This window comes from Pseudescherichia sp. (assembly GCF_031998825.1).
GTDB lineage: Bacteria > Pseudomonadota > Gammaproteobacteria > Enterobacterales > Enterobacteriaceae > Pseudescherichia.
Window position 1 is genome coordinate 1 of sequence record NZ_DAMACX010000002.1, and the last position, 113,481, is coordinate 113,481.

Annotated in this window: 109 protein-coding genes, 1 pseudogene and 1 other annotated feature (1 of these 111 only partly in view); of the genes and pseudogenes, 56 read left to right on the forward strand and 54 right to left on the reverse strand. The window is 56.5% G+C overall.

Annotated elements, in window-relative coordinates; translation table 11 throughout:
• Nucleotides 1-1,182: bifunctional anthranilate synthase glutamate amidotransferase component TrpG/anthranilate phosphoribosyltransferase TrpD (gene trpD / locus RTP97_RS01110; RefSeq protein WP_312410091.1), on the reverse strand; the 1,182-nt coding region annotated here is incomplete at its 3' end.
• The gene (locus RTP97_RS01115; protein WP_312410094.1) at nt 1,182-2,744 is read right to left on the reverse strand and encodes an anthranilate synthase component 1; all 1,563 of its coding nucleotides are present in this window, start codon (nt 2,742-2,744) and stop codon (nt 1,182-1,184) included. The genes RTP97_RS01115 and trpD, both read right to left, overlap by 1 nt.
• 30 nt (nt 2,745-2,774) lie before the next feature.
• Nucleotides 2,775-2,871, reverse strand: a sequence feature (Trp leader region).
• Nucleotides 2,872-3,006: 135 nt separating this feature from the next.
• On the opposite strand from RTP97_RS01115, the gene rnm reads away from it, so the two are divergent.
• The 4 genes from rnm (at nt 3,007) to rluB (ending at nt 6,178) form a co-directional block, all read left to right on the forward strand.
• A complete protein-coding gene (gene rnm, locus RTP97_RS01120; RefSeq protein ID WP_409455919.1) occupies nt 3,007-3,906 on the forward strand; it encodes an RNase RNM in 900 nt (299 codons plus the stop codon).
• A complete protein-coding gene (locus tag RTP97_RS01125) occupies nt 3,903-4,523 on the forward strand; it encodes an L-threonylcarbamoyladenylate synthase (RefSeq protein WP_312209522.1) in 621 nt (206 codons plus the stop codon). The genes rnm and RTP97_RS01125 overlap by 4 nt, the downstream gene beginning before the upstream one ends.
• 11 nt (nt 4,524-4,534) lie before the next feature.
• Entirely contained in the window at nt 4,535-5,128 is a 594-nt protein-coding gene (locus RTP97_RS01130) for a hypothetical protein (RefSeq protein WP_312410098.1), read from the forward strand.
• 141 nt (nt 5,129-5,269) lie between these two features.
• Entirely contained in the window at nt 5,270-6,178 is a 909-nt protein-coding gene (rluB, locus tag RTP97_RS01135) for a 23S rRNA pseudouridine(2605) synthase RluB (RefSeq protein WP_103820023.1), read from the forward strand.
• A 27-nt stretch (nt 6,179-6,205) separates the two neighbouring features.
• Here the strand turns inward: rluB and cobO are convergent, their stop codons facing one another.
• Together cobO and RTP97_RS01145 are read right to left on the reverse strand one after the other, a co-directional pair.
• Nucleotides 6,206-6,796: a cob(I)yrinic acid a,c-diamide adenosyltransferase gene (gene cobO, locus RTP97_RS01140; RefSeq protein WP_312410100.1), complete on the reverse strand. Its 591-nt coding sequence runs from the start codon at nt 6,794-6,796 to the stop codon at nt 6,206-6,208.
• Nucleotides 6,793-7,554: a YciK family oxidoreductase gene (locus RTP97_RS01145; RefSeq protein ID WP_312410102.1), complete on the reverse strand. Its 762-nt coding sequence runs from the start codon at nt 7,552-7,554 to the stop codon at nt 6,793-6,795. The genes cobO and RTP97_RS01145 overlap by 4 nt, the downstream gene beginning before the upstream one ends.
• Nucleotides 7,555-7,803: 249 nt before the next feature.
• Between RTP97_RS01145 and sohB the strand changes: the two genes are divergently transcribed.
• Entirely contained in the window at nt 7,804-8,850 is a 1,047-nt protein-coding gene (sohB, locus tag RTP97_RS01150; RefSeq protein WP_312410104.1) for a protease SohB, read from the forward strand.
• A 41-nt stretch (nt 8,851-8,891) separates the two neighbouring features.
• On the opposite strand, the gene RTP97_RS01155 is transcribed toward sohB, so the two are convergent.
• The gene (locus RTP97_RS01155) at nt 8,892-9,143 is read right to left on the reverse strand and encodes a YciN family protein (protein WP_042394314.1); all 252 of its coding nucleotides are present in this window, start codon (nt 9,141-9,143) and stop codon (nt 8,892-8,894) included.
• Between the two features lie 399 nt (nt 9,144-9,542).
• Between RTP97_RS01155 and topA the strand changes: the two genes are divergently transcribed.
• The 4 genes from topA to acnA all read left to right on the forward strand — a co-directional run bounded on the left by topA (nt 9,543) and on the right by acnA (nt 16,663).
• Nucleotides 9,543-12,140 carry a type I DNA topoisomerase gene (topA, locus tag RTP97_RS01160; protein WP_312410107.1) on the forward strand — a complete coding sequence of 866 codons (2,598 nt, stop codon included), beginning with the start codon at nt 9,543-9,545 and terminating at the stop codon, nt 12,138-12,140.
• Between the two features lie 177 nt (nt 12,141-12,317).
• On the forward strand, nt 12,318-13,292 hold the full coding sequence (gene cysB / locus RTP97_RS01165) for an HTH-type transcriptional regulator CysB (RefSeq protein ID WP_042394307.1): 975 nt from the start codon (nt 12,318-12,320) through the stop codon (nt 13,290-13,292).
• 186 nt (nt 13,293-13,478) lie between these two features.
• Entirely contained in the window at nt 13,479-13,640 is a 162-nt protein-coding gene (locus RTP97_RS01170; RefSeq protein ID WP_312410109.1) for a YmiA family putative membrane protein, read from the forward strand.
• A 350-nt stretch (nt 13,641-13,990) separates the two neighbouring features.
• Nucleotides 13,991-16,663 carry an aconitate hydratase AcnA gene (gene acnA / locus RTP97_RS01175; RefSeq protein WP_312410111.1) on the forward strand — a complete coding sequence of 891 codons (2,673 nt, stop codon included), beginning with the start codon at nt 13,991-13,993 and terminating at the stop codon, nt 16,661-16,663.
• 76 nt (nt 16,664-16,739) lie between these two features.
• Here acnA and ribA read toward each other — a convergent pair whose 3' ends face one another.
• Entirely contained in the window at nt 16,740-17,327 is a 588-nt protein-coding gene (gene ribA / locus RTP97_RS01180; RefSeq protein ID WP_312209535.1) for a GTP cyclohydrolase II, read from the reverse strand.
• Nucleotides 17,328-17,524: 197 nt separating this feature from the next.
• Here ribA and pgpB point away from each other — a divergent pair, with 197 nt between their 5' ends.
• From pgpB to yciH, 5 genes are all read left to right on the forward strand, one after another.
• Nucleotides 17,525-18,292 carry a phosphatidylglycerophosphatase B gene (gene pgpB / locus RTP97_RS01185; RefSeq protein WP_312410114.1) on the forward strand — a complete coding sequence of 256 codons (768 nt, stop codon included), beginning with the start codon at nt 17,525-17,527 and terminating at the stop codon, nt 18,290-18,292.
• Nucleotides 18,293-18,448: 156 nt separating this feature from the next.
• Entirely contained in the window at nt 18,449-18,793 is a 345-nt protein-coding gene (locus tag RTP97_RS01190; RefSeq protein ID WP_312410117.1) for a LapA family protein, read from the forward strand.
• 6 nt (nt 18,794-18,799) lie between these two features.
• Nucleotides 18,800-19,969, forward strand: coding sequence for a lipopolysaccharide assembly protein LapB (gene lapB / locus RTP97_RS01195; protein ID WP_312410120.1), 1,170 nt, complete (start codon nt 18,800-18,802; stop codon nt 19,967-19,969).
• A gap of 181 nt (nt 19,970-20,150) precedes the next feature.
• Nucleotides 20,151-20,888 carry an orotidine-5'-phosphate decarboxylase gene (pyrF, locus tag RTP97_RS01200; RefSeq protein WP_312410122.1) on the forward strand — a complete coding sequence of 246 codons (738 nt, stop codon included), beginning with the start codon at nt 20,151-20,153 and terminating at the stop codon, nt 20,886-20,888.
• On the forward strand, nt 20,888-21,214 hold the full coding sequence (gene yciH, locus RTP97_RS01205; RefSeq protein ID WP_312410124.1) for a stress response translation initiation inhibitor YciH: 327 nt from the start codon (nt 20,888-20,890) through the stop codon (nt 21,212-21,214). The genes pyrF and yciH overlap by 1 nt, the downstream gene beginning before the upstream one ends.
• A 131-nt stretch (nt 21,215-21,345) precedes the next feature.
• Here the strand turns inward: yciH and osmB are convergent, their stop codons facing one another.
• The 13 genes from osmB to RTP97_RS01270 form a co-directional block, all read right to left on the reverse strand.
• Nucleotides 21,346-21,561, reverse strand: coding sequence for an osmotically-inducible lipoprotein OsmB (gene osmB, locus RTP97_RS01210; RefSeq protein ID WP_042394288.1), 216 nt, complete (start codon nt 21,559-21,561; stop codon nt 21,346-21,348).
• Nucleotides 21,562-21,833: 272 nt separating this feature from the next.
• The gene (locus RTP97_RS01215) at nt 21,834-22,592 is read right to left on the reverse strand and encodes a DNA-binding transcriptional regulator YciT (RefSeq protein ID WP_312410127.1); all 759 of its coding nucleotides are present in this window, start codon (nt 22,590-22,592) and stop codon (nt 21,834-21,836) included.
• A gap of 5 nt (nt 22,593-22,597) precedes the next feature.
• On the reverse strand, nt 22,598-22,780 hold the full coding sequence (locus RTP97_RS01220; RefSeq protein ID WP_312410129.1) for a hypothetical protein: 183 nt from the start codon (nt 22,778-22,780) through the stop codon (nt 22,598-22,600).
• Between the two features lie 115 nt (nt 22,781-22,895).
• Nucleotides 22,896-24,887, reverse strand: a complete 1,992-nt coding sequence (gene pdeR / locus RTP97_RS01225; RefSeq protein ID WP_312410132.1) for a cyclic di-GMP phosphodiesterase — start codon at nt 24,885-24,887, stop codon at nt 22,896-22,898.
• A gap of 211 nt (nt 24,888-25,098) precedes the next feature.
• The gene (locus RTP97_RS01230) at nt 25,099-27,033 is read right to left on the reverse strand and encodes an exoribonuclease II (RefSeq protein ID WP_312410133.1); all 1,935 of its coding nucleotides are present in this window, start codon (nt 27,031-27,033) and stop codon (nt 25,099-25,101) included.
• A gap of 78 nt (nt 27,034-27,111) precedes the next feature.
• Nucleotides 27,112-28,266, reverse strand: a complete 1,155-nt coding sequence (locus tag RTP97_RS01235; protein WP_312410135.1) for a CMD domain-containing protein — start codon at nt 28,264-28,266, stop codon at nt 27,112-27,114.
• A 140-nt stretch (nt 28,267-28,406) separates the two neighbouring features.
• On the reverse strand, nt 28,407-29,195 hold the full coding sequence (gene fabI / locus RTP97_RS01240) for an enoyl-ACP reductase FabI (RefSeq protein ID WP_103820043.1): 789 nt from the start codon (nt 29,193-29,195) through the stop codon (nt 28,407-28,409).
• Between the two features lie 122 nt (nt 29,196-29,317).
• Nucleotides 29,318-30,124, reverse strand: a complete 807-nt coding sequence (sapF, locus tag RTP97_RS01245) for a putrescine export ABC transporter ATP-binding protein SapF (protein WP_103820044.1) — start codon at nt 30,122-30,124, stop codon at nt 29,318-29,320.
• A 1-nt stretch (nt 30,125) separates the two neighbouring features.
• The gene (gene sapD, locus RTP97_RS01250; RefSeq protein WP_312410137.1) at nt 30,126-31,118 is read right to left on the reverse strand and encodes a putrescine export ABC transporter ATP-binding protein SapD; all 993 of its coding nucleotides are present in this window, start codon (nt 31,116-31,118) and stop codon (nt 30,126-30,128) included.
• Entirely contained in the window at nt 31,118-32,008 is an 891-nt protein-coding gene (gene sapC / locus RTP97_RS01255; protein WP_312410139.1) for a putrescine export ABC transporter permease SapC, read from the reverse strand. The genes sapD and sapC overlap by 1 nt, the downstream gene beginning before the upstream one ends.
• Nucleotides 31,995-32,960 (reverse strand): putrescine export ABC transporter permease SapB, encoded by a 966-nt coding sequence (sapB, locus tag RTP97_RS01260; protein ID WP_312410141.1) that lies wholly within the window; start codon nt 32,958-32,960, stop codon nt 31,995-31,997. Before sapB ends, sapC begins: the two co-directional genes overlap by 14 nt.
• Complete coding sequence (sapA, locus tag RTP97_RS01265; RefSeq protein WP_312410144.1) at nt 32,957-34,603, reverse strand: ABC transporter substrate-binding protein SapA; 1,647 nt, start codon at nt 34,601-34,603, stop codon at nt 32,957-32,959. The genes sapB and sapA overlap by 4 nt, the downstream gene beginning before the upstream one ends.
• 90 nt (nt 34,604-34,693) lie before the next feature.
• Nucleotides 34,694-36,100, reverse strand: a complete 1,407-nt coding sequence (locus tag RTP97_RS01270; RefSeq protein WP_312410146.1) for an MFS transporter — start codon at nt 36,098-36,100, stop codon at nt 34,694-34,696.
• Nucleotides 36,101-36,241: 141 nt separating this feature from the next.
• Between RTP97_RS01270 and RTP97_RS01275 the strand changes: the two genes are divergently transcribed.
• Together RTP97_RS01275 and yajD are read left to right on the forward strand one after the other, a co-directional pair.
• Complete coding sequence (locus tag RTP97_RS01275; protein ID WP_312410147.1) at nt 36,242-37,159, forward strand: LysR family transcriptional regulator; 918 nt, start codon at nt 36,242-36,244, stop codon at nt 37,157-37,159.
• Nucleotides 37,160-37,224: 65 nt separating this feature from the next.
• Nucleotides 37,225-37,569: an HNH nuclease YajD gene (gene yajD / locus RTP97_RS01280; RefSeq protein WP_103820051.1), complete on the forward strand. Its 345-nt coding sequence runs from the start codon at nt 37,225-37,227 to the stop codon at nt 37,567-37,569.
• Nucleotides 37,570-37,642: 73 nt separating this feature from the next.
• Here yajD and RTP97_RS01285 read toward each other — a convergent pair whose 3' ends face one another.
• From RTP97_RS01285 to pspF, 3 genes are all read right to left on the reverse strand, one after another.
• Nucleotides 37,643-39,739, reverse strand: coding sequence for a pyrroloquinoline quinone-dependent dehydrogenase (locus RTP97_RS01285; protein ID WP_312410150.1), 2,097 nt, complete (start codon nt 39,737-39,739; stop codon nt 37,643-37,645).
• Between the two features lie 10 nt (nt 39,740-39,749).
• Nucleotides 39,750-40,115, reverse strand: coding sequence for a hypothetical protein (locus tag RTP97_RS01290; RefSeq protein ID WP_312410153.1), 366 nt, complete (start codon nt 40,113-40,115; stop codon nt 39,750-39,752).
• A 193-nt stretch (nt 40,116-40,308) separates the two neighbouring features.
• The gene (gene pspF / locus RTP97_RS01295; RefSeq protein ID WP_312410156.1) at nt 40,309-41,283 is read right to left on the reverse strand and encodes a phage shock protein operon transcriptional activator; all 975 of its coding nucleotides are present in this window, start codon (nt 41,281-41,283) and stop codon (nt 40,309-40,311) included.
• Between the two features lie 181 nt (nt 41,284-41,464).
• Here pspF and pspA point away from each other — a divergent pair, with 181 nt between their 5' ends.
• The 7 genes from pspA to tyrR all read left to right on the forward strand — a co-directional run bounded on the left by pspA (nt 41,465) and on the right by tyrR (nt 47,270).
• The gene (pspA, locus tag RTP97_RS01300) at nt 41,465-42,133 is read left to right on the forward strand and encodes a phage shock protein PspA (RefSeq protein ID WP_312410159.1); all 669 of its coding nucleotides are present in this window, start codon (nt 41,465-41,467) and stop codon (nt 42,131-42,133) included.
• 65 nt (nt 42,134-42,198) lie between these two features.
• Complete coding sequence (pspB, locus tag RTP97_RS01305) at nt 42,199-42,423, forward strand: envelope stress response membrane protein PspB (RefSeq protein WP_042394252.1); 225 nt, start codon at nt 42,199-42,201, stop codon at nt 42,421-42,423.
• Complete coding sequence (gene pspC, locus RTP97_RS01310) at nt 42,423-42,779, forward strand: envelope stress response membrane protein PspC (protein WP_312410161.1); 357 nt, start codon at nt 42,423-42,425, stop codon at nt 42,777-42,779. The genes pspB and pspC overlap by 1 nt, the downstream gene beginning before the upstream one ends.
• Before the next feature lie 24 nt (nt 42,780-42,803).
• Nucleotides 42,804-43,022: a phage shock protein PspD gene (gene pspD / locus RTP97_RS01315; protein WP_103820060.1), complete on the forward strand. Its 219-nt coding sequence runs from the start codon at nt 42,804-42,806 to the stop codon at nt 43,020-43,022.
• Between the two features lie 119 nt (nt 43,023-43,141).
• Complete coding sequence (locus tag RTP97_RS01320) at nt 43,142-44,539, forward strand: YcjX family protein (protein WP_312410163.1); 1,398 nt, start codon at nt 43,142-43,144, stop codon at nt 44,537-44,539.
• The gene (locus tag RTP97_RS01325) at nt 44,536-45,597 is read left to right on the forward strand and encodes a TIGR01620 family protein (RefSeq protein ID WP_312410165.1); all 1,062 of its coding nucleotides are present in this window, start codon (nt 44,536-44,538) and stop codon (nt 45,595-45,597) included. Before RTP97_RS01320 ends, RTP97_RS01325 begins: the two co-directional genes overlap by 4 nt.
• Before the next feature lie 131 nt (nt 45,598-45,728).
• Nucleotides 45,729-47,270: a transcriptional regulator TyrR gene (gene tyrR, locus RTP97_RS01330; protein WP_312410167.1), complete on the forward strand. Its 1,542-nt coding sequence runs from the start codon at nt 45,729-45,731 to the stop codon at nt 47,268-47,270.
• Between the two features lie 43 nt (nt 47,271-47,313).
• On the opposite strand, the gene tpx is transcribed toward tyrR, so the two are convergent.
• The gene (gene tpx, locus RTP97_RS01335; protein ID WP_312209575.1) at nt 47,314-47,826 is read right to left on the reverse strand and encodes a thiol peroxidase; all 513 of its coding nucleotides are present in this window, start codon (nt 47,824-47,826) and stop codon (nt 47,314-47,316) included.
• A 128-nt stretch (nt 47,827-47,954) separates the two neighbouring features.
• Here tpx and ycjG point away from each other — a divergent pair, with 128 nt between their 5' ends.
• Nucleotides 47,955-48,920 (forward strand): L-Ala-D/L-Glu epimerase, encoded by a 966-nt coding sequence (ycjG, locus tag RTP97_RS01340; protein ID WP_312410169.1) that lies wholly within the window; start codon nt 47,955-47,957, stop codon nt 48,918-48,920.
• On the opposite strand, the gene mpaA is transcribed toward ycjG, so the two are convergent.
• Nucleotides 48,911-49,624: a murein tripeptide amidase MpaA gene (mpaA, locus tag RTP97_RS01345; RefSeq protein ID WP_312410171.1), complete on the reverse strand. Its 714-nt coding sequence runs from the start codon at nt 49,622-49,624 to the stop codon at nt 48,911-48,913. The genes ycjG and mpaA overlap by 10 nt on opposite strands.
• 187 nt (nt 49,625-49,811) lie before the next feature.
• Here mpaA and RTP97_RS01350 point away from each other — a divergent pair, with 187 nt between their 5' ends.
• Both RTP97_RS01350 and dsdA read left to right on the forward strand, forming a co-directional pair.
• On the forward strand, nt 49,812-51,428 hold the full coding sequence (locus RTP97_RS01350; RefSeq protein ID WP_312410174.1) for a peptide ABC transporter substrate-binding protein: 1,617 nt from the start codon (nt 49,812-49,814) through the stop codon (nt 51,426-51,428).
• Between the two features lie 26 nt (nt 51,429-51,454).
• Entirely contained in the window at nt 51,455-52,789 is a 1,335-nt protein-coding gene (gene dsdA / locus RTP97_RS01355) for a D-serine ammonia-lyase (protein WP_312410396.1), read from the forward strand.
• A 10-nt stretch (nt 52,790-52,799) separates the two neighbouring features.
• On the opposite strand, the gene RTP97_RS01360 is transcribed toward dsdA, so the two are convergent.
• From RTP97_RS01360 to RTP97_RS01370, 3 genes are all read right to left on the reverse strand, one after another.
• Nucleotides 52,800-53,678 carry an MBL fold metallo-hydrolase gene (locus RTP97_RS01360; protein WP_312410177.1) on the reverse strand — a complete coding sequence of 293 codons (879 nt, stop codon included), beginning with the start codon at nt 53,676-53,678 and terminating at the stop codon, nt 52,800-52,802.
• A gap of 150 nt (nt 53,679-53,828) precedes the next feature.
• Nucleotides 53,829-54,836, reverse strand: coding sequence for an NAD(P)-dependent oxidoreductase (locus RTP97_RS01365; protein WP_312410179.1), 1,008 nt, complete (start codon nt 54,834-54,836; stop codon nt 53,829-53,831).
• Between the two features lie 31 nt (nt 54,837-54,867).
• Nucleotides 54,868-55,263: a RidA family protein gene (locus RTP97_RS01370; protein ID WP_312410181.1), complete on the reverse strand. Its 396-nt coding sequence runs from the start codon at nt 55,261-55,263 to the stop codon at nt 54,868-54,870.
• A gap of 127 nt (nt 55,264-55,390) precedes the next feature.
• Here RTP97_RS01370 and RTP97_RS01375 point away from each other — a divergent pair, with 127 nt between their 5' ends.
• Complete coding sequence (locus RTP97_RS01375; protein ID WP_312410183.1) at nt 55,391-55,999, forward strand: TetR/AcrR family transcriptional regulator; 609 nt, start codon at nt 55,391-55,393, stop codon at nt 55,997-55,999.
• Between the two features lie 146 nt (nt 56,000-56,145).
• Entirely contained in the window at nt 56,146-57,537 is a 1,392-nt protein-coding gene (locus RTP97_RS01380; protein WP_312410185.1) for an FAD-binding oxidoreductase, read from the forward strand.
• Here the strand turns inward: RTP97_RS01380 and RTP97_RS01385 are convergent.
• Nucleotides 57,534-58,220 (reverse strand): B3/4 domain-containing protein, encoded by a 687-nt coding sequence (locus RTP97_RS01385; RefSeq protein WP_312410187.1) that lies wholly within the window; start codon nt 58,218-58,220, stop codon nt 57,534-57,536. The genes RTP97_RS01380 and RTP97_RS01385 overlap by 4 nt on opposite strands.
• 43 nt (nt 58,221-58,263) lie before the next feature.
• On the opposite strand from RTP97_RS01385, the gene RTP97_RS01390 reads away from it, so the two are divergent.
• Nucleotides 58,264-58,866, forward strand: coding sequence for a helix-turn-helix domain-containing protein (locus tag RTP97_RS01390; RefSeq protein WP_312410188.1), 603 nt, complete (start codon nt 58,264-58,266; stop codon nt 58,864-58,866).
• A 47-nt stretch (nt 58,867-58,913) separates the two neighbouring features.
• Here the strand turns inward: RTP97_RS01390 and RTP97_RS01395 are convergent, their stop codons facing one another.
• On the reverse strand, nt 58,914-59,684 hold the full coding sequence (locus tag RTP97_RS01395; RefSeq protein WP_312410190.1) for a DeoR/GlpR family DNA-binding transcription regulator: 771 nt from the start codon (nt 59,682-59,684) through the stop codon (nt 58,914-58,916).
• Between the two features lie 102 nt (nt 59,685-59,786).
• Between RTP97_RS01395 and RTP97_RS01400 the strand changes: the two genes are divergently transcribed.
• Nucleotides 59,787-60,923 carry an MFS transporter gene (locus RTP97_RS01400; protein ID WP_312410192.1) on the forward strand — a complete coding sequence of 379 codons (1,137 nt, stop codon included), beginning with the start codon at nt 59,787-59,789 and terminating at the stop codon, nt 60,921-60,923.
• A gap of 130 nt (nt 60,924-61,053) precedes the next feature.
• Nucleotides 61,054-61,461, forward strand: a complete 408-nt coding sequence (locus tag RTP97_RS01405; RefSeq protein ID WP_312410193.1) for a cupin domain-containing protein — start codon at nt 61,054-61,056, stop codon at nt 61,459-61,461.
• Nucleotides 61,462-61,491: 30 nt separating this feature from the next.
• Here the strand turns inward: RTP97_RS01405 and RTP97_RS01410 are convergent, their stop codons facing one another.
• Complete coding sequence (locus tag RTP97_RS01410) at nt 61,492-62,676, reverse strand: sensor domain-containing diguanylate cyclase (RefSeq protein WP_312410398.1); 1,185 nt, start codon at nt 62,674-62,676, stop codon at nt 61,492-61,494.
• A gap of 491 nt (nt 62,677-63,167) precedes the next feature.
• Between RTP97_RS01410 and RTP97_RS01415 the strand changes: the two genes are divergently transcribed.
• From RTP97_RS01415 to dbpA, 4 genes are all read left to right on the forward strand, one after another.
• Nucleotides 63,168-64,298: a methyl-accepting chemotaxis protein gene (locus RTP97_RS01415; RefSeq protein ID WP_312410194.1), complete on the forward strand. Its 1,131-nt coding sequence runs from the start codon at nt 63,168-63,170 to the stop codon at nt 64,296-64,298.
• Nucleotides 64,299-64,366: 68 nt separating this feature from the next.
• The gene (gene zntB, locus RTP97_RS01420) at nt 64,367-65,350 is read left to right on the forward strand and encodes a zinc transporter ZntB (protein WP_312410195.1); all 984 of its coding nucleotides are present in this window, start codon (nt 64,367-64,369) and stop codon (nt 65,348-65,350) included.
• A gap of 277 nt (nt 65,351-65,627) precedes the next feature.
• Nucleotides 65,628-65,777 carry a hypothetical protein gene (locus tag RTP97_RS01425; protein WP_186370524.1) on the forward strand — a complete coding sequence of 50 codons (150 nt, stop codon included), beginning with the start codon at nt 65,628-65,630 and terminating at the stop codon, nt 65,775-65,777.
• Between the two features lie 60 nt (nt 65,778-65,837).
• Nucleotides 65,838-67,211, forward strand: coding sequence for an ATP-dependent RNA helicase DbpA (dbpA, locus tag RTP97_RS01430; RefSeq protein ID WP_312410197.1), 1,374 nt, complete (start codon nt 65,838-65,840; stop codon nt 67,209-67,211).
• Nucleotides 67,212-67,262: 51 nt separating this feature from the next.
• On the opposite strand, the gene ttcA is transcribed toward dbpA, so the two are convergent.
• Together ttcA and RTP97_RS01440 are read right to left on the reverse strand one after the other, a co-directional pair.
• Nucleotides 67,263-68,198 (reverse strand): tRNA 2-thiocytidine(32) synthetase TtcA, encoded by a 936-nt coding sequence (ttcA, locus tag RTP97_RS01435; protein ID WP_312410199.1) that lies wholly within the window; start codon nt 68,196-68,198, stop codon nt 67,263-67,265.
• Nucleotides 68,199-68,236: 38 nt separating this feature from the next.
• Nucleotides 68,237-68,336 (reverse strand): annotated as a pseudogene (locus tag RTP97_RS01440) (site-specific integrase); the annotation flags it as partial.
• A gap of 160 nt (nt 68,337-68,496) precedes the next feature.
• Between RTP97_RS01440 and RTP97_RS01445 the strand changes: the two are divergent.
• From RTP97_RS01445 to RTP97_RS01455, 3 genes are all read left to right on the forward strand, one after another.
• On the forward strand, nt 68,497-69,189 hold the full coding sequence (locus tag RTP97_RS01445; protein ID WP_312410202.1) for an oligogalacturonate-specific porin KdgM family protein: 693 nt from the start codon (nt 68,497-68,499) through the stop codon (nt 69,187-69,189).
• A 182-nt stretch (nt 69,190-69,371) separates the two neighbouring features.
• Nucleotides 69,372-70,151, forward strand: a complete 780-nt coding sequence (locus RTP97_RS01450; protein WP_312410204.1) for an MBL fold metallo-hydrolase — start codon at nt 69,372-69,374, stop codon at nt 70,149-70,151.
• A 58-nt stretch (nt 70,152-70,209) separates the two neighbouring features.
• Entirely contained in the window at nt 70,210-71,169 is a 960-nt protein-coding gene (locus RTP97_RS01455) for a helix-turn-helix domain-containing protein (protein ID WP_312410206.1), read from the forward strand.
• Between the two features lie 205 nt (nt 71,170-71,374).
• Here the strand turns inward: RTP97_RS01455 and RTP97_RS01460 are convergent, their stop codons facing one another.
• The 4 genes from RTP97_RS01460 to RTP97_RS01475 all read right to left on the reverse strand — a co-directional run bounded on the left by RTP97_RS01460 (nt 71,375) and on the right by RTP97_RS01475 (nt 74,187).
• Nucleotides 71,375-71,548, reverse strand: coding sequence for a hypothetical protein (locus RTP97_RS01460; RefSeq protein ID WP_312410208.1), 174 nt, complete (start codon nt 71,546-71,548; stop codon nt 71,375-71,377).
• 89 nt (nt 71,549-71,637) lie between these two features.
• On the reverse strand, nt 71,638-72,822 hold the full coding sequence (locus tag RTP97_RS01465; RefSeq protein WP_312410210.1) for an MFS transporter: 1,185 nt from the start codon (nt 72,820-72,822) through the stop codon (nt 71,638-71,640).
• A gap of 258 nt (nt 72,823-73,080) precedes the next feature.
• Nucleotides 73,081-73,311 carry a twin-arginine translocase TatA/TatE family subunit gene (gene tatA, locus RTP97_RS01470; protein WP_312410213.1) on the reverse strand — a complete coding sequence of 77 codons (231 nt, stop codon included), beginning with the start codon at nt 73,309-73,311 and terminating at the stop codon, nt 73,081-73,083.
• Between the two features lie 90 nt (nt 73,312-73,401).
• A complete protein-coding gene (locus RTP97_RS01475) occupies nt 73,402-74,187 on the reverse strand; it encodes an MBL fold metallo-hydrolase (RefSeq protein WP_312410400.1) in 786 nt (261 codons plus the stop codon).
• A 468-nt stretch (nt 74,188-74,655) separates the two neighbouring features.
• On the opposite strand from RTP97_RS01475, the gene RTP97_RS01480 reads away from it, so the two are divergent.
• Nucleotides 74,656-74,799, forward strand: a complete 144-nt coding sequence (locus RTP97_RS01480) for a DUF4113 domain-containing protein (RefSeq protein ID WP_312410215.1) — start codon at nt 74,656-74,658, stop codon at nt 74,797-74,799.
• A 296-nt stretch (nt 74,800-75,095) separates the two neighbouring features.
• Here the strand turns inward: RTP97_RS01480 and RTP97_RS01485 are convergent, their stop codons facing one another.
• Nucleotides 75,096-75,887 (reverse strand): PhzF family phenazine biosynthesis protein, encoded by a 792-nt coding sequence (locus tag RTP97_RS01485; protein ID WP_312410217.1) that lies wholly within the window; start codon nt 75,885-75,887, stop codon nt 75,096-75,098.
• Between the two features lie 267 nt (nt 75,888-76,154).
• On the opposite strand from RTP97_RS01485, the gene RTP97_RS01490 reads away from it, so the two are divergent.
• Complete coding sequence (locus RTP97_RS01490) at nt 76,155-77,354, forward strand: right-handed parallel beta-helix repeat-containing protein (protein ID WP_312410219.1); 1,200 nt, start codon at nt 76,155-76,157, stop codon at nt 77,352-77,354.
• Nucleotides 77,355-77,473: 119 nt separating this feature from the next.
• Here RTP97_RS01490 and RTP97_RS01495 read toward each other — a convergent pair whose 3' ends face one another.
• Complete coding sequence (locus RTP97_RS01495; RefSeq protein ID WP_312410222.1) at nt 77,474-77,950, reverse strand: tetratricopeptide repeat protein; 477 nt, start codon at nt 77,948-77,950, stop codon at nt 77,474-77,476.
• A gap of 155 nt (nt 77,951-78,105) precedes the next feature.
• Between RTP97_RS01495 and RTP97_RS01500 the strand changes: the two genes are divergently transcribed.
• Entirely contained in the window at nt 78,106-79,320 is a 1,215-nt protein-coding gene (locus RTP97_RS01500) for an alpha/beta fold hydrolase (RefSeq protein ID WP_312410224.1), read from the forward strand.
• A 56-nt stretch (nt 79,321-79,376) separates the two neighbouring features.
• On the opposite strand, the gene RTP97_RS01505 is transcribed toward RTP97_RS01500, so the two are convergent.
• The 5 genes from RTP97_RS01505 to RTP97_RS01525 all read right to left on the reverse strand — a co-directional run bounded on the left by RTP97_RS01505 (nt 79,377) and on the right by RTP97_RS01525 (nt 84,526).
• Nucleotides 79,377-79,580 carry a glycogen synthesis protein GlgS gene (locus tag RTP97_RS01505; protein WP_312410226.1) on the reverse strand — a complete coding sequence of 68 codons (204 nt, stop codon included), beginning with the start codon at nt 79,578-79,580 and terminating at the stop codon, nt 79,377-79,379.
• Between the two features lie 159 nt (nt 79,581-79,739).
• Nucleotides 79,740-80,561 carry an alpha/beta hydrolase gene (locus RTP97_RS01510; protein ID WP_312410227.1) on the reverse strand — a complete coding sequence of 274 codons (822 nt, stop codon included), beginning with the start codon at nt 80,559-80,561 and terminating at the stop codon, nt 79,740-79,742.
• Between the two features lie 41 nt (nt 80,562-80,602).
• Nucleotides 80,603-82,237 carry an MFS transporter gene (locus RTP97_RS01515; RefSeq protein WP_312410229.1) on the reverse strand — a complete coding sequence of 545 codons (1,635 nt, stop codon included), beginning with the start codon at nt 82,235-82,237 and terminating at the stop codon, nt 80,603-80,605.
• Entirely contained in the window at nt 82,221-82,646 is a 426-nt protein-coding gene (locus RTP97_RS01520; RefSeq protein WP_312410232.1) for a DoxX family protein, read from the reverse strand. The genes RTP97_RS01515 and RTP97_RS01520 overlap by 17 nt, the downstream gene beginning before the upstream one ends.
• A gap of 5 nt (nt 82,647-82,651) precedes the next feature.
• Complete coding sequence (locus RTP97_RS01525) at nt 82,652-84,526, reverse strand: amidohydrolase (RefSeq protein WP_312410234.1); 1,875 nt, start codon at nt 84,524-84,526, stop codon at nt 82,652-82,654.
• A gap of 229 nt (nt 84,527-84,755) precedes the next feature.
• On the opposite strand from RTP97_RS01525, the gene RTP97_RS01530 reads away from it, so the two are divergent.
• The 5 genes from RTP97_RS01530 to RTP97_RS01550 all read left to right on the forward strand — a co-directional run bounded on the left by RTP97_RS01530 (nt 84,756) and on the right by RTP97_RS01550 (nt 91,933).
• On the forward strand, nt 84,756-85,445 hold the full coding sequence (locus tag RTP97_RS01530; protein ID WP_312410236.1) for a hydrolase: 690 nt from the start codon (nt 84,756-84,758) through the stop codon (nt 85,443-85,445).
• Nucleotides 85,446-85,506: 61 nt separating this feature from the next.
• Nucleotides 85,507-85,668, forward strand: a complete 162-nt coding sequence (locus RTP97_RS01535; RefSeq protein WP_312209630.1) for a DUF1427 family protein — start codon at nt 85,507-85,509, stop codon at nt 85,666-85,668.
• Nucleotides 85,669-85,670: 2 nt separating this feature from the next.
• Nucleotides 85,671-85,925 carry a XapX domain-containing protein gene (locus RTP97_RS01540; RefSeq protein ID WP_312209631.1) on the forward strand — a complete coding sequence of 85 codons (255 nt, stop codon included), beginning with the start codon at nt 85,671-85,673 and terminating at the stop codon, nt 85,923-85,925.
• A 45-nt stretch (nt 85,926-85,970) separates the two neighbouring features.
• Nucleotides 85,971-86,357, forward strand: coding sequence for a response regulator transcription factor (locus tag RTP97_RS01545; RefSeq protein ID WP_312410238.1), 387 nt, complete (start codon nt 85,971-85,973; stop codon nt 86,355-86,357).
• Nucleotides 86,354-91,933, forward strand: a complete 5,580-nt coding sequence (locus RTP97_RS01550) for an AAA family ATPase (protein WP_312410240.1) — start codon at nt 86,354-86,356, stop codon at nt 91,931-91,933. The genes RTP97_RS01545 and RTP97_RS01550 overlap by 4 nt, the downstream gene beginning before the upstream one ends.
• A gap of 3 nt (nt 91,934-91,936) precedes the next feature.
• Here the strand turns inward: RTP97_RS01550 and RTP97_RS01555 are convergent, their stop codons facing one another.
• Both RTP97_RS01555 and RTP97_RS01560 read right to left on the reverse strand, forming a co-directional pair.
• Entirely contained in the window at nt 91,937-92,341 is a 405-nt protein-coding gene (locus RTP97_RS01555) for a hypothetical protein (protein ID WP_312410242.1), read from the reverse strand.
• A gap of 49 nt (nt 92,342-92,390) precedes the next feature.
• Entirely contained in the window at nt 92,391-93,011 is a 621-nt protein-coding gene (locus RTP97_RS01560; RefSeq protein ID WP_312410243.1) for a response regulator, read from the reverse strand.
• A gap of 467 nt (nt 93,012-93,478) precedes the next feature.
• Between RTP97_RS01560 and RTP97_RS01565 the strand changes: the two genes are divergently transcribed.
• Both RTP97_RS01565 and RTP97_RS01570 read left to right on the forward strand, forming a co-directional pair.
• Complete coding sequence (locus RTP97_RS01565) at nt 93,479-93,904, forward strand: translesion error-prone DNA polymerase V autoproteolytic subunit (protein WP_312410244.1); 426 nt, start codon at nt 93,479-93,481, stop codon at nt 93,902-93,904.
• Between the two features lie 3 nt (nt 93,905-93,907).
• Nucleotides 93,908-95,185, forward strand: a complete 1,278-nt coding sequence (locus RTP97_RS01570) for a Y-family DNA polymerase (RefSeq protein WP_312410246.1) — start codon at nt 93,908-93,910, stop codon at nt 95,183-95,185.
• On the opposite strand, the gene RTP97_RS01575 is transcribed toward RTP97_RS01570, so the two are convergent.
• The 4 genes from RTP97_RS01575 to RTP97_RS01590 are packed head-to-tail and all read right to left on the reverse strand — an operon-like array spanning nt 95,150 to nt 100,541.
• Entirely contained in the window at nt 95,150-96,967 is a 1,818-nt protein-coding gene (locus RTP97_RS01575) for an AAA domain-containing protein (RefSeq protein WP_312410247.1), read from the reverse strand. The two genes, RTP97_RS01570 and RTP97_RS01575, sit on opposite strands and share 36 nt — an antisense overlap.
• Entirely contained in the window at nt 96,968-97,351 is a 384-nt protein-coding gene (locus tag RTP97_RS01580) for a hypothetical protein (RefSeq protein WP_312410249.1), read from the reverse strand.
• Entirely contained in the window at nt 97,335-98,579 is a 1,245-nt protein-coding gene (locus RTP97_RS01585; RefSeq protein ID WP_312410252.1) for a hypothetical protein, read from the reverse strand. Before RTP97_RS01585 ends, RTP97_RS01580 begins: the two co-directional genes overlap by 17 nt.
• A gap of 12 nt (nt 98,580-98,591) precedes the next feature.
• On the reverse strand, nt 98,592-100,541 hold the full coding sequence (locus RTP97_RS01590) for a hypothetical protein (RefSeq protein WP_312410255.1): 1,950 nt from the start codon (nt 100,539-100,541) through the stop codon (nt 98,592-98,594).
• Nucleotides 100,542-100,940: 399 nt separating this feature from the next.
• Between RTP97_RS01590 and RTP97_RS01595 the strand changes: the two genes are divergently transcribed.
• Nucleotides 100,941-101,255 carry a hypothetical protein gene (locus RTP97_RS01595; RefSeq protein WP_312410257.1) on the forward strand — a complete coding sequence of 105 codons (315 nt, stop codon included), beginning with the start codon at nt 100,941-100,943 and terminating at the stop codon, nt 101,253-101,255.
• 29 nt (nt 101,256-101,284) lie between these two features.
• Here RTP97_RS01595 and RTP97_RS01600 read toward each other — a convergent pair whose 3' ends face one another.
• A complete protein-coding gene (locus tag RTP97_RS01600) occupies nt 101,285-101,500 on the reverse strand; it encodes a KTSC domain-containing protein (protein ID WP_312410260.1) in 216 nt (71 codons plus the stop codon).
• Between the two features lie 77 nt (nt 101,501-101,577).
• The gene (gene nifJ, locus RTP97_RS01605) at nt 101,578-105,102 is read right to left on the reverse strand and encodes a pyruvate:ferredoxin (flavodoxin) oxidoreductase (RefSeq protein ID WP_312410263.1); all 3,525 of its coding nucleotides are present in this window, start codon (nt 105,100-105,102) and stop codon (nt 101,578-101,580) included.
• Nucleotides 105,103-105,527: 425 nt separating this feature from the next.
• On the opposite strand from nifJ, the gene RTP97_RS01610 reads away from it, so the two are divergent.
• The gene (locus tag RTP97_RS01610) at nt 105,528-105,722 is read left to right on the forward strand and encodes a cold-shock protein (RefSeq protein ID WP_312410402.1); all 195 of its coding nucleotides are present in this window, start codon (nt 105,528-105,530) and stop codon (nt 105,720-105,722) included.
• A gap of 138 nt (nt 105,723-105,860) precedes the next feature.
• Nucleotides 105,861-106,127 (forward strand): DUF333 domain-containing protein, encoded by a 267-nt coding sequence (locus tag RTP97_RS01615; protein ID WP_312410265.1) that lies wholly within the window; start codon nt 105,861-105,863, stop codon nt 106,125-106,127.
• Here RTP97_RS01615 and hslJ read toward each other — a convergent pair whose 3' ends face one another.
• Together hslJ and RTP97_RS01625 are read right to left on the reverse strand one after the other, a co-directional pair.
• Nucleotides 106,128-106,550: a heat shock protein HslJ gene (gene hslJ / locus RTP97_RS01620; protein WP_312410268.1), complete on the reverse strand. Its 423-nt coding sequence runs from the start codon at nt 106,548-106,550 to the stop codon at nt 106,128-106,130.
• A 115-nt stretch (nt 106,551-106,665) separates the two neighbouring features.
• Nucleotides 106,666-107,655 (reverse strand): 2-hydroxyacid dehydrogenase, encoded by a 990-nt coding sequence (locus tag RTP97_RS01625; RefSeq protein WP_312410270.1) that lies wholly within the window; start codon nt 107,653-107,655, stop codon nt 106,666-106,668.
• A gap of 120 nt (nt 107,656-107,775) precedes the next feature.
• Between RTP97_RS01625 and zinT the strand changes: the two genes are divergently transcribed.
• The 4 genes from zinT to RTP97_RS01645 all read left to right on the forward strand — a co-directional run bounded on the left by zinT (nt 107,776) and on the right by RTP97_RS01645 (nt 112,165).
• A complete protein-coding gene (gene zinT / locus RTP97_RS01630) occupies nt 107,776-108,429 on the forward strand; it encodes a metal-binding protein ZinT (protein ID WP_312410273.1) in 654 nt (217 codons plus the stop codon).
• An 89-nt stretch (nt 108,430-108,518) separates the two neighbouring features.
• A complete protein-coding gene (locus RTP97_RS01635; RefSeq protein WP_312410274.1) occupies nt 108,519-111,152 on the forward strand; it encodes a YdbH family protein in 2,634 nt (877 codons plus the stop codon).
• Nucleotides 111,152-111,334: a YnbE family lipoprotein gene (locus RTP97_RS01640; protein WP_312209673.1), complete on the forward strand. Its 183-nt coding sequence runs from the start codon at nt 111,152-111,154 to the stop codon at nt 111,332-111,334. Before RTP97_RS01635 ends, RTP97_RS01640 begins: the two co-directional genes overlap by 1 nt.
• A 135-nt stretch (nt 111,335-111,469) precedes the next feature.
• The gene (locus tag RTP97_RS01645) at nt 111,470-112,165 is read left to right on the forward strand and encodes an HNH endonuclease signature motif containing protein (RefSeq protein ID WP_312410275.1); all 696 of its coding nucleotides are present in this window, start codon (nt 111,470-111,472) and stop codon (nt 112,163-112,165) included.
• 405 nt (nt 112,166-112,570) lie between these two features.
• Here the strand turns inward: RTP97_RS01645 and azoR are convergent, their stop codons facing one another.
• Complete coding sequence (gene azoR, locus RTP97_RS01650; RefSeq protein WP_312410276.1) at nt 112,571-113,176, reverse strand: FMN-dependent NADH-azoreductase; 606 nt, start codon at nt 113,174-113,176, stop codon at nt 112,571-112,573.
• Between the two features lie 202 nt (nt 113,177-113,378).
• Between azoR and hrpA the strand changes: the two genes are divergently transcribed.
• Nucleotides 113,379-113,481, forward strand: the 5' portion of a protein-coding gene (gene hrpA / locus RTP97_RS01655) for an ATP-dependent RNA helicase HrpA (protein ID WP_312410279.1). It continues 3,800 nt past the right edge of the window; the window shows 103 of its 3,903 coding nt (coding positions 1-103); it begins with the start codon at nt 113,379-113,381; its stop codon lies off the right edge, out of view.

Sequence of the window (113,481 nt, forward strand, 5' to 3'; positions counted from 1 at the left end):
GCTGTAGACGCCAATCAGCGCCAGCGGCGGGTGGGCCGGGTTGATCAGCGGCCCCAGCACATTAAACAGGGTGCGGGTCTTGAGCTGCTGGCGTACCGGCATGGCGTGGCGGAACCCGGTGTGGTACTTCGGCGCAAAGAGGAAGCAGACCCCCAGCTCGTCCAGCGCGGTACGCGACTTGTCCGCGTTCATATCGAGATTGATGCCGAACGCCGCCAGCAGATCCGACGAGCCGGAGCGGCTTGAGACGCTGCGGTTGCCGTGCTTCGCCACCTTCAGGCCGCAGGCGGCGGCAACAAAGGCGCTGGCGGTAGAGATATTGATACTGTTGCTGCCGTCGCCGCCGGTGCCAACGATATCGGCAAAGGCATAATCCGGACGCGGGAAAGGCGCGGCGTTCTCCAGCAGGGCAGTAGCCGCCCCGGCGATCTCGTTCGGATGCTCGCCGCGGATCTTCATGCTCACCAGGGCTGCCGCCAGCTGCTCTGGCTTCAGCTCGCCGCGCACCACCGCCGAGAAGAGCTGGTGGCTCTCCTGCTGGCTGAGCGTTTGCGCCTGGTAGAGTTTCTCCAGGATCGGTTGCAGGGTGTTGCTCTGCGCCAGCTTCTGCTGCGCCCAGGCCAGGGTCTGCTCCAGCAGGCGCGCACCCTGAGTGGTCAGAATAGACTCCGGATGAAACTGGAAGCCGCAGACGCGATCCGCGTCGTGGCGCACCGCCATCACCATGCCGTTGAAGTGGGCGTTGATGGTCAGCCCGGCCGGCACGTTGCTGCCCACCAGCGAGTGATAGCGCGCAACCGGCAGCGGGTTACTTAGCCCGGCAAACATCGCCTGGCCGTCGTGTTCGATGTTCGACGCTTTACCGTGCAGGATCTCGCCCGCCTGGCCAACGTAGCCGCCGTAGGCTTCAACAATCGCCTGATGGCCGAGGCAGATACCAATGATCGGCAGCTTGCCGCGCATGCGGGTCAACAGCTCGGGCATACAGCCCGCCTCGGAGGGCGCGCCTGGGCCCGGAGAGAGCATCAGGACTGGGTTTTCCATGGTCGCCAGGCGGTCGATCAGCGTCTGAGCAGGCACATGGTTGCGGTAGATCACCACGTTGTGGCCGCTGGCGCGCAGCTGATCGGCAAGGTTATAGGTAAAAGAATCAATATTATCGAGCAGCAGAATGTCAGCCATCAGAACGTCTCCTGTGCGTGGTGTGCGGTGGCAATGGCGCGCAGGACCGCGCGGGCTTTATTGCGGGTTTCATCGGCTTCAGACTGCGGAACAGAGTCCAGCACTACGCCAGCCCCTGCCTGGACGGTGGCGACACCGTTTTCAACGTAGGCGGAGCGGATCACGATGCAGGTATCCAGGTCACCGTGGGCGGTGAAGTAGCCCACCGCGCCGCCGTAGCTGCCGCGACGGGTGCCTTCTGCCTGAGCGATGAGCTGCATGGCGCGAACCTTTGGCGCGCCGCTCAGGGTGCCCATGTTCATACACGCCCGGTAGGCGTGGAGCACGTCGAGATCGTTGCGCAGCTCACCCACCACGCGGGAGACCAGGTGCATCACAAACGAGTAGCGATCGACCTTGGTCAGGTCGGCAACGTAGCGGCTGCCTGGGGTACAGATGCGGGCCAGATCGTTGCGGGCGAGATCGACCAGCATCAGGTGTTCAGAAAGCTCTTTATGGTCGGTGCGCATCTCCAGCTCGATGCGGCTGTCGAGATCGCGATCCAGTGAGCCGTCGGCCCGGCGACCGCGCGGGCGCGTCCCGGCGATGGGGTAGATTTCAATCTGGCGCGATTGCGCATCATACTTCAGCGAGCTTTCAGGCGATGCGCCGAACAGGGTAAAGTCATTATCCTGCATAAAGAACATGTAGGGGCTGGGGTTGCTCTTCTTCAGCACGTCATAAGCCGCCAGCGGCGACGGGCAGGGCAGCGAGAAGCGGCGGGACGGCACCACCTGGAAAATCTCCCCGGCGCGAATGGCTTTTTGCATCTCACGTACGACCGCACCAAACTCCTCATCGCTCTGGTTGCATTCGCAGCGCATGGACGCCACCGTCTCTACCGGCAGCGGCGCGGGAGGCAGACTGAGCTGCTGGCGAAGCTCGGCGATGCGCTGGGTCAGGCGCTGCTGTTCAGCCTCGGAAGGGGTAAAGAGGCTCGCCTGGATGCGAGTCTGCTGCTGCTGATGATCGATAACCAGCAGGGTTTCGGCCAGGTAGAAGCAGAAGTCCGGGCAGCCATTCTCTTGCGCCAACGCAGGCAGATCCTCAAAACCGGCTACCAGGTCGTAGGCGAAGAGACCGCCGAAGAACATGGCCTCTCGCTCTTCGGCCGGAACGGTAACCAGCTCCTGAAGCAGGCGAAAAGCATCGAAAACTGACAGGGAGCAGAGGCGAGCGTCCTCGTCCAGCAGGTTGCTGACCGGCGGAAAATGCAGAACACGGCCATCCGGGCGAGCGATATTCTCGACGCCAGCGGGCAGGGCAGCGTCCAGCAGCGGCAGCAGCGACGCGCCGTTTGCCGTCAGTGCCTGAATAGTGACAGTGTCACCTAAAGCGGTAATGCGCAGCGCGCTATCGACCAGCAGCAGGCTCTTGAGGTCATCCTTGCTGTCGATATCGGCAGATTCCAGCAGCAGCGTTGCCGGACGATCGGCGCACAGCTGATGAAACAGGGCGGTCGGGTTCTCCCGGTACGCGGCGTGGTCTGTGAGAAGCTGAAGTGCAGGTTTTGGCATTGGCATAGTCATTCTCATCCGATCGTTATTCTGTTCAAAAAAAAGCCCGCTCAGTTGGCGGGCCGGGGTATCTGTCTGCTTAAGGCAAACGCTCGCTCACCGCCCGTTTTCAGGAGGAGTGCCACCAGCGGATAAGCGTAGAATGTTTGAACATTTTCAGATACCTCGTTGTGTGAACTTGCGTACTAGTTAACTGGTTCATGCGAATAAAGTCAACCCCTGATTTCAGAATTTGCGGCGTAACCGTTATGATAGGGCGCTAAATGAGATACACCCTACGGGAGCCGCTTTGAGCGACACGAATTACGCCATTATTTACGACCTTCACTCTCACACCCTGGCCTCAGACGGCTTGCTCTCCCCGGAAGAATTGGTCCACCGCGCGGTTGAGATGCGTATAGGCACGCTGGCGATCACCGATCACGATACCACTTCAGCTATTCCCGCTGCCCGGGCTGAGATTGCGCGCGCAGGACTGGATCTGATGCTGATTAACGGCGTGGAGATCTCTACCCTATGGGAGAATCATGAGATCCACATTGTCGGTCTGAATATCGACATTGAGCATCCGGCGATGGTGACGCTGCTTGAGGAGCAGAAGGCCCGACGGCAGGCGCGCGCCATGCAGATTGGCGAGCGCCTCGAGAAGGCCCACGTCCCCGGCGCGTGGGAAGGGGCGCTGCGCCTTGCCAACGGCGGAGCGGTAACCCGTGGCCACTTTGCCCGCTTCCTTGTTGAGAGCGGAAAAGCCAGCGACGTGGCGGGGGTGTTTAAAAAGTATCTCGCGCGCGGTAAAACCGGATACGTTCCGCCACAGTGGTGTACAATAAAACAAGCTATTGATGTGATTCATCATTCTGGCGGCAAGGCGGTAGTGGCCCATCCTGGACGCTACGACCTGAGCGCTAAATGGCTGAAAAGGCTGCTGGCACACTTTGCCGAACAGGGCGGTGATGCGATGGAGGTCGCGCAATGCCAGCAGGCGCCCAACGAGCGCACCCAGCTTGCTGCGTATGCGCAGCAGTTTGGTCTCATGGCGTCGCAGGGGTCGGACTTTCATCAGCCCTGCCCATGGATTGAACTGGGCCGCAAACTGTGGCTACCCGCAGGCGTGGAAGCGGTATGGCAGCTGTGGGAACAGCCTCAACATAATGAGAGGGAAGTATGAGTCAGTTTTTTTATGTGCATCCGGACAACCCCCAGCCGCGTCTGATTAACCAGGCGGTGGAGATTGTGCGTAAGGGCGGGGTGATCGTCTATCCCACCGACTCCGGCTACGCGCTGGGGTGTAAAATCGAAGACAAAGGGGCGATGGAGCGTATCTCCCGCATTCGTCAACTGCCCGACGGCCACAACTTTACCCTGGTGTGCCGGGATCTCTCCGAGCTGTCGACCTATGCCTTTGTCGACAACGTGGCCTTCCGCCTGATTAAGAACAATACGCCGGGCAACTACACCTTCATCCTTAAGGGGACGAAAGAGGTGCCGCGCCGCCTGTTACAGGAGAAGCGTAAAACTATCGGCCTGCGCGTGCCGTCCAACCCCATCGCTCTGGCTTTGCTGGAGACCCTGGGCGAGCCGATGCTCTCTACCTCGCTGATGCTCCCCGGCAGCGACTTCACCGAGTCCGATCCGGAAGAGATCAAAGATCGTCTGGAGAAGCACGTGGACCTCATTATTCACGGCGGCTACCTCGGACAGCAGCCTACTACGGTGGTCGATCTGACCGATGATTCGCCGGAAGTGATCCGCGAAGGCGTAGGCGATGTGACCCCCTTCCTGTAGGAGTCAGCACGATGATAAAAGGAAACGGCAGGCTTGCCCTGCCCGCAGGGCTGCTTTTGGCGCTGTTTATGCTGATCGGCTGTAGCGTGAGTTCGCCGCGGCTGCCTGAAACGGAGAAGATCGGCTACTTCAAGGTCGGGGATAATGCGTTGCTGGCCCGTGGCGAGGAGTATACCTACTCCTTTAGCGGGGCGAGCACCCGCAGCCTGTACGATCGCTGGCTGACGCTTAAGCGCGACTACGGTGACGCAGTGCGCGGTATGACGGTCAACTTTGAGGCCAATGACGACAAGGTCAACGCCCAGTACAACACCTTTATCCGCGTAGATCGGCTTAAACCGGGACAAAAAGAGACGTTGCAGCGTGACTATAGCGCCCAGCCGACCGCTAACCCGCAGGAGTTAGTCGTGACGTTCCAGGCCAGTGGCTACTCTGGCCTGTCACGCAACTACATAATGGATGACGGCTACGTTAAGCTCGACCCGCCGGTAACCGTCAGCATTAACGATAAAACCCGGGGTGTAAACCCGCTCTGGATCCCGCTGATGATACCCGCCTTTCCCTTTATCATGGCCTACGGCTGCGCTACCGGGCGCTGCATCTGACTGATGCGCCCCAGTGTTTAAAAATTAACCTGGGGCGCTACAGTATTTCATCTAAAATTCGTGTAGTATGTGCGCCCAAGAAATAGAGTGTCCTTTGCACCTATCCAGACGCCTGTGAAGGCGACACCTGAAGGAACCGCCATGAGCGAGAAATTACAAAAAGTGCTGGCCCGCGCTGGCCACGGCTCCCGCCGTGAAATTGAAGCGATCATTGCAGCCGGGCGCGTCAGCGTCGACGGTAAAATCGCTACCCTGGGCGACCGCGTTGAGGTGATCCCGGGCCTGAAAATTCGTATCGACGGCCATCTTATCTCTGTTAAAGAGTCCGTCGAGCAGATCTGCCGCGTGCTGGCCTACTATAAACCAGAAGGTGAACTCTGTACCCGTAACGATCCGGAAGGGCGTCCGACGGTGTTCGATCGCCTGCCAAAGCTGCGCGGGGCGCGCTGGATTGCCGTCGGCCGTCTGGACGTGAACACCTGCGGTCTGCTGCTGTTCACCACCGACGGTGAGCTGGCGAACCGCCTGATGCACCCGAGTCGTGAAGTAGAGCGTGAATACGCCGTGCGCGTGTTTGGCCAGGTTGAAGAGAACAAGATCCGCGATCTCTCTCGTGGCGTGCAGCTGGAGGATGGTCCGGCAGCGTTTAAAACCATTAAGTTCAGCGGCGGTGAGGGTATCAACCAGTGGTACAACGTCACGCTGACCGAAGGGCGTAACCGCGAAGTGCGTCGCCTGTGGGAAGCCGTTGGCGTGCAGGTGAGCCGTCTTATTCGCGTGCGCTACGGTGACATTCTGCTGCCGAAAGGGCTGCCGCGCGGGGGCTATACCGAACTGGATCTGGCCCAGACTAATTATCTGCGCGAGCTGGTAGAGTTAACGCCGGAAACCGAATCCAAGGTGGCGGTTGAGAAAGACCGACGCCGCATGAAGGCGAATCAGATCCGCCGGGCGGTTAAACGCCACAGCCAGACCGGCAGCGCACGTCCCGCCAGCGGACGCCCTGCAAGCGGCAACCGTCGTTCCAGCACCCGCAACAGCAAAGCATAAAATAAGGGGCCTCGGCCCCTTTTTTATTTAATAATCTATGCCAATCTGCGCCTTCACGCCCGCGTCGAAGGCGTGCTTGACCGGGCGCAGCTCGCTCACCGTATCGGCCAGCTCAAGAATATCCCGATGGCAGCCGCGGCCGGTAATGATGACCGTCTGCTGGGCCGGACGCTCGCGCAGGGCGTTGAGCACCGTCTCTAAAGGCAGATAGTCATAGGCCACCATATAGGTGAGCTCGTCCAGGACCACCATATCCAACGTCTCATCGGCCAGCATCCGCTGGGCATGCTCCCACACGGCCAGACAGGCGGCGGTATCGGACTCGCGATTCTGGGTGTCCCAGGTAAAGCCCGTCGCCATCACCTGAAACTCCACGCCGTGCGGCTCCAGCAGGTTGCGCTCGCCGTTGGGCCAGGTGCCTTTAATAAACTGGATCACGCCGACGTTTTTGCCGTGGCCCACCGCACGGGTCACGGTGCCAAAGGCGGCGGTCGTTTTGCCTTTGCCGTTGCCGGTAAAGACGATAATAATCCCGCGTTCGTCCTGGGCGGCGGCAACGCGCGCATCAACGCGATCCTTCACCCGCTGCTGTCGTTGCTGGTAACGTTCTTCACTCATTGCGCTATTCCCGGTTTGCGTCCAGGCTGAGCATCAAAGCTCATGCCGGTTTTGCGACGGCTGTCATCACCCATCAGCCACAGGTAGAGCGGCATGATATCAGCCGGGGTCTTTAATTTTTGTGGGTCTTCCGACGGAAATGCACTGGCGCGCATTTTTGTCCGCGTACCGCCAGGATTAATGCAGTTAACCCGCAGGTGTTTGCTCTGATACTCCTCGGCCAGCACCTGCATCATGCCTTCGGTGGCAAATTTGGAGACCGCATAAGCCCCCCAGCCAGCGCGTCCCTGACGGCCTACGCTTGAGGAGGTGAACACCAGCGAGCCGGCTTCCGATTTGAGTAATAAAGGAAGAAGTGCCTGGGTTAAATAGAAGGTGGCGTTGACGTTGATCTGCATCACCTGCTCCCAGACGTCAGGCTTCTGCTCATCCATCGGGCAGATATCCCCCAGCATCCCCGCGTTATGCAGTACGCCATCGAGGCGAGGAACCGCAGCCTCAATCTGTGCGGCCAGCTGCTGGCACTGCTCAGGCGTGCAGGTGGCTAAGTCCAGCGTATACCAGCGGGCGGTTTTACCTCCCAACTGCTCAATGCGCTGGGCCGCGGCGCGCAGCTTCTCTTCATTTCTGCCGAGCAGGATCACTTTTGCGCCGTAGCGGGCGTAGGTCAGGGCGGCCTCCAGGCCAATACCGTCGCTGGCACCGGTCACCAGAATAATGCGGTTCTCTAATAAATCTCGTTTTGGCTGGTAGTGCACGGTTTCTCCTTTGCGCTCTCGTTCATCCAGGCGTCGTTTCACAGGATCGGGTCTTGAGGGCTTTATGCCTTAATCTGCCGCTTAATTCAATCATCAAGCTCCCGCAATCGCGCTTTGAACCTTTTCAAGTTCTTACAGAGTAAAAAAATCAGCAGGATGGCATGTAACTTCGCACGACGGCAGAAGACGATGCGGACGGGGTCATGTACACTGGCCTTTACGTTGAGTGGTTTAACCAAGGTGGTACGCGTGGAATTACTATCTGAATACGGGTTGTTTTTAGCCAAGATTGTGACGGTGGTGATTGCCATTGCCGTCGTGGCGATGCTTATCGTTAACCTGACGCAGCGCAAACGCCAGCGCGGGGAACTGCGCGTCACAAACCTGAGCGAGCAGTATAAAGAGATGCAGGAGGAGCTTTCCGTCTCTCTGCTCGATACGCACCGGCAGAAGCTCTGGCATAAGGCGCAGAAGAAGCGCGTGAAGCAGGAGGCCAAAGAGGCGAAGGCCAGCGCGAAGCTTGGCGTACCGGCAGTCTCCAGCAAAGCGCGTGCGTACGTGCTGGATTTCAAAGGCAGTATGGATGCGCATGAGGTCAGCAGCCTGCGGGAGGAGATCACCGCCGTACTTACCGTTGCTAAACCTGAAGACCGCGTGGTGCTGCGTCTCGAAAGCCCTGGCGGCGTGGTTCACGGCTACGGTCTGGCATCGTCCCAGCTGCAACGCCTGCGCGATAAGAACATTCCGCTCACCGTCGCCGTGGATAAAGTGGCTGCCAGCGGTGGCTATATGATGGCCTGCGTGGCGGACAAGATTGTGGCCGCACCCTTTGCGATTGTGGGTTCCATCGGCGTTGTGGCGCAGATCCCCAACCTGAACCGCTTTCTGAAAAGCAAAGATATCGATATTGAATTGCATACTGCTGGTCAATATAAGCGCACCTTAACGCTGCTTGGAGAGAACACCGAAGAGGGGCGGCAGAAGTTTCGTGAAAGCCTGAACGAAACGCACGATCTCTTTAAATCCTTTGTTAAGCAGATGCGTCCTTCCTTAGATATTGAGTCCGTGGCTACCGGTGAACACTGGTACGGCGTACAGGCCCAGGAGAAGGGGCTGGTGGATGAGGTAGGGACCAGCGACGAGCTGCTGCTTGGCCTGATCAAGGAGTTCGAGGTGATCGGTATTCGCTACACCCGCCGCAAAAAATTAATGGATCGCTTTACCAGCAGCGCGGCAGAGAGCGCCGACCGGCTGCTGCTGCGCTGGTGGCAGCGGGGTGAGAAGCCGCTGCTGTAAACAACGGTAGTAGATGGGCGAGGCGTAATGCCTCGCTCTGTTTATTCCGCCAGCGTATATTTTTCTGACAGTACGTGGGCAAGATGTTTAAACATATTAAACACCGCCGTACTCTTCGCCGTAGGCAGACCCTGTTCATCAAGAAAATAGTCGCCGCTGAAAATCAGAATGCCGTTACGTTCGGTGACGTTGGTGGCTTCTATACCCTGCACATAATCCTCATGCTCGCGGATAATTTCATTCGCTTTCGCCAGCAGTGACTGACGATCGATCGGTAGAACTGACTCTTGCATAGTTACCTCCATAAACGTTGTCGATATTCTACGTCCAGGGGGACAAATGGGGCAAATTTTCCCTGTTATCAAGAGGGCTTTTACCCCATTCCACCGTTGGCGCGATCCGTTTTTGCATGCTAATAAAGTTGCGTAACAAATTTTATCAGGTAGAGTGTGCGCTTTCGTCAATCTGGCAACAGATTTGCTTGACATTCGACCTTAAGTTCGTCGTTCTCATCCCCTCAGGCGCGGAAAAACCTGTTAACTCAGTCACCTGGAAGTCTTAATTTCAGCGTCTGGTTATGAAAAGGGGTTGATATCCCGTGACGTCGCCGCTATATCTGAGGCACGTCGCCAGGGGATGGTGAGTCAACGTGCGGCGTATTCCTGGAAGAATCAAATTAGGTAAAGGTGAATATGGGTAAAGCTCTCGTTATCGTTGAGTCCCCGGCAAAAGCCAAAACGATCAATAAGTATCTGGGTAGTGACTACGTGGTTAAGTCCAGCGTCGGTCATATCCGCGATTTGCCGACCAGTGGCTCAGCCGCCAAAAAGAGCGCTGACTCTGCCTCCACCAAAACGGCTAAGAAGCCCAAAAAGGATGAACGTGGCGCGCTGGTCAATCGTATGGGCGTCGACCCATGGCACGACTGGGATGCGCGCTATGAAGTGCTCCCCGGCAAAGAGAAAGTGGTCTCTGAGCTGAAATCGCTGGCCGAAAAAGCCGATCACATCTATCTCGCAACCGACCTTGACCGCGAAGGGGAAGCCATTGCCTGGCACCTGCGGGAGGTGATCGGGGGCGATGAGACGCGCTATAGCCGCGTCGTGTTTAATGAAATTACCAAGAATGCGATCCGTCAGGCTTTCGAAAAGCCGGGCGAGCTGAATATCGACCGTGTTAATGCCCAGCAGGCGCGTCGCTTTATGGACCGCGTCGTTGGCTACATGGTCTCGCCGCTGCTGTGGAAAAAAATCGCCCGTGGACTCTCTGCCGGACGCGTGCAGTCGGTTGCCGTGCGGCTGGTGGTGGAGCGTGAGCGCGAAATCAAAGCCTTCGTGCCGGAAGAGTACTGGGAAGTAGACGCCAACGTCGCGACCCCCGCCGGTGACTCTCTGGCGCTGCAGGTGACACACCAGCAGGACAAACCGTTCCGCCCGGTTAACCGCGAGCAGACCATGTCGGCGGTTAGCCTGCTGGAGAAGGCCCGCTACACCGTAGCCGATCGGGAAGATAAGCCGACCAGCAGCAAGCCGGGCGCGCCGTTTATCACCTCGACGCTACAGCAGGCAGCCAGCACCCGTCTCGGCTTCGGCGTAAAGAAAACCATGATGATGGCCCAGCGTCTCTATGAGGCAGGCCACATTACCTATATGCGTACCGACTCAACCAACCTGAGCCAGGACGCGGTGAACATGGCCCGCAGCTATATTACCGAAAACTTCGGTAAGAAATATCTGCCGGAGAGCCCGATCCAGTACTCCAGCAAGGAGAACTCGCAGGAGGCGCACGAAGCGATTCGTCCGTCTGACGTTGCGGTGGTAGCCGAGTCGCTGAAGGATATGGAAAACGACGCGCAGAAGCTCTACCAGCTGATCTGGCGGCAGTTTGTTGCCTGCCAGATGACGCCGGCCCAGTACGACTCGACGACGCTGACCGTGGAAGCGAGCGAGTTCCGCCTGAAGGCGCGCGGTCGCACGCTGCGCTTTGACGGCTGGACCAAAGTGATGCCTGCGCTACGTAAAAATGATGAAGATCGCACCCTGCCGCCGGTCAACAAGGGCGACGTGGTGTCGCTGATCGAGCTGACTCCGGCCCAGCACTTTACCAAGCCGCCTGCACGCTTTAGCGAGGCCTCGCTGGTTAAAGAGCTGGAAAAACGCGGCATTGGCCGCCCGTCTACCTATGCGTCGATCATCTCGACTATTCAGGATCGCGGCTACGTGCGGGTTGAAAACCGTCGTTTCTACGCCGAGAAGATGGGGGAGATCGTTACCGATCGTCTGGAAGAGAACTTCCGCGAGCTAATGAACTACGACTTCACCGCGCAGATGGAAGACAGCCTCGACCAGGTGGCGAATCACGAAACCGAATGGAAAGGTGTGCTGGACAACTTCTTTAGCGACTTTACCAAGCAGCTGGAGAAAGCCGAGCAGGATCCGGAGGAGGGCGGCATGCGCCCGAATCAGATGGTGCTGACCAGCATCGACTGCCCGACCTGCGGTCGAAAAATGGGCATTCGCACAGCGAGCACCGGCGTCTTCCTCGGCTGTTCAGGCTATGCGCTGCCGCCGAAAGAGCGCTGCAAAACCACTATCAACCTGGTACCGGAGAACGAGGTTCTCAACGTGCTGGAGGGTGACGATGCCGAAACCAACGCCCTGCGTGCAAAACGCCGCTGCGTGAAGTGCGGCACGGCGATGGACAGCTACCTGATCGATCCGAAACGCAAGCTGCACGTGTGCGGTAACAACCCCACCTGCGACGGGTACGAGATCGAAGAGGGCGAGTTCCGCATCAAGGGTTACGACGGTCCGATCGTCGAGTGCGAGAAGTGTGGTTCTGAAATGCACCTGAAGATGGGGCGTTTCGGTAAATACATGGCCTGCACCAACGACGACTGTAAAAACACGCGTAAGATCCTGCGTAACGGTGAAGTTGCACCGCCGAAGGAAGATCCGGTTCCGCTGCCGGAGCTGCCGTGCGAGAAGTCAGATGCTTACTTCGTGCTGCGTGACGGTGCGGCCGGGGTCTTCCTGGCGGCGAACACCTTCCCGAAATCGCGCGAAACCCGTGCGCCGCTGGTGGAAGAGCTGTACCGCTTCCGCGATCGTCTGCCGGAGAAGCTGCGCTACCTGGCCGATGCGCCGCAGCAGGATCCTGCCGGAAACAAGACCATGGTCCGCTTTAGCCGCAAGACCAAGCAGCAGTACGTTGCTTCAGAGAAAGAGGGGAAGGCCACCGGCTGGTCCGCCTTCTTTATTGATGGTAAATGGGTAGAAGCTAAAAAGTAAGCCTGCAAAAATCTCTTCAAGGGCCGGTTATCCGGCCCTTTCTTATAACCGTCATTATTAATTTTTGAACATATCTATACACTGTAGATATAAATGATATAGTGGTTATAGCTATTTCCTCTCTTATTATTAAATCGTCTTAGACGATGTCGTGTGCGCAAAATCGGATGGTCCGTCATGAAACTACAGCAGCTTCGCTATATTGTTGAGGTGGTCAACCATAACCTTAACGTCTCCTCTACTGCCGAAGGGCTCTACACATCCCAGCCGGGGATCAGTAAGCAGGTGCGTATGCTGGAGGACGAACTGGGGATCCAGATTTTTGCCCGCAGCGGTAAGCATCTTACTCAGGTTACGCCTGCCGGGCAGGAGATCATCCGCATCGCCCGCGAGGTGCTCTCCAAGGTAGAAGCGATAAAATCGGTCGCCGGCGAGCACACCTGGCCAGATAAGGGATCGCTGTACGTAGCGACCACCCATACCCAGGCCCGCTACGCGCTGCCAAACGTGATCAAAGGCTTTATTGAGCGCTACCCGCGCGTATCCCTGCATATGCATCAGGGATCGCCCACGCAGATTGCTGAAGCAGTATCTAAGGGCAACGCGGACTTTGCCATCGCTACCGAAGCGCTGCATCTCTATGACGATCTGGTGATGCTGCCGTGTTACCACTGGAACCGCTCTATCGTTGTTACGCCGGACCATCCGCTGGCGGGCAAGCAGTCGGTGAGCATTGAAGAGCTGGCCCAATACCCGCTGGTGACCTATACCTTTGGCTTTACCGGCCGCTCCGAGCTGGACACTGCGTTTAACCGTGCTGGCCTGACGCCGCGCATTGTCTTTACCGCTACCGATGCCGACGTGATCAAAACCTACGTTCGTCTTGGGCTGGGGGTAGGGGTGATCGCCAGCATGGCGGTGGATCCTATTTCCGACCCGGATCTGGTCAAGCTGGATGCGCAGGGCGTGTTTAGCCATAGCACAACAAAGATCGGTTTCCGCCGCAGCACGTTTTTACGCAGCTACATGTATGACTTTATCCAGCGCTTCGCTCCGCATCTTACCCGTGACGTTGTTGATACCGCTGTCGCGCTGCGTTCGAATGAGGATATCGAAGCGATGTTCCACGACATTAAACTGCCGGAAAAATAGCAGAAGGGCGACAAAAGTAGTCGCTAACGTGGCGCAGCGCAAATTACCTTCTACAATAGTCTCTTCGCGATCATAACATCGAATATTTCACTCGAAATGATTCGTAAATTCGCTGGATTTTAGGCTAAAGTTTCTTTAGGATTTGTCCTATGTAATGATTACTTAAACCTATTGTTCGGTGTCAATATGATAAGCGATGTCGATTGTGCGAGGTTAGCAATGCCTGCAGGAAGTGATGAGCCGCAAAGGGATCCCGCGCTGAAGCGTAAAGCATGGCTGGCGGTCTTTCTGGGTTCGGCCTTCTTCTGGGCAGTTGTGGCACTGGTTATCTGGAAATTTTGGGGTTAAGCCAATGGCAATTACCGAGCGGTTAAATCCGGTTCAGGACCGCTGCCGGTCCCCTAAACACACCTGTCAGGGTGAACGTGAGACCGCGGTGCAGATCCCAGCCAGCTGGCAGCTCACGGCCGCGCAGAAAGCGTTTATTGACTCTTTCGCTGACGATAAGCCAAAAAAATAGCGGTTAACCTGTCCTGATGAAACCTCGCCCCGGCGGGGTTTTTTGCTCTCTAATGCCCTGAAATGTGCGCTATTTAGCTATTTGGGTTGTTATCAAAACGTTACGGCATGTTTGTGTTATCTTTAATACAGACCCTGATACCAGTCAGGGTATCGATACTCTGTATTAGGAGGAGCTTATGTCGTCTACCCTACGCGAAGCCAGTAAGGACACGTTGCAGGCAGAGAACAAAACCTGGCACTATTACAGTCTGCCGCTGGCCGCAAAGGCGCTTGGGGATATTTCCCGCTTACCCAAGTCACTCAAAGTATTGCTGGAAAACCTTCTGCGCTGGCAGGATGAGGATTCCGTCACCGAAGAGGATATTCGTGCGCTGGCCGGGTGGCTCCAGTCCGCCCACGCCGATCGTGAGATCGCCTATCGCCCGGCAAGGGTGCTCATGCAGGACTTCACCGGCGTGCCTGCCGTGGTCGACCTGGCCGCCATGCGCGAAGCAGTTAAACGCCTCGGCGGCGATACCGCAAAAGTTAACCCTCTCTCTCCCGTTGATCTGGTGATCGACCACTCCGTTACCGTGGATCACTTCGGTGACGATGATGCTTTTGAAGAGAACGTCCGTCTGGAGATGGAGCGTAACCACGAACGCTACCAGTTTCTGCGCTGGGGCCAGCAGGCATTCAGCCGCTTCAGCGTGGTTCCACCAGGAACCGGCATCTGCCATCAGGTAAACCTTGAGTACCTGGGAAAGGCGGTCTGGAGCGAACTGCAGGATAAAGAGTGGGTGGCCTATCCGGATACGCTGGTGGGCACCGACTCGCATACCACTATGATTAACGGCCTTGGCGTATTGGGCTGGGGCGTTGGCGGTATAGAAGCGGAGGCCGCCATGCTGGGCCAGCCGGTCTCTATGCTGATCCCCGACGTGGTCGGCTTTAAGCTGACCGGCAAGCTTAATGAAGGCATTACCGCCACCGATCTGGTGCTGACCGTGACCCAGATGCTGCGTAAGCACGGCGTGGTAGGTAAATTCGTTGAGTTTTATGGCGACGGCCTCGATCACCTCCCGCTGGCGGATCGCGCGACTATCGCTAATATGGCCCCGGAGTATGGCGCAACCTGCGGCTTCTTCCCTATCGATGACGTCACCCTCAACTACATGCGCCTGAGCGGCCGCAGCGAAGAGCAGGTGGCTCTGGTGGAGGCCTATACCAAAGCGCAGGGGATGTGGCGCAATCCGGGCGATGAGCCGGTCTTTACCAGCACTCTCGAACTTAATATGGCTGACGTTGAGGCCAGCGTCGCCGGGCCGAAACGCCCTCAGGACCGCGTGCTGCTTAGCGAAGTGCCGAAGGCATTTGCCGCTAGTTCAGAGCTGGAGCTGAACCACTCACAGAAAGATCGCCAGGCGGTAGAGTATTCGCTGAACGGGCATCAATATCAGCTGCCGGACGGGGCGGTGGTTATCGCGGCGATCACCTCCTGTACCAACACCTCTAACCCAAGCGTGCTGATGGCGGCGGGTCTGCTGGCGAAAAAAGCTGTGCAGCTGGGGCTGAAACGCCAGCCGTGGGTGAAAGCCTCGTTGGCACCCGGCTCAAAGGTGGTCTCAGACTATCTCGCTCAGGCCAGACTCACTCCCTGGCTGGATGAGCTGGGCTTCAACCTGGTGGGCTACGGCTGCACCACCTGTATCGGTAACTCCGGACCGCTGCCCGATCCCATCGAGCAGGCCATTAAGAAAGGGGACTTGACCGTCGGGGCAGTGCTCTCCGGTAACCGAAACTTTGAGGGACGTATTCATCCGCTGGTTAAGACCAACTGGCTGGCATCGCCGCCGCTGGTGGTGGCCTATGCCCTGGCGGGGAATATGAATATCAACCTGGCTACCGATCCCATCGGCAATGACCGGAAGGGCGATCCGGTCTACTTGAAGGATATCTGGCCCTCGGGCAGTGAAATTGCCCGCGCCGTAGAGCATGTATCAACCGACATGTTCCGCAAAGAGTATGCCGAGGTGTTTGAAGGTACCGACGAGTGGAAGTCGATTCAGGTAGAGCACTCTGATACCTATGGCTGGCAGGATGACTCGACCTACATCCGTCTGTCACCGTTCTTTGACGAGATGCTGGCCACGCCGAAGCAGGTAGAAGATATCCACGGGGCGCGGATCCTGGCGATGTTGGGTGACTCCGTCACCACCGACCACATCTCGCCGGCGGGCAGCATCAAGCCGGACAGCCCGGCGGGACGCTACCTGCAGGGGCACGGCGTTGAGCGTCGGGACTTCAACTCATACGGTTCACGCCGGGGTAACCACGAGGTAATGATGCGTGGCACCTTCGCTAACATCCGTATTCGTAACGAAATGGTGCCGGGTATAGAGGGCGGGATGACCCGGCATCTGCCGGGCAGTGAAGTTATCTCTATCTACGACGCGGCCATGCGTTACCAGAAAGAGGGGACGCCGCTGGCAGTCATTGCCGGGAAAGAGTATGGGTCAGGCTCCAGCCGCGACTGGGCCGCTAAAGGGCCGCGCCTGCTGGGCATCCGCGTCGTGATTGCCGAGTCGTTCGAGCGTATTCACCGCTCGAATTTAATCGGGATGGGGATCCTGCCGCTTGAGTTTCCGCAGGGCGTCACGCGTAAGACGCTGGCGTTGACGGGGGAGGAGAAGATCGATGTGGAAAATCTGACGCAGCTTAAGCCGGGAGCGACGATTCCGGTGCGGCTGACCCGTGCGGACGGTAGCCAGGAGACGATTGATTGCCGCTGTCGAATTGATACCGGCACCGAGCTAACCTACTACCAGAACGACGGCATCCTGCACTACGTGATCCGTAATATGCTGTAAATCAGCCATGCCCGGCTTACATAATCATGTAGGCCGGGTAAGGCGAATGCCGCCACCCGGCGTTTCCTGCCACCAATTATCCCAGCAGATGACCCATCTTGGCCGCTTTGGTATCGAGGTAGTGCTCGTTGTTGGGGTTACGCCCGACGATCAGCGCCACGCGCTCAACGATATTAATCCCGGCCTCGGTGAGGATCTCTACCTTACGCGGGTTATTGGTTAACAGCCGCACCTCATCCACACCCAGCAGCTTGAACATGTCCGCACACAACGTGAAGTCGCGCTCGTCGGCGGCAAAGCCCAGCTGATGGTTGGCTTCAACGGTATCAAAGCCCTGATCCTGTAGCGCGTAGGCGCGAATTTTATTCAGCAGACCAATGTTGCGTCCCTCCTGGCGATGATACAGAAGGATACCGCGACCCTCTTCAGCGATGTGGGAGAGGGCGGCCTCAAGCTGAAAACCGCAGTCGCAGCGCAGGCTGAACAGGGCATCACCGGTCAGGCACTCTGAATGGACGCGGGCAAGTACCGGCGTCTGGCCAGAGATGTCGCCATAAACCAGGGCAACGTGATCCTGTCCGGTTGCCAGTTCTTCAAATCCCACCATCAGGAAGTCGCCCCAGGGGGTCGGCAGTTTGGCTTCTGCCACACGTTTAAGCTGCATGTGATTCTCCAGATTAAGCTGGCACTTTCTGTGCCCATAGCCTTCAGGCTTTCTATCTGCGTCTATTTTGCCACAAGGCGCGCCACTTCACTAATCGCCACCGTGACTTACAAAGATTAAGCGCACAAATCCGTCAAATCCGCCGAACATGTTATTTTTCAGTTATTATTGTGTGTCTTAACTTAAAGGGAAAGAAAATGCTCTCAATCGCAAGGCGAATTGCCGCCGGAACAGGACTTCTGCTCATTATGCCACTGCTGGTGTGGCTCTTCGGCTGGCATTGGCAGCCTGGCGGCCACAGCGGCTGGCTTAAAGTGCTCTACTGGGTCACCGAAACGGTTACTCAGCCGTGGGGCATTATTACTCACGTCATATTGTGCGGCTGGTTTTTGTGGTGTCTACGCTTTCGCCTGAAGGCAGCGTTAATGCTTTTTGCGATCCTTGGTGGGGCAATCGTCATTGGTCAGGGAGTAAAATCCTGGGTTAAAACCCAGGCCCAGGAGCCACGTCCCTTCGTTGTCTGGCTTGAAAAATCTCACCAAATTCCGGTAGATAAGTTCTACACTTTAAAGCGTAATGAACGCGGCGCGCTGGTCCAGGAGCAGCTTACCGAGCAGGACAACGTGCCAGATTTTTTACGTAAGCACTGGCAGAAAGAGACCGGCTTTGCCTTCCCCTCCGGCCACACGATGTTCGCCGCTAGCTGGGCGCTGTTGGGGGTAGGTCTGCTGTGGCCTCGCCGTCGGACGGTAACCATCGTCGTGCTGATGGTATGGGCCGTGCTGGTGATGGGGAGCCGGCTGCTGCTGGGCATGCACTGGCCGCAGGATCTGGCGGTTGCCACGCTCATCTCTGGCATTCTTGTTACCCTGGCGACCTGGCTTGCGCAGCGTCTTTGCGGGCCGCTCACGCCACCGGTTAAAGAGGATATAGAGATAGCTCAACGGGAAGAGAAAAATGAGTAAAGCCGTCTGAACGTTGAATTTCTGCTTTTTGGCCTTACATCATCTGGATGTCACGGTTTTCCATTTCGTCCGCTGCGCGAAAATGGTAGTTTATAAGGCTGGATGCAGCAGTTTGAACAGAATTTATTCGCCCTAAGCCACATAACGGGAAGTAATGTGAAATATCTACTCATTTTCTTACTGGTGTTAGCAATCTTTGTCGTTTCCGTCACGCTGGGTGCGCAAAACGATCAACAGGTGACGTTCAATTTCCTGCTGGCGCAGGGGGAGTACCGTATCTCTACGCTGCTGGCGGTCCTGTTTGCAGCGGGCTTTGCTATCGGCTGGCTGATCTGCGGTCTTTTCTGGCTGCGCGTGCGGGTCTCTCTGGCGCGGGCAGAGCGTAAGATTAAACGTCTCGAACAGCAAATCGCCCCTGCAACGACGGCCCCTGTAACGACGGCCCCTGCAACGAATAGCGTTCCGGTAACGACCGCTACGACTCCGGCCGTCAAGGAATAACAGGCTATGCTGGAGCTGTTGTTTCTGCTGTTACCTGTAGCAGCCGCCTACGGCTGGTATATGGGCCGCAGAAGTGCGCAACAAACAAAGCAGGATGAGGCCAACCGGCTGTCACGTGATTACGTCGCCGGCGTCAACTTCCTGCTCAGTAACCAACAGGACAAGGCGGTTGATCTGTTCCTCGACATGCTTAAAGAGGATACCGGCACCGTTGAGGCGCATCTTACCCTGGGCAACCTGTTCCGCTCCCGGGGCGAGGTAGATCGCGCCATTCGCATCCATCAAACCCTGATGGAGAGCGCTTCCCTCTCCTACGATCAGCGCCTGCTGGCGGTGCAGCAGCTTGGACGCGACTACATGGCCGCTGGCATGTACGATCGTGCCGAAGATATGTTCAACCAGCTGGTGGACGAAACCGATTTTCGCATCGGGGCGCTACAGCAGCTTCTGCAGATCTACCAGGCCACCAGCGAGTGGCAAAAGGCGATCGACGTGGCCGAGCGGCTGGTTAAGCTGGGTAAAGATAAACAGCGTGGCGAAATTGCCCATTTTTACTGCGAGCTTGCGCTACAGCAGATGGGCAACGACGATATGGATCGCGCGATGGCGCTGCTGAAGAAAGGCGCTGCTGCCGACCGCTCCAGCCCACGCGTCTCCATTATGATGGGGCGCGTGCTGATGGCGAAAGGCGACTACGCTAAAGCGGTAGAAAGCCTGCTGCGGGTGATCGACCAGGATAAAGAGCTGGTCAGCGAAACCCTGGAGATGCTGCAAACCTGCTATCTGCAGCTGGGCAAAACCGAGGAGTGGGCCGAGTTTCTCACCCGCTGCGTTGAAGAGAACGTCGGTGCGACTGCCGATCTGATGCTGGCAGAAATTATCGATCGGAACGAAGGTCAGGATCAGGCCCAGGTGGCGGTAACCCGCCAGCTGCAGCGTCACCCGACGATGCGCGTTTTCCATAAGCTGATGGATTACCATCTTCACGATGCTGAAGAGGGGCGGGCAAAAGAGAGCCTGATGGCGCTGCGTGACATGGTGGGAGAACAGATCCGCAGCAAGCCGCGCTACCGCTGTCAGAAGTGTGGTTTTACGGCCTACACCATGTACTGGCACTGTCCCTCCTGTCGTGCATGGTCAACGGTGAAGCCAATTCGCGGTCTCGACGGCCAGTAATTTAAAAAAAGATCCTCTTTAGTTACAACATACTTTTATAACCTCTTCTCAGAACAAGCACCGAGCCAACCAGGTCAGTCAGCGAAAAATGCGCCCTGTCAATTTTTCGCGCTCGCAGTTAGAATGCTGCCCGTTTATTCCGTTTGCGCCCGCGCGTGCTCATCAACAAGAAGGTCTGGTCATGACGTCTACTGCTTCATCTTCTTCCCCATCTCTGTGCCACTCTCCCGTTGTTGTCGCCCTGGACTATGCCAGCCGCGATCTCGCCCTGGAGTTTGTCGATCGCATTAATCCCACCGACTGCCGTCTGAAGGTAGGCAAAGAGATGTTTACCCGTTTCGGGCCGCAGTTTGTGCGCGATCTTCACCAGCGCGGCTTCGAGGTGTTTCTCGATCTGAAGTTTCATGACATTCCCAATACCGCTGCTCATGCGGTAGCCGCCGCAGCCGATCTCGGCGTCTGGATGGTCAATGTCCATGCCTCCGGCGGCGCGCGCATGATGAGCGCAGCCCGTGAGGCGCTGGTGCCGTTTGGCAAAGACGCGCCGCTGCTTATTGCCGTTACGGTGTTGACCAGCATGGAAGCCAGCGATCTGCTTGACCTGGGCATCACCAGCACGCCTGCCGAGCACGCCGAGCGCCTGGCGCGCCTGACGAAGCAGTGTGGTCTGGATGGCGTTGTCTGCTCTGCACAAGAGGCGGTGCGCTTCAAGAGCGTGCTGGGGCACGAATTTAAGCTGGTGACGCCAGGGATCCGCCCTGAAGGCAGCGAGGTGGGCGATCAGCGCCGCATCATGACCCCGCAGCAGGCGCTGGTAGCGGGGGTGGACTATATGGTTATCGGTCGGCCGGTGACCCAGTCTGCCGATCCTGCCCAGACCCTTAACGCTATTAACGCGTCGCTAAACGTGGGGGCGTAATGAAAGAGAGCAACAGCCGTTTAGTCTATTCTACTGAAACCGGGCGTATCGATGAGCCAAAAGCGGCCCCTGAACGGCCAAAAGGCGATGGCATTGTGCGTATTCAGCGGCAAACCAGCGGACGTAAAGGTAAAGGCGTCTGCCTGATTACCGGCGTTGAGGGCGATGATGAATCCCTGAATAAGCTGGCAGCCGAGCTGAAAAAGAAGTGTGGATGCGGCGGATCGGTGAAAGAGGGCGTCATTGAAATTCAGGGTGACAAGCGCGATCTGCTTAAAACATTACTTGAAGCCAAAGGAATGAAGGTGAAACTGGCGGGTGGCTAATGCCCAATAAATAAGCCACGGCGTTTGCCGTGGCCTTATATCTGTACTGCGTAATTCAGATCTGCAAGAAAGTATTATGGCGTTACCAGAACGCTTTATTCGTTCTTTTAAAGACCTGCTACGTCGTATAATTAATCGACCTGATGACCGATAATCCCGCCTACCGCTGCGCCACCCAGGGTACCCAGGGTGCTGCCATCGGTTAAGACTGAGCCACCGATTGCACCTGCGCCGGCACCGATAGCGGTGTTACGATCGCGTTTGGACCAGTTTGAACATGCGCTCAGAGACATTGCCAGTGTGACAGCCAGTACGACAGTTGCCGCTTTTTTGCTCGATAACATCATAATACTTTCTCCTGAAATTTCGATTCACGGAAAGAAATCTCTTTAAGTATAGTGCGGTTATGACACACTAAAGTCTTTTTCCGTAAATTATGTTACACAGTTGTTACTGGAAACCGCGCCTCAGCGAGGCGAGTGATAGTTACATCCTGTTATATCGCTGAACATAATTTTACTTCTTGCCCGTCAGGCAGACAGGTAAAAAGTCTTAATTGAACCGTCAGAAAAGTCTCATAGATGAGGGAGATAGCCCACTTTCATGGGCTAAAAAAGCGTTAGCGCGTGCGGGGGGATTTGACGATATCGACATGCACGCCAGCCTGCTCCAGCTCGCGCTGTGTAGCAGGGTTAAGCCTGTCATCGGTGATCACTCTGTTAAAAGGGTTATTTTGACCAAGCGGGTAGGGGTGAACCGCGCCAAACTTTGAGCTATCGGTCAGCACAATGGCTTCACATCCCTTCTCGAGCACGGCGTTTACGACGTCGGCGCGCATCATATCCCGCCCGGTAAAACCGGTCTCAGGCTGCCAGCCATCTATGCCAATAAAGGCCTTACTGAAGTGTACCTGGGCAATATACTGGCGCGTCAGTGGGCCTACCATGCTCTCGCTTTTTTTCTGGTAGATGCCGCCAAGCAGGATCACCTCACAGGGCGTCTCTTTCAGTAGATGGGCAATATAGCTGCTCACCGTAATAATAGTGATATCTTTTTGCTCTGCGAGGGTACGCGCCAGCAGCGCATTGCTGCTGCCGTTTTCAATAAATATCGTTTCCCCCGGCTCTACCGTAGAAGCAGCAAATTCCGCCAGCTCGCGCTTAAGGGCAAAATTATTAAGCATCCGGGTTTCTACATCGTCGCTTTCCAGCGGCACGGCGTAGCCGTGGGTACGACGCAAATAGCTCTGCTTCTCCAGCGTATTCAGATCCTGACGGATAGTGACTTCAGAAACGCCGGTTGTTCTAGCCAGGTCGGTTACGCTGACCCGGCCCTTATCAATTACCATCTGCAAAATAGTTTGTTGTCGGGAATTCATTGCGATTAAATTTCCCACGGCGTTTTAGGTGAATTTTGCCCTTGCGCCTGCTCTGCATCGTTCAGTGCCAGAAGCTCTGCCTTGAGAATTTCAAGATTATGAATGGCAGAGTGATAATCACCGGCAACCAGAATATCGAGCACGGTATCAATGCGTCCTGCCAGTTGCTTTGCGTCGATGTCAGCCATCATGTCACTCCTGATTGAAAAGGTAATAAATTTTATGATGCAAAAAATAGTGTAAAAAGAGAAGGAGAAAAAAATAAATCTCAAAAAAGCATAAGCAACCGAAATAAAGTGATGGCTAACGCATTTTTCGCGTCAGATAACGCTTATACCAGCGCTCAAATGCAGCCGCAGGCATAGGCTTGGCAAAGTGAAATCCCTGGCGTTCGTTGACGCCGTTTTTCGTCAAAAAGGCATCCTCTTTGGCGCTCTCAACGCCCTCGGCTATCACCTGCAGGTTCAGCGCCTGTGCCACGGCGACGATGGCCCGTACCAACGACTGCGAGACGGAGTGCTTATGCACGTCGCGCACAAAGGACTGGTCGAGCTTGATGGCATCAATGGGGATGCGCGCCAGCTGCGACAGCGACGAGTAGCCGGTACCAAAATCATCGAGATGCACCTGTGCCCCCAGGGCGCTGAACTGCTCAATCACCGACAGGGCCAGCTCCTCGTTTTCAATCAGGCAGCTTTCGGTTAGCTCAACGTCGATTGGGCTGTATTCAAAATGCAGATCGTTAAGCGCCTGCCTGAGATCGCTGCAGAGTGTCTGGTCCGCCAGCTGACGTGCGGAGAGGTTCACCGCCACGCGCATGTTTAACCCCTTGTCTCGCCACTTAGCGACCTGCTGCAATACGTCGAGCATGATCCAGCGCCCCAGAGGGACGATCAGACCGGACTCCTCGGCATAGGAGATGAACTCGGTAGGGGCGAGAAGGCCACGCTCCGGGGACTGCCAGCGCACCAGCGCCTCCAGGCTGCGGATCTCCCCGCGCCATGTCACCTTGGGCTGGTAGTAGATCACCAGTTGATTATCGTCCAGCGCCTTGCGCAGGTTAGTGTCCAGCCACAGATACTCAAAGACGCGCTGGTTCATCTCTGGGGTAAACACGCAAAACTTACCCCGGCCGCTCTCTTTCGCCGTATACATGGCGGTATCGGCGTTGCGGATCACGCTCTCCCGGTCCTTACCGTGTTGGGGAGCCAGCGAAATGCCCAGCGAGCATCCCGAATGGACTTCAATAAGCCCGATGCGGAAGGGCTGGCGCAGACGGGTTAAGATCCTCGATGCCATCGCCTCCAGCGCGCCCTGCGAGGTTTTCGTCGCCAGCACGATAAATTCATCGCCCCCGAGCCTTGCCAGTACCTGGCCCTCGTCCAGACAGCTTAAAATGGCCAGCGCAACCGCCTGCAAAAGCTGATCGCCAAACATATGCCCGTAGGCGTCGTTTACCTTTTTGAAATTATCGAGATCGAGATAGACAATACCCACCTGGGTGTCACCCCGTTTCGCAATGGCGTCGCTCACAAGCTCGTTGATAGCATTGCGGTTAGGCAGACCGGTTACGGTGTCGGTATTTGCGAGCACGCGCAGACGCTCCTGGGCGCGACGCTCCTCAGTAATATCGGTCCCGGAGCAGATAAGAAATATTTCATTTTTACCGCTGCCGCTGTGGACGAATTTATTGCGGAAGAGAAACAGCCGCTGTCCTTTGCGCGTTTTAATCCAGCGCTCAGCTTCGTACGAGCTACCGCTAAGAAAAAAGTTAGCAATATTGCGTCGTGACGCGACGGCCTCTTTGCGGCTCATGAATAGGGTAAAAACGTTCTGGCCAATAACCTCTTTCTCGCGCATACCGGTATACTCTTCGCATAGCCGGTTAAAGCGCTGGATATTGCCATGGCGATCGAGAATAACAATCACCGAGTGGGCTTCAGAGACCACCTGTTCAGCAAAAGAGAAGCCCTGAGCGCTATCCCGGGTTACGGTAGAGGTATCGTTCCAGGAGGAGGCGGTGCCCGCCCACTCTGTATGACTGATTTTTCGGCCAACCAGGTGCAGGGGCACGTCGCTGCCCAACAGGGGTAGGGTAGTGGTCACGCTGGAGGTGATCACCGTCATGGCCCTGATCTGCTCGGCCTGCTCATCGTTAAGCGTTATCGTCTGGCTTATTTCGGCGTTTTCACTTGCGGCAAGCTGTAGCGCATTGCTGTCGGCTGAGAGTCGCCAGAATGGGCTACTTGAACCCAAATAGCGAAACAGCACACTTTGATCCAAATCCTCTTTCATGCTTCCTCCTGTCCTGCTGAACACGCTACGGTCACACATTTTAAGATCGACAAAGCCGCAAGGGTTATACCAGAACACGCTGTTTTTTCAGGCGATATTATAATATTTCTGCTTCAGCTAAAAATCAGAATTAGTGAAAATTTATTACATGAGGGAAGGGCAAAACGGTGTTGGCCTCGTCTATCACGAGGCCAACACGGCACGGAGATAATTAGGCCTGCGGGCGGGCAATAACGCTGCGCGTCTCCATGCGAACTTCAGCGATAGTGACATCAATCACATCACTCACTTTATACGCGGTTTCGCCTTTAATCGTTACTGTACCGTTCTCCTGGCTGCAAACCATCTCATCACGCACGGCGTGCAGGAACGGAGCTGGAATAAACGCGACCGCGCCGTTGTCCACCAGACGCACGCGCATACCGCCGCGGCTGATATCGATAATCTCAGCAGCAAAGCGGGTATCGGTTCCGGCTTTGTCCTTCAGGAAGCGGGCATACAGCCAGTCGCCGACGTCACGCTCGGCCATACGGTTGAGACGACGGCGCTCGGCCATTTGCAAGGTAGCCTCATCCTGCGGACGGGCAACGGTTTCGTTTTTGATAATCGCTTTCAGCAGACGATGGTTGATCATATCGCCATACTTACGGATAGGCGAAGTCCAGGTCGCATAGGCGTCGAGGCCAAGACCGAAGTGAGGACCCGGCTCGGTGCTGATTTCAGCAAAGGACTGGAAACGGCGGATGCGGCTGTCGAGGAAACCTGAAGGCTGCGCATCGAGTTCACGGCGCAGCTTGCAGAAGCCTGCGAGGGTCAACACCTCTTCAGCATCGACATGCATGCCGTGCGTTTTCAGCAGCGCGGCCAGCGCTTCGCCATTCGCTGGATCGATCCCCAGATGGATGTTGTAGATCCCGAAGCCCAGCTTATCGCGCAGAACGCGTGCCGCACAGATGTTGGCGGAGATCATCGACTCCTCCACGATGCGGTTAGCGATACGGCGCGGCTCGGCGACAATATTCAGCACCTCGCCTTTATCACCCAGCACGAAGCGGTAGTCCGGGCGATCTTTAAACACCAGCGCGTGCTGGGTACGCCACTCGCTGCGGCTCAGGCAGACGCGGTGCAGGAGGCGGATCTGGTTAGCAATCGCCTCTGACGGCGGCTGCCAGCCTGCTTTGCCTTCCAGCCAGTCGGAGACGTCGTCATAAACCAGCTTGGCTTTCGATTCGATGGTCGCGGCGAAGAAGGTGATATCCTCTTCAATAGTGCCGTCGGCGGCAATAATCATGCGGCAGGCGAGTACGGGACGCACTTCCTGCGCCCGCAGGGAGCAGAGATCGTCTGACAGCTCGCGGGGCAGCATCGGGATGTTAAAGCCCGGCAGATAGTTGGTGAAAGCGCGTACTTTGGCGATATCGTCCAGCTTGCTGCCTTCGGCAATCCACGCGGTGGGATCGGCAATGGCTACGGTCAGCTGCAATTTATCGTCGGCCAGGGCTTCGACAAACAGAGCGTCATCCATATCTTCGGTGCTGGCGCTGTCGATAGTGACAAAGTCCAGAGCGGTCAGGTCGACACGCTCAAGTCCTTCGTCCAGCATCTCAGTGGCCACGCCGTTCGGCGCCTCTTTCTCCAGATTGTGGCGGGCAAGGGTCACCCACCACGGCACGAAGTGGTCATCACCGAAGGTGATAAACTGCGTCAGCTCGGCGTAAAAGCCGCGATCGCCTTTCAGCGGATGGCGACGCATTTCGGCTACCGCCCAGTCGCCCTCTTTAAAATCATGCTCCACGCCGCGCATGGCCCGGCAGGGAATAGCCTCTTTCAACAACGGATGATCCGGTACAATAGAGAGACGATCGTCTTTTCTGTGTACTTTACCGACAAAACGGGTCAGGAACGGTTCGACAAGCTCTTCCGGCTCGGCGGATTCCCGATCTTTGTCACTGTGGATCACGGCGATCACGCGGTCGCCATGCATTACCTTTTTCATCTGCGGCGGCGGAATGAAATAGCTTTTCTGCCCGTCGACTTCAAGGAAGCCAAAGCCTTTTTCGGTGCCTTTTACGACGCCTTCCGCACGCGGCGTTTGGGAATGCAGTTGCTGTTTAAGCTGCGCTAGCAGCGGGTTGTCCTGGAACATAATTTTATATTTTCGTGGCCATTAGAGCGGCTGACAGTTTTACGCGATTCTGGGTGTCGCAGCAAGCGCTGTTTCGCGCTAATGCGTGTCGCCTAGCGCGATTTTAAGACGATTCAACCAGCCGCACAGACCACTCCACGCCAGCAGATTAACGGCCTGCTGCGGGGAAAGCCCCTGCTCAACGAGGGGAGTAAAGTGGGCAGCGCTAAACCTGTCCGCGGCACGGGTTAAAAGCTGAACGGCCTGGATAACCGCTCGCGCCTGGGGATCGCCCTGGCTCCACGTATTTAATGCCTGCTCGCCGCTGCGCAACGCGGCGATCGGCGCATCGGGTACGGCGGACGTCGCTAAGGTGTTGAAGCAGTCCAGACTGCCGTTGATCCGCGCCGTCAGCAGGGCCACCAGGTCGACCAGCGAGGCATCAAGCGTGTCGCACATATCGCTTTGTAAAACCGCCCCCAGCGCATTAAGCAGGTGATGCTCATGGGCCAGAATGGGCGTCAGAACCCGCAGGGTCGGTAGCGGCTGCCACTGGGCCAACGATGCCAGCTGGGCCGCGCTGGCGAGGTGTCGCTCCACGCTCTCAAGCTGCGGCGTCCAGCGGCTATCATGGTTGCGGAAGGGCTCGGCGGCGGCATCCTGCTGCATCTCCATGCCGGGGAGCCAGCGGACAGGCTGGCTGATCAGGGCCTGCAACGTGGCGATAACCCGCGCCTGGAAGCCAATAAAACCGATAATCTGATCCATCAGCACGATGTCCCAGGTGGTCAGTCCCACCTCATCAAGCTGCTCGCGGGCACGGGCGTCAATCACCTCCGGGGAGCTGGCGAGCTGTCTGGCGTACTGGGTGATCTGCGCCAGGCGATGGTTACTTTCACGGGAGGAGTCCGGGCCGGGCAGCGGGGCAAGGCGGGCGGCATAGTGATTGCACAGGCGCTGAACGCCATAGACCTGGGCTACCGTTAGCGCCGTGCTCAGGCGATCGTAGGCGCTAAAGGTGCGCAGGCGACTGACGCTAACGCTGCGGGGAAAGAGCCGGTCGTAAAGCGCGCGGGCAGGATCCAGCCAGCGTTGACAGGGGGCGATGACATCCTCAGGCAGCACAAGATCCAGTAGAAAACGATCGGTGACGGTGGCGGCTTCGGGAACTAACGGTAGCGCTTGTGCCTGGCCGGTACTCGACTGGGTCTCATGATACCAGTGGCCTTTGCCGGAAAAACGGCGTTGTTCCATGGGCTTTCCTTGATCTCAAAATGGCGATCAATATCCTGGCGTAACGCTAACGGAGGGAAAAATATTGTTAGGTGATAATAAATAGCAGAAAAGCATAAACAGCGGGGAGACCCCTCCCGAACGGGAGGGGAAGAGAACGCTTACTTCAGTTCCAGCTCGTTCATCGCGGCGATGCTGAAACCACCGTCTACGTGAACCACTTCACCGGAGATACCGCCGGAGAGGTTAGAGCAGAGGAAGGCCGCGGTGTTACCTACGTCTTCGATGGTGACGGTGCGGCGGATCGGGGTGACCGCTTCGCAGTGGGCCAGCATTTTACGGAAGTCTTTGATGCCGGATGCGGCCAGGGTACGGATCGGACCGGCGGAGATGCCGTTCACGCGCACGCCTTCCGGACCCATCGCGTTCGCCATGTAGCGCACGTTGGCTTCCAGAGAGGCTTTCGCCAGACCCATTACGTTGTAGTTCGGAATAGCGCGCTCGGCACCCAGGTAAGAGAGGGTCAGCAGAGCAGAGTCCGGGTTCAGCATGGAGCGGCACGCTTTCGCCAGCGCAACGAAGCTGTAGGAGCTGATGTCGTGGGCAATTTTGAAGCCTTCACGGGTGACGGCGTTAACGTAGTCGCCGTCCAGCTGGTCGCCCGGTGCGAAACCGATGGAGTGCACGAAGCCGTCGAACTTCGGCCAGCTTTTCGCCAGCTCAGCGAACAGGCCGTCGATGCTTTCGTCTTTAGCAACGTCACATTCCAGAACGATGCTGGAACCCAGCTGCGCGGCAAACTCTTCAACACGGCCTTTCAGCTTGTCGTTCTGGTAGGTGAATGCCAGCTCAGCGCCTTCGCGATGCATAGCCTGTGCGATGCCGTATGCGATGGAGAGTTTGCTGGCAACGCCAGTCACCAGAATGCGCTTACCGGAAAGAAAACCCATAGCTCTAATCCTTATATTCATTGTTGTGGCGCTCGTCAGATATGGCCGCGAGCGTCGTTAAAACGCGGCGATAATAGCACGTGTCGCCATATGTGTTAATCCGACCACCCTAAAGAGTGGCGCTAGCGGTCTTTTCGCCAGGCATCCGCCGTCAGCGCCTCGCCAAAATGGCTGGCAATTAATCGACGGGTCAGCTCATGCAGCGGGGCGGCCAGCACTTCAGCGGTGCTGCCGCGCTCAACCACCTCGCCCTGGTGCATCACGATGACCTGGTCGCTGATGTGTTTCATCATACCGATATGCTGGGTAACGTAGATATAAGAGATACCCTGTTTCTCCTGCAATTCCAGCATCAGGTTAATTAATTGCGAACGCATCGACATATCCAGCGAGGCCAGGGCTTCATCCGCTACGATCACCTTCGGGCGCAGGATCAGCGCCCGAGCCAGTCCCAGACGCTGTTTCTGGCCAGGGGCGAGCATGTGCGGATAGTAGCTGACGTGATCCGGCAGCAGACCCACCATGCGCAGGGTCTCAATCACCCGCTGTCGCCGCGCCTCAGGATCCAGGTCGGTATTCAGGCGTAGCGGAAAGTCGAGGATCTGCGAGATGCGCTGGCGCGGGTTCAGCGACGTCGAGGGATCCTGAAAAATCATGCGGATGCGCTGGCTACGAAACGAGTAGTCGCCGTAGCGCAGGGGGCTATCGTCAATCAGCAGCTCGCCGGTGGTCGGCTCAATCATGCCCGCCAGCATTTTTGCCAGCGTCGATTTACCGGAGCCGTTCTCACCAATAATGGCCAGAGTCTGCTTCTCCCGCAGGGTAAAGCTGAGCGGCTTAACCGCCTCTACCGTCTGCCGATGGAACCAGCCGGTGCGGTAGCGGAAGGTCTTACTCAGGTTACGTACTTCCAGCAGGGTGTCGACCATCTCACTCCTTCTCCATATTTAACGGGAAATGACAGGCAAAGAGGTGATTTTTAGGTCCGGCCAGCAGGGGACGCTCAATGCATTTACGCTGGGCGTAGGGGCAGCGCGGCCCCAGCCGACAGCCAATCGGCAGATGTTCAAGGAGTGGGATCGCCCCCGGCAGCGTATTCAGACGGCTTTTATGCGGCATGGCGCTACCGAAGTCAGGAATAGCGCGGATCAACGCCTGGGTATAGGGATGATGCGGCGTGGCGATCAGCTCCTCGCTCGGCGCGGTCTCCACGGTCTGGCCGCAGTACATCACATTGATCCGGTCTGCCCACTGGCTCAGCATCTGCAGGTCGTGACTGATCAGAATAATGGTGGTGTTGTTGTTTTGGTTGAGCCGGGTCAGCAGGCGGAAAATCTGTGCCTGAGTGGTCGGCTCCATGGCGTTGGTCGGCTCATCGGCGATCAGCAGGCGCGGCTGGTTCGCCAGCGCAATGGCAATCATCACCTTCTGGCACTCGCCGTCAGTCAGCTCATAAGGAAAGCTGCGCATCGCATCTTTATGATCGCGTATACCGACCCGGTGCAGCAGCTCAATGGCGCGACGTTTCCGCCAGCCCATGCGCTGCCACCAGCGGCCCTTGTAGGTCCAGGCTGGAATGTTCTGCATCAGCTGTTTGCCAATGCGCTCGGAAGGATCGAGACAGGACTGCGGCTCCTGAAAAATCATCGACACGTTGTGGCCGAGGAGTTTTCGCCGCTCGCGCGCCGAGAGGCGCATCAGATCCACATCGTCGAAGCGCATCCGGTCGGCGGTGACCCGCCAGTTGTCTTTGGTCACGCCACAGATCGCTTTGGCTATCAGGCTTTTGCCCGAGCCGGATTCGCCCACCAGACCGCGGATTTCACCTTCGGCAAGGGTAAGCGTGACGCGATCGACGGCCCTGACCCAGCCTTCGCCGGTCTTGACCTCAATGGTCAGGTTACGAATATCAAGTAGTGGCACTATTCCACCCCCGCATTGACCGCACGGCGGATCCCGTCGCCCAGCAGGTTGACCAGTAATACGCTTACCATGATCGCCGCCCCCGGCAGCATCACTGTCCAGGGCGCAACGTAGATAAGCTCCAGCGCGTCGCCCAGCATCGCTCCCCATTCCGGAGAGGGCAGCTGCGCGCCAAGATCGAGAAAGCCCAGCGCGGCAATGTCGAGGATAGCCATCGACAGCGACCGGGTGATCTCAGTCACCAGGCCCGCGGTCATGTTCGGCAGCACCGCGAACCATAAAATATTGAGCGTCGTGGCACCGTCCAGCCGGGCGGCGACCACATACTCCTTCTCCAGCTCGTCGTGCACCATGCTGTAGACCGATCGTACCATCCTCGGCAGCAGCGCCAGCCAGACGGCAAACATCGCATGGGAGAGGTGCGGCCCGGCAAAGGCCACGACGATGATCGCCAGTAGCAGAGAGGGGATGGAGAGCAGCGTATCGAGCACATGGTTCAGCACCGCCGAACGCAGGCCGTGAGTGGCTCCAGCCACCACGCCGAGCACCAGGCCGCAGATCGTTGCCGCCAGGGTAACGACAAACGCGCCGCCTACCGTTGGCGCCGCGCCGCTGAGCAGGCGGCTAAGCACGTCGCGGCCCAGGTCGTCCGTACCGAGGAAGAATGAGACATCCCCGTAGCGCGACCACGAGGGCGGCAAAAGCTGGTAGCCGAGGAACTGCTGATCGATACCGTAGGGGGCAAACCAGCGGCCAAAGAGGCATAACAGCACCAGCCCGGCGCAGCCGTAGAGCCCCACCATGGCGGTCGTATCGCCATAAAATTTGCGCCACACCGTGCGCAGCGCACCGGGGGTCTGCTTCTCGTTATAGACATTATCGGAGGGCATACCATTCCTTATGTTTCAAAGGGTTCGCCAGCGCGCCCAGAATATCGGAGAGGACGTTAACAATAATGACCAGCGCGCCGATTACCATCACCCCGGCGGAGATGGCCGCATAGTCCTGCTGGCGGATGGCGTTGATGATCCAGCGCCCCAGACCCGGCCAGCTAAAGACCATCTCGGTGATCATTGCCAGCGTCAGCATGGTGGAGAACTGCAATCCAAGGCGCGGGATCACCGGTGGCAGGGCGTTATGCAGCACGTGGCGACGCAGAATAGACAGGCGCGACAGGCCGCGCGTGGCGGCAGCTTTGATGTAGTTCTGCTCAAACACATCCATAGTGCTGATGCGCATCAGGCGGATCACCTCGGTGGTCGGCGCAACCGCCAGGGTCAGCACCGGCAAGACCATATGGCGCAGCGCGCTGACGATCATCTCTTCACGCCATATTGACTCAGAGAGCCACGCATCAATCAATGCAAAGCCGGTGACCGTTTTCACCTCATAGAGCAGATCGAAGCGGCCCGATACTGGCAGCCAGCCCAGCGTCAGGGAGAAGAAGAGGGTAAGCAGCAGGGCCAGCCAGAAGATAGGGATCGAGAAGCCAATCAATGCCAGGGCGCTGATCAGTTTATCCTGCCATTTTCCGCGCATAATACCGGCCATCATGCCCACCGGAATACCCACCACCAGCGCAAAGCCAAAGGCGAGAATACACAGCTCCATGGTAGCCGGGAAGACCTCCTTGAGCTGCTCGGAGATCAGCTGACCGTTGATGCTGGAGACGCCAAAGTCCCAGTGCAGCACCCCTTTAAACCAGAAGAACCAGGCGTTCCACAGCGAGGCTCCCTGCAGCGGCGCGTGAGGGGTAAAGTAGCTCAGGCTGAATCCCACAAAGGTCAGCAGGAATAGCGTGACCAGCAGCAGAAGCAGGCGGCGCAGCGTAAAGATGATCATGGTTGCTTCACCTCTTCTTTTTCAGGTTCGCGCGAGACGCCGGCAAACGAAGCGTTGCCGAACGGGCTGAGTACGAGTCCTTTGATGTCATAGCGGTAGGCCTGAAGACGCAGGGAGGAGGCCAGCGGCAGCACCGGCAGCTCACGGGCCAGGATCGTCTGGGCCTCATCGTAGGCCTCGATACGTGACGCCAGCTGCTGAGAGGTCAGGGCCTTCTGCAATATGGTATCAAACTCCCGGTGGCACCAGTGGGCAAAGTTAGTTTGCGACTCGATAGCGGCGCAGCTGAGCAGCGGGCGGAAGAAGCTGTCGGGGTCGTTGCTGTCCGTTGACCAGCCAGAGAGGGTCAGGTCGTGGTTCATATCCATCAGCCTGGCCTCCTGGAAGCGCCCCTCAACGGGAACAATCATGACTTTTACGCCCACCTGTGCCATGTCCGCCTGAATAAGCTCGGCAGTTTTCAGCGGGCTGGGGTTCCATGCCTGGGAGCTGGTGGGCACCCACAGTTGCAGAGTCATGTTCTCCAGGCCCAGCGCCGCCAGCTGCTGTTTGGCTTTGGCCGGATTGTACTCGGTGATTTTGGCTTCGCTGTCGTAGGCCCAGGAGGCGCGGGGCAGGATCGAGGCGGCGGTCTCCGCCGTACCGTAGTAGATCGACTGCATCAGACGCTGGTTGTTGATCGCCAAGGCCAGCGCGTGACGCACGGCCGGGTTATTCAGCGGTGCTTTGTCGGTATTAAACGCCAGATAGGCGATGTTCATCCCTGGACGCAGGGTCAGGCGCAGGCGCGGATCGTCACGTAAAATCGTCAGCTGGCTGGCTGCGGGCCAGGCCAGCACATCGCACTCGCCGGTCAGCAGCTTCGATAGCCGCCCGGTGCCCCCGGACCCCAGATCGACCACCACCTGCGGCATCAGCGGCTGGCCGCGCCAGAACTTAACGTGGCGTTGCAGGCGGATATACTGGCCGGTGCGGTATTCGGCAAGCTGGAACGGCCCGGTGCCTACCGGCTGGCGATCCAGCAGCTCCTGACGATCGCGCTTAGCCAGCTGGTCTGCGTATTCGGCGGACATCACCGAAGCGTAGTGCGTTGCCAGATGCCACAGGAATGAGGCATCCGGTTTTTTCAGGCGAAACTCCACCGTGCGGCTGTCGAGCTTGCGCACGCTTTCGACCGAGTCGGCAAACTGTAAGCTATCAAAATAGGGAAAACTGCTGCCGTTGACGTTATGCCACGGGTGATGGCGATCGAAAATGCGCTGGAAGCTAAAGACCACGTCATCGGCGTTGAGCGCCCGCCCCGGCGTAAACCACGGCGTTTTCTGGAAGGCGACGTTGCTGCGCAGGCGGAAACGGTAGGTCGCGCCGTTATCCAGCACCTCCCAGCTCTCTGCCAGCTCAGGTACCAGACGATAGGTGTAAGGATCCACATCCAGCAGGCGATCGTAAAGCTGGGCCGCCAGGGTATCCACAATCAGGCCGCTGCTCGCTTTTTGCGGATTGAAGGTATTAACCTGGCCATTCACACAGTAGACAAAGCCGCTATTACGAATATCCGCCGCAGCGGGATCCGCAGGCGCAGCCTGGACGTGTCCGCTTAACAGGCCGACTGCCATGAGCAGGGAAGATATAATCAGGCGCATAATTTCTTTAGCTGTAAGACCGATTTACAAAGTGTATCGCACTTAGTATGGCTACGTAAAAATGTCTGCGGATAAGCGGCGCAAAAGTCGTCAATCAGGCCGGTTTCGTATGCGGCTTAGGCTAAAAAGGAGAGCCAGCACGGTCGCCAGCACCGCAACCCACAGGCTCAGGCGAACCGCGTCCGCCGCCTGAGCGCCGGCTGGCGCTGAAATCGACATGATTACGCCCACTAACGCACCGCCCAGGCACTGACCGAAGGTACGCATAATGGCCAGTACCCCGGAGGCGTAGCCGCTGTGTGCTCGCGAGGCGTTTGCCAGCATTTCACGGTTGTTAGGACTTTGAAAACAGCCAAACCCTATGCCGCAAACCAGGCTGCGCATGCCGATATCCCAGGCATGAGCCTGCTCAGGAAGCAGCGCCAGCAGCGTTAAACCCAGGGTAAAAAGGGCTAAACCAACCGTGGAGATCATCGCTGCGGGATAGCGATCGGCCAGCCGTCCTGCGTGGGGAGCGGCCAGCATAATACCCAGCGGCCAGGGCGTGAAGAGCAGCGCCGAGGCAAAGACGCTATACCCGTAGACGCTTTGAAACAGGAACGGCAGAGCAATAAAGGTCACTCCCTGGCTAACGAATGAGGCCAGCGAGGTGAGCGCCGCCAGTGAAAAGCGCGGCGAGGCAAAGAGCTCCAGCGGCATGAGCGGGTATGACGTACGTCGCTGGTGCCAAATAAATGTCAGCCCAGCGGCTATTGCGACGCTACCATATCCTGCTGCCGTCCACAGTTGAGTTTGTGCCTGACCGGGACGGGAGAAAACGTTTGCCGCCATAATCAGCCCACCCAGCATCATCGCTGACAGTACCGCGCCAGCCATATCAAAGGATTCGCGGCCGGGTGCGCGGTTATCGGGGATCGCCTGAAGCGTCAGAGTTAACGCGACAATTCCCAGCGGGATATTGATAGCAAACAGCCACTGCCAGCTCAGGAGAGAGAGCAGCGTACCGCCCAGCACCGGCGCGATGGCCGTGCTGGCGGCAATCAGCAGAGCATGAAGGCCCAGAATACGCCCCAGCAGGCGGGTAGGAAAAACGGATCGTAAGATCGCTGGAGCAATACTTAAGGTCGCTGCCCCGCCAACGCCCTGCACGATGCGCCAGCCAGTCAGCATGGTAAGCGAAGAGGAGAGGGCGCAGCCCAGCGAGGCCAGCGTAAACAGACCCAGACCGAAGGCAAACAGGGCGCGAAAGCCAACGCGACGGGCAAGCGCGGCAAAAATAGCCAGCGTCATCGCGGCCGACAGTAGATAGCCATTGGCGACCCACACGGCAGACTGGGCAGGCACCGCCAGCGCGTGGGCAATGGGCGGCAGCGCAACGTTGACGATGACGCCATCAAACACGGCCATTGTGGTACTGGTCATGACGGCAGCCATAGCCAGCGCGCGTTCGCGTCCCGCTAAACCCTCATCCCCCGGTCTTGCAGAAAAAAGCTCCACTTTGTTCACCTCTGTTATGTTCATGCATTCGATGTATAAAGCCTAATGAGCGGCATGGCAGGGCGGAAGACGCAGCATTTGCAGTTATAACCTGCACCAGACGCCTTCCCTCAAACCAGACGCGCAGAGTAAGATAGGTGGATGAATGCTCCCGATCTGAACCTGCTTATTGCCCTCGATGCGCTGCTGGCTGAAGTTAGCGTGGCGGGCGCTGCGCGTCGTCTGGGGCTGAGCGCATCGGCGATGAGCCGGACGCTTAGCCGCCTGCGTGCGGTAACCGGCGATCCGCTGCTGGTGCGCGCTGGACGCAGTATGGTATTGACGCCCCGGGCAGAGGCCATGCGTGAAGGCGCGCAGCGCACGCTGTTTGAGGCGCTGGCGCTGCTGCGGCCCTCCCCAGCTGGGGTGGATCTGTCGACGCTCGATCGTACTTTCGTGCTGCGTACCAACGATGGTTTCATCGAAGCCTTTGGCCCGACGCTGATTGTAGCCGCCGCGAAGTGCGCCCCGCACGTGCGTCTGCGATTTGTCGCCAGGGCGGAAAAGAGCGCGAAGGCGCTGCGTGAAGGGCTGGTCGATCTGGAGATTGGCGTGTTGGGGGAGATGGGGCCGGAGATCCGCATTCAGGCGCTGTTTCGCGATCGCTTTGTTGGGGTAGTGAGGCCAGGGCATCCGCTATCAGCGCTGTCCGGGGTAGGCGTCAGCGACTACCTCGCCCATGCCCACGTAGTGGCCTCCCGTCGGGGGCGTACCGCCGGGCCGGTAGATGAGGCGCTGGCTGAGCAGGGCCTTGAGCGGAATATTGCTGCCGTTGTACCGGGTTTTCCCGCTGCGCTGGCGGTGGCGCTGGCGTCCGATCTGGTGGGGCTGATCCCCGCCTCGTTTCTTATCCATCAGCCTGCTGCGGCGTATTGCATGTTTGAACTGCCGGTAAAGGTGCGTGGCATTACGCTCTCCCAGATGTGGCACCCGCGTGCCGAGGCCGATCCGGCGCACCGCTGGCTACGCCAGTTTGTGCTGGGGGTCTGTCGTCAGCACGCTCCGGCCCCTCAACAGTGATTGGCGAGCGCCGTGCATTGGCTTACTATAGGAAGATACTTTCGTTACCGTAAGGATTGCCTGCGATGGCTATCATCCCTAAGAACTATGCCCGTCTGGAGTCAGACTACCGGGAAAGGGCGCTGAAAATTTATCCGTGGGTCTGCGGGCGCTGCTCGCGTGAGTTTGTCTACTCGAACCTGCGGGAGTTAACGGTGCACCATATCGATCACGATCACACCAATAATCCGCCGGACGGCAGTAACTGGGAGCTGCTGTGCCTCTACTGCCACGATCACGAGCACTCAAAATATACTGAAGCCGATCAGTACGGCACAACCGTCGTGGCCGGAGAGGATGCGCAGAAAGACGTAGGAGCAGCAACCTATAATCCGTTTGCCGACCTGAAAGCGATGCTGAATAAGAAGTAATGCGTTTTCACTCCGCATAAAAAAGTGGGGCACTGAGGCCCCACGCTATTTACATTGATATGATGTCGAACGGCTATTCAGGCAGCGCGTACACCACGACCTGATCGCCCACCTGATCCTTCAGGATAGTGTTCCCCCCGGCGACGAACGCGACATACTGCCGGCCTTTGTACTCATAGATCGACGGATTCGCTACCGCAGGGGCCTCAACCTGATCGGACCACAGCTCTTCGCCACTGTCTACAGAGTAGGCGCGCACTTTGGCATCCATTGACGCACCGATGAAGATCACGCCGCCCGCCGTTACGGCAGGGCCACCAATGGTGGGCGAGCCCCAGCTTTCTGGCATAAAGAAGCCATACTGCTGCGACGCGCCAACCGGACGACGCCACTTCACATCACCCGTGTGCATATCCAGCGCCACGATTTCACCAAACGGCGGCTGCCAGCATGGCATACCCAGCCAGTTATTAGCGACTAACAGACGCATGCCGTAAGGGGCACCCTCCTGAGGAGCAAAGCCGCTCTCGTTGCCAGAGTCTTTATCCGCGTTGTCATAATCTTCGCGACTGTAGAGCTTCACATACTGCACAATGTGCGAGGTATTAACGATGGCAATCTGTTTTTGTGGATCGAACGCTACGCCGCCCCACTGGACGCCACCCGCACTGTCTGGGTAGGTCAGCGTACCTTCGCCCTTGGTGGTCGGTGGCGTGTACATACCCTCGTAGGTCAGGTTATCCCACAGGCGGGAACACTGGCCGGCACCCACCATATCTGCCAGTTTCCAGATCTCTGGCTTCTTCGATTGGTCGAGCAGCGGCGCAGGCTTAGTCGGGAAGGGCTGGGTTGGCGAAAGCACCTCGCCCTGTACTGAACCATCACCCTGCGGGACAGGACGCTCCTCGATAGGCCAGACATCCTCGCCTGTCAGGCGGTTCACAACAAACAAAAAGCCCTGCTTGGTAGCCTGAATTAACGCCGGGATCTGCTTACCGTCGACCGTAATATCCATCAGGGTCGGCGCAGAGTTAATATCGTAATCCCACACGTCGTGATGCACCCACTGGCGAGACCAGACCACTTTGCCGGTATTGATATCCAGCGCGGTAGTGGAGGTGCCAAGCGGAATAGGCTTAACGCGATTGCCGCCCCAGTAGTTGGGGGACGGTGATGAAACTGGCAGATAGACCAGACCATTAGCCTCATCGGCAGACATGTGGGTCCAGACGTTGGCTGTCCCGGTGCTTTTACGGATCTCTGCCGGAATCGCCTCGAAGGTCCACTCACGCTCGCCGGTTTGCGCATTGATTGAGAACACCGCCCCCGGAGGCGCTTCGGCATAAGCCCAGTCCTTGCCAGCCCAGCCAACCAGCAGGTGGTTGCCAACTACGGTAGGCGGTTGCAGGATAGATAGTGGGTATTTAGCGTTAACCGTGTTCCACTGATTGATATTCAGTACACCATTGTCAGCAAAGTCGCTGCACGGTTTACCTGAATCGGCATCCAGCGCATAGAGGTTGCCATCCACGGTGCCCATATAAACGATCTTCTGGCACGCTTGTCCGGCGACCGGATTTTTAGCCTGCCAGTAAGAGACGCCACGGTTTTTCAGTACCGGCTGGGTCAGCGCTTTGCGTGATGATTTGGTATCGTAATGCCACTTCTCTTTCCCCGTGCCGGGATCGAGCGCAATCAGTCGATCGAAAGGCGTACCAATGTAAATTGTCTCGTTGGCAAAAACAGGGGTCGCTGACCAGACGGTGGCAGGGGTATCACCTTTACCGTCCGAGACGTCACCGGTATGAAACTCCCAGACTTTGGTTAATTTATTGACATTATCCGCCGTGATTTGCGTCAGCGGACTGTATTTCTGGGCGTTAAGCTGACCATGAAAACTGTCCCAGGTGGCCGTAGAAGGAACCAGTGGTGTCGCTGGCTGCGCGGCAGACTCTACTTTCTGTCCATCATTTTTGCCCGTTGAGGCATCGTCAGTGGTTTTCGTGGTGCCGGGCGCCTGCTGATCGGCCGCATCCACGTTGAGCTCTTCCTGGGTTCCCTGCGATGCCTCAGCGGCTTTATCCTGCGCCTGCAACGTCAGGGGAGTAACCAGCAATGCCAGCGCCGTCATGCTGACTTTCAGTAATGGCGAGTGTTTTTCGTTTTGCACGGGCGGCTCCTCAGGCTCTGGCACGATGATTGGGGCGAACGGAATTGCTGCTCAGCGCAATCAGACCAATCAGGCCGACCACCATTGCTGCGGTAATAATGTATTGATGCAGCAGCGCGGCTGCAAAACCAATACCGAACAACAGGACAAGCGTGACAATAATCAGAAAAATGCGTGTTCCACGGTGGGATGCGCCACGCAGTAGTAAGGCCAGCAGCGCCAGTAACACGCTGGCGATGGCCACACCCAGCACACCAATAGTGCCGGTGACGCCGGTCAGCGGCGTCAGCCACGCGTATAAAGCCACCGCGAAGCCAATCACGGCTGACAGCAGCAGCAGTATACTGCCGAAGCGTGAGGGTTGAGTTTGCAACATACCAGGAGATCCCCCTATCAAAAAAATGAACAATGATGAATATGCCGTAATGGTGGACGTAGGCCGGTGTTAAACGCGCAGGAAAATATTCCACGCAAAAGAATAAAAGCGGCATAGTCCACTAAACGTAACTGAGTATAGAAGAAGGATTTTTATATGGGGCGTTAAGTCGCAGCGCCGACTGACACCGTCCCTACAGCCCATGCTTTTTCAACAGCGCCCTGAGCTGATGGTAGGTCAGGGCGAGCAGCTCTGCCGCACGCTTCTGGTTAAATTTTGCCTGCTGTAGCGCGGCCTCCAGCAAAGTCTTCTCCTGCTGGTTTTGAAACTGGCGCAGATCCAGCGGCAGGCCTGGCGCGCCAGACAACGTTTCCGTCACCGGCTCGGGAGAGGCGGTACGCTGGAAAGGATCGATAATAATTTCATCCAGCGCCACCTCGCTGGTGCCGTGGCGGTAGACCGAGCGCTCTACCACGTTCTTCAGTTCGCGAATATTACCTGGCCAACGGTAGTGGAGCAGCGTCTCGCGGGCGCGTTCGGTAAAGCCAGGAAACAGCGGCAGCCCCAGCTCGCGGCACATCTGGATCGCGAAGTGTTCCGCCATCAGCATAATATCGCTCTGCCGCTCACGCAGGGGCGGAAGCTGTACCACATCAAAGGCCAGTCGATCGAGAAGGTCGGCGCGGAACGTGCCGTCGCGCACCATCCCAGGCAGATCGGCATTAGTGGCACACACCAGCCGGACGTTAACCTGTAACGGCTGGCTGCCGCCGACGCGCTCCAGCTCGCCGTACTCAATCACCCGCAGCAGCTTTTCCTGAACCAGCATGGGGGCGGTGGCCAGCTCGTCGAGAAACAGCGTCCCACCGTCAGCGCGCTCGAAGCGGCCTGGGTGGCGTTTTTGCGCGCCGGTAAAGGCCCCGGCTTCGTGACCGAAAAGCTCGGTGTCCAGCAGGTTCTCGTTGAGGGCGGCACAGTTCAGCGAGATAAACGGCCCGTCCCAGCGTCCGGAGAGAAAGTGCAGGCGGTTGGCGATCAGCTCCTTGCCCGTTCCGCGTTCGCCGATAATCAGCACCGGCTTATCCAGCGGGGCAAGACGTGAAACCTGCTCCAGCACCTCGAGAAAGCTATTGGCCTCGCCGAGAAGATTATCCTTGTATTCCGCCATGATGAAATTCGCTATTAGTTAGTGTTATTCACCACTGTAGTCCAAATTGCCGCAGCGGTAAAATTAATCAACTCTCTATGAATCAATGAGATAGAAAGTTGGCACGGGTCTTGTATTGTTCTTTGCGTAACAACTTAGCAGCAGGGCTTAGCCCGATTACATAAAATATGAGGATTACATTATGGGTATTTTTTCTCGTTTTGCCGACATCGTGAACGCCAACATCAACTCGCTGCTGGAGAAGGCGGAAGATCCGCAGAAACTGGTACGCCTGATGATTCAGGAGATGGAAGATACGCTGGTTGAGGTGCGCTCCACCTCTGCACGTGCGCTGGCCGAAAAGAAACAGCTGTCACGCCGCATTGAGCAGGCCACTGCCCAGCAGAGTGAGTGGCAGGAGAAAGCCGAGCTGGCGCTGCGTAAAGAGAAAGACGATCTGGCCCGTGCTGCGCTGATTGAAAAACAGAAGCTGACCGACATCATCACCACGCTTGAGCAGGAAGTCGTTCTGGTTGATGAGACGCTGGTGCGCATGAAAAAAGAGATTGGTGAGCTGGAGAACAAACTCAGCGAGACCCGTGCCCGTCAGCAGGCGTTGACCCTTCGTCACCAGGCGGCCAGCTCTTCCCGCGACGTGCGTCGTCAGCTGGACAGCGGCAAACTGGACGAAGCGATGGCGCGTTTTGAATCCTTCGAGCGTCGTATCGACCAGATGGAAGCCGAAGCGGAGAGCCACGGTTTTGGTAAGCAGAAGTCGCTGGATCAGGAGTTTGCCGAGCTGAAAGCGAGTGATGAAATCAGCGAGCAGCTGGCGCAGCTAAAAGCCAAAATGAAACAAGATATCCAATAATAACAAACGATGAATACTAACGGGCGGTGTGGGTTTATGCCGCCCCTCATCTGTAAGGAGTACACATGAGCGCGCTATTTTTGGCTATTCCTCTGACCCTGTTTGTACTGTTTGTCCTGCCGGTCTGGCTGTGGCTGCACTACAACAACCGCAGCGGTCGCGATGCGCTTTCGCAAAGCGAGCAGCAGCGTCTGGCCCAGCTCAATGACGAGGCAAAACGGATGCGCGAGCGGATAGCCTCTCTGGAAGCTATTCTTGATGCAGAGCACCCGAACTGGAGGGATCGCTAATGAATGACTTTTTTAATAAAAAACTGTGGCGAATTCCCCAGCGGGGAATGGTGAAAGGCGTCTGCGCCGGGATTGCTCACTATCTTGATGTCCCGGTGAAGCTGGTGCGTCTGATTACGGTTCTGGCGATGCTTTTTGGTCTGTTCTTCTTTGTCGTGCTCGCCTATATCATTCTCACCTTCGTGCTCGATCCGATGCCGGAGGGGGAAATTGACGGCGACGCTGCGCCGACCAGCAGCGAGCTACTCAATGCGGTAGATGCGGAGCTGGCCTCGGGGGAGAAGCGTTTGCGCGAGATGGAGCGCTACGTGACCTCTGACACATTCTCGCTGCGCAGCCGTTTCCGTCAGCTCTGATTTAATGACCTAACGAGGTAGATGATGAATAGCAAATGGCAACAGACCGGCAAAAAAGCCAAACCGGCACTGAAAATTGCAGGCAAGCTGGTGCTGCTGACCGCGCTGCGCTACGGCCCGGCGGGCGTAGCGGGCTGGGCAATCAAATCCGTGGCGCGCCGTCCGGTGAAAATGCTGCTGGCGCTGGCGCTGGAGCCAATGCTTAAACGCCTCGCGACGCGCGTATCGCGCAATATGAAATAGTTCTCTGGCGGCGCAACCTTTGCGCCGCTTGCTTTTGTTGGGAATAGATCCCACTGCACCTGCCGCCTTATACTCCTTCTCTTATTGAATCTTTCACTTCAGGGCAAAACAGGATGGCTATGAAGCGATTTAAATCTGAGCTTAACGCCCTTGTTAACCGCGGCGTCGACCGGCATCTGCGTCTTGCCGTCACCGGCCTGAGCCGCAGCGGCAAGACGGCGTTTATCACCGCGATGGTTCACCAGCTTTTGAATATTCACAACGGCGCACGCCTGCCGCTCTTCAGCGCCGTCCGCGAGGAGCGCCTGCTGGGCGTAAAACGGGTGCCGCAGCGAGATTTTGGCACCCCGCGCTTTACCTGGGATGAGGGCATTGCCCAGCTCTACGGTACGCCACCCGCATGGCCAACGCCGACGCGGGGCGTCAGCGAGATGCGCCTGGCCCTGCGCTACCGCTCGAATGACTCCCTGCTGCGCCATTTTACCGACAGCGCCACCCTCTATTTAGAAATTGTTGATTACCCCGGCGAGTGGCTGCTGGATCTCCCTATGCTGGCGCAGGACTATACCAGCTGGTCCCGACAGATGACCGGTATGTTACAGGGTCACAGAAAAGAGTGGTCTGCCCGCTGGCGTCAGCTCTGCGAAGGGCTGGATCCGCTGGCTCCGGCCGATGAGAACCGGCTGGCAGAGATTGCCGACGCCTGGACAGAGTATCTGCACCAGTGCAAGACCGAGGGGCTGCACTTTATCCAGCCTGGGCGCTTCATTTTGCCCGGCGAGATGGCCGGTGCGCCTGCGCTACAATTCTTCCCCTGGCCGGACGTTGATGAAACCAGTGAGGCAAAGTTAGCCCAGGCGGATAAGAGCAGCAACGCCGGGATGCTGCGCGAGCGCTTCAACTACTACTGCGAAAACGTGGTCAAAGGGTTCTATAAAAACTACTTCCTGCGTTTCGATCGCCAGATCGTGCTGGTGGACTGTCTGCAACCCCTTAACAGCGGGCCGCAGGCGTTTAACGATATGCGCCTCGCGCTGACCCAGCTAATGCAGAGCTTTCATTATGGTCAGCGGACGCTGTTTCGCCGCCTCTTCTCGCCGGTTATCGACAAGCTGCTGTTTGCCGCCACCAAAGCGGATCACGTCACCGTCGATCAGCATGCCAATATGGTCTCTCTGCTCCAGCAGCTGGTCACTGACGCCTGGCAAAACGCCGCTTTTGAGGGAATCGATATCGACTGCCTAGGCCTTGCGGCGGTACAGGCCACGGAGAGCGGCCTGGTTGACGTCAACGGTGACAAAATCCCGGCCCTGCGCGGGGATCGCCTCCGCGATGGCAAACCGCTGACGGTCTATCCGGGGGATGTCCCCGCCCGGCTGCCGGGACAGGCGTTCTGGGAGAAGCAGGGTTTTCAATTTGAGGCCTTTCGTCCGCGGGTGATGGATGTGGATACCCCGATGCCGCACATTCGACTTGATGCGGCGCTGGAATTTTTACTGGGAGATAAGCTGCGATGAACGAGCCAATCAAACCACGCGTCGATTTTACCGAACAGCCTGTAACGCCGGTGCGTGAGGATTTTAAGGCCGCCCAGGCGTTTAGCGATGCTGAGGCGGGGGAGTTCACGCCCCTGCAGGCGGAAGAGATACTGGCCGACACGCCGCAGCCGGAAGCCAGCGTCGAGGCGGCGCTGCGTCCCCGGCGCAGCCTGTGGCGCACAATGGTGCTGGCCGGACTGGCGCTGTTTGGCATCAGCGTGGTCGGACAGGGCGTGCAGTGGGCAATGGACGCCTGGCAAACTCACGACTGGGTGGCGCTGGGGGGCTGTGCGGCGGGCGCGCTCATCGTCGGCGCGGGGGTAGGCTCGGTGGTCGGTGAGTGGCGGCGGCTGTGGCGGCTGCGCCAGCGCGCTGAAGCCCGGGACGAGGCCAGCCTGCTGCTGCATAGCCACGGCACGGGCAAGGGGCGTGATTTCTGCGAGAGGCTGGCCCGCCAGGCGGGTATCGATCAGGCGCATCCTGCGCTGCAACGCTGGTACGCCGCTATTCACGAGACGCAAAGCGACCGGGAGATCGTCACGCTCTACGCCCGGCTGGTGCAGCCGGTGGTGGATGCCCAGGCCCGGCGTGAAATCAGCCTTTCGGCGGCAGGTTCAACGCTGATGATTGCCGTCAGCCCGCTGGCGCTGGTGGATATGGCCTTTATCGCCTGGCGTAATCTGCGGCTGATTAACCGCATCGCCAGACTCTACGGCATTGAGCTGGGCTATTTCAGCCGGCTACGCCTTTTTCGCCTGGTGCTGCTCAACATTGCTTTCGCCGGAGCCAGCGAGGTGGTGCGTGAGGTAGGTATGGACTGGCTGTCGCAGGATCTCGCCGCCCGGCTCTCGGCTCGCGCCGCGCAGGGCATCGGGGCCGGGCTGCTTACTGCGCGCCTCGGCATTAAAGCGATGGAGCTGTGCCGTCCGCTGCCCTGGCTGGAGGACGATAAGCCCCGGCTGGCCGATTTTCGCCGTCAGCTCATCGGCGAGCTGAAGGCCAATATGCAGCGCAGCGGCGCGCAAAAGCGTGATTGAACGTTTATCTTTACGCCATGGCGGTGGGTTTTCCACCGCTCTGTCAATAATTGTTGACAGACAGCTTCCTGACTGCGGATAAGTGTCTTATCATTCTTAAATACGTTGACTGTTTAAGGGTGGCAACTCCCATGCGTCTTGAAGTCTTTTGTGAAGACCGTCTTGGTCTGACCCGTGAGCTGCTGGATCTGCTGGTGCTCAGGGGGATCGATTTACGCGGCATTGAGATCGACCCTATCGGGCGGATCTACCTCAACTTTGCTGAACTGGAATTTAATGACTTCAGCAGCCTGATGGCCGAAATCCGCCGTATTCCCAGCGTGACCGACGTGCGTACCGTCTTGTGGATGCCCTCCGAGCGCGAGCACCGTGCCATGAGCGCCCTGCTGGAGGCGTTGCCCGAGCCGGTGCTCTCTCTGGACATGAAGAGCAAGGTTGAGCTGGCAAACCAGGCCAGCTGCCAGCTCTTTGGCCAGAGCCAGTCCCGGCTGCGCAACCATACCGCACCTCAGCTTATTAACGGCTTTAACTTCCAGCGCTGGCTGGAGGGGGATCCGCAGGCGTCGCACCACGAACACGTCGTTATCAACGGGCAAAACTTTTTAATGGAGATCACCCCGGTGCACCTTGAAGGCGAGCGTGGCGAGCCGGTGCTGATTGGCGCGGTGGTGATGCTGCGCTCTACCATTCGTATGGGCCGCCAGCTGCAGGATCTGGTCAGTCAGGACGCCAGCGCCTTTAACCAGATCGTGGCCGCCAGCCCGAAAATGCGCCACGTCATCGACCAGGCGCGTAAGCTGGCTATGCTTAGCGCGCCGCTGTTAATCGTTGGTGATACCGGCACCGGCAAGGATCTGCTGGCCCACGCCTGCCATCTTGCCAGCCCGCGTGCGGCGAAGCCCTATCTGGCGCTGAACTGCGCCTCCATTCCCGAGGATGCGGTAGAGAGCGAGCTGTTTGGCCATGCACCGGAGGGCAAAAAAGGGTTCTTCGAGCAGGCCAACGGTGGCTCGGTGCTGCTGGATGAAATTGGCGAGATGTCGCCCCGCATGCAGGTTAAGCTCCTGCGCTTCCTGAATGATGGTACCTTCCGCCGCGTTGGCGAGGATCACGAGGTTCACGTTGACGTGCGGGTGATCTGCGCCACCCAGCGTAATCTGGTGGAGCTGGTACAGAAGGGCATTTTCCGGGAAGACCTTTACTACCGTCTGAACGTGCTGACCCTGGATCTGCCTCCGCTGCGCGATCGTTCTCAGGACATCATGCCGCTGACCGAGCTGTTCGTGGCCCGCTTTGCCGACGAGCAGGGCGTGCCGCGTCCGAAGCTCTCTGCCGATCTCAGTAACGTCCTGACCCGCTACAGCTGGCCGGGCAACGTGCGCCAGCTGAAAAATGCGGTCTACCGTGCGCTAACGCAGCTGGAGGGCTACGAGCTGCGTCCGCAGGACATTCTGCTACCGGACTACGATGCGGGAACCGTGGCGGTAGGCGAGGAGGCGATGGAGGGTTCGCTGGACGATATCACCAGCCGTTTCGAGCGGTCGGTGTTAACTCAGCTCTATCGCAGCTATCCCAGCACGCGCAAGCTGGCGAAACGGCTGGGCGTATCGCACACCGCTATTGCCAATAAGCTGCGGGAGTATGGCCTGAGCCAGAAGAAGGGCGAAGAGTAAAACAAGAGAGCCTTCATCACTGAAGGCTCTTTTTTTAGTGCGGTTACGCTTTCTGCGCCAGGGCTTCCAGAGCAGCCTCGTAGTCCGGCTCGTTGGTGATCTCGTTCACCAGCTGGCTGAATACGACGGTGTCGTTTTCATCGATAACCACTACCGCACGGGCGGCCAGGCCTTTCAGCGCGCCTTCGGCAATGCCTACGCCGTAGTTTTCGAGGAAGTCGGCGTTACGCAGAGTCGACAGGGTGATCACGTTGCTCAGACCTTCCGCGCCGCAGAAGCGGGACTGGGCGAACGGCAGGTCGGCGGAGATGCACAGTACCACGGTATCTTTCATCTCGGTGGCGAGCTGGTTAAATTTGCGCACGGAGGCGGCGCAAACACCGGTGTCGATGCTCGGGAACACGTTGAGAACTTTGCGCTTACCAGCAAACTGCGCCAGCGTAACGTCGGTCAGATCCTTCGCGACCAGCGTGAAAGGGTGTGCTTTGCTGCCAACTGCCGGAATGGTGCCTGCAACAGAGACCGGATTGCCCTGGAAATGAACGGTTTGTGACATGAATATCTTCCTGTTTACATATAGTTAACGTCGCCGCTAGTGTACGTGATCGGCCTTAATCACGGCAAACCTATTTTTGTCCCGCTTTTCAACACTATACTTTTAACATTCCGTTAAAGGAGCAAGGAATGAGAACAGTTAAAGTCTATGAAGAGAGCTGGCCGCTGCATTCGCCATTTGTCATCTCCCGGGGCAGCCGCAGCGAGGCCAGGGTTGTGGTAGTTGAGCTGGAAGAGGAGGGGATAAAGGCGAGCGGAGAGTGCACGCCTTATCCACGCTATGGCGAGAGCGATGCGTCGGTTATGGCCCAGATCATGACCATCGTGCCGCAGCTGGAGAACGGCCTCAGCCGCCAGCAGCTGCAATCCCTGCTGCCGCCGGGGGCAGCGCGCAACGCCGTAGACAGCGCCCTGTGGGATCTGGAGGCCCGTCGGCTGGGCATCAGCCTGGAGCAGCATCTGGGCGTTATGCTGCCGGAGGACGTTACTACCGCGCAGACGGTAGTGATTGGTACGCCGGAGCAGATGGCGGCCAGCGCCGCCGCCCTGTGGGAAAAGGGGGCAAGGCTGCTGAAGATCAAGCTCGACGACCGTCTCATCAGCGAGCGGCTGGTGGCGATCCGTACCGCGGTGCCGGAGGCAACGCTGATTGTCGATGCCAACGAATCCTGGCACAGCGAGGGGCTGGCGGCGCGGTGTCAGCTGCTGGCGGATCTCGGCGTGGCGATGCTGGAGCAGCCGCTTCCCGCCAATAATGACGCCGCGCTGGAGAACTTTATCCATCCGCTGCCCATCTGTGCCGATGAGAGCTGTCACGCCCGCAGCTGCCTAAAAACCCTTGCCGGGCGCTATGAGATGATCAACATCAAGCTGGATAAGACCGGCGGTCTGACCGAAGCGTTAGCGTTAGCCAGCGAAGCGCGGGCGCAGGGATTTGAGCTGATGCTGGGCTGTATGCTCTGCACCTCCCGGGCGATCGCTGCGGCGCTGCCGCTGGCGTCACAGGCGCGCTTTGCCGATCTCGATGGCCCCACCTGGCTGGCGGTGGACGTTGAACCGGCGCTGCGCTTCACCACTGGTCAGCTTCACCTCTGATCCGTCCAGCGCAGCAGGCGAGTCATCGCCTGCAGATAGCGCTCGCTGGCTTCATCGTTTGATATCGGCGGCAGCTCGGCGGTGATGCAGTGCAGGCCAATATCGGCACACCAGCTGCCAAACGAGCCGGGCGTTTCGTAGCCGACGCTGCGCACTAGCGGCAGGGAAAAAGCGCCGGCGAGCCAGTGGCCCAGCGGGCTTTGCGCAGGATCTTCAATGCAGGCCAGCGGATCGTGAAACGAGACCACCCAGGCCGGATGCAGGCGGTGAATAAGCTGGCAGAGGCTTTGCGTTTCAGGTTCTGAACCCGGCGTATCACCGGCTAGAAGCACCACGTCACGGGCGCTCGCGGCGCTGTTCCAGCGGTAAACCGTCTCACCGGAACGCCAGTTGGCAGCGGGAAAGTTGCGGTTGAGATCGACCCCCTGAGCGTTGGCGCGCAGGCCAAGCTGACAGCCGTCAGGATTGACCGCCAGCACCACATGATGGTGGCGCAGAGCCGGTTCCAGCGTTCGCAGCGCGCAGGAGAGGGTCACCACTGCCGCGCTCTCGTCTCCGTGGGTACCGGCGAGGATCAGTCCACTCTCTCTGGAGGGGACGGGAGCCGGAAACCAGATAAGCGGCGCGCCGAGCCGCGAACGGCCATAGTGCTCCATTCCGGTAGCAAAAGCGCCCCGTTCGGCGCGTGGGCGTGAGGCGGTCATAGCAATCCTTTCAGACAGGGGATAGACAAAGTGTTAGGCAAAGCGCAGCGCTTTTCAAATTGTTTCATTAAGTATGAGAGCGAGACAGTAAATATCGCCTAATCTTGCTAAGCCGTTTGCATTTCTCCATGCGAAAACAAATAATTAACCCATCTTTTCGCCGGGCATTTAGCTATAGGGTCATCTTATGAAACATCCCGTCTCCCTCCTCTGTGCTGCGTTGTGGTTATGCGGTCTCTCTTCCCCCTCTTTTGCCGCGGACGTGCCCGCCGGAACCAGGCTGGCAGCGCAGCAGACGCTGGTGCGTCATATCAAAGATGAACCTGCCACCCTTGACCCTGCTAAAGCCGTGGGGCTGCCGGAGATTCAGGTGATCCGCGATCTCTACGAGGGGCTGGTGAACCAAAATGAGAAGGGGGAGATTATTCCCGGCGTGGCGACCAAATGGAGCACCAGCGATAACCGCACCTGGACCTTTACCCTGCGCAACGATGCCCGCTGGTCGGACGGGACGCCGGTCACCGCTCAGGACTTTGTCTATAGCTGGCAGCGTCTGGTGGATCCAAAAACCACGTCGCCTTTTGCCTGGTTTGCTGCGCTGGCTGGCATCGGTAATGCCCAGAGCATCATCGATGGCAAAGCCAGTCCGGACACGCTGGCAGTGACGGCGGTGGATCCGCACACCCTTCGCGTGCAGCTCGACAACCCGCTGCCCTGGTTTACCAACCTGGCTGCCAGCTTTGCCTTCTACCCGGTGCAAAAAGCCAACGTTGAGAGCGACAAGGCGTGGACCCAGCCGGGTAAGCTAGTGGGTAACGGAGCCTACGTGCTCAAGGATCGCGTCGTTAACGAGAAGCTGGTTCTGGAGCCTAACGCCCACTACTGGGATAACGGCAAAACGGTGATCAAATCCGTCACCTTTATTCCTATTAACCAGGAGTCGGCGGCCACCAAGCGCTATCTGGCGGGGGATATCGATATCACTGAATCCTTCCCGAAAAACCTGTATCAGAAGCTGCTTAAGGATATCCCCGGCCAGGTCTATACCCCGCCGCAGCTGGGCACCTACTACTATGCGTTTAATACCCAAAAGGGACCGACGGCGGACGCCCGCGTGCGCCTGGCCTTGAGCATGACTATCGATCGCCGCCTGATGGCGGAGAAGGTGCTGGGAACCGGCGAGAAGCCCGCCTGGCGCTTCACCCCCGACGTGACGGCGGGCTTCAAGCCTGACCCTTCGGATGCGGAGCACCTGAGCCAGGCCGAGCTGAACGTGCAGGCGAAAACGCTGCTCCAGGCGGCGGGCTATGGGCCAGGTCGTCCATTAAAGCTGACGCTGCTGTATAACACCTCAGAGAACCATCAAAAGATCGCCATTGCCGTGGCGTCGATGTGGCGGAAGAACCTCGGCGTTGACGTAAAGCTGCAAAACCAGGAGTGGAAAACCTATATCGACAGCCGCAACACCGGCAATTTTGACGTGATCCGCGCCTCGTGGGTTGGGGACTACAACGAGCCGTCTACCTTCCTGTCGCTGCTGACCTCCACCCACAGCGGCAATATCTCCCGCTTCAACGATCCGGCATACGATAAGGTAATGAAGCAGGCAGCGCAGGAGCCGACCGCGAAAGCGCGCAATGCCGACTACAACGCGGCAGAAAAAATTCTCGCGCGGGAAGCGCCTATTGCGCCAATCTACCAGTACACCAACGGGCGGCTGATCAAGCCGTGGCTGAAGGGCTATCCGATCAATAACCCCGAGGACGTGGCCTACACCCGGACGATGTATATTGTGGCGCATTGATGAGGAACGCTCTTGTTATGCCGACTATGAACGAACTTGCAAAAGATATCCTTTCATCGCCTGTGGTCGCCGAGCTGCAATCCCTGCGCGAAACCATCTGGTTCAATCCGGGCGTCAAGCCTGCGGAGGAGGGCCTCAAGCGCGTTGGGCTGACGCTTGCCGATGCTGAAGATGCCGAGGCCCGACTGTATCGCTTTGCACCGCTGCTCGCTCAGGCGTTTCCGGAAACGGCCGCTACGGCGGGCATCATCGAGTCCGATATGGTTCCGGTACCGCTGATGCAGGCGGAGCTGGAGAAAACGGGGCCGGTTGCAGGGCATATCTGGCTCAAGAAAGACAGTCACCTGCCGATTTCTGGTTCGATCAAGGCACGCGGGGGGATCTATGAAGTGCTGGCCCACGCGGAGACGCTCGCCCTTGAGGCTGGCCTTATCAGCACGACGGATGATTACAGCATCCTGCTCTCACCAGCGTTTCGCCAGTTCTTCAGCCAGCATAAAATCGCCGTAGGCTCAACGGGCAACCTGGGGCTTTCAATCGGTATTATTAGCGCCAGGCTCGGCTTTCACGTTACCGTGCATATGTCAGCCGACGCGCGCCAGTGGAAAAAAGATAAGCTCCGCTCGCACGGCGTGGAGGTGATGGAGTATGAACAGGATTACAGCGTGGCCGTTGAGCAGGGGCGTAAAGCAGCCGACTCCGATCCAACCTGTTTCTTCATCGATGATGAGAACTCCCGGACGCTATTCCTGGGCTATTCAGTAGCAGGCCTGCGCCTGCGCCAGCAGCTGCAGGATAAGAATATTACCGTTGATGCCGAACACCCCCTGTTCGTTTACCTTCCCTGCGGCGTAGGTGGAGGCCCTGGCGGGGTAGCCTTTGGGCTTAAGCTTGCCTTTGGGGATGATGTCCATTGCTTCTTCGCAGAACCCACGCACTCACCCTGTATGCTGCTGGGAATGAGTACCGGCCTGCACGATGCTATCTCCGTACAGGAGATCGGTATCGACAACAGAACCGCAGCAGACGGCCTGGCCGTTGGTCGCGCATCCGGGTTCGTTGGCCGGGCGATGGAGCAGCTTATTGATGGTTGTTACACGCTGAGCGATGAGTCGATGTATAACCTGCTGGCGATGCTGGATCGGACGGAAGGCATTCAACTTGAACCTTCCGCGCTGGCCGGTATGAGTGGGCCTCAGCGCATTACGGCGAATCGTTCTTACCAGACGCAGCACGCTCTCTCAGCCGAAACCATGGCTAACGCCACTCATCTGGTCTGGGCTACCGGAGGTGGGATGGTTCCTGATAAAGAGATGCAGGAGTACCTCGCGAAAGGGAAATGCGCGGACGAGCATCTCTGAATAGCGCTCCTTAACCGTTTTCACTGTGCGGGTCGAAGGCGTTTAGCTCTTTGGCATCATGGCTGCAAAAGAACGTGATCTCTTGCTTATAGCGAGCAAACAGCTCCCGTAACTGCTGTTGCGTCCGGTGTCTTGTGCCGTTATCCATCGCCATCATCCACTGATAAAAGCGCAGGCCCGGCGTGCAGTGGGGATTTTGCAGATCCATTTCGCCCCGGTAGAACCAGGCGTCACCCCCATGCAGTAACCACCCGTTTGGCTGGCTTACGGCAATACCCGCATGCCCCGTGGTATGTCCTGCCAGCGGTACCAGCAGGATTTCCGGTGGTAACCCTTTTAGCGCCGTAACCGCCTCAAAGCCGTACCATGACTCTCCCTGAGGTTGATAGCCTGTCCAGCCCGCGCTGCCGCTCCATTGGCTGGGCCGATAGCGCTCGCGTGCCAGCCAGCTGTGTCGCTGCTCTGCAGTATTGATCTCTGTTTGCAGCAGGTGTATCTGCGCGCCAGGAAAATCTGTCAGCCCACCCGCATGGTCAAAATCAAGATGCGTAAGAATGATATGTCGGACATCCTCTACCCGGAACCCGAGCGCTTCTATACGCGAACGGGCCGTTAGCGTTTCCCGCCTTTGAATATTATTCAGCACGCGAAAAAAGCCTGACAGCCGTTTTTCCGGCTGACGAACATCATCTCGTCCAAACCCTGTATCGACCAGCACCAACCCGTCCCGATCGGTTTCAATGAGCAGACAATGGCATACCAGATGCGCAAAAATGCCTTTACTAAAACCATCAAATAATGCGCCACCGACCGGACACATACACCCACAGTTAAGATGATGAACTTTCATATTTTCCTCTCGTTCATGTTTGATGGCCTGATTAATCATGTTAGGCCAAACATCACATTCTGCGAGAAGTATCGGTGCAGGGAGCGCCTGTTTCCGCGCCAGATGACAATATTGTCATACTTCTGACAGGTAGTTGAGGCAACCGGCGGGCGTAGGGTCAGCTCGCCGGGAGTTGATCCGGATGTGACTTTACGACGAGAAGAGTTCCACTACCTCTCCGCCCTCCTGCGCCAGACGCGCTAAATAGCGCGAGGCATCCAGAATCTGATAAGGGAAGTATAATCCAGGCGCTACCGGCGACTCGCCATCCAGCCCGACCAGCCGTTCAAGGAGCAAGGCTATCCCCATCCCTGTCAGCGGTGCCGCACCGCCCGGATGCACGACTGCATGGCGGGTGCGAAGCGTCTGTCCTGAGTGGTCGAGGCCAGAAATATCAAGGATGATCTCCGTCGATAATGCATCGCCTTTACGGCGGCTCGAGCTGACGCCCTGACCCAGGTCGAACTGAACGCTGTGCGCGCCGGTAGCGACGGCCAGACCCGTCACGTCGATTGAGGAGAAGCCGGTAGCGTTAATTTCAGTGCCGTCGAGCGCAGAGAAAACCGCTTTGGCGTCGTCGCCCTCACGCCATAGCCAGATACCATCCCGGAGCGTGAGCGCCTCCGGCAGCAGGTGGTTCAGATGTTCGAAATCAGCGGCTACCGCCGGCCCGCCGGTATCCTTTTCATCAACCAGCGCACCAATGCGGATTTCATACACTTCGCTGAATGATTTTGCCAGATGGAGCGCAGGCACCGTGGTGGCTCCTACCAGCCACTCATAGCCAAGCACGATCGCTGAGGCACCCGGTGCATGCATAAAGCTGGCAATTTCCGGGGCTATCTCAAATATCCCCGACGAGATACTCAGATGCGGTATGCCGCGCGACTGGGCGAAGCGGAGTCCGGCGAGGGCAGGGTCCTTATAGAGAACGACCACAGCGCTGACTTTTTGATCGCCAAGCCCCAGGTCAGCAGACGCCGTGTCCAGTGCGACACCCTGCGCAGGTCCCATTTCTGCCGCTGCGCTCTGCGCTTTGGTCAGGTCGCGGCCACCGACCAGCAGGGGAATATCGGGATAGAGGGCATGTATCGCCCGAGCGGCCTGGCGACCAATTGAACCGGAACCACCCATTAATAGAATCGGAGCTAATGACATAAGCGTGTCTCCTCGTTTAGATGATGAGCGACTAAGGGGTTGGAATTCGGGCTATGACCTTAATTTCAAAATCAAATCCAGCGAGCCAGGTAACGCCTACTGCTGTCCAGTTTGGATAGGGGGGATGTGGGAAAAGAGACTCTTTTACCTGCATGATCGTTGGAAATTGATTTTGCGGGTCGGTGTGAAACGTGGTGACATCAATCAGGTCTTCAAATGTGCAGCCCGCCGCCGCCAGCGTCGCGTTGAGATTATCAAAGGCCAACTGCACCTGAGCGGCAAAATCCGGCTCCGGTGTGCCATCAGTGCGGCTTCCCACCTGGCCGGAAACAAACAGTAAATCGCCGGAGCGTATCGCAGCAGAATAACCGTGCTCTTCATAGAGAGCATGTCGGCTGGCAGGGAAGATCGGTTCGCGTTGGATCATAGGGTTTCCTTTACTTTATTCAGGGTGAAAAACGTAAAGCACAACACGGACAGTTGATTTAATATACATGTCGTATGTCAAATTAATCACACATACGGAGCGTATGTCAAATGGAGATGGAGAAGATATGGTTACCAAACGCCGCGTCGAAACGATGGAAGAGAACCGCGCGAAACTGATAATGGCGGCGCGAAAAGCCTTTGCTGAAAAGGGCTTTGCCGCTGCATCGATGGATGAATTAACAGCCAGCGTTGGGCTTACCCGTGGCGCGCTCTATCATAACTTTGGCGATAAAAAGGGATTACTAGCCGCGGTGGTAGCCCAAATTGATGCTGAAATGGCACAACGAGCGAAGGATGAGGCCTCTCATGCCAGCGACGATTGGGAGAAGCTGCTGGCTGAAGGTGTCGCCTATATCAAGATGGCTCTGGATCCAGAGGTGAGACGCATCGTGCTGCTTGATGGCCCGGCATTTCTTGGCGATCCCGCCCAGTGGCCGGGGCAGATTAGCTGCCTTGACGCCACCCGCCAGACCGTTAAAAAAATGCTCGACTGCGGCGTTCTAAAAGCCGTGGATGCCGATGCCGCAGCACATATGTTAAACAGCGCTGCGATGAACGCGGCGATCTGGATAGCGGCCAGCAACGAGCCGGAGAAGGCACTGCCGAAAATTATTGCGGTGTTTACGCAACTGGCAAGCGGCTTACGTAATCCCGCTCCGCATTGTACTGCGTAAGGCACAACCCTGGACAGAGGCGTAGCCCAGTGCCGAACCTGATTATGACCGGGTTAACAAACTTCTCAACAAGTCTCCTGTAATCCAGCAGAACCTGCGAGGAACCCACCATAATTGGTAGGGATACACACATCCAGGAGACAATCATGAACGAGTTACCTAAGAACAATATCGACGAGTTCAAAACGCACTTCCATGGGAAAGTGATCCTTCCTGATGAAGCAGGCTATGACGAGGTGCGTCAGATCTGGAACGCCATGATCGACCGCAGGCCCGCACTGATCGCCCGCTGCATGTCGGCTGAAGATGTCGTCCAGGCTATCGAGTTTGGACGTACGCAGGATCTTCTCATCTCTATCCGCGGGGGTGGGCATAACATTGCCGGTAATGCCGTGTGCGACGACGGTCTGATGATCGATCTCTCGCTGATGAAGGAAGTGATAGTAGACTTGAATACCCACCGGGCCAGCGTTGAGCCCGGCTGTACGCTCAACGATTTTGATGAGGCAGCCCAGGCCCACGGTCTTGCCACGCCGCTGGGGATCAACTCGACCACGGGGGTGGCTGGCCTGACGCTCGGCGGTGGCTTCGGCTGGCTGAGTCGGAAGTACGGTATGACCATAGACAACCTGCTCTCCGTTGAGGTCGTCACGGCAGACGGTCGCCAGCTGCACGCCAGCGAAACAGAAAATGCGGATCTTTTTTGGGGGCTGCGGGGTGGCGGTGGCAACTTCGGGGTGGTGACGCGCTTCGAGTTCCAGCTCCATCCCGTCGGACCGGACGTGTTGAGCGGGCTTATCGTTTTTCCGTTTGCTGAGGCAAAACAGGTCATCTCACAATTTGCCCGGTTCACCGAGACGATGCCGGATGAACTCAACGTCTGGATGGTCACCCGTAAGGCCCCTCCGCTACCTTTCTTGCCCGAGGACGTTCACGGGAAAGAGATGGTCGCGCTGGCGCTGTGCTATGCGGGCGATCCTGAAGAGGGCGAGAAGCTGATCGCGCCGCTGCGCGGGTTTGGCACGGTGCTCGGCGAACACATCGGCGTGCAGCCCTACGTCAATTGGCAGCAGGCCTTCGATCCGCTGCTGGTAAAAGGGGCGCGCAACTACTGGAAGTCGCACAATTTCTCGCAGCTCAGCGACGGCGTTATCGATGCGATTATCGAATTCGCGGCCAGGCTGCCGTCACCTCATTGTGAAATATTTATCGGGACGATTGGCGGCCAGACGGCCAGCGTAGCGCCTGAAGCCATGGCCTACTCAAACCGGGACGCCAACTACGTAATGAATGTTCACGGTCGCTGGGATACCGCCGCCGAGGATGAGCGCTGCATTACATGGGCGCGAGAGTTTTTCGCTAGCTCGCAACCCTTTGCCAGCAGCGGGGCATACATTAACTTCCTCACCCATGATGAGACCGACCGCATCGCTTTCGCCTACGGTGCGACCTGGAATCGACTGGTGGAGCTGAAGAATAAGTACGACCCGACAAACCTCTTCCGGATGAATCAGAACATTAAGCCGGTACGGGGTTAGACACTCACCAGCGTGGTCTCAAACGTCAGGCCAGGCATCATCTGCGACAGGCCGTCGGTAAGCATCTTGCCGGCGGCGTGCAGCTCATCGAGAGGCATCTCCGGCAGGCTCTCCAGAATAAACCACATCTCTTTATCGGATGCGCTCAGACGGGTGCGAACGCCCTGACGCCAGTTCCAGCGGCGACAGGTTACGCCAATATCGTCACGCCAGATCGCTTCTCCCGGCTCGGGCGACTCGACGGTGGGCTGCCCCTCTTTCATGGCATCGAACGCTTCCGTACCCTCAGCAATGACCAAACGTGGTAAGCCGCTGTAGGCAGCGAAATTCTCTCCGCCCACCGGTACGGCATAGCGCAGGCTGACCGCGTTATAGAGATCGACGACCGGATCCAGCGCCGCCATGGTGCCATCACGCAGCACCCGTTTACGCAGTGCTTCAGCAGAGCAGGGGGTGCGCTTGGGCTTAGCGCCAAACGCCTTAAACACGTCACTCCAGGCGTTCAGATGGCTTTCGGCCCAGGCGGGTTGACCGTCAACCACCGCCTGACAGGCCTCTTTCAGCGCCTGCTCTCCAACCTGTAGATCACGCAGCGGAGCGGCTTTCACATAAATACTTAACGCACGAAAACCGGGAGCGATACGTGCCAGCTCCGGGCTAATTGACGGTAACATAGAAGACATCGCATAATCCTGTAATGACTGTTTTATTCTATGATATCGACCGATGACCAAAAAAGTCAATATAGCGACCATAAGCGGTGCCGACGTTGGCACCATCAATCAAGCGGTTTCCCAACGCATCAAGCTCTATCGCAGCCAAAAAAAGCTGTCGCTCGACGAGCTTTCGCGCCGCTCCGGCGTCAGCAAAGGAATGCTGGTGGATATCGAAGGCTGTAAGGCTAATCCCAGCATTGCGTTGCTGTGCAAAATCGCGGCGGCAATGAACGTCTCGGTCGCCGACATCGTGGACGTTGCCAGCGAGCCGACGGTACATCTTATCGACCGAAATGATATTCCCGTGCTGTGGCAGGGAGAGAAGGGCGGAAGCGCTAAACTGCTGGCCGGAACGCGCGGGCCGGATATGCTGGAGCTGTGGCAGTGGGTAATGTATCCCGGCGAAGCGTTTACTTCATCCGGACATCCGGCTGACACCTGTGAACTGCTGTTTGTTAACCGGGGCCAGCTAACGCTCCGGGTAGATGGGCGTGATTACGTCATTAACGAGGGGTGCTCGGCGGTGGCCAGAACCGATATCCCCCATGCCTATATGAATGAAACCAGCGACGCGCTCGAATTTACCATGACGGTGTATGAGAAGGGCCGCTGATATTTTCATAAAGACTGGATTATCCAGCGGCGCTACGCTTGCCGGGTTTACACCGTATAGATTCGGATATCGTGCCCGCGAAAGGCATCGGCGTAGGCTTTGCTGATATTCTCCTCAACGACCATGATGTCGATCTCGCTACAGGCGGCCACCACGTAGCGGGCTACGGCAGGGATCTTATTGGCAGTGAGCGCGACGATGGTCTCGTTGCACTGGGCGATCGCCGCTTTTTTAAATTCACAGTCAGCGTAGTCGAACCCCGTCAGGCCCGACTCAGGAGCCATCGCGCAGCCGCCGATAAACCCCTGGTCAAAGAGCATGCCCCGAATCTGGGTAATAGCTGGCATTCCTACGCAGCCGCCCGAGGCGCGCTGGACCTGGCCGCCAAGCATAATCACCTCATACAGCGGCTTTTTCAGCAGCGCCGCCGCAATCTCCGGTGAGTTGGTGACGACGGTGAGGGCCAGCTCGGCGGGGAGTGCCTCCGCCATCGCCAGATTAGTGGTTCCTGTATCAATAAAAATAGAGCTGCCAGACTTCACCAGCCGGGCGCAGCGCTGTGCGATTTTGCTCTTTTTGGCCTGGTTTTTCTCTTTCCGCAGGCTATAGTCCCCGGATTCAGGCAGCATCATGATGGCCCCGCCGTAAACCTTTTTACAGACCCCTTCATTGCTAAGCTCATGCAAATCACGGCGAACAGTGTGTTCTGACACCCCCAAGCGGACGGCCAGCTCGCTACAGAGTACGCGGCCATTCTCTTCAAGGATCTGCCTAATGAGCGCTTGTCGCTGCTCGGGTAAAGCTGCATAATCGAGCACGTTAACTCCTGAATAATTTCTGCATCGAGCAACAAAGAGCATAATCGTGCATTACACTTGCCTCGTCAAACGAATCTGCCCCTTACTTAAAAGAGATCCTGCATGAATGAGAAGCTAGCGACCCGAATCATTTTCTTTGTTGCCGGGCTGGCAACCGCCGCATGGGCGGTGATGGTGCCCTTCGCCAAACTGAATACCGGGGCCAACGATGCCCTGCTTGGCATCCTGCTGCTCTGTCTGGGGGGCGGGGCGATTATCTCCATGCCCCTGGCCGGGCCGCTGTCGTCCCGCTTTGGCTGCCGGAAGATCATCGGCTGCGCCGTAGCGATCGTTATTCTGTCGATGCCTTTTCTGACGCTGGCTGAAAGCCCGCTAAGCCTGGGGCTGCTGCTGCTGATCTTCGGTACCGGGATAGGTATGACCGACTGCGCCATGAATATCCAGGCGATTCTGGTGGAAAAAAAAGAGAATGTGCCGCTGATGTCCGGCTTTCATGGGATGTACAGCGTCGGCGGCATTGCCGGAGCAGGAATGATGACCGGCCTGCTCAGCCTGGGCCTCTCTATTCTGAGCGCCACGCTGTTAATTGTGCTGCTAGTCGCGCTGCTGGTCGCACTTAGCTTTCGCCATTTTCTGTCCTATGCTAACCCGGCTGAAGGCCCGGCTTTCGCTATTCCCAGAGGGGAGGTGCTGCTCCTTGGGGTGATCTGCTTTATTGTCTTCCTGGCCGAGGGGACGGTTCTCGACTGGAGCGCGGTCTATCTGGTTGAGGTCAGAAACGTGGCGGATTCGCTGGGCGGGCTGGGCTTTACCTGCTTTGCCGTGGCGATGACCGCCGGACGCCTCAGCGGCGATGCGATTATTGCCCGCGTTGGTCAGTTGCGCGTGGTTGTCTGCGGAGCGATCATGGCTTTCGCCGGCTTCTGCCTGATATTTACCGCAGCTTCCCTCGCTCTGCTGCTGGTGGGCTACCTGCTTATCGGTGCCGGCTGCGCCAACATTGTCCCGGTCATGTTTAGCCAGATTGGTAAGCAAACAAGCATGCCGCAGATGGTCGCCGTACCTGCCGTCACTACGCTGGGATATATCGGCGTGCTGGCCGGCCCAGCGATGATCGGCTTTATCGCTCACCACAGCTCGTTACCCCACGCCTTTGTATTTGTAGCTGCGCTGATGATTGTGGTACTGCTGCTCAGCGCTGTGCTCAACAAAACGATGAAGCTGCGGGAAGAGATGTAATAGGCCACAGGGACGGGGGGCTATCTATGAGTCCAGCTCATAAGCCCGTCCCTGGTTTACCCTCTAATCGCAGGCAAGGTGCCTCGCTATACTCTCAACCTCAATCACGTTGACAGTTAGCGGAGTAACCATGAACGAGAAATTTGACGGCAATAGCGTCTTCCCACGCGGAGAAAAAAACGAGGCCTACGCCCAGTATTTCACCGGCACCAGCTACCTCACCATGCTCTCTACTGAGGGGGTAAAGATTGGCAACGTGGCGTTTGAGCCAGGCTGCCGCAACAACTGGCATATCCACCACAAAGGTGGACAGATCCTGCTGGTGACCGGTGGTAGAGGCTGGTATCAGGCATGGGATCAACCTGCCCGCGAGCTCAAGACCGGCGACGTTGTGCATATTCCTGCAGGCGTAAAGCACTGGCACGGCGCAGCGCACGACAGCTGGTTTGCGCACATTGCCGTAGAGATCCCCGCCGAGGGCGCATCTAACGAGTGGCTGGAGCCGGTCAGCGACGAAGCATACAGCCAGCTCTCCTGAAAAAGCCGTCTGTTAAGGCTCCAGAAACAATCAGGCCGCAAACACGCTGTTGCGGCCTCTGTTTTTTGCCTGATATAACCCCTCATCGACGCGCTGAAACAGCGAGTCCAGGCTCTCCCCGGCCAGATACTGGGCGACGCCGACGCTAACGGTAAGCGGAGGGATATCTGGTATCGCCATCTTCTCTACCTCGGCACGAAGATCCTCTGCTGCCGTCAGCGCTGCAGCCAGGGCGGTATCGGGAAGCAGCAGCAAAAACTCCTCTCCATCCCAGCGAAAGACGAGGTGTTGTCTCCAGTCACTGAGCGCCTGAGCAAGATAAATTAACACCTCATCGCCTTTTTTGTGCCCATAGCGCTGGTTGATATTTCTAAAGCGATCGATATTCACCAGCAGGAGGCTGAAATCATTGGCCGCTGGAAGCTGCCTCTCAAGCTGCTGTACCGCCTCACAACGATTGAATAACCGGGTCAACGGATCCCGGCGTTCGGCACTCTCCAGCGCCTGCTCAAGATCTCTCTGCTCGCTCATATCATGGACGACACAGAGTATCAGCCGTTCGCCATAAATTTCGACGGGACCGACAGCAACCTGCACGTCACGAGTCGAACCATTGGCAAGACGGTGGGTGAAAGAGAGGGGTTTATGCCCGCCGGGCAGGTGAGCAATTTCCCCGACGATCGGCAACACATTACGACCGAGCGTATTGATCTGCCATATATGCATAGTGCAGAGCGTTTCATAGGTGTAGCCATAAAAGCGTAGCGCCGCGAGGTTGGCATCAACAATCTGTCCCTCCCGGGCAGGATCGACCAGCACGATAGGTGCAGACGTGGTGTAAAAGAACCGGGCATAAAACCCATTTTTTCGTGGTCGGTAGGCGGCTGAACTGCTCGCCTTTAATCCGGTGTTTCCGCGCGGCGTCAGGCCCTCAAAAACGATAACCTCGCCCCGATCATCAAGTTCTACCGCAGAGAGCTTACAGCTTAGCGTGCGGGTTCCGTCGTCAGCGGGGAGAGACCAGACCTCAATGATATCGTCCCGGTTTTTCAGGCTGGCGGCATAGCCCGTGAGGCGTCGATGCGCCACGGCAGAGAACTCGCCGCTGCGCATAGACGCCAGCGTCCCGTCTTTCGATAAAGACTGGGCCTGCTGATTAGCAAAAATGAGCTCTTCGCTTTCCGGCGCAACAATCCATATGGGGGTTGCTAACATATTCAGATAATCAAGATGACATGCCACTGTATGCTTCCTGTTTTTATTTTTTGCTGTATGTATGACTCAACGTAAGTTTTCTTGTTTACCATATCTGCTGATAAATAAAATATGAAAAAGTCATTTTTTCAACGATTTGTCATGTCTCGTTTGATTTGTACTCATTTTCACCACCTGTCACCTAATATATATTTTTAGGGTGAATGATTTAAGCGTAGCTTAAATCTATTTTAGATAAGTGGTTTCTGCTTATTATTAAGAAATCTTAAGGTTTCTCTGTATGATATATCTTGCTGAAAATAAAGGGCGCTAGCGAGAGATTTTGCTGTCTTAAGCTAAATCTTATGCATTTTAAAGTTGACTGCTCTGACATCCTGCAAATTGCTATTACTTAACGGCAAACATGTTATGAATTAAAAATAGAGATGAAAAAGCCATTTCCGGATGTTATAAAACTGATATCAATTACCGATGTACAATAGGGTTATTTTATGTTCCGAAATACAAGCGTGCGCACGTTCATTATGGTATGCCTGCTCGCTTCATTTGGGCTAATGGATATATTAGTGATCGTTCTCACGGAAAATAGCAACCTGGCGCTGCTGGTTTGCACAATATCTGCCTTAACCCTGATTTTTATGTGGTTGTACATGACGAACTATTTGGTCTCTCCCATCAATACGGTTAAAAAAAGTATTGATGAGGTAACGGCAGGGAATTTGTCCGTCACCATTCCGGCATTCGGTAATAACTGTGCAGGACGGCTGATCCCTGGCATTAACAGCCTCTCCAGTAATATCGCAACCCTGGTACGTGAAATTCGCGCTTCATCCCAGTCTGCCATGGATCTCTCCGACCAGCTCTCTGCCCGTAGCGCCGAGCTGTCGGTCAAGACAGAGGAGCAGTCTGCGGCGCTTATCCAGACGGCATCCAGTATGGAAGAGATGGCGGCCAGCACGAAAAATAACGCCAACAACACCCAGCTTGCCAGCCAGCAAGCAGACGAGGCGACCCGCTGTGCGCGTCAGGGTGGCGAGCTGATGACGCAGGTAGCGGCCAATATGCAGTCAATTACCGACTGCGCGCGTCAGATGACAGAGATTATCTCTCTGATTGATGGCATCGCCTTTCAGACAAATATTCTGGCGCTCAATGCAGCGGTAGAAGCGGCCCGGGCCGGGGAGCACGGTAAAGGTTTCTCGGTAGTGGCTGGCGAGGTGCGTCATCTTGCCCATCGCAGCGCCGAAGCGGCAAAAAGTATTAAATCCTTAATCGACGTCACGGCGCAAAACGTCACCCAGGGCGCAAACATCGTCGGCGAGGCGGAAAAGAATATGCTCGACATCGTCTCCGGCTCCGGACTGTTAAGCAAGCTAATGGATGAGATTTCGGTTGCCACGCTACAGCAGGAGAAGGGCATCGCACAGATCACCCAGGCGCTCTCCGAGCTGGAACGCGTCACGCAGAGTAACGCCACGATGGTGGATGAGCTGGCCGGATCGTCCGACGTGCTTAAACGTCAGGTGACCGACCTGCAAAGCAGAACGCGTAATTTCCGCCTGGCTCCCTCGGCACCCGCTGGCTCCCAGCTCTTTCCCCAGCAAATTCAGTGCGATGGCTAATTTTCAGATTACTTACTCGTGCCATACGGCTAGACTGTCACTATTAGCATGCTGAATGTGGAGGAGCCGTGGAGGCGATTAAGGGATCGGACGTCAACGTACCGGATGCGGTTTTCGCATGGCTGCTGGATGGCAAAGGTGGCGTTAAGCCGTTGGGCAACGATGACGTTATTGACGGCGCACACCCGTGCTGGCTACATCTAAACTATACCCAACCGGAGAGCGCCCAGTGGCTGGCATCCACGCCGCTGCTACCCAATAACGTACGCGATGCGCTGGCAGGGGAAAGTCTGCGCCCGCGCGTCACCCGGATGGGAGAAGGGACGTTAATCACGCTGCGCTGCATCAACGGCAGCACCGACGAGCGTCCCGATCAGCTGGTCGCCATGCGCCTTTATATGGACGAGCGCCTGATTGTCTCTACCCGCCAGCGTAAAGTGCTGGCGCTGGACGACGTGGTCAGGGATCTGGAGGAGGGGACCGGGCCTGCTGACTGCGGTGGCTGGCTGGTAGACGTCTGCGACGCGCTCACCGATCACGCCAGCGAATTTATTGAGCAGCTGCACGACAGGATTATCGACCTGGAAGATAACCTGCTCGATCAGCAGATCCCGCCGCGTGGTTTTCTGGCCCTGCTGCGTAAACAGCTTATCGTAATGCGCCGCTATATGGCTCCCCAGCGCGACGTCTATGCCCGGTTGGCCAGCGAGCGCTTTCCCTGGATGAATGACGATCAGCGTCGCCGGATGCAGGATATTGCCGACAGGCTGGGCCGCGGGCTTGATGAAATCGATGCCTGTATTGCCCGCACGGCGGTTATGACCGATGAGATCACTCAGGTGATGCAGGAGTCGCTGGCGCGCAGGACCTATACCATGTCGTTAATGGCAATGGTCTTTTTACCGAGTACCTTTTTGACGGGCCTGTTTGGCGTGAACCTGGGCGGCATCCCCGGCGGCGAGTGGCATATGGGCTTCCCGCTGTTCTGCCTGATGCTGGTCGTGCTTATCGGCGGCGTGACCTGGTGGCTCCATCGCAGTAAATGGCTGTAAAATTTCACATTTTTAACAAAATATGAACATAGAAACGCCGTTTTACTTGCGCGAAATCAATAAACTCACTGCACGCTTAAGGCAATATCTCTCTCGCAGGTGAATGCAACGTCAAGCGATGGGCGTTGCGCTCCATATTGTCTTACTTCCTTTTTTGAATTACTGCATAGCACAATTGATTCGTACGACGCCGACTTCAAAAAGTCGGCTTTTTTTTGCCTCCTGTTCATCAGCTTCTACCCTTAAAGGGAGCGATGCCATCACCAGGAGGTAAAACATGTCCAGCCTTACCTTATTGAATCCCACAGACTCTCTGCCCGCCGATCCGGTGCCTACCGATCCGGTCCCGGTTCCTGAACCTATTCCCCGGCCGCAGCCGCTGCCCGACCCGCCGCCTAACGAGGAGCCGATTAAAATGTCGCGTTAAAGAGGCAGATCTGAGAGGATACGCGCCTGCTGACGTAGCCTTTTACCGCGAGAAAATATTGTGACCGCTTTTTCAACACTGAATACCCTGCCCACAGCCCAGCTCGATAACCTCAATGAGCTGGGTTATCACACTATGACGCCTGTCCAGGCTGCGGCGCTGCCCGCGATCCTCGCCGGTCAGGATGTGCGCGTGCAGGCAAAAACCGGCAGCGGTAAAACGGCGGCGTTTGGCCTGGGACTGCTACAGCACATTGATGCCAGCCGCTTTCAAACTCAATCCCTGATCCTTTGCCCAACCCGCGAGTTGGCCGATCAGGTGGCGAACGAGCTACGTCGACTGGCGCGCTATATGCCAAATATTAAAATTTTGACGCTCTGCGGCGGTCAGCCTTTTGGCGCGCAGCGCGACTCGTTGCAGCACGCGCCGCATATTATTGTCGCCACGCCGGGCCGTCTGCTCGATCACCTGCAGAAGGGCACCGTTAACCTCGACGCGCTGCAAACGCTGGTGATGGATGAGGCGGACCGGATGCTGGATATGGGCTTCAGCGATGCCATCGATGAGGTGATCCGCTTTGCGCCAGCGTCGCGCCAGACGCTGCTCTTCTCTGCCACCTGGCCCGAGGCGATTGCGGCGATCAGCGGTCGCGTTCAACGCTCACCGCAAACCATCGAGATCGACACCGTGGATGCGCTGCCTGCCGTCGAGCAGCAGTTCTTTGAAACCTCGCGCCAGGGTAAAATCGGCCTGCTGCAAAAGCTGCTCAGCCAGCATCAGCCTGCCTCCTGCGTGGTGTTCTGCAATACCAAAAAGGATTGCCAGGAGGTGTGTGACGCGCTGAACGACGCTGGTCAGGAGGCGCTGGCCCTGCATGGCGATCTTGAGCAGCGCGATCGTGACCGGACCCTGGTCCGTTTTGCCAACGGCAGCGCCCGCGTGCTGGTTGCCACCGACGTCGCCGCTCGTGGTTTGGATATAAAATCCCTTGAGCTGGTGGTGAACTACGAACTGGCGTGGGATCCGGAGGTGCACGTCCACCGCATCGGCCGTACCGCCCGCGCCGGTAACAGCGGCCTGGCGATCAGCTTCTGCGCCCCGGAAGAGGCGCAGCGCGCCAATATCCTCGCCGAGATGCTGCAGCTGAAGCTGAACTGGCTCAGCGCACCCGCCAACGTCAAGATTGTGCCGTTGGAAGCGGAGATGGCGACTCTGGTGATCGACGGCGGTAAAAAAGCCAAGATGCGTCCGGGAGACGTGCTGGGTGCGATGACCGGTGATATGGGCTTAAACGGGGCGGATATCGGCAAGATCACCGTGCATCCGGCGCATGTCTACGTGGCCGTACGGCAGAGCGTGGCTCGCCAGGCGTGGAAGCAGTTACAGAGCGGTAAGATCAAAGGCAAGAGCTGCCGGGTGATGCTGCTGAAGTAGAGCAGGGCGGTAATAAACTCTCCGGCGGTAACCTGCCGGAGAGCAATGTGATTATTTCACTTCCAGCACGTTGAGGCGCAGGGCATCCAGCGGCGTCTCGTCCTCTTCCGGCTGCCAGCCCGCAGGTTGCACAGGAATGGATTCACGGTCAAACGCCAGATCGCCACCGTCCACCACTTCCGAACCGTGAGTAATACCCTTAAAGTCAAACAGCGAGATATCGCTCAGGTGCGACGGCACCACGTTCTGCATGGCGCTGAACATGGTTTCGATGCGGCCTGGGTAGCGCTTATCCCAGTCGCGGAGCATATCGGCGATCACCTGGCGCTGAAGGTTCGGCTGGGAGCCGCACAGGTTGCAAGGGATAATCGGATAGCCTTTGGCCTGGGCAAAACGTTCGATGTCCTTCTCCCGGCAGTAGGCCAGAGGACGGATGACGATATGCTTGCCGTCATCGCTCATCAGCTTCGGCGGCATGCCCTTCATTTTCCCGCCATAGAACATGTTCAGGAACAGGGTTTGCAGGATATCGTCGCGATGGTGGCCGAGGGCGATTTTAGTCGCGCCCAGCTCCGTAGCGGTGCGGTAGAGAATGCCGCGGCGCAGGCGTGAGCACAGCGAGCAGGTGGTTTTCCCCTCGGGGATCTTCTCTTTCACGATGCCGTAGGTGTTCTCTTCGACAATCTTATACTCGACGCCCAGCTGCTCCAGATAGGCAGGCAGAATATGCTCCGGGAAGCCCGGCTGCTTCTGGTCGAGGTTCACGGCCACCAGCGAGAAGTTAACCGGCGCGCTCTGCTGCAGGTTACGCAGGATCTCCAGCATGGTGTAGCTGTCCTTACCGCCGGAGAGGCACACCATAATGCGATCGCCTTCCTCAATCATATTGAAGTCGGCAATGGCTTCGCCCACGTTGCGGCGCAGGCGCTTCTGCAATTTGTTCAGGTTGTACTGCTCTTTCTTGTTAACTTCTTGTTGCTCTTGCATGGTGTGCTGTCTCGGTTGACCGGGTCGTCATTCATTCTATGTCGCGTATGGTACGGATTACGGCGACGAATGCCAGCACGTTTTACACTGGGAGCAACTTGGCCCGGTAGTGGACAAGGAATAATAAGGCTTCTGCTGCTTAGCCTATACATAATTCTGAAGCTAGACACGGACATTAGCTGAGGGCTGGCACATAATTTGTCCTGATTGAATCGTAAGTTGTCCCGGGGGCCTATTACCCGGGTAACGTTACATACCTACACTGGCCTCCGTTTAAAATAATGAGTCCGGGTAGTTTATGAGCACGAAAATTTTCCTTTATCCCGTTTTACTGGTCGCTTCACTGAACGCCGCCGCGTCTTCCACCTGGGTGGACAACCGCTACGCGCACATTACGGGAGCAGAAAAAAATCAGTACAAAATCGGCGGCGGTCATACCTTTGACAATGGCGCCACGATCCTTGCCGCCTGGCTGTATGACGCAGGCAAGAACTTCGATCAGTTTAAAAGCAGCTTTCAAGAGTACGAAGGCTGGTATCCCGTCAACCTCAGTCCTGACTGGACGTTGTCTCCGGGCCTGCTCAGTGACGTGGACCAGGCGGGAACGAAAATAGCGCCCTATGCCATGCTTGAATACCGCGTCTCCAGCGATTTAAGCGTGGCGGGGCGCTATCGCTATAACCACATGACGCACAAAGACGTGAATATAAATGGAGACATGGAATATAACGACTCCCACCTTCTTGACGTCTTTGTGAACTATCAGGCCACGGATAAATTATGGCTCCAGCTGAACCCAGAATTTTCTATTAATGCCGGTGACTTCAGGTCGCCTAACGGGAAAAGAACGCACTGGGAGCCGAATATCGCCGCGCATTATCAGCTAAACAAGCACTGGAGACCTTTTGCAGAGCTGGGCTGGCTGGACAGGGATGAGAATCATGATAACCAGGTCCGCGTGCGCATCGGGATACGCTATTTCCTGCCTTGATGACGTCGTACTCTGGTCGCCGTCTTAACCCGTCACGTTTTGCACATCGCACTTTATAACTGACCTGATTTCATCGCACCTTGTCCCAAAGGTCTCTCACCTCTCCAGGCACACCTACCTATACTGGCTGTCACTGAAGTCTGATGGCACTGCGGTGCCAGCCAATACCGAACAGGATTATTATGAAACTGACACAAGTACGAAACGCCACTCTTTTTATTGAGTATGCCGGCACCACTTTTCTCATCGATCCGATGCTTGCCGAAAAGGATGCCTGGGACGGCTTTGCCGGCACGGCACGTTCGCATATTCGTAACCCGATGACTGCATTACCGATCGCGTCAGAGGAACTAGTGAATGCTGATATCGTCATCGTGACTCATACTCATATGGACCACTGGGATGAGGCCGCGCAGAAACAAATTCCTTCGAACAAGCTGATCTATGCCCAGCACGAGGCTGATGCCGAACTGATCCGCTCCCAGGGGTTCACCAACGTTCGCGTGCTGCAGGATGACAACGTGTTTACGCACGGTCTGACCATCCATAAGGTCGAGGGCCAGCACGGCAGCAATGAAGCCTACGCGGTTCCGCACCTGGCTGAAGGTCTGGGCGACGCCTGTGGTCTGGTGTTTACGCATCATGATGAAAAAACGCTGTATATCGCCGGTGACACTGTCTGGGTGAAGCCGTATCTGAAAACCCTTCAGCGCTTCAAACCTGACGTGGTGGTTCTCAATACCGGCGACGCGCACATTGATGAGTATGGTCCGATTATTATGGGCGCCCGTGACACGCTGCGTACGCTTCAGGCTCTGCCTGAAACAACCGTCGTGGCCTCGCACATGGAAGCCATTAACCACTGTCTGCTGACCCGCCAGGAGCTGCGCGAGTACACGCAGCAGAACGGCATTGAAGAGAAGGTTCTTATCCCTGAAGATGGTGATACCCTGACTTTCTGATAATACTGAACCTGCCGGGGCCGCCCTATGTCCCGGCAGACTGACGCTGAGGACCGCCATGTCATCATTATCCGTCGCCGTGGTTGCCACACCCGGCGTTAGCCCTTTCCATTTCTCCATACCCTTCATGATTTTCGCTCAGGCCGTCGAGTCCGGGCTGTTCAGCGTCAGCGTTTGCGCCGACGCGCCCGGTCAGGTCCGTTCCGACATGGGCTTTACCATTAACGTCCCGCACGGCCTTGAGCCACTGCGCACCGCAGACATCATTGTCATCCCGTACTGGAGCCATCCTGAAGAAAAGCCCGATGAGAACCTGCTCGCCGAACTGAGGGACGCGTGGGTGCGCGGCGCCGAAGTCGTGGGATTGTGTCTGGGTGCCTACGTACTGGCCTACGCGGGGCTGCTTGATAACCGGCGGGCTGCGACCCACTGGGAGTTTGAGCAGGATTTCAGAATGCGTTTTCCCCTGGTGCATCTGGACAATAACGCCCTCTACACCACGGACGAGCGCCTCATCACCTCGGCCGGGACCGCGGCGGGCATCGACTGCTGTCTTAATATCGTGCGGGAACGCTACGGCAGCAGCGCTGCTAACCACGCTGCACGCAGAATGGTGGTCCCTCCCTACCGTGAGGGCGGCCAGGCGCAGTTTATCGAGCATCCGGTACCGACCAACACACGGGACAAGAAGATCAACGAGCTGCTCGACTATATCCGACGTAATCTCGAAAAGCCGCACGACCTGGACTCGCTGGCGGGATTCGTGAACATGAGCCGCAGAACGTTTACCCGCCATTTCCTGAAGGCGACAGGCGTGACCGTCGGCGAGTGGATCAACGCCCAGCGCCTGCAGCGAAGCCAGGAGCTGCTTGAGACAACCAATGCCAGCATCGAGAGCGTTTCCGAGCTGGCCGGCTTCCAGTCGCCGGTATCGTTTCGCCAGAGCTTCAAGACCCGTTTCAACATCAGCCCCAGTGAATGGCGTCGGGCCTTCCGCGGGCCTGAACCCCTTGCCTGATATCACGCGCCTGAATAAAGGAGGATGAAGACTGTTCATCCTCTTTTTTTATTTCACACTGCAACGCGTCTGCAGCCCGCTCAGGGCCAGCTCGCTGAGTTCCCGCGTCGGGGCGGCACAACCTTTTGCCAGAACATGTACCTGCATGCCCCTGCCTGTGAAGAGAGCGCTGTGTGCGTCACGCAGTGCTGCGTCATCCTTCCCGTCAGCCAGATATCGGTGACGCCTGCGCCGCGAAGCAACTCCTCCAGCCTTCTTTATAAGCCTGCCGGACAGCGACGACGATTTCCGCCGCGGCGTCTGCAGCGCCTTCGAGCGGATATGCGCCGCCCGGGGAATAATCATTCTGAACACCGATAGCGATCAGTGCATTTTTCATTGTGTCTTCTTTCAGAAGCAGCGATGAGAAAGGCCCGTTCAGTGCCGTCAGAAAGGACGGCACGAGGGGGATAAAGGAAGGCGTCACTCTCAGGCAGTGGCGGCCCGGCGACGCTGCCAGCTCAGCCAGAGCAGCGGCAGCGCCAGGACAATGACCCACGGCAGAAGCAGTTTGTTCATGCTCTGCCAGCCAATGCTGTTGAGCAACGATCCTGCCGCAACCGAGCACAGCAGAGTGAACACAAACACGCTCATGTCGTTAACGGCCTGCGCCACCCCTTTTTCTTTTCCACTGTAGGTTGTGGAAAGCAGGCTGGTTGCGCCGATGTAGAGGAAATTCCAGCCGGTGCCGACAAAAATCAGTGCGCCGGCAAAGAGCGTCCAGCTCGTTCCCGACAGGGCCAGGCAGACGTAGACGATCATCATTGCCACGCCGGCCAGCATCATTTTGACGGAGCCAAAGCGGGCCACCAGTCTGCCGGTGAAGAACGATGGCAGATACATTCCCAGCACATGCAGCTGGATGACTGAGGCGCTTTCCCCCAGCGAGTAGTCATGGTGCGTCATCGCGATAGGGGTGGCGGTCATGGCCAGCACCATGATCCCGTAGGCTGAGGCAGCCGAAAACAGCGCCACCAGATAAGCCGGCTGGGTGATGACCTGCGTCCAGCGCCTGGCGGGCGGTGTACCGAGGGTGGCAGTATGGGATTCCCCCGGGACCTTCAGTCCAAGCAGCAGCAGTACGCCAATCGCCGACATCACGCCCATCAGGACAAAAGAGCCGGCATACGGCGTTGAAAGCAGGTTGCTGCCGGTGCGGCCAAGCCAGGGGCCGGCAAACGCCGCTACCACGCCACCGGCAATCACCAGCGAAATGGCACGGGTGCGAAATTCCACTGACGCGACTTCACCGGCGGCAAAACGGTAAAACTGGGCAAAGGCCTGGTAAATGCCCATCAGCAGCATGGCCAGGCAAAGCAGCCAGAAAGAGTGCTGTATCATGGCGACCACAGCAACGGCGGCAGAGACGATGCCTGATGCCGCGCCCAGCAGAAAGCCTGCGCGACGGCCCATCCGGGTCATCAGAAAGGATGCAGGGAACATGATAAGGGCGGTGCCAAGGCTGCCCATTGCAACCGGTATGGTCGCCCATGAGGGATCGGGCGCGAGATATAATCCGGCCAGCCCGCCGATGGTCATCAGTAGTATGGTTACAGTCTGGAATACGGCCTGCGATCCCGCCAGGATCAGGACCTGTTTGTACATATTACGCATGTGATTACTCCGTTGAATGCAGGCTGAGGGTGAAGCACGTCCTGTCGGTGCCGGTGATGGCCGGTAACCTGAGGAACTCTCAGCGATAATGCTGATATGGTAAGAGTTGCAGCTTGACGGAGTGAGAAGGTACATGGTCATCTTGCGATGAAAGCGGGCCAATCGGCCCGGCATCATGGGGTGTATAACATGGGACAGGACTTATACGAGTAAAACCGCACAGTAAGCGTGCCGGTATAATAAGATGTCGCAGGTGAATCAGCTCTGTAAGGTATCGCGGTTTTTAGCGTCCTGTCCGGCATGCGACAGTGCTTCAGTATGCGACTGCGTCGGCTGTGTCGGCGCGCTGTCCTCTTCACCCATCGCTTTCTTAAAACCCCTGATTGATGCTCCGAGATCGGAGCCGAGAGAGCCCAGTTTTTTGGTGCCAAAAAGCAGCACCACAATGACGGCAATAATTGCCAGCTGCCAGATACTGATCCCGCCCATACGTGTTCCTCTGGTGATATAAACAAACCTCATTCAGGCGGCTGGCTGCAGCCGCCTGGCGTCATGTCCGGCACTAGCCTGCCGTAACCCTCAGACGGAAACTGTTTCACCGTCTTCCGGGATAAGCAGACGGTTGTCGAATCCCATCAGCCTGGAGTATTTACGCAAATCGGCGTGCGTGACGGTACAGTGGTTGACTGCTTCAAGATGGCTCGCGATCAGGGTGGCGTCAGGCATGGCTTCCGCCACCTCGTTTACGTCTTCAACGCCCATAATGATGCCATCCAGGTTGGTTGCGATGGCAAACCCGGCGTTCATCACGATCACGTCCGGCTTATAGGTTTTCAGCGTTTTTCTGACGTAGCTGTTCCAGCGGGTGTCACCGGTGAGGTACAGCGTTTCTTCGCCGGCATGACGGAAGACAATGCCACACACGTCACCCAGGCCTTCTCCGGCGACGGCCGTCGCTTCTTCCGTTCCGTGCCGCCCCGGTGTCCAGCTGAGCGATACGCCCTTGAAGGAAGACTCAGGTGTCAGCACCCGCACGTCCGTAAAGCCCTGCACCCGGATGCGCGCAGCATCGGCTTCGTGCTGGGCAAAGAGAGGCAGATGCCTGGGAACCAGCTTAACTGCCGCTTCGTCCCAGTGGTCACCCTGCGGATTGCCGTTATGCGTGTGGGTCACGATAACCGCGTCCACGTCAAGAATGGTGTTCATCGGTGTTTTTAGCGCCACGCGGGGGTTGCGAAGCTGGCTGTTTAATGTTCCCTCAAAACCCGGATAAGCTTCTTTTTCCGCCAGATAAGGGTCTATCAGGAACTTAACGCCGGCATAATTAACGATGAGCGTGGCATTACGCACCTGGGTGATTTTTATACGACCACGGCCGGAAGCTGCGGACACGTCGCCGGCGGTACCGGACGTCGCGGCTGTTAAGGCAGCCTGTGCTGCCGAGGTGAAGGGAATGGATGCCGCTGCGGCGGCCACTGCGCCGGTCACCGACAGCTGTATGAATTGTCTTCTGGATGTCATATCCGTTACCTCAGAGAGTATTACAGTACGGGAGCCCGTACCGGTTAACCGGCACGGGTCTGGAATATTTATCAGTTCCGCCCGGGAACGCTACGTGACAGTGTCAGCGCAGCAGACACGTAGGCTGTCAGCCCATGCGCGGGTATCTCCCGGTTCGGATCCTGAAAGAGTAGGGGAAAACAACGAACGACACCCTTTGCTGTGGGTCATTAAGCGATGCCTTCGGGTCAACTGTATGTGTTTATGAAGTGAAGGGGGCTTTCATCTTTGACTATGAACGCACCTGGAGGCAGCGACTCGCTGATGGCTTAGATGGGCAAGCTCAGAAAAGCAGAGCAGGGCACGCTGTACTTTTCCGCGCAGGAGAGCCAGCAGACCTGGCAGAGGAAGTGCGAAATGCTTTCATCGCGCTATACCACCCGGCAGTCAGATCAGCTGAGAGTGCGGGCTAATTGATCAGAATCTTGGGGCATTTCTGGGGCAAAAACAAGAAATGGGACAGGTTTTGGGGCAGAAAAAAGGTAGTTATAAGTAACTTAGTGTAGTAAGTACAGGGGTGTAAGTAATTGAATGCAAAGCATTTCACTTAATTAACATAAGCTTAGAAAGAGCAGTGCGGTTTGTTCAGGTTGTACTGCTCTTTCTTGTTAACGTCTTGATGCTCTTGCATGGTGTGCTGTCTCGGTTGACCGGGTCGTCATTCATTCTATGTCGCGTATGGTACGGATTACGGCGACGAATGCCAGCACGTTTTAACGTAACAGCACCTTACCAATCAGATAGGTTACTGCCTGCCCGCCGATATGGACCCGATCGCCCACAAGCTGGCAACGTAGGTCTCCTCCGCGCGCTGAACTTTGATGCGCCAGCATTTCGGTCTTATTCAGTTTTTCCGCCCAGTAAGGAATGAGCATGCTATGGGCAGAGCCGGTAACAGGGTCTTCCGCGACGGCTTCTCCCGGGCAGAAGAATCGGCTGACAAAATCGTACTCTCCTTCGCCCGGCGCGGTGATACAGACCATTTTTCCGAGAGGCAGCATGGCGTTGATGTCAGGACGTACCGCTTCAACCTGACGTTGATTCTCCAGGACAACAAGGTAGTCACGCGCCACGCGCACCTCTTTGCACTCCGTAATCCCCAACGTCTCCAGCAGTAAAGGCAGTGGCATAACCGGCTCTGTTTGCCAGGCAGGAAAATCAAGCGTCAGCCAGTCGTTACTGCGTGTCACCGTCAGAGGACCCACAAAGCGGGTAGCAAAATGGATAGTCGTCCCAGGGTAGTTAAGATGTTCAAAAATGATGTGTGCTGCGGCAAGGGTAGCATGGCCACACAAATTTATTTCCCCTTGGGTGGTAAACCAGCGCAACTCAAAGCCATTATCATGGGTAACAAAGAATGCAGTTTCTGACTGATTATGCTGTTTCGCCATATTCAGTAATGTCTCATCGGGCAACCATTCCGTAAGGGGACATACTGCGGCGGCGTTACCCGCAAACGTGGTGGTGGCAAAGGCATCTACCATATAAAAATCAATTTCTTGCATCACGAAACCTCGCATCGCTTTCGGGGAAACCACACTATAACATCCCTCGGCCATACGCTGCGAATAAAACGACGCAATATAATTAGCAAACGTAATTAAAACCCTTCCAGGTTGCGATGAGTCTTAAATTCACGCCACATTCACTATAAATGAAAAAAACCTCTGGGGCATATTTGATAATAATAAAAGCGTTGTTTTGATAAACAGCATTGAGAACCGAAAAATATAAATTTAACTTTATAGCTTAATATTATAAGAGGTAAGTATATGAGTACGACAACTTCTGGAACAGTAGGTCTGAAAGCTAATTTTCAAGCAGTAGGTGATGGACGTGCAGATGACACCCAGAAAGTTAGCAATTTTTTTGAACATCTTGCTACTAATGGCGGGACTGGGATCATAGAGCCGGGAACCTATTTGACCAGTGCTTATTCCAGAAATGGAGGTAATCGTCCATTTACTGTCATAGGTGGAGGGTCTAACGTATCGATTCTGAAAAATAAATCAGCAGGTAATTTTTTAACATGGACAAATTGCAACAACATCCATATAAAAGGTTTAGAGCTTGATTGTACTTATACAACATTTCCCCCCACAGGCAGTAATTATAAACATGGCTTTAAATTTTCATCCTGTCAAAATTGCTCAGTCGAAAACTCGTCTGTCTATGACTTCGTAGGCACAGGTTTTATGGCTATGCCAGAAAACACGTCTTCACGACGACCTCTCAACATAACATTTAAAAATTGTGTTGCTCAGGCCACCAAGGCTTTTACAGACTGGTTAGCGGCCAACACAACAGAATTAAAAAGAAAAAAAGAGTGTATCGGTATGATGCTTGTTGACAGTGATTATAGTACCATACAAGATTGCACCGCTACAGATATGTCTCTATTTGGGATTGAGCTTAAGAACAACGCGCAATGGAATAAAGTACTGCACAATAAGGCTGTGACCTGTGTCTATGGCTTTGGTATGGGGCAGCAAACTACTGGGGATATTGGTTGCGAACATAATATTGTTGAAGGTTTTCAGGCTAGAAAATGTTATATGGGTGGCATTTTAGGTAAGGCTAAATATAATCTTATGTCTGACTTTAATGTCGATTTTACCGGCATGACCGCAGCAAATGTGCAAAATGCGTTTCGGTTTCAGTTAAACTCGCGTTTCAACTCGCTGGATAATATCTTAATAAGCGGCATGCCTGCAGGAAAAACCGCTATTCTGTATGAGACTGGGGCTAACAATAACGTCAGTACAATATCGTTTTGTGAGAACAATACAACCAACAACAACATTCTGGTTGCTTCATATGTTCATACATCTTCATCTGCTGCTGACACGATAAATAATTATACCTTGCTGTATCGCTCCAATACACCAAGGAATAAACTAAAGGTATCAGGCAATGCAGTGAGCAATAATAAGAGTCGGTATCTTTGGGATAATAGTAATATCGTAGTTTGAGATATGTCTACTTAATTCCCAATGGCAATTTTTTTCGATGAAATTTACTTTGGCCGGGAAGGTGACATCACCTTTCCGGCATAACCTATTTAAGTAAAAATGCGTAGCTATATAGCCGTTTACCCTCGCAAATTCTGCGCGTAAAATTTTAATGCCCTGGCATAACGCTGAATACCCGGCGTCGGCGGATGGTTTGACATCAGCTCAAGCATTAACGTCATCGCGCGATCGTGTTCACCAAGGTTATGCAGGCACAGAGCATAAAAGGGTATCGCTTCGCTGGCGTCAGGATAGTCTCTGATAATCTCTTCGAACCCCTGTTTTGCTAACTTGTACTTCCCCAGGCAGCGCAAAGTACAGGCGAGGCCAAGCTGTGCTTCAAACCTATTGTCGCCCGCCAGCCCTTCGTTTAGCGCAGCCTGATAATACTCAGCGGCGCGCTCTTCCAGCCCCTCATTGTCATATGACCAGGCGATATTGAGCAGCGCTTCCGCTTTTAACGTCTGGATCGCAGCGAGCGCCCTCAGCAGTTCCCGACTCTCTTCATACTGGCCTGCCGTGCGTAGAGCAATTGCTCTTTGCAGGTTAACTTCCATACCTGTCAGCCTTTACGATAAGAAATTTCATTCATAAGAACACATAGTTACTTGTGCTTACCACTGCAAACGCCGTTTAGCGAGGCCAATCGCTTTTTCTGGCTAAAAATCGACCTACTCTGGCGTCTCTATTAATAACGCGATGCGGAGGTGATATGGGATTGGCATTCAGAAATCCAATGCATGACGAGTTCGGCACGTGGCCAGTGGCCTACATACCCTACGGCGGAGCTGATTTCGGGGAGATCCTCGCCGTCGGTCAGGCGGTAGGCGACGGGGATGACAGCGATTTTTATAACGCCTGGACGGCTGCCGGGGAGCGGCTGGCGGAAGAGGCGATGCAGTGTCAGCGCCGCAAATTGCGCAACAGCGCCCGAGAGCTGTTCCTGCGCGCCAGCGCCTTCTATGCCACCTCGTATCGCCCGCTTTATGGGCCGCAGCGTGACCCGCGCCTGCTCGAGGCGTTTAACCGACAAAGGGATCTCTTTAACGCCGGACTGGCGCTGTCTAACTTTCCCCTTGAGCCGATGCGCGTTCCCTTTGAGGGGACATCGATGCCCGCCTGGCTGATTCCCGCGATTGGGATGGAACAGGAGGTGCGGCCGCTCATTATTCTGAACAACGGCTACGATGCTACCGCCACGGATCTCTACTTTTTCTCGGCCGTGGCCGCCTCGCGCCGGGGCTACCACTGCCTTATTTTCGACGGACCAGGGCAGGGCGAGATGCTGTTTGAGCAGAACCTGCCCCTGCGGCCCGACTGGGAAACGGTCATCACGGCGGTGATTAACTTTGCGTACCATCTTCCCAACGTTACCCCCAATCGCATTGCGATTTTCGGCGAAAGCCTGGGCGGTTATCTCGCGCCAAGAGCAGCCTCTGTAGAGCATCGACTTGCCGCCTGCATAGCCGATCCAGGGCTGTGGAGCATCGTCGGACAGTTTCGTGATTTTGTCGTCACTCTTGGTGCCGCGCCTGATGCGGTAGCTAACCTCAGCGATCTTGATGCGCAGACGCTGGCGCGCCTTACCCAGGCGATTGCTGACGATCCGGTTCTGAAATGGAAAATTATGCAGCGTGGTTTCTGGACGCATGGAGTCGATAACGTTGGCGATTATTTACGCTCTGCGGAGCAGTTCACTATGGATGGGCACGCCGGGGCAATCGCCTGCCCAACGCTGCTGACTCAGGCCGAGAACGATCCGCTGGCGCGCGGTGCGCAGGATTTCTTTAATCAACTGGCGTGTCCGAAGACGCTTTTACACTTTAGTGCGGCAGAGGGCGCGGGAAGCCACTGTGAAATGCGGAATCGTTCGCTGCTTAATCGTCGGGTTCTGGACTGGCTGGATGGCGTACTGTTTCACCTGTAGCCATGCCTGTAGCACTGAAGGCGAACGCCGGGCGGCGGCCACCGCCCGGCATTAGACTACACTGTCACTAAACTTTCCTGTAGCTGCTCAAGATGGTGATCGTAGCGTTGCAGGAACAACATCTTACAATCATCGTCCATATTGCCTGTGATAGCCTCCGTACAGAGATGTCTACCTTGCGAACGCATCTGAGCGAAGCTGAAAGCAAGAAATTCAAAATCCTGAGAAGATACTACACACTTTTCACTCACTAACTGCATGACTTCCTCCTCTATAGTTGAACAAAAGCTCAAAGGAAATATGCATATTTGACTTAAGTATGGATCAAAAATTGCGGGTGGGTAAGATATTAAAAACGATTGCTGTAACCTATCAATGCAGCAGGGGGAGCGCTTAGCGCTCCCCCGTTGATCGACGGCTTACAGCGACTGCAGGAAGGTTAGCAGGTCGTTATTGAGCCGATCCTGGTGCGTGACGGCAAAGCCGTGCGGCGCGTTGTCATACACTTTCAGCTCCGCGCCGCGGATGGTTTCCGCTGCGACTTTACCGGTGGTTTCGAACGGCACTACCTGGTCGTTGCTGCCGTGGATCACCAGCGTCGGCACATCCACTTTCGCCACGTCCGGGCGGAAATCGGTCTCGGCAAAAGCGGTCACGCAGTCGATGGTCCCTTTCAGCGAGGCGAGCAGGGCGATGTTCAGCGTCTGCGTCAGCACGCCCTCAGAGACATTCTGACCCGCGTTGGTGCCGTAGAACGGCGTAGAGAAATCGCTGATAAACTGCGCGCGATCTTTACGTAACCCGTCGCGAATACCCTCAAACACGCTCTGATCGACACCCTGCGGGTAGTCTGCAGCTTTGCCGAAGATGGGCGTCACCGCGCCCAGCAGCACCAGCGCTTTTACGCGTTCGCTGCCGTAACGGCCAATGTAGCGCGTTACGTCGCCGCCGCCCATCGAGAAACCGACCAGGGTCACATCACGCAGATCGAGCGTGGTGATAAGGTCGTTGATGTCAGAGGCGAAGGTATCGTAGTTGTAGCCTTCCCACGGCTGATCCGAGCGGCCAAAGCCGCGGCGATCGAAGGCGATAACGCGATAGCCGCGCTCGGCCAGGAAGTTCAGCTGGCTGTCCCACATGTCGGCATCCAGCGGCCAGCCGTGGCTGAACAGTACCGGCTTGCCTGAACCCCAGTCTTTGTAATAAATCTGCGTGCCATCCTGCGTTTTGATTGTGCTCATACCTGATCCTCAATAGTGATAACGGGTTATGGGTTGTGTCTTTATCTGATGGGCGCTACCAGGTAGCGAACCTCGGGAAGTTCACCACCGCGATGAAAAGCATAGACTTTGCTTTGAATCAGCAGATCGTTCGCCGTATGGCGCTCCTGCTGACGCAGATGCTCAATCCAGGTGCCAATGACAAACGTCTCGAGAAAAATGCCTGGTCGCTGAATATCCTCATATACCGACCAGCTCAGCGCGCCGCCGCGCTGGCGGACCCGGCGCATCTCCTGAACAGAGATGACAAAGTCGTAAACATCTTCGGCCTCTATCTGGTACTCGTAGATCACCATGATCGGGCCGCGCTCGTGCGAAACATCCAGCGTGCGAGCGAGGTTATCAACTTCGCGCAGATCCAGGTTGAGATCGGGATTCTCATCCAGCCGCCAGCGGAGCACGGTCAGGCATGCCAGCACCATGCCCACCGTTGCCACGCAAAGCGAAACGGGGATGGTGAAGTGCGACGCCAGCTGCCCCCAGATGGCGCTGCCCAGCGTCATGGAGCCGAAAAATACCGTGAGATAGACCGCCAGCGCTCGCGCCTTAACCCATTTTGCCGCGCTGCGCTGCGCGCCCATATTGAGCGTCGAGAGCACCGCTATCCAGGCGAAGCCGGTGATGAACAGAAACGCGTTCAGCAGCCAGAAGTGGCGGATAAAGGCCAGGGCCAGCATCGCGGCGGCATAAAAGAGGCTGGTCAGCACCATCAGGCGGTCCGGATTAAGCCGTTTGCGCAGGCCCGGCAGCAGGACCGCGCCAAAAATCGCCCCGATGCCAATGCAGGCCAGCATAATACCGTAGCCGCCGGGGCCGAGCCCTAGCTCGCGTCGCGCCACCAGCGGCAGTAGCGCCCAGGCGGCGCTGCCGAAGACAAAAAAGGCCACGGTGCGCACCAGCACGTTGCGAAGCACCGGCGCGGCATGCACGTAGCGTAATCCTGCCCGCACGGCCGGGAAGAAGTGCTCCGGCGGCAGGCGCTGAATAGTAGGCTCTGCTTTCCAGCGATAGAGCACCCACGCAACGCCCAGCACCGACAGCGCATTGAGCAAGAAGACCACCCACGGACCGGCAAACGACAGCACCAGCCCGCCCAGCGCCGGGCCAATCGCGCGGCTGATATTGATGCCGAGCGAGTTCAGAGCGATAGCCGGAGCCAGCTCACTTTTCTCCACCAGATCCGGCACGATGGCCTGAAAAGGCGGCGAGCTCATCGCCGCGCCCGCGCTCAACAAAAAGGCGGCGATAAGCAGCACCGTCGGGGTCACGTAACCGGCCAGCGACAGCAGGGTCAGGCCCGCCGCGGCGATAAAGACCCATACCTGGGAGAAGAGCAGGTACTTACGCCGGTCGACGATATCCGCCATCACCCCCGAGGGCAGGGCGAAGAGAAACATCGGCAGGCTACTTGCCGCCTGCACCAGTGCGACAGAAAGCGGATCCGCGCTCAGCGTCAGCATAGTCCAGTTCACGCCGACATCATTCATCCATGAACCGATGTTGGAGACCACCGTCGCGATCCACAGCATGCGGAACACGCGGTTGCGCAGCGGTTGCCAGGACGATGCCCCGGTCGGCTGCGCTGCCGCAGAGGCCGCCTGCGCCGTTGCCGCGTGGATCTCATTTACCTGCGCCATAGCGGAACTCCTGTGCACGGTTTGCGTGAGGCCGCCAGTTACCCGGCCCGGTTATCGCCAGCGTGGTGAACACGATCAGCAGCAGCCAGCCAAACTGGCCCTCTGCCATGCTCCAGCCGGGATGAACTACCAGCATCGCTACCAGCAGCACGCCGATAATCGGCAGGCAGGCCAGGCGGCTACTTACGCCTAAGATGATAAAGAGCGGGCAAACCACTTCGGCGAAAATAGCCGGTAAGAGGCTGGCCCACGGGCCCAGTCCAAACGGATCCTCGATCCGCGTCAGCTCTTCACTGAAGTGCATCACCTTCGGCAAGCCGTGCACGTAGAGCAGCAGCAGACTACCGGTGAGGCGCAGGAAGAACAGCCCCGCATCAATACGGGGCGAAAAAGCCGATGCGCTTTTCATGGGCATCAGAAGGCGAAGCAGCTGCAGCCGAGCGCGCCCCAGAAGGCGTTATCGTCTGAAACCGGAACCGAGGAGCGGCGGGCCACGTCATGCTGGTGGCTGTGTACGCCGCATGGGCCGCTGCAGTGGTGCACGGCAGGCATCAGGCCCACGCGGTTTTGCTGCGGCGGGGCGCTGCGGTAGTGGCCTGGCACGTTGACCACCGGCGACCACTCCGGCATCACGGGAATCGACGGTGGTGCCTCCGAGGTAAAGGCCCCTGCGGCGTAGACAATGTTGCCATCCACGACGGTCAGCACGGATTCGATACCTTTGATCTCCTCTTCCGGCACGCGGAAGTAGTCTTTGCTGAGCACAGCAAGATCCGCCAGCTGGCCCACTTTGATCTGACCTTTTTTACCCTGCTCGCTGGAGAACCAGGCGCTGCCCTGGGTCCAGAGCATCAGGGCGGTGTCGCGATCGAGGCGCGCGTTGACGTCATACATCTGCATGCCGCCCACGGTGCGGCCAGAGACCAGCCAGTAGAGCGCGGTCCACGGGTTGTAGCTGGCGACGCGGGTGGCGTCGGTACCCAGACCTACCGGCACGCCGGTTTCCAGCATCTTCGCAACCGGCGGGGTGTGACGCACCGCCTCCATGCCATACCGCTCGGCGAAATATTCACCCTGGAAAGCCATACGGTGCTGCACCGCAATACCGCCGCCCAGCGCTTTGATACGGTCGATATTGTGCTGGGTGACCGTTTCGGCATGGTCAAAGAACCAGTGCAGGCCGTTGAAGGGGATCTCGCGGTCGACCCTCTCAAAGACGTCCAGCATGCGGCTGATGGATTCGTTGTAGGTCGCATGCAGGCGGAACGGCCAGCGGTGCTCAACCAGATGGCGTACCACGCGCTCCAGCTCGTCTTCCATCCCCGGGGCGAGGTCCGGGCGCGGTTCGAGGAAATCTTCGAAGTCGGCGGCGGAGAAGACCAGCATCTCGCCTGCGCCGTTGTGGCGGAAGAAGTCGCTGCCCTGGCCCGGCGTCAGCATATCGGTCCACTTCTCAAAATCTTCCAGCTCATGGCCGGGACGCTGGGTGAACAGGTTATAGGCGATGCGGATCGTCATCTGCTCTTTGGCGTGCAGCTCGGCGATCACCTCATAATCTTCCGGGTAGTTCTGGAAGCCGCCGCCGGCGTCGATGGCGCTGGTCAGGCCCAGGCGGTTCAGCTCACGCATAAACTGGCGGGTAGAGTTGACCTGCTGCTCCAGCGGCAGCTTAGGCCCTTTCGCCAGCGTGGCGTAGAGGATCATGGCGTTCGGGCGGGCAATCAGCATCCCGGTCGGGTTGCCGTTGCTGTCGCGCTGGATCTCGCCGCCCGGCGGGTTCGGGGTATCTTTGGTATAGCCCACCACCTTCAGCGCGGCGCGGTTGAGCAGGGCGCGGTCATAGAGGTGAAGAATAAATACCGGCGTATCCGGCGCGGCCTCGTTGATCTCATCCAGCGTAGGCATCCGACGTTCGGCAAACTGAAACTCCGACCAGCCGCCGACCACCCGTACCCACTGTGGAGAGGGGGTACGCAGCGCTTGCTCTTTGAGCATACGCAGCGCGTCCGCCAGCGACGGCACGCCTTCCCAGCGCAGCTCGAGGTTGTAGTTCAGACCGCCGCGGATCAGGTGCAGGTGAGAGTCGTTCAGGCCTGGGATCGCGGTGCTGCCTTTCAGGTCGATGACGCGGGTGCCTTCCGCCTGGTGCTGCATCACCTCTGCCGCCGTGCCGACCTCCAGAAACTTGCCGTCGCGGATAGCCACCGCATCGGCGACCGGGTTTTCCCTGTCCACCGTATGAAATTTACCGTTGAGTAAAATGAGTTCTGCCTTGCCGAGCGAGACCATTGGGTTCTCCTGCTGAAGCGTCCGAAACGTGATGCGCCGGACTATAAAAGTGGTGGGATTATCTTCAGCAGGGGGATCGGGCGTCTAGTTATACGAAGGTATACCTATACGAACGTATAGTTATACACAGAGATAATAGTTATGCCGGTTCAGGGGTTCTACTATCCGTGTCGATAACAATCAGTTTCAAGAACAAGCTGTTTCAACTTAAACGACAATGGGAACTCACATGACCAACTCTAAGCTTGAAGTACTGACTCCGGAAAATTGCCAGATTATCTTTATCGATCAGCAGCCGCAGATGGCGTTCGGCGTGCAGTCTATCGACCGTCAGGTACTGAAGAACAACGTGGTTGGCCTGGCAAAAGCGGCTAAAGTCTTCAACATTCCTACCACGATCACCACCGTTGAAACCGAAAGCTTCTCTGGCAATACCTTCCCGGAGCTGCTGGACGTCTTCCCGGAGAACGACATTCTTGAGCGTACCTCCATGAACTCCTGGGACGACCAGAAAGTGCGTGACGCGCTGGCGAAAAACGGCAAGAAGAAAGTGGTGGTATCGGGTCTGTGGACTGAAGTGTGCAACAACACCTTCGCGCTGTGCGCCATGCTGGAAGGGGGATACGAAATTTATATGGTGGCTGACGCCTCCGGCGGCACCTCCAAAGAGGCGCACGACTACGCCATGCAGCGCATGATCCAGGCGGGCGTGATCCCGGTGACCTGGCAGCAGGTTCTGCTGGAGTGGCAGCGCGACTGGGCGCACAAAGAGACCTACAACGCGGTGATGGATATCGTGAAAGAGCACTCCGGCGCCTACGGGATGGGCGTTGATTACGCTTACACCATGGTGCACAAAGCACCGGCCCGCGCGAAGGGCACGCATCGCACCCTGGCACCGGTTCCGGCCAACAAATAACGCCGATGCGGGCCGGAGGTGTGTTCCGGCCCGTTTTTATATTTCCATGACGGGAGCTGCTATGAATGCAGAGTTTATTTCCCTTGGCGCAGGTGTGCTGATTGGTCTGGTTTACGCCTTGCTGAAGGTACGCTCGCCTGCACCGCCCGCCATCGCGCTGGTCGGTCTGCTGGGCATGCTGGCAGGCGAGCAGCTTGTCAACGTCTTTACCTGGGCAGGCTAAATATGTTGAAATCATACGTTGTTTCGCTGGCGACCGGCCTTCTGGCTGGCGTCATCTATGGCGCATTACAGGTTCACTCGCCTGCACCACCGGTCATCGCCCTGCTGGGGCTGTTCGGGATGCTGGTGGGGGAACAGCTTATTCCGGTATGCCGACGTCTACTACGCCGTCAGCCGGTCACCCTGGCATGGTTTCGTCATGAATGCGTGCCCAAAATCAGCGGCACACCTCCCCCCGAAGGCAAAAACCTACCGTAGGGAGCGCCACTCACCTTCGCGTGAGCTTAGTCAGAGGATCACGGCATGGCGTTCTCTCCGCGCATTGTCATTGTTGACGATGAACGTTCCGTTCGCAGCGGGTTAAGCAATTTACTGCTGTCGGAGGGGTATGATACCTGCGCCTTCGAATCCGCAGAGGCATTTCTCAGTGACGACACGGCGCTGGCAAGCGCCGATCTGTTGATCCTCGACGTCAAACTCAAGGGAATGAGCGGCCTGGCGCTTTATGCTTCGGTAGTGTCGCAACCCGACCCGCCGCCGGTTATCTTTATCTCCGGACATGAAGATGAAAACAGCCAGTGGACTTTCACAGGGTCGGACGCCGTGACGCGTTTACGTAAGCCCATCAATATTGATACGCTGCTGGAACATATCCGCCGTGAACTCTCTTTACGCGAGGAGCGCCGATGAGCGAGAAACTCTCTGCCGCCGGACAGCTGATGAATGGGGACGTTTTTACCTTAACCGACGACATTATCTTCACGCCGCTGGCCCAGGAGGGCTGCATCGCCTGGACGCTGTGCCATCCGCTGCATTCGGGCGAGAGCTTTATTCTGGCCAGCGCCGCCAGCGATGAGGCAGAGTTTCAGGCGACCCGGCTGCTCAAAAATGAGTTCGCCCTGCGGATGCAGCTTTCCGGCATCTGGGCGGTAAGGCCGATAAGCTCCACCAGCCACCACGGTCGCTATGCCCTGGTCTATGCGCCGTTTCCCTTCAGAACGCTGGCGCAATCCACCCGCCTGCGGGTAAGCAATATCGCTGACTTTCTGGCAATGGCGTTAAGCCTCTGCACGCCGCTGCGGCAGATGCATGCCCAGGGGCTGGTTCACTGCGATATCAAACCCGGCAACTTTTTTATCGATCCCGGTGGCGCCTACCGGCTGGCCGGATTCGGATTGACCACCGGCTCGTCAGAGGCCGCCAGCCAGGCGAGTCTGACGGTATCGGGCGGTACCCTGGCCTATATGTCGCCGGAACACACCGCCCGCACCCGCGATAAGGTAGACAGCCGCAGCGATCTCTACAGTCTGGGCATCGTGCTCTATGAGCTACTGACCGGCGCGCTGCCCTTTGATCTGAGTGAAGGCGGGCAGGCGGAGTGGGCGCATCACCATATCGCCTCCGCTCCCCGGCCCCTGCACCAGGTTCGCACCTCTGTGCCGGGAATGCTCTCGGCAATCGTACTGCGACTGCTGGAGAAATCCCCGGCGAATCGATACCAGACGGTGGAAGGGCTGGTCGCCGATCTGCGCCGCTGCCAGGCGAACCTGACAGAAGAGGGTGATATCGCGCCGTTTACCCCTGGCTTGCAGGATCGCCTGCCCGCACGCTTTTTGCCGGATAACCTCTACCTGGCCCATCCTCAGCAGCAACAGCTGCTGACGGCGTTCGACCAGGTTATGGAGAGCGGTAGCCATTCGCTGGTAGTGATTAGCGGGCCGCTCGGCAGCGGCAAGTCATCGCTTATCGCCTCGGCCCTGAAAACGCTCCAGAATCGACCGGTGCTGCTTGCGGTCAGCAAAGCCGACCAGTATTCGGCGGTGGTGCCCTATACCGTTATCGCCTCGGCCTTTCGCTCTTTAACGCTCTACCTGCTGGGACTGGGCGCAGACGACGTCGCGCACTGGAAGCGGCGGCTGACCCGGGCGCTGGGCAGCTACGCGGTGCTGGCCGTCAAGCTGGTGCCGGAGCTGGGCCTGCTGCTGGACAACCGCGCGCTCACCGTGGGCGATCTGGGCTCCACCGATGCCCGGGCACGTTTTAACCAGATGGCTTCCCGGCTGGTGGAGGCATTCGCCACGGCGGAGTGCCCGCTGGTGTTGTTGATTGATGATATTCACTGGATAGACCAGGCCAGCCTGCAGCTTCTGGAGTACCTGACCAGCGCCAGCGGCGCGCTACCGCTGCTTATGGTGGTCGCCCACTCTGATACCGACGCCTTTCCCGACGGCAGCGGGCAACCACTGCTAAAAACGCTGCGCGCCGACGCGCGTCATCTGGTCGATATCCGGCCGGAGCCGCTGAGCGTGAAAGCCGTGTCGCGCTGGCTGGCGGAGATTTTTCAGACCCGGACGGCGGGTTTACACGAGCTGGCAACGCTAATTCATGAAAAAACCGGCGGCAATCCGTTGTTTACCCATGAATTTTTCCAGCGCATCGTTAAAGACGGGCTTATCAGCCATAACAAAAAGCAGGGGAAGTGGTATTACGATCTGCCGGCTATTCGGGCGCGAAACTACACCGAAAACGTGGCAAGCCTGGTGCTGCTGCAGCTGGCAGAGATGCCCCAGCAGGCCCGCAGGCTGCTGGGCTGCCTCGCCTGCGTGGGGGGAACGGGCAAGCCTGCATTGCTGAGCCAGATGCAGGAGATCGCCCCGGAACACCTTCATGAGCAGCTGCAACCCGCCATTTCCGCCCGGCTGATTAATCTTGCAGGCGATGAATATACCTTTACTCACGACCGGGTACACAAGGCGGCGCGGGCGCTGCTTAAACCTGACGAAATCAGCCAGCTTAATGTCTCTGCGGCACGCCTGTTCACCGCCGCGGCGGGCCAGAGCGACAGCAGCGATCGGCTGTTTCTGGCGGTTCACCATATTACCTCGGCCATTAACGTCATTCGCTTTTCGCCGGAGCGGGACAGCTACCGCACGATCTGCCGTCTCGCCGCACAGCGGGCCAAAAACACCGGCGATTACGCCTCTGCCGTACGCTATCTGCGGACGGCGAAGCTGTTAAAAGAGCAGGCGCTGCGCAAAGAGGCGGATGAGGATTTCCAGCTCGATTTCGACGAGGCGGAGTGTGAGTTTTTGCAGGGCAATCTCCCATCTGCGCTGGCGCTCTGCCAGGGGTTGATGCACGCCTCGCGCCCGCAGCAAAAAGCGGTGGCCGCCTGCATGATGGCGGAGATCTATATGCGCCAGTCTGATATGCCACTGGCGCTGGAGACGGCCCTGTCCAGCCTTGCCGCCTTTGGCGTCGACCTCAGTCGCCACCCCAATGCCCGCGACTGCGACGAGGCGTGGCGGTCGATAGAATCCCGGGTTGGCGGCGATCCGCTCGCCGCCTTCCAGACGCTTGCGCTGACGGAAGATCGGGAGGCGGAGGCGATCATGAGCCTGATGATCAGCGCCAGCATGTTTGCCGCCTTCGCCTGTCCGCGGCTGCACTTTTTACTGCTCTGCAAAATCATCCACATGACGCTGGATCGGGGATTATGCGGTGCCTCAACGACGGCGTTTGCCTGGTATGGCGTGCTGATTGGCCGCCGCTACAACGAGTATAAAAACGGCTATATCTGGAGCCAGCTCGCGCATGAGCTGGTGATGCAGCACGGCTTTAACAATTTTAAGGGGCGCACGCTGCTGGCGGTTGACCTTGCAACCTCCTGGGTGAAGCCGATCGGATCGGCAATCGAGAGCGCCAAAACCTGCTTTACGGCCTCGGTCGACCACGGCGATCTCACCGCCGCCTGTTTTATCATTCGCCATCAGACCATGAATTTTCTCACCCGCGGCGACCATCTGGACGGCGTGCTGACCACCATTGAGCGCGGCCTGGGCTTTATTCGCAAGCTGCGCTTCCCGGATGTCGAGATCCTGCTGCTCCTCCAGCGGCTGTACGTTAATCACCTGCGCAACGCGTCGGGAAGCTTTACCGGCGCGGACGTTTTCCCTGAGTCGCTGATCGCCGACGAGGCCGCACGCGGCCATCAGCACATTCCTCTGACGCTGTTCTGGTTCTGGCTCTATCGCGGCATGGCGCATTTTATGGCGGGGGAGTACGCAGAGGCGTCCCGCTGCCTGGCGAGGGCCGCGCCGGTAGTCGACAGCGTGCCGGGGTATATCCATCTGCTCGATTACCATTTTTACAGCGCGCTTTCGCTGACGCTCTCCCTGACGCCGGAGACCGCGACCGCCGCACAGCGGGAAAAGGTACGAGGCCATCACGGTCAGATCCTACTGTGGGCGCGCCACAATCCGGCGACCTTTGCCGATAAAGAGGCGTTGATAGGGGCAGAGCTGGCGCGCCTGGAGCAGAAAAACGACGTCGCCATCGCCCAGTATGAGCGGGCGATTAAGCTCTCGGGCGACGCGGAGTTTCATCACATTCATGGCCTGGCCTGCGAGCTGGCCGGCGGCTTTGCCAAAGCGGCGGGTTTTCAGGTGGCCTCCGAAGCCTATTTCCGCGGGGCATTTTCTGCCTGGCGGCGGTGGGGGGCGATGGCGAAGCTGCGCCAGCTTGAACGCCACTATCCGCACCTCTCGCCATCCGGACAGAGCACACCCTACGACACCATCGCTTTTGCACAGAATGAGGTCATTCACGATCTGGAGAGCGTACTTAGAGCAGTTCGTGCCATGACGGAGGAGATCGACCTCGACCGGTTAATGCAGACGCTGATGACCCTGCTGCTTGAGCGGGCAGGTGCCCAGCGCGGTCTGCTTATTCGCATTCTTGATAACAACGTGCTGGAAACGCAGGCCTGCGCGGAGACCTCCTCGGACGGCGTGAAGGTGCGGCTGGTTAAAGAGCGGCCTTCTGCAACCGATATGCCGCTGTCGATTCTCTCGGCGGTGATGCGCACCGGGCAGGAGATCCGCACCGGCAAGCCGGAGATCTTCAGTCCGTTCAGCCAGGACGCCTATCTGGTCACCTCCGGCGCGGCGGTGATGTGCGTTCCAATGTATAAACAGGCCAAAATGGTCGGCGTGCTCTATCTGGAAAACCGCGTCATGCCGGAGATCTTCACCGCCGAGCATTCGCGCATCGTCAGGATGCTGGCGGCACAGGCGGCGGTATCGCTGGAAACGGCGCGCCTGTACGCCGAACTGCTGGAGGAGAACGTCCAGCGGCGGCGGGTCGAGAAAGAGCTGCGCGCCAGCCAGACCTCCCTGATGCTCGGGGAGCGCATCAGCAACACCGGCACCTGGCGCTGGGATATCGATCAGGACCTGATGTTTGTCTCTGATGAATATGCGCGGATCCTCGGTCTGCCGGACCGACAGCGCACTCTCTCTATGGCGGATTTCCTGACGCTGGTGAATCCGGAGGATTATCAGCGCATCAGCGGGCTGGTCACCGAAAGCGTACGTAACGGTGTCTCAATGCGCGCCGAGTTCCGAGTGTTCCGCCCGGACGGCGAGTGCCGCTACATTCTGGGGGTGGGCAACCCGGTGGGGGATGAGCCCAGCGTTGCGGAGTATTTCGGCGTGATCACGGATATTACCGCCCGCCGCCAGTCGGAGGATGCCGTTCGCGTGGCGCAGGCCGATCTTGCCCGCGTCTCCCGCGCGACCACGGTCGGCCAGCTGACGGCCTCTATCGCCCATGAGATAAACCAGCCGCTGATGTCGATCGTGGCCAATGCGGGTGCCAGCCTGCGCTGGATCAGCCGTGAGCCAGCCATGCTCAGCCATGCACGCACCAGCCTTGAGGAGATCATCAGCGAGGGTGAGCGCGCCGGGAATATCATTCGCGGATTACAGGCGCTGACGCGCAATCAGACCTCAAGCCGCTCGCGGGTGAATCTGCATCATCTTGTCCATCACATTGTGGCGCTCTCACGCAGCGAGCTGGAGCGGCAGCAAATCGCGCTCCACTACCAGCTGAAGGCCCAGGATGCGTTTATCTTCGGCGACAGCGTACAAATCCAGCAGGTGCTGCTCAACCTCATCGTCAATGCGATTGATGCCATGGCCGGGGTGCATGACCGCCAGCTGACCCTGACCGTAAGCTCGCAGAACCCGGAGCCGGGTATCATCCGCCTTGACGTTACCGATACCGGAATTGGCCTGAGCGGAGAGGTGCAGGCGCGGCTGTTTGACTCCTTCTACACCACTAAAGAGCAGGGGATGGGGATGGGGCTGAGCATCAGCCAGAGTATTATTGAACGCCATGCGGGACGGCTGCAAGCGGCCTCAGGCGAGCGTCACGGCAGCCGATTCTGGTTTACCCTGCCAGTGCATGACGGGCAGGGCGAATAGCCGTCAGGAGGAGGGGGCGAGCTGCGATAAGCGGTTACGCAGTTCGCCATGCGCCATCGCGACCTCGGTCGACTCCTGAAGGGCATCGAGATATTTCTGCCGAAACTCACTGCTGTTTTCCGCGCCCAGCAGGCTGGCGAGCGTTTTACGCACGCTCTGCACCGCCGCGTCATCTACCGGCTGCTCTTTATCGTCCAAACGCTCGTCAATCTCGACCAGCACCTCGGAGATCTGCCGTAGCCAGGCAAACTGCGGGTGACTGGTCAACAGCTGCAGGTGCTCAAACGCGTTGCCAGGATCGCCAAAACGTTTGGTTTCCAGATCGACCAGCGTTTTATGCACTTTTCTCAGGGCGGATGAGAGGGTCTTAAGCTGCGTACGAGACTCAGTAGCGGGATGATGGGTCATCGGTTTCTCCAGGAGGCTTTAACGTTAACAAAAGGCCGCAGCACAATGGCTAGCGGCTTTGCGATTTCACGATATTGAGACGCTCCGCGCAGCGGACCAGATCCGCCAGCGAGCGCACTTCCATCTTTTCCATTACCCGTTTTTTATGCACTTTGGCGGTGATCTCACTGACGCCCATGGCGGTAGCGATCTGCTTGTTCAGCAGGCCGCCAATGGCTAACTGGAACACCTCTTTCTCCCGTGGGGTCAGCGACTCATAGCGGCTGGTCAGCGTCTGGATCTCCTGCGACGCACCCATGTTTTTTTCCGCCAGCGCCAGCGCATCCGCCACGGCCTTGAGCAGCAACCCTGGGACGGCGGGCTTGGTCATAAACTCATAGGCCCCGGCCTTCATCGCCTTCACGGACAGCGGAATGGTGCCGAACCCGGTAAGAAAGATGACGGGAATAAGATAGCCAAGCTTGGTCAGCGATTCGGTGACGTCAAAACCGTCGGCATCCGGCATGTTCATATCGAGGATAAGACAGCCTGGCTCCGGCCGGAACGCATGAGAGAGAAAGGCTTTCGCTGAGGGAAAGTCTGCAACCCGATAATCCTCTGCCATTAACAACCTGACCAGAGATTGCCTTACCGAATTATCATCATCTACTACATAAACAATAGGATCCATGAGTAGTCCTTGCCATCAACGTGTATGCATGTATCTAAACTGGTTATTAAGAAAGCATATAACGATTTTGTTGTCTTATATAACAGAGACATACAACTCACGTTTACCAAATAATAACCGGATAGTAACACAATAATTCTCATTATCATCTTGAAAATAGGAAGAATGGGTGAGATTGATTAAAGTATTGACAAATAAAGAGTAATCTATGATCGACTGCTGTTCTGTGCGCTTGACTGATACCGTACAGACCCTTGCCAGGGAGGCAGGGTGGCGGAGTCTAATAAGTAAGCGATTAAATTTTAAGGAGAAAAATTTACATACGCGTTAAGGCGTTGATAAATATTGCTTTTTATTATTGATAATTAGATAAGCGACGAGAAGCTTTTACGTATGCCACTTGATCACGACATCATATAAATCTACTGTATAAATACACAGTAACTTATTATAATAAGGTGACGTCCGTGAGTTTAACATTTTATAAGCCCGCTGAGCTGCGCGAAATTCTCGCGTTTCCTCTCTTTGGCGATCTGGTGCCGTGCGGTTTTCCCTCACCGGCGCAGGACTATGTGGAACAGAGTCTCGACTTAAACGAATTAATGATCCACCACCCCAACGCGACCTATTTCGTTAAGGCGGCGGGGGACTCGATGATCGATGGCGGCATCAACGATGGCGACCTGCTGGTGGTCGATAGCGCCCGTACTGCCGCCCATGGCGATATTGTTATCGCCGCCGTTGACGGCGAATTTACCGTTAAAGAGCTTCAGCTTCGCCCCGTTGTCCAGCTTAATCCCCGCAATCCCCGCTATACGCCCATCCGCATCGGCAGTGAAGAAGCGCTCGAAATCTTCGGTGTCGTCACGCACATAATTAAATTCACGTGCTGAATCATGTTCGCCCTGGTGGATGTGAACTCATTCTATGCCAGCTGTGAAACGGTCTTCAGGCCCGATCTGCAAGGCAAGCCCGTGGTGGTGCTCAGCAATAATGACGGCTGCGTGATCGCCCTCAGCGCCGAAGCGAAAAAGCTGGGCATTACTATGGGCGCGCCGTTCTTCAAGCAGCGCGATCTATTTCGCGCCCACCGCGTCACCTGCTTTAGCAGCAACTATGAGCTGTACGCCGACATGAGCCGCCGCGTCATGGGCACATTAGAGATGCTCTGCCCGCGCGTAGACATCTACTCCATTGACGAAGCGTTCTGCGATCTCGCCGGGGTGCGTAACTGCCGCGTGCTGGAGGAGTTTGGCCAGGAGATTCGTAACACGCTGTGGCGTGATACCCATCTGAGAGTCGGGGTGGGGATTGCGCAGACCAAGACGCTGGCCAAGCTGGCTAACTATGCTGCCAAGCGCTGGCCGCAGCTGGGCGGCGTGGTGGAGCTCTCTAACGTCGATCGCCAGCGGCGGCTGATGGCGAAGCTCCCGGTCGAGGAAGTATGGGGCATTGGGCGACGCCTCGCGAAAGCGCTGGATGCACTGGGGATCAAAACCGTGCTTCAGCTTGCCGATAGCGATATTCATTTTATCAGAAAACAGTTCAGCGTGGTGATGGAGCGCACGGTGCGCGAGCTGCGGGGCGAGTCCTGCCTGGCGTTCGATGAGTTTGTTCCCGCGAAGCAGGAGATTGTTTGCAGCCGCAGCTTTGGCGAGCGTACCGCGGACTATGAGTCGGTCAGGCAGGCCGTCTGCACCTACGCCTCGCGGGCGGCGGCCAGGCTGCGCGGCCAGCATCAATACTGCCGCTTCATCTCAGCCTTTGTGAAAACCTCACCCTTTGCTCCAGGAGAGCCTTACTACGGTAACAGCGCGATGGTAAAGCTGCTGACGCCCACCCAGGACAGCCGGGATATTATCCATGCCGCGACACGCTGTCTGGACACTATCTGGCGCGAGGGGCATCGCTATCAGAAGGCGGGCGTCATGCTCGGGGATTTCTACAGCCAGGGGGTGGCGCAGCTCGATCTTTTTGACGCCAACGCACCGCGTCCCGGCAGCGAGGCGCTGATGGCGGTGCTGGACGAGCTGAACAAAAAACGCGGGCAGGGGACGCTCTATTTTGCCGGGCAGGGGATCCAGCAGGCGTGGCAGATGAAGCGCGAAATGCTCTCGCCGCGCTACACCACACGATGGTCAGATCTGCCGATTGTAAATGTTGGTCATTCGTGAACAAATACCTCCAGGCGCTTCCGCGCAATTAGAAAAACTTTCCTCAAGGACGGGCAGTTTGATTAATGCATTGAGTATAGGTAACTTTTTGCTGGCGATATAGTCAATATTTCCTACCAGATAAACCGCATCGCGGGCACGTGATATAGCCACGTTCATACGGCGATCGTCAGCATAGAAGGTTGCAGGTCCAATGTTCCTGACAAATGAAAAGAATACAATATCTGCCTGTCGCCCCTGAAAAGCATCTACCGTATCAACTTCCACGCTTATCGTTTCACTGTAGTTTCTCGCTTTCAGCGCGTTCCGCAGAGCCCGGCATTGGGCACGATATGGGGTAATAAGGGCTACGCTGATCTTACGTCTGAGCTGAGCTCGTTTGAGACGTCTATCGATATCCGCGAGACGGTCCATGATTATTTGGATCTCAATTTCGTTGATGAGTATTTTCTTCTCTTTACCCAACTGAGCCGGTACTCTTATGCCATTGCTTTTATAGGTGAACCAGCCGAAGTGCTGAAAATCGTGATCCGTTTTTGTACGATGATGTTGCAGCATTCCATTATAAAAGTGATGGGAGATGAACTGACCTATATTGGGAAGCATACGAAACTGTTTACCCAGCGTTCCTTTCAGTTCTGCAGGCAGATTGTCGAATAGACGTTCAATCACGCCATTTCGGATTAAGCGCTCCTTATGATCATCCATTTTTTCAAGCAAATCTGACTCTTCCACGCAAAACGTGGGAGGTAATTGTTTGTGATCGCCGACAAGGATACATTTTCTGGCGACACTCATCGCCATCAGCCACTCGGGCATGGTGGCTTTTGAGCATTCATCTACGATAACTAAATCAAACATTTGAGTTTCGCTATCCATCAGATGGTCGATTTGATTGCAAGTAACCCCCACTACCTGATGCATCTCCGCCAGATAACGTGCCTGCCAGCGCGCAAGAGACAGCGACCCGTTGTCATTTTTTCGTGAGGTGTCCATTTGCTCCCATAGCTGCATTGTTAACTCTGGAGCGGCTTGATAAGCCTTGTGCCAGAGTGCGTCAGCCCGCGTCAGTGCAGCCGCCTGTTGCGTATGTTCACACTCAAACTCACTAATTACGAAATCAGGATAGCGCAGAATAGATGCCCGGAGTTCAGACGATGATTCCATAGCCAGGCGATCCAAAGCGTTATCAACGGCCACATGAGTTTCTGAGCTGATGAGGATCCGAGCATTCGGTTTGGCTTTCACCACCTGCAAAATGATTTCGACTATAGCCGTTGTCTTACCGGTTCCGGGGGGCCCCTGAATAAAGAAAAGATCGTCACAGGCCAATGCCTTAAGAATTAAGCGGAAGGTAGGGTCTTCAGGGTGATATTTTTCCTGTATAGGCTCCATCGGGTAAACGGACATAGAGGAAGAGACTTCCCGTGCCCTAAATTCGGAAATAAACTCATCAATCTTTAACTGTAATTCTGGTGTTGTTTTTTCATATGATTTCCTGAGCGTTTTACTATCATTTTCAAGAGGTAAAGGACTGGAATCAGCATCGCCATTCGCCGGGTTGCTATAATAGTACTGCAGCAGATGGTTATGGTTGATATTACAATTCGTACCGGCGCGAAAACCCAACAAGTAGCATATTTGGCGTTCAAGTTTAGGCTTGGTTGCTTTGTCCGCATTGATGAGTAGCTCAGAGAGATATTCCAGCCAGTGATCAATGTGGTCGATAAAATCAGTAGCCGCATTGAATTCATAATCTGCATTCGAATGACGTAAATTCATTTAACCTCCTGGAATTTGTATATGCAAAAGTGCTTCGACCCCTGCGGGATTTTTGCAGCCTAGTTTACTGATAATTAATCGGCGCAATTCCGGGATCTTGCGGTGCTCACTACTCACAGGAAGTACGAGCTTTGTTTTGAATAATTCAAAAACAATATTCATATCAGGATGGATTGTGAGTACTCCCAGGTTATTTTCTGCCATGCCGGCTGAAATCAGGCTGTCAATGGCCATCGCTATTCTATTCAAGGAGAATTGGGGCAAGGCCTGCAGTAAACGGTCTTTGGTATCATAACCCGCCTCGACGGCTTTAGTGACAGCAAAGATAGCCTCTTTAATATCCTGTCGTCTCCAGTAGAACTGAAGTTCAATTTGCGATGGCATTATCTCTCCTATTTTGTTTCTTTTCCCAATGTTCCCGCTTTAGCTTACTGGTACTGATACCAAACGCCTGCCACGCATTAAAATCACGATCGGTACTGAGCATTTCGCTCAAAGCATCAATAACAGTATCAGGATGTAAGGGTTTGATACGAGTGATATAGCCTCGAAGTTCATCACGGCGGTTATACAGGAATGAACGTGCATCTATCATAGCTTTCTTGTCCTTAAAGGCGGCAGAAACCTGCGGCGCCAGACGATTTTTTTGCGCTTTGTCATTATCAAATGAGCTTGGGTACTCATTATTATCATGAGCATATTTCACCCGTTGCTTATAGGGTTGATATTCGTCATTGATTTGTTTAAACAGCTCAGATGCACTCCTTACTCGCTCATTCGCAGTGCTCAATACCTGAATGATTTCCGGTAATGTTCCCCCTTCGCTGAGAGGAGCAAGCCATTCATTGACGTAGGGGAGTTCACTATCCTTAAAAGCGTAGTAAGCTTCAAACCTCTTGGCTATGTACTTCCAGTGCTCGGCACAATTATCATACCTTTCAGCCAAAATGTTTTTATTGATGACGTGTTGCTCATGGGCTGCCTTCTTGAGTTTGATCAGTTCAGAGCGCTCCGCATGTAGCCCTCTAACTTCTTTATAAAGAGCATCATGCTGGCTACGTAGTCGATTGAGTTCGTTTTTAAATTCATCGAGATGTGTTTTGGAAGCACGAGAGATTTGACTGTTGGTTTTCTCAATGAAATCAGATGTAATAGTTAATCTACGTTGCGCGGTGAGCTCACGCCAAGTATGTCGCCCCTGTCGCTGAGATAGCTTTGTTAACTCGGAAATGTATTCGTTGAGTAAGCTCATAGTTGACGTAAGTGCATGAATTTGTTCATGGACGATGTTTATTTTCTGCTGGTAGAAGTCTACCTGGAACCACGATTCTACGCACGTAAATACGAAGGTTTGAAACTTTTTGAGCTCTGGTAAAAAATCTGACGTTATTTTCAACTGCTGGTTCATAAACTCAATGAGGCTTTCAAGCTCCTCATTACGTCTTTTCTGGAACAAATTAACTTTGTCAGCGTAGCTGTTTTTCTGCATCTGTATGCGTTTACTGGCGGCTTCTTTAGCACGGTCCAGTTCGCGGACCAGGGACTGTGTTCGCGCTTCTTCTTTTCTTAATCTGGAGTTGGCCCACGCGTGGGCAATAGCTTTGAAAAGCATGGTGACAGTCCTTCAATAAAGTTCCAGAAACTCGCAAGCTTGGTCCCAACCCGTATTGCGCTGGATAAGCATTTCCATACGATAAAAGATGGCTTCCTGCATAATATTTTTAATAGACTGTTCGCTTTTATCCGACTCGCAGGAACTCTGCAGTTTGTCCCGCAATTCACTGAGCTCAATGGCAAAAGATTGTGCTCGAATCCGGTCATTTTGCTGTTTGCGCAGTTCAACATCCATTAATTCTGATTGAGCGACATAATCCTTGCGCACGGAGGCATAAAGCAAATACTGCAGCTCTAAATGTTGATTGAGATCCCTGCTCATCGCACCGAATTGGTCGAACGCCTGACGGGTTATATTATTTCGCGCCTCGTGATAGCGACGTTCAATGTCCGTAATGGCACTCTCATATTGCCTGAGTAGTTCTTTCATCACTTCACGCTCCTGGTTTGGCAAGTCGGAGAGCTGAGAACGGAGATTGCTTTGGACCGCCTGCAGTTGCGCTTTACGAGCGCCATATTCTGATATGATGGAAATCGCACCACTGAAAGGTAAAATATCACTCAGGCTAAAGTGCAACTCACTCATCTTACTCACCTGTCCAACGTAGGTAGACAAATCGATTTGTCCTCCATTGAGTAATTCCATCGCCGACTTCAACTCGTCATGAGCAATATTTATACCTTTTAAGGAGAAATGATTGACGTATGCGCCAGCAGCAAGGGCAAAACCAATTGCAAATACCGCTCCGCTGGCCATAACGCCAAGAGCACCCAGCGTGGTTCCGCCAATCGCATATCCAGAGATCGCTGCTGGTACAATTGCGCCAAGGTATGCCCCAGCCCCGGCACCCAGGCTGAAGGCCAGGCTGCCACCTACGACTTGAACTACCCCCCCGATCGTCGAGGATGCAAACTGTAAGTTGTCGATCTCTCCGGTGGAAAACTTATAGAGATTTTGGGCCAGTTGCGTTGTAATCTGAGCAACCGCAGCCGCCACGTTGCCTTTGATAAGCTGTTTTCCAAGCGATTGGGCAATGGTTTTACTCGCTTGTTGCGTGGCTGCGTCCAGCATCGCCTGGCCTGCATGCTGTATGCTGGTGATCAAGAGTGCGTTACCTGCACCTTTTACTGAGCTGATGACAACGCGTTGAGCGGCTTCCATGCACTGATCCATAGTCAAAGGCTCATCGCTTCGCAGTACTTCCAGCAGAATGCCTGCACTTTCGCTGACGGCACCACCGATAGCTCCAGCTTTAGCAGCATTACGGTACTGCATTGCGTTGAACTCACTTCGAACACGCCCCTTTTCTTTATACTCAGGACCGTTCTCATTGGCCTTTGCCTCTTTGACAAGTTCTTCAGCGCTACCTTCACCTTTACGATTAAGCCCGGTGCTGGAAACTTCACCATCGCTTGAGGAAAGAGAACCTTTCGCGTTATCAGCTGTGTCTTGATTGCTTTTCGCTACGCTGGGGCGCGTTTCCTGATTGCGCTTGGCCTGCTTGCTCGCGGAAGACTTAACTGCATCGACCTGATCTTGAGGGACGATTTTCCCGATACCATCATATTTTTCGGGGGATAATTCAGCAGCTGTCTTCTGCCCATCTTTGTAAAACTTAACCTGATGTTTAGTTACACCGTCAGGAGTGATGACGTGTATATCAGAGACAGGGTCATTATGCGTACCAACATCGCGGGTCGCTCGATGATTGTTTTTTCCTTTTGCCGCCGCCTCAATATTAAACGAACCAGCATGATGCGCCTCTGCGGCGAAGCCCTGCTGTACGTCAATAGATTGATTAGTAAACCCACCACCTTTTACGGAAATTGATTTCTGTATACCCTTTCCATATTCCGCGAGCGCTGTATTCAGGGCATCACCTTGCAACTGATTCCAGGCTCCCTGAAATTGAGCGATCCCAGAATCTACAGCGTCTTTAGCCTTTGGTTTATTTTTCATCAAATGCTTCTTTCCACGAAATGTCGGGTATTTACGATGGGAGTGTTTGCGTATCGATAACATCTCACTGTTATATCAGGTATGTATAACATAAAAGTATGCTAAATGCTTTATTGACGCAATAAAGAATAGGGTGTTTTCGAGAAAGGTAGCGTGCTAGTTGCAATCATTAGAATTTCATATGAACTTAACGTAAACTTGAGCTTAATTTAAAAGCGAGCCAAATACTCCAGCTATATATTGTAAACTTCTAAGTGAATCATTTTTCACGCTAATGCGCCCCGCGCTTGCCTCCTTTCGCTGAAACAGCTTTTTTAACGCTGTAATGACTATTAACGGCGCAGTTTAAGACGCTCATAAGCCTATCCTGTCGGTGCTTTTCTAACCGAGGAGATAATTATGGCACTACCCGATCTGATTTTACCCCAGGCGACAAATAACGTTATTCAGTCAGCGGATATTGCGCTGGTGGGAGGCGTGGCAGTATCTATTCCTGCTTATATAGGTGCTCAGCAGGGCGATCTGGTCTGCATTAGCTGGGGAAATATGCGCAGGGCGGCAGCGGTCATTGCTGATGTTAATCAGGATTTTCCTGTCGTTTTCCTGATCCCTGACGATCTTACGGCTATCGGTCAACACGCTCTGATATATGACGTAACGGATAATTTCGATAATAGTGTATCAAGCGATCCAGTCACGATCACGATTGAGTAATCATCACCAGGCCAGAGGAGCGGCCTGGTTTAACGCACTATCCTCCGCTCGGGAAATTTCCCCTTTACCACGCCGTCATAAAAACGGCCTTTCGACACCACGGTCAAAAACACGGTGAATATCCGCAGCGGCACGCCGTGGTACTGATAACAGCTCCGGTCGTGGAATAAAATTTCCAGCGTGCAGGAGGATTCGTCATAGCCCACGGAGGCGATGCGTGATGATACGACAGGTTGATGGCGCATGGCGGGACTCCTGGGCAGCTCGACACAGGAGAGATTATTACACGTTTTGCCCGGCAATGCCGGGCAAAAACAGGGTCTTATTCCGCCTCGCTCTTCTCCGCTTTTCCTGCCAGCTGCGCCAGGAAGTCATAGCGTTTTTGCAGATCGGCGGTGGCATCCTTCCACAGCTGCTCTGCCACTTCCGGCTGCTGAGCGTTAAGCCGACGGAAGCGCTGCTCCTTCAGCAGCGTATCGGCCAGCGCGTCTGATGGCGGACGGGAGTCCAGCGCCAGCGGCAGCTTGCCTTCGTCGGCGCGACGCGGATCGAAGCGGTAGAGCGGCCAGAAGCCGGTTGCCGTGAGCTGACGCATCTGATCGTGGCTGAGGGCCAGATCGTAGCCGTGCTCTTCGCAGGGGCTGTAAGCGATAATCAATGATGGGCCCGGATAGGCCTCCGCCTCCTGAATCGCCTTCACCGTCTGGTTAAGCTGCGCGCCCAGCGAGATCTGCGCCACGTAAACATGGCCGTACATCATCATGCTGACGCCCAGATCCTTACGCGCCTTGCGTTTGCCGTGCTCACCAAACTTGGTCACCGCCCCGAGCGGCGTCGCTTTCGAGGCCTGGCCGCCGGTGTTGGAGTAGCACTGGGTATCCAGCACCAGAATGTTGACGTTCTCCGTCAGGCTCAGGACGTGATCCAGTCCGCCGAAGCCAATGTCGTAGGCCCAGCCGTCGCCGCCGATCAGCCAGATAGATTTCTCCACCAGCGCATCGGCATCCGTCAGCAGCTCTTCGGCTCCCGCCACGCCGGTGAGGTGCTGGCGCAGGGCGGCAACCTGTTCCCGACGGACCTCCGGCGTCGCCTCCGCATGCAGCGCCGCGTTAAGCTCGGTCGGGATCGCCTCGGAGAAGGACTCTAGCAGGCGCATCACCCGCTGGCGATGCTGGTCAACGGTAAGACGGAAGCCCAGCCCGAACTCGGCGTTATCCTCAAACAGCGAATTAGCCCACGCCGGACCGCGCCCGTGGGCATCGGTGGTGTAGGGGGTAGAGGGCAGGTTGCCGCCGTAAATTGAGGAGCAGCCGGTGGCGTTGGCGATCAGCATCCGGTCGCCGTAGAGCTGGGTTAGTAGCTTGATATAAGGCGTTTCGCCGCAGCCGGAGCAGGCCCCGGAGTACTCAAACAGCGGGGTGATCAGCTGCGAGGTGCGAATGTCGATACGTTCCAGCTTGCTGCGGTCGATCTCCGGCAGGTCGAGGAAGAAGTCATAGTTAACTTTTTCCTCCTCCACATGCTCAAGGCGCGACATCATATTGATGGCCTTGATCTCCGGGTTCTGGCGATCTTTAGCCGGGCACACCTCTACGCAGAGGTTACAGCCGGTGCAGTCCTCCGGCGCGACCTGTAAGACATACTTCTGGCCACGCATATCGCGGGATTTAACGTCCAGCGACTGCAGCGACGCCGGGGCGTTCTCCAGCGCCTCAGGGGAGACCACTTTCGCGCGAATAGCGGAGTGCGGGCAGGCGGCGACGCAGTGGTTGCACTGGGTACAGATCTCCGGCTTCCAGATAGGGATCGCTTCGGCAATATTGCGCTTTTCCCAGCGGGTGGTGCCCATCGGCCAGGTGCCGTCCGGCGGCAGGGCAGAGACCGGCAGCGCATCGCCCAGCCCGGCCAGCATTGCGGCGGTGACGGTTTTCACAAAGTCCGGCGCGGCGTCGCTGACTACCGGCGGGCGATACGGGCTGGCGGCATTCACCGGCTCCAGCGGGACCTCAAACAGCGATTCGCGAGCCAGGGCCAGCGCCTGCCAGTTACGCTCGACCAGCTCCTGGCCTTTGCTGCTGTAGCTTTTGGCAATGGCCCCCTGCAATGCTGCCAGCGCGGTATCGCCGGGTAAGATCTGCGTCAGATGGAAAAACGCCATCTGCATGACGGTGTTGATCCGTGCCGCCAGTCCGCACTCGCGGGCAATCTTCGCCGCATTGATAATATAGAAGCGGGCCTGCTTCTGGTTCAGCACCGCCTGCACCTCCTGCGGCAGCCGCGCCCACACCTCGTCGGCGCTGTAGGGCGTATTGAGCAGGAAGATACCGCCGGGTTTCAGGCGCTCGGCCATCTGGTACTTATCGATAAACTGTAGCTGGTGACAGCCAACAAAATCCGCCTGGGCGATCAGGTAGGCGGAGCGAATCGGCTGCTCGCTAACCCGCAGATGGGAGACCGTCAGGCCGCCCGCTTTTTTCGAGTCGTAGACGAAGTAGCCCTGGGCGTACCACGGCGTAGCGTTGCCGATAATTTTGATATTGTTTTTGGTTGCCGAGACGCTGCCGTCGCTGCCCAGACCGTAGAAGAGCGCCTCAAGCTTAGCGCCTGAGGGCAGGGTATTTTCCGGCATTGGCAGTGAGAGGTTGGTGACGTCATCATAGATGCCAACGGTAAAACGCGGCCGGGGCTTGTCCGCCCGCAGCTCGTTAAAGATAGCCAGCACGCACTCCGGACCAAACTCCTTCGAAGAGAGACCGTAGCGCCCGCCGGTTACGCGCGGCAGGGTATCGCGCTCGCCCTGGTTAAAGGCCTCTGCCAGGGCGGTCATGATATCCAGATAGAGCGGTTCCGCCTGCGCGCCTGGCTCCTTGGTGCGATCGAGCACGGCAATGCGCTGGGCGCTCTGCGGCAGCACCGCTAACAGATGCTGTGCCGAGAAGGGGCGATAGAGACGCACCTTCAGCACGCCGACCTTCTCATTGCGGGTGAGCAGCTCATCAACCACCTCTTCGCAGGTGCCGATTGCCGAGCCCATAATCACAATGACCCGCTCCGCCTGCGGGTGACCGTAGTATTCGAAAGGCCGATAGCGGCGGCCAGTGGCCTGGGCAAAATCATCCATTGCCTGTTCAACGTGGTCATAGACCGCGTTGTACCAGGGGTTGGTGGCCTCGCGAGACTGGAAGTAGGTATCCGGGTTAGCAGAGGTGCCGCGAATGACCGGGTGGTCGGGGTTCAGGGCGCGAGCGCGATGGGCAGCGATCTCATCGGCGGGCAGCATGCTGCGGATGGTTTCATCAGCCAGCGGGACGATTTTGTTGATCTCATGCGAGGTGCGGAAGCCGTCAAAGAAGTGAATAAAAGGTACCCGGCTCTTAAGAGTAGCAACGTGGGAGATCAGAGCGAAATCCTGCGCCTCCTGGACGCTGCCTGCGCAGAGCATGGCGCAGCCGGTCTGGCGCACGGCCATCACATCGGAGTGATCGCCAAAGATAGAGAGCGCGTGGGTGGCAACGGTGCGGGCGGCAACGTGCAGGACAAAGGGCGTCAGCTGACCCGCCAGCTTGTAGAGGGTCGGGATCATCAGCAGCAGGCCCTGCGACGAGGTGAAGGAGGTCGAGAGCGCTCCCGTCTGTAGCGCGCCGTGTACGGCGGCAATCGCCCCGGCTTCGGACTGCATCTCTACCACCCGAGGCGTATCGCCCCACACGTTTTTTAAGCCGTTGCCGGCCCAGGCATCCGCCTGCTCGGCCATCGTCGAGCTGGGCGTTATCGGGTATATGGCGATAACTTCGCTGGTCCGGAACGCCACCGAGGCGACCGCGCCATTACCATCAACTGTGATCATAGATTTGCTCTCATTGCTTAAATGTTCACTCTCTCACTCCAGTATAGACAGCCGTCCAGGAGCGGTTTTTGATCTGAAAGTGAAGATATCGCAAAATATAGAGCTGCATTTTCCCGTCTGTAGCACTGGCAAACTATTTTAATTTACCCCTTGCACTGTGCGGTTAATCATGCGTTAATAGCCTAACGATGTAGCACTGAAATTATTTTTGTACTCCAAGAAACCCTCTCACTGTTTGTATCTTCTGATATTTCCCTGTAGATGTTTTCCCCGCTGATAGAAAATCTAGTCAGCCTGTAACTTTCTCTGCATCTTTCTCTGCAACGACAATAACTACCGCTATACTTTTAATGGGAATCAGCGGGTTAAGGCAGGCCCAGACGGCCAGCTCTCGTTGAACATAATTATGAAAAAAGGATACTATTATTACTAATCACATACATTTCCGCTGCCCATGCTGTCATGGGTCACAGTACAGAACCTCACATTTTGACGTTAGCGAAGCCAATCCCTTCGGCGCAAAATGCATTTTCTGTAAATCCTCCATGGTCATCCTGGATAACGTCTCAGCACCTCTCTCCGCTGCCCACGTAGCGCTGGATTTACGCACCCTGGCGTAAACCACCATCAAACCTGTGGCATAGCGCCAGAGTGGTAAAAAACGCTATGCCGGACAGAAAACCCGCATCCTCCTCTCGACGTCAGGCGCTACGCTGCCTATTATGCATAGGTTTTGCTAATTCAGAGGGGGAGAAGAAATGCGTACAGCGTTATGGGTAGGGTGTGCCGTCTGGTTACTTTCGGCATGTAGCAGCGAGCCTGTACAGCAGGCCACGGCAGCACACGTTGCGCCGGGTCTGAAGGCTGCTATGTCAAGCACGGGGCAGGCCAACTGCGCCATGATTGGCGGCTCGCTCTCAATTGCCCGTCAGCTGGATGGCTCCGCCACGGGCATGTGTGCGCTGCCTAACGGTAAACGCTGTAGCGAGCAATCTCTTGTCTCAGGCGCCTGCGGCAGCTACTGATTACTGCGCCGCGTCAGCCAGCTTATAGATGAGAGTCTGATCCGCCGTTGTCAGCGTCAGTTGACTATCGGTAAGGTCTACCTGCGCGCCCTCTTTGAGCAGGGTGCCAATAACGGTATCCAGCTCGCTACGCTGCGGATCAACACAGGCCATGCGGGTCATCACCAGCTCTTTCGCCGACAGCTCGCCGCCGGAGAGTTTTGCCTGGCCGGAGAAGCGGTTACACATGCTGCCGGAGATGGCCATTTTCTCGCCGAAGCGCAGCTCGGGTGGATTCTCGCCCGGCGTAACAGCGGTGCCGTTGACGTTTTCCAGCACGAAGCGGTGGCCAATGAGCTGCTCACTGGTCACGGAGACCTTTCCGTCCCGCACGCAGCCTGCCAGCAGAACACACAATGCGGTTAATGCCATCACTCTTTTCATACTGATTCCCTGAAGATTCTCCGTGGTAAATTCTATTTTATCAGTACGGTGGAGGAAGTCTTGCGGGATAGTCTGAAACTCCCTCCGCTGGCGGAGGGAGGCACTTTTTTCACATTTAGACCAGCGCGTTAGGGCAGTGGTCATCGTTTTCCAGCTGACGCAGGTTCTCCAGCGTGGTTTGCGAGATGCTGATCAGCGCTTCGGCGGTTAAGAACGCCTGGTGACCGGTGAACAGCACGTTATGACAGGCGGAGAGGCGGCGGAAGATGTCATCCTGAATAACGTCGTTCGACTTATCTTCGAAGAAGAGATCGCGCTCGTTCTCATACACGTCCATCCCCAGCGCGCCGATCTTCTGTGTCTTCAGCGCTTCAATGGCCGCCTGGGAGTCGATCAGGCCGCCGCGGCTGGTGTTGATGATCATTACGCCATCCTTCATCTGGGCAAAGGCGTCGCGGTTAAGCAGGTGGTAGTTATCTTCCATCAGCGGACAGTGCAGGGTGATCACGTCGGCACTGGCAAACAGCGTCGGCAGATCGACATACTCGACGCCCAACTCTAGCGCAGCCGCGCTCGGGTAGGGATCGGACGCCAGCAGGCGCATACCGAAGCCTTTTAGGATCCGCAGGGCGGCAATGCCGATTTTCCCGGTGCCAATTACGCCTGCGGTTTTACCGTGCATAGTGAAGCCGGTCAGCCCCTCCAGCGAGAAGTTAGCGTCGCGGGTACGCTGGTAAGCGCGGTGAATACGGCGGTTAAGGGTCATCATCATACCGACGGCGTGTTCGGCGACTGCTTCAGGAGAGTAGGCCGGGACGCGCACCACGCGCAGCCCCAGCTCTTTTGCCGCGTCGAGATCGACGTTATTAAACCCGGCGCAGCGCAGGGCGATAAACTTAACCCCGTGCTTCTTTAACTCTTCCAGCACCGGACGGCTGCCGTCATCATTAACAAAGATGCACACCCCGTCGCAGCCGTGGGCCGTTTTCGCAGTTTTTTCCGTTAACAGAAAGTCGAAGAATTCAAGATCGTATTGATAGCTCTCGTTAACCTGTTGCAGGTACTTTTTATCGTACTGCTTGGTGCTGTATACCGCGAGTTTCATAGGCTGTTCTCCAGTGATTTAGGAGTAATTATAGCCATTTACAATACTTCTTAACATAAGATTTGATGTCGTTTATGTTATATTATAACATCTCAATTCTTAACATGGACTGAGGGTAAGATGTTGGCTAATCATTTTGGAAAATTTGCAGTGGCTCTGGGAACGTTACTGATGGGTGGACAGGCGCTGGCGCACGGTCACCATTCGCACGGTAAACCGCTGACGGCGCAGGAGCAAAAAGCCGCCGAGGGCGTGTTCGATGATAAAGACGTTAAAGCGCGCGAGCTGAGCGACTGGGACGGCATGTGGCAATCTATCTACCCGTACCTGCTGAGCGGCGATCTCGATCCGGTTTTCAAAAAGAAGGCTGAGAAAGAGAAGAGTAAAACCGCTGATGAGATTAAAGAGTACTACCGCAAGGGGTATATGACCGACATCGATACGCTGGGCATTGAGAACGGCGTAATGGAGTTTCATACCGGTGACAAGGTGAGCAGCTGTAAGTACGAATCTGCGGGCTATAAAATTCTCACCTACGCCTCCGGCAAAAAAGGGGTGCGCTATCTGTTTGAGTGTAAAGATGCCAGCAGCAGTGCACCGAAGTTCGTGCAGTTCAGCGACCATACCATTGCCCCACGCAAGTCGGCACACTTCCATATCTTTATGGGCAACACTTCCCAGGAGGCGCTGCTGAAAGAGATGGACAACTGGCCAACCTACTATCCGTATCAGCTCAGCAAGGAGCAGGTGGTCGATGAAATGCTGCACCACTAAAAGTAAGGGTCGTTGATAGTATGTAATCAACAGCTTAACGTGGCACAATGGCGTCAGTTTGAGTTACTTTTCGGGACGCTGACTTGCCCATGAAGGGTAAATACAAAGCCGCCATTGCGCTTCTCCTGCTGTTGATACTGCTGCCGCTGACGCTGCTGCTTACGCTCGCTCAGTGGCTGCCGGGGCTTGCGGGTATCTGGCTACCCGCAGGTACCCGTATCATGCTGGAGGCCAGCCCGCGCCTGACCCGGCACGCGCTGCAAATCCCCGATCTGCGTTATCTGGTGGGCGATTGCCCCCTGGCGTGGATCCAGAACGCAGAGATTACCCACCCCAGCCGCTGGCAGGTAACAATCGATGCGGTCGATCTCAACCAGACCTGTCTTGAAAAGCTCCCGCAAACTGAACCCTCAACCGCCGCGCCGCGCACTCTGGCCGAGTGGCAAGCCATGCTGCCCTACGCGTGGGTCAACGTTAAGCGAGTGACAGTGTCACCTTTCCAGGCGTGGCAGGGGACGTTATCCCTCTCATTAACGCCGCAGGTTCAGCAGGTACGCTACCACGGTGACCGGCTTACGCTTGATGCTACCCTGCGCGGGCAGGCGTTAACCGTTAACGAACTGGCGCTCTCTTTGCTCGACGGTCAGCCGCCGATCGCGCTGTCGGGCGAGTTTACGCTACCCCGCCTGCCTGCCGGTGCACCGGTTGACGGGCGTGCCACCGCGACGCTCAGCCTGCCGCAGGTCCCGTCTCCCGTTGATGCCGAGCTGGAGTGGCGGGATAACACAGGCCAGCTGATTATCATGGCCAGGGATAACCCCGATCCGCTCCTCGATCTACCGTGGCAGTTGACCCGTCAGCGTTTGACAATCAGCGATGGCCGCTGGCAGTGGCCGTATCAGGCGGGCGTTCCCCTGAGCGGACGCGTTGGTTTACAGGTAAAGAACTGGCAGCAGGGGCTGGAGAAGAGCGAGATTAGCGGTCGGCTGAACGTGTTAACCCAGGGGCAGGCTGGCAAAGGCAATGCGGTGCTGAGCTTTGGGCCAGGACGCCTGAGCACAAAAGAGAGCGCGATGCCGCTCCAGCTCACCGGCGAGGCGAAGCAGGAGGATCTGATCTTCTATGCCGTGCTGCCCGCCCAGCTAACCGGCTCCCTGGCCGAACCGCAGCTGCGCTTCTCCCCCGGTGCGCTGCTGCGCTCTCGCGGACGAGTGATTGACTCCCTGAATATTGATGAGATTCGTTGGCCGCTGGCGGGCGTCACGTTGACCCGCCAGGGCGTGGGCGGTCGGCTACAGGCTATTTTGCGGGCCCATGAGGCGCAGCTAGGGGATTTTGTGCTGCATCTCGACGGTCGGGCGCAGGATTTTCTGCCGGATAACGGGCTGTGGCAGTGGGCCTACTGGGGCGACGGCAACTTTACGCCGATGCAGGCGCGCTGGGACGTCAAGGGCCGGGGCGAGTGGCGCAACAGTGAAATCGTTCTGACGGATCTCTCTACCGGTTTTGATAAGTTACGGTATGGCAGCCTGCAAATACGCCAGCCCAGAATGGTGCTTGATGCGCCCATTCGCTGGTCTCGGGATCCGCAGCATCCGCACTTCAGCGGTGCCCTGGCGCTGGACGCGCAGGAGACCTCTATTAACGGCGGCGGGGCGCTGCCACCCTCGACGCTTAAGTTCAGCGTCAAGGGTAAGGAGCCTACCCGGTTTCAGTTTAAAGGCGATCTGCATGCGGCGGCGATCGGGCCGGTACGGGTAAACGGCCGCTGGGATGGCGAACGTCTGCGCGGCCAGGCGTGGTGGCCGCGTCAGCCGCTAAGCGTTTTTCAGCCGCTGGTGCCACCCGACTGGAAGATGGATCTGCGCGACGGCGAGCTGTATGCGCAAATTGCCTTCTCCGCCGCGGCGGATCAGGGATTTGAAGCCGGTGGTCACGGGGTGATCCGTCAGGGCAGCGTCTGGCTGCCCGATAATAAATTTAACGGCGTCGACTTTATCTTGCCTTTCCGCTTTAGTGAGGCAGGCTGGCAGTTTGGCACGCGTGGGCCGGTGTCCCTGCGCATTGCTGAGATTACCAACCAGGTGACCGCCCGCAACTTCACCGCCGATCTGCAGGGAGCCTACCCCTGGCGGGAAGATAACCCGCTGCTGCTCAGCGACGTCAGCGTCGATCTGCTGGGTGGCAAAGTGACCATGCAGCAGCTGCGGATGCCCCAGCACGATGCGGCCCTGCTGCGCCTGCAACATATCTCCTCAAGCGAATTAATTACTGCCCTGCATCCGAAGCAGATTGCGCTCTCGGGGCCGATCAACGGCGCACTGCCGCTGTGGCTGGAGCATGAGAAGTGGCTGATTAAAGACGGCTGGTTAAACAGTCCCGCTGCGCTGACGCTGCGTCTTGATAACGATACCGCCGACGCGCTGGCGAAGAAGAATATCGCAGCGGGGGCGGCCATCAACTGGCTGCGCTACATGGAGATCTCCCGATCGTGGACTACGCTCAACCTGGATAACCAGGGAGAGCTGACGCTTCAGGCCACGCTGCACGGTACCAGCTACGCCGAGGGGAAGCGCAACACCGTGAATCTCAACTACCATCATGAAGAAAACGTCTTCACCCTGTGGCGTAGCCTGCGCTACGGCGACAACGTAGAGACATGGCTTGAACAGCATGCGGCTCTGCCGGGCTGTTCATCCAATCGAGGATGTAAGGAAAAATAATGAAGATCCTAAAAGTCTCTTTTGGTCTGCTGCTTCTGCTAACCCTGAGCGGCTGCACGCCGCGTATAGAGGTGGCCGCCCCTAAGGAGCCAATCACCATCAATATGAACGTGAAGATTGAGCATGACATCAACATCAAGGCGGATAAAGAGGTGGAGGCCTTGCTGAAAGAGCAGAAGTAGGACGGTCGCATTACCAGCGTTAATGATTATCAGGAGAGAAAAATGACGATATCAGCACGCAATTAGTCACCCGGAAAAGCGACCTCTCCCCGCATAAACGTATGGCTTAACCGGTCCTGTTGTAAGGAAGAAGATATGGCTTTAGAAGCCTTTGTTAGTAAGCGAAGCAAACACAATGTGGGTAAGCCACTCTACCCGCACAAACATAAAGATGGCATGTTTGTAGCCTCACACTCTCGCTTTGAGGCCGACTATATTCGAGTGGAGACATCAGAGCAACTTCAGGCTTTGGTTGATGCAGGATATGGAGCGCGTATGTCCAATCCAGCTTTAAATATTGCTCCTTCATTTGTTGTTAGTAAAAATATCAGAATTACAGATAGCTATACGCTATTAGACGAGTTGAAAAAAAGCTTTTCAGCTCTTGAGCTTGATCTCGATTCTACACGTAAACGCAGGGCGGAGCAGACATTCCTTCGGTTGTATTTACTTAAAAAACAAATGGTTGGGAAGTGTGTTATATGTGGCTCAACGTTGCCAGAAAAGCTGCTCGTAGCAGCTCATATAAAGAAAAGAGCTGAATGTTCTACTGAGGAAAAGCTAGATTTCGATGCTATTGCCGGCTTAATGTGTAAGTTGGGTTGTGATGATTTATTTGAGCAAGGATACATCTACGTAAGCGAAGGGAAAATTTTTAAAAATCCAAATGCAATAAGTACATTATATTTAGAAAAAGTATTGTCAAGGTTAGAAGGTCTCAGCGTAGCCAATTGGGAGCAAAGTAAAATGTATTACGCCTGGCATAGAAAAAAATGGACTGAGAAAACATAATCTCTGGTAATACATCATTAACAAATAGAAAAAAGGTGCGTTGAGTTCAAACCCGATCTGGCTGTTGCGGGGATTGCTCCCCATCAGTGCCGTACCGCATAGCACTATGATTGCCACCAGGGCATATTTCGTCGGCATGTTATTGCCTCCATGCAAAGAAGGGGCTAACATCCAAATTGTTGGGTTTGGTCGTTAGCCTCAGGGATATAGAAATATCTCCTGGGGCTTTCAACTTTCTGGACTCCCGACATGCCTGAAGCCGCAAAAAGCCTCAAGCACCCAGCAGCATTCTAACGGCGGGTGGCGCAGTGGGGATAACGGCGTAAGGGATTTGCGGCGCGGCTCAGAATAAAGAGAGCGGGAAGGGTAGAGAGCCCCCTCTGCCACAGCAGAAGGGGAAAATGCTTAGGCGGTAACGATGCTGTCGATAGCGGCTTTCGCGTCGGCCTGGGCTTTGGTCGCTACTTCCGGACCGTAGGCAATGCCTTCGGCGAACACGAAGTTGACGTCGGTGATGCCGATGAAGCCGAGGAACAGCTTCAGGTACGGGGCGATCAGGTCGGACGGGGTATCCTTATGGATGCCGCCACGGCTGGAGAGCACAACCGCGCGCTTGCCGGTCACCAGGCCTTCCGGACCATTTTCGGTGTAGCGGAAGGTCACGCCCGCACGGGCCACCAGGTCAAAGTAGTTCTTTAGCTGGGTCGGGATGTTGAAGTTATACATCGGGGCCGCCAGCACAATCACGTCATGGGCTTTCAGCTCGGCAATCAGCTCATCGGAGAGGGACAGTGCTTCCTGCTGGCGCGGAGTCAGCGGCGCATCGCTTGGGCGCAGCGCGCCAACCAGCTCACCGTCCAGGACCGGAATCGGGTTAGCAGCCAGATCGCGTACGGTGATCTCATCCGCGCCGTTCTTTTCACGCCATTGATCGACCAGATAGTCAGCCAGCTGACCAGACTGCGAGTACCCTGCCAGAATACTGGATTTAAGAACTAATACTTTGCTCATGGGTGTTTCCTTTGTTGTATTTGATGAGGTTCGCCCCCAAGTAATTGCTTGCCACTTTATTCACAAATCAGCGCCTTGAATAGCGCAATATATCGAAGCCTACATTCGAATTTTTTGAATAAGTCAAAGCGGAAGTGGATGTGGTACTCTACAATCAACGTAAAAGCGAGATTTTACTGGCAGTGCCCTGCCCGATAACACTATGACAGAACAACAAAAATTATCCTTCGCCGACCTCAACAATCACCTCGACAACTTGATGCTCCGGGATCGGCAGCGCTTTGCCCGCCGCCTGCATGGGGTGA

Bases quoted from the DNA above. Each gene is read 5' to 3' on its own strand.
- RTP97_RS01115 (WP_312410094.1), bottom strand. From the start codon at position 2,744: ATGCCAATGCCAAAACCTGCACTTCAGCTTCTCACAGACCACGCCGCG.
- RTP97_RS01125 (WP_312209522.1), top strand. From the start codon at position 3,903: ATGAGTCAGTTTTTTTATGTGCATCCGGACAACCCCCAGCCGCGTCTG.
- RTP97_RS01130 (WP_312410098.1), top strand. From the start codon at position 4,535: ATGATAAAAGGAAACGGCAGGCTTGCCCTGCCCGCAGGGCTGCTTTTG.
- rluB (WP_103820023.1), top strand. From the start codon at position 5,270: ATGAGCGAGAAATTACAAAAAGTGCTGGCCCGCGCTGGCCACGGCTCC.
- cobO (WP_312410100.1), bottom strand. From the start codon at position 6,796: ATGAGTGAAGAACGTTACCAGCAACGACAGCAGCGGGTGAAGGATCGC.
- RTP97_RS01155 (WP_042394314.1), bottom strand. From the start codon at position 9,143: ATGCAAGAGTCAGTTCTACCGATCGATCGTCAGTCACTGCTGGCGAAA.
- topA (WP_312410107.1), top strand. From the start codon at position 9,543: ATGGGTAAAGCTCTCGTTATCGTTGAGTCCCCGGCAAAAGCCAAAACG.
- cysB (WP_042394307.1), top strand. From the start codon at position 12,318: ATGAAACTACAGCAGCTTCGCTATATTGTTGAGGTGGTCAACCATAAC.
- RTP97_RS01170 (WP_312410109.1), top strand. From the start codon at position 13,479: ATGATAAGCGATGTCGATTGTGCGAGGTTAGCAATGCCTGCAGGAAGT.
- acnA (WP_312410111.1), top strand. From the start codon at position 13,991: ATGTCGTCTACCCTACGCGAAGCCAGTAAGGACACGTTGCAGGCAGAG.
- ribA (WP_312209535.1), bottom strand. From the start codon at position 17,327: ATGCAGCTTAAACGTGTGGCAGAAGCCAAACTGCCGACCCCCTGGGGC.
- pgpB (WP_312410114.1), top strand. From the start codon at position 17,525: ATGCTCTCAATCGCAAGGCGAATTGCCGCCGGAACAGGACTTCTGCTC.
- lapB (WP_312410120.1), top strand. From the start codon at position 18,800: ATGCTGGAGCTGTTGTTTCTGCTGTTACCTGTAGCAGCCGCCTACGGC.
- pyrF (WP_312410122.1), top strand. From the start codon at position 20,151: ATGACGTCTACTGCTTCATCTTCTTCCCCATCTCTGTGCCACTCTCCC.
- yciH (WP_312410124.1), top strand. From the start codon at position 20,888: ATGAAAGAGAGCAACAGCCGTTTAGTCTATTCTACTGAAACCGGGCGT.
- osmB (WP_042394288.1), bottom strand. From the start codon at position 21,561: ATGATGTTATCGAGCAAAAAAGCGGCAACTGTCGTACTGGCTGTCACA.
- RTP97_RS01215 (WP_312410127.1), bottom strand. From the start codon at position 22,592: ATGAATTCCCGACAACAAACTATTTTGCAGATGGTAATTGATAAGGGC.
- RTP97_RS01220 (WP_312410129.1), bottom strand. From the start codon at position 22,780: ATGGCTGACATCGACGCAAAGCAACTGGCAGGACGCATTGATACCGTG.
- pdeR (WP_312410132.1), bottom strand. From the start codon at position 24,887: ATGAAAGAGGATTTGGATCAAAGTGTGCTGTTTCGCTATTTGGGTTCA.
- RTP97_RS01230 (WP_312410133.1), bottom strand. From the start codon at position 27,033: ATGTTCCAGGACAACCCGCTGCTAGCGCAGCTTAAACAGCAACTGCAT.
- RTP97_RS01235 (WP_312410135.1), bottom strand. From the start codon at position 28,266: ATGGAACAACGCCGTTTTTCCGGCAAAGGCCACTGGTATCATGAGACC.
- fabI (WP_103820043.1), bottom strand. From the start codon at position 29,195: ATGGGTTTTCTTTCCGGTAAGCGCATTCTGGTGACTGGCGTTGCCAGC.
- sapF (WP_103820044.1), bottom strand. From the start codon at position 30,124: ATGGTCGACACCCTGCTGGAAGTACGTAACCTGAGTAAGACCTTCCGC.
- sapC (WP_312410139.1), bottom strand. From the start codon at position 32,008: ATGCCCTCCGATAATGTCTATAACGAGAAGCAGACCCCCGGTGCGCTG.
- sapB (WP_312410141.1), bottom strand. From the start codon at position 32,960: ATGATCATCTTTACGCTGCGCCGCCTGCTTCTGCTGCTGGTCACGCTA.
- sapA (WP_312410144.1), bottom strand. From the start codon at position 34,603: ATGCGCCTGATTATATCTTCCCTGCTCATGGCAGTCGGCCTGTTAAGC.
- RTP97_RS01275 (WP_312410147.1), top strand. From the start codon at position 36,242: ATGAATGCTCCCGATCTGAACCTGCTTATTGCCCTCGATGCGCTGCTG.
- yajD (WP_103820051.1), top strand. From the start codon at position 37,225: ATGGCTATCATCCCTAAGAACTATGCCCGTCTGGAGTCAGACTACCGG.
- RTP97_RS01290 (WP_312410153.1), bottom strand. From the start codon at position 40,115: ATGTTGCAAACTCAACCCTCACGCTTCGGCAGTATACTGCTGCTGCTG.
- pspF (WP_312410156.1), bottom strand. From the start codon at position 41,283: ATGGCGGAATACAAGGATAATCTTCTCGGCGAGGCCAATAGCTTTCTC.
- pspA (WP_312410159.1), top strand. From the start codon at position 41,465: ATGGGTATTTTTTCTCGTTTTGCCGACATCGTGAACGCCAACATCAAC.
- pspB (WP_042394252.1), top strand. From the start codon at position 42,199: ATGAGCGCGCTATTTTTGGCTATTCCTCTGACCCTGTTTGTACTGTTT.
- pspC (WP_312410161.1), top strand. From the start codon at position 42,423: ATGAATGACTTTTTTAATAAAAAACTGTGGCGAATTCCCCAGCGGGGA.
- pspD (WP_103820060.1), top strand. From the start codon at position 42,804: ATGAATAGCAAATGGCAACAGACCGGCAAAAAAGCCAAACCGGCACTG.
- RTP97_RS01320 (WP_312410163.1), top strand. From the start codon at position 43,142: ATGAAGCGATTTAAATCTGAGCTTAACGCCCTTGTTAACCGCGGCGTC.
- RTP97_RS01325 (WP_312410165.1), top strand. From the start codon at position 44,536: ATGAACGAGCCAATCAAACCACGCGTCGATTTTACCGAACAGCCTGTA.
- tyrR (WP_312410167.1), top strand. From the start codon at position 45,729: ATGCGTCTTGAAGTCTTTTGTGAAGACCGTCTTGGTCTGACCCGTGAG.
- tpx (WP_312209575.1), bottom strand. From the start codon at position 47,826: ATGTCACAAACCGTTCATTTCCAGGGCAATCCGGTCTCTGTTGCAGGC.
- ycjG (WP_312410169.1), top strand. From the start codon at position 47,955: ATGAGAACAGTTAAAGTCTATGAAGAGAGCTGGCCGCTGCATTCGCCA.
- mpaA (WP_312410171.1), bottom strand. From the start codon at position 49,624: ATGACCGCCTCACGCCCACGCGCCGAACGGGGCGCTTTTGCTACCGGA.
- RTP97_RS01350 (WP_312410174.1), top strand. From the start codon at position 49,812: ATGAAACATCCCGTCTCCCTCCTCTGTGCTGCGTTGTGGTTATGCGGT.
- dsdA (WP_312410396.1), top strand. From the start codon at position 51,455: ATGAACGAACTTGCAAAAGATATCCTTTCATCGCCTGTGGTCGCCGAG.
- RTP97_RS01360 (WP_312410177.1), bottom strand. From the start codon at position 53,678: ATGATTAATCAGGCCATCAAACATGAACGAGAGGAAAATATGAAAGTT.
- RTP97_RS01365 (WP_312410179.1), bottom strand. From the start codon at position 54,836: ATGTCATTAGCTCCGATTCTATTAATGGGTGGTTCCGGTTCAATTGGT.
- RTP97_RS01370 (WP_312410181.1), bottom strand. From the start codon at position 55,263: ATGATCCAACGCGAACCGATCTTCCCTGCCAGCCGACATGCTCTCTAT.
- RTP97_RS01375 (WP_312410183.1), top strand. From the start codon at position 55,391: ATGGTTACCAAACGCCGCGTCGAAACGATGGAAGAGAACCGCGCGAAA.
- RTP97_RS01380 (WP_312410185.1), top strand. From the start codon at position 56,146: ATGAACGAGTTACCTAAGAACAATATCGACGAGTTCAAAACGCACTTC.
- RTP97_RS01385 (WP_312410187.1), bottom strand. From the start codon at position 58,220: ATGTCTTCTATGTTACCGTCAATTAGCCCGGAGCTGGCACGTATCGCT.
- RTP97_RS01390 (WP_312410188.1), top strand. From the start codon at position 58,264: ATGACCAAAAAAGTCAATATAGCGACCATAAGCGGTGCCGACGTTGGC.
- RTP97_RS01400 (WP_312410192.1), top strand. From the start codon at position 59,787: ATGAATGAGAAGCTAGCGACCCGAATCATTTTCTTTGTTGCCGGGCTG.
- RTP97_RS01405 (WP_312410193.1), top strand. From the start codon at position 61,054: ATGAACGAGAAATTTGACGGCAATAGCGTCTTCCCACGCGGAGAAAAA.
- RTP97_RS01410 (WP_312410398.1), bottom strand. From the start codon at position 62,676: ATGTTAGCAACCCCCATATGGATTGTTGCGCCGGAAAGCGAAGAGCTC.
- RTP97_RS01415 (WP_312410194.1), top strand. From the start codon at position 63,168: ATGTTCCGAAATACAAGCGTGCGCACGTTCATTATGGTATGCCTGCTC.
- RTP97_RS01425 (WP_186370524.1), top strand. From the start codon at position 65,628: ATGTCCAGCCTTACCTTATTGAATCCCACAGACTCTCTGCCCGCCGAT.
- ttcA (WP_312410199.1), bottom strand. From the start codon at position 68,198: ATGCAAGAGCAACAAGAAGTTAACAAGAAAGAGCAGTACAACCTGAAC.
- RTP97_RS01445 (WP_312410202.1), top strand. From the start codon at position 68,497: ATGAGCACGAAAATTTTCCTTTATCCCGTTTTACTGGTCGCTTCACTG.
- RTP97_RS01450 (WP_312410204.1), top strand. From the start codon at position 69,372: ATGAAACTGACACAAGTACGAAACGCCACTCTTTTTATTGAGTATGCC.
- RTP97_RS01455 (WP_312410206.1), top strand. From the start codon at position 70,210: ATGTCATCATTATCCGTCGCCGTGGTTGCCACACCCGGCGTTAGCCCT.
- RTP97_RS01460 (WP_312410208.1), bottom strand. From the start codon at position 71,548: ATGAAAAATGCACTGATCGCTATCGGTGTTCAGAATGATTATTCCCCG.
- RTP97_RS01465 (WP_312410210.1), bottom strand. From the start codon at position 72,822: ATGCGTAATATGTACAAACAGGTCCTGATCCTGGCGGGATCGCAGGCC.
- tatA (WP_312410213.1), bottom strand. From the start codon at position 73,311: ATGGGCGGGATCAGTATCTGGCAGCTGGCAATTATTGCCGTCATTGTG.
- RTP97_RS01480 (WP_312410215.1), top strand. From the start codon at position 74,656: ATGGGCAAGCTCAGAAAAGCAGAGCAGGGCACGCTGTACTTTTCCGCG.
- RTP97_RS01485 (WP_312410217.1), bottom strand. From the start codon at position 75,887: ATGCAAGAAATTGATTTTTATATGGTAGATGCCTTTGCCACCACCACG.
- RTP97_RS01490 (WP_312410219.1), top strand. From the start codon at position 76,155: ATGAGTACGACAACTTCTGGAACAGTAGGTCTGAAAGCTAATTTTCAA.
- RTP97_RS01495 (WP_312410222.1), bottom strand. From the start codon at position 77,950: ATGGAAGTTAACCTGCAAAGAGCAATTGCTCTACGCACGGCAGGCCAG.
- RTP97_RS01500 (WP_312410224.1), top strand. From the start codon at position 78,106: ATGGGATTGGCATTCAGAAATCCAATGCATGACGAGTTCGGCACGTGG.
- RTP97_RS01505 (WP_312410226.1), bottom strand. From the start codon at position 79,580: ATGCAGTTAGTGAGTGAAAAGTGTGTAGTATCTTCTCAGGATTTTGAA.
- RTP97_RS01510 (WP_312410227.1), bottom strand. From the start codon at position 80,561: ATGAGCACAATCAAAACGCAGGATGGCACGCAGATTTATTACAAAGAC.
- RTP97_RS01515 (WP_312410229.1), bottom strand. From the start codon at position 82,237: ATGGCGCAGGTAAATGAGATCCACGCGGCAACGGCGCAGGCGGCCTCT.
- RTP97_RS01520 (WP_312410232.1), bottom strand. From the start codon at position 82,646: ATGAAAAGCGCATCGGCTTTTTCGCCCCGTATTGATGCGGGGCTGTTC.
- RTP97_RS01525 (WP_312410234.1), bottom strand. From the start codon at position 84,526: ATGGTCTCGCTCGGCAAGGCAGAACTCATTTTACTCAACGGTAAATTT.
- RTP97_RS01530 (WP_312410236.1), top strand. From the start codon at position 84,756: ATGACCAACTCTAAGCTTGAAGTACTGACTCCGGAAAATTGCCAGATT.
- RTP97_RS01535 (WP_312209630.1), top strand. From the start codon at position 85,507: ATGAATGCAGAGTTTATTTCCCTTGGCGCAGGTGTGCTGATTGGTCTG.
- RTP97_RS01540 (WP_312209631.1), top strand. From the start codon at position 85,671: ATGTTGAAATCATACGTTGTTTCGCTGGCGACCGGCCTTCTGGCTGGC.
- RTP97_RS01545 (WP_312410238.1), top strand. From the start codon at position 85,971: ATGGCGTTCTCTCCGCGCATTGTCATTGTTGACGATGAACGTTCCGTT.
- RTP97_RS01550 (WP_312410240.1), top strand. From the start codon at position 86,354: ATGAGCGAGAAACTCTCTGCCGCCGGACAGCTGATGAATGGGGACGTT.
- RTP97_RS01555 (WP_312410242.1), bottom strand. From the start codon at position 92,341: ATGACCCATCATCCCGCTACTGAGTCTCGTACGCAGCTTAAGACCCTC.
- RTP97_RS01560 (WP_312410243.1), bottom strand. From the start codon at position 93,011: ATGGATCCTATTGTTTATGTAGTAGATGATGATAATTCGGTAAGGCAA.
- RTP97_RS01570 (WP_312410246.1), top strand. From the start codon at position 93,908: ATGTTCGCCCTGGTGGATGTGAACTCATTCTATGCCAGCTGTGAAACG.
- RTP97_RS01575 (WP_312410247.1), bottom strand. From the start codon at position 96,967: ATGAATTTACGTCATTCGAATGCAGATTATGAATTCAATGCGGCTACT.
- RTP97_RS01580 (WP_312410249.1), bottom strand. From the start codon at position 97,351: ATGCCATCGCAAATTGAACTTCAGTTCTACTGGAGACGACAGGATATT.
- RTP97_RS01585 (WP_312410252.1), bottom strand. From the start codon at position 98,579: ATGCTTTTCAAAGCTATTGCCCACGCGTGGGCCAACTCCAGATTAAGA.
- RTP97_RS01590 (WP_312410255.1), bottom strand. From the start codon at position 100,541: ATGAAAAATAAACCAAAGGCTAAAGACGCTGTAGATTCTGGGATCGCT.
- RTP97_RS01595 (WP_312410257.1), top strand. From the start codon at position 100,941: ATGGCACTACCCGATCTGATTTTACCCCAGGCGACAAATAACGTTATT.
- RTP97_RS01600 (WP_312410260.1), bottom strand. From the start codon at position 101,500: ATGCGCCATCAACCTGTCGTATCATCACGCATCGCCTCCGTGGGCTAT.
- nifJ (WP_312410263.1), bottom strand. From the start codon at position 105,102: ATGATCACAGTTGATGGTAATGGCGCGGTCGCCTCGGTGGCGTTCCGG.
- RTP97_RS01615 (WP_312410265.1), top strand. From the start codon at position 105,861: ATGCGTACAGCGTTATGGGTAGGGTGTGCCGTCTGGTTACTTTCGGCA.
- hslJ (WP_312410268.1), bottom strand. From the start codon at position 106,550: ATGAAAAGAGTGATGGCATTAACCGCATTGTGTGTTCTGCTGGCAGGC.
- RTP97_RS01625 (WP_312410270.1), bottom strand. From the start codon at position 107,655: ATGAAACTCGCGGTATACAGCACCAAGCAGTACGATAAAAAGTACCTG.
- zinT (WP_312410273.1), top strand. From the start codon at position 107,776: ATGTTGGCTAATCATTTTGGAAAATTTGCAGTGGCTCTGGGAACGTTA.
- RTP97_RS01635 (WP_312410274.1), top strand. From the start codon at position 108,519: ATGAAGGGTAAATACAAAGCCGCCATTGCGCTTCTCCTGCTGTTGATA.
- RTP97_RS01640 (WP_312209673.1), top strand. From the start codon at position 111,152: ATGAAGATCCTAAAAGTCTCTTTTGGTCTGCTGCTTCTGCTAACCCTG.
- RTP97_RS01645 (WP_312410275.1), top strand. From the start codon at position 111,470: ATGGCTTTAGAAGCCTTTGTTAGTAAGCGAAGCAAACACAATGTGGGT.
- azoR (WP_312410276.1), bottom strand. From the start codon at position 113,176: ATGAGCAAAGTATTAGTTCTTAAATCCAGTATTCTGGCAGGGTACTCG.